We start from the raw sequence: 115343 nt of genomic DNA, 5'->3' as shown, positions 1-115343 counted from the left end.
GGCGAAGCCAGCCGCCAAAGCGACCGCTGCTGCCAAACCTGCGGCTAAGCCAGCTGCCAAAGCGACCGCTGCTGCCAAGCCTGCGGCGAAGCCAGCTGCCAAAGCGACCGCTGCCGCCAAGCCTGCGGCGAAGCCAGCTGCCAAAGCGACCGCTGCCGCCAAGCCTGCGGCGAAGCCAGCTGCCAAAGCGACCGCTGCCGCCAAGCCTGCGGCGAAGCCAGCTGCCAAAGCGACTGCTGCTGCCAAGCCTGCGGCGAAGCCAGCTGCCAAAGCGACTGCTGCTGCCAAGCCTGCGGCGAAGCCAGCTGCCAAAGCGACTGCTGCTGCCAAACCCGCAGCCAAGCCAGCCGCGAAACCAGCTGCCGCCAAAGCCCCGGCACGCAGGGCAGCCAAGCCAGCTGCCGCCAAACCTGTTGCCAGCAAACCAGCCGAAGCCAAACCGGCTGCGCCTGCCGCCAGTACCCCGGCTGCTGCAACCAACTCGGCCACCCCGGCTGCTTCGGTAGCATCGGCGACACCCGCCAGCACCCCGGCTCAGGCGCCGTCTTCGGCGTCCTGAAGCGTAGCCGCTGCGGCGCGCAACTGATCCAGCGCGTCGTGGCGGCGGCCAGGCTCCGGCGCCAGCCGGGCCAGCCAGTCGTCCGTGAGCCCATGCGAGTCCCTGGGCCACTGTCGCGAGCACTCCTGCAAACGCTCAAGCAAGGTCTTTTCGGCCTGCAACTCCAGCCCCTTCACTTGTTCACGTAACGCCGCCAGTTGCGCATCACCCGATGCCGCTGCTCGCCATTGTTGGCGAAGGCCGCGTAACGGGGCGACCACGTCACGCTGCCAGGCCCCGGCTATTTCGGTTAACGCCTGCACGCGCTCATCCAGCACCGCCACGCCTCGCGCTTGCAGCCAGGTTGCGCACAACAGCAGGCAGACATCGCCACCCAGTGCCTGTAGCTCAAGGCAGGCCGCTTCCGCGCCGGGCCTGACATACAGGGCCAGGGCGTGATTCCACAGGTCGGTGTGCATGGTTCCACTCGCGCTATGGGCCGAGGAAGCTGGTAGACTCCGCGACCATCATGATCAGACTATCCAACCTCACTTTACAGCGTGGTCCGCAGCGCTTGCTAGAAGGCGCCGAGATGACGCTGCACGCCGGTCACAAGGCCGGCCTGATCGGTGCCAACGGTGCCGGAAAATCCAGCCTGTTCGCCTTGCTGCGCGGTGAGCTGTCACCCGATGCCGGTGACTGCCAACTGCCCGGTGACTGGCGCATCGCCCACATGCGCCAGGAGGTCGATACCCTCGACCGCCTGGCCGTGGACTATGTGCTCGACGGCGACGTGCGCCTGCGCAAGGTCCAGGCCGAACTGGCCGCCGCCGAGCAGGCCCACGACGGCACTGCCCTGGCGCGCCTGCACAGTGAGCTGGAAAGCGCCGACGGCTATACCGCCGATGCCCGCGCGCGCAAGCTGCTGGCCGGCCTGGGCTTCACCAACGAGCAGATGGATCGCCGCGTCGGTGACTTCTCGGGTGGCTGGCGGATGCGCCTGAACCTGGCTCAGGCGCTGATGTGCCCGTCCGACCTGCTGCTGCTCGACGAGCCCACCAACCACCTCGACCTGGACGCCATCCTGTGGCTGGAAGACTGGCTCAAGGGCTACCCCGGCACGCTGTTACTGATCTCCCACGACCGCGACTTCCTCGACGCTGTGGTCGACCATGTGCTGCACGTCGAGCAGCGTAAGCTGAACCTGTACAAAGGTGGCTACACCGCCTTCGAGCGCACCCGTGCCGAGCGCCTGGCGCAGCAGCAGCAAGCCTACGAGAAGCAGCAGGCGCAGCGCGCGCACATGGAAAAATACATCGCCCGCTTCAAGGCCCAGGCCACCAAGGCTCGCCAGGCGCAAAGCCGGATCAAGGCCCTGGAGCGCATGGAAGAGCTGTCGGCGGCGCATGTGGATTCACCGTTCGACTTCGTCTTCCGCGAATCGCAGAAAATCTCCAGCCCGTTGCTGAGCCTGTCCGAAGGCCGGCTGGGGTATGGCGACAAGGCCATCCTCGACAAGGTCAAGTTGCAGCTCACCCCAGGTGCGCGTATCGGTTTGCTTGGGCCTAACGGCGCGGGCAAGTCGACGCTAATCAAGAACCTTGCGGGTGAACTGGAACCGTTGTCTGGCCGACTGGTACGGGGCGAAAACCTGGCCGTTGGCTACTTCGCCCAGCACCAGCTCGACTCGCTGGACGACAAGGCCAGCCCGCTGCTGCACCTGCAGCGCATCGCGCCCACTGAGCGTGAGCAGACCCTGCGCGACTTCCTGGGCGGTTTCGACTTCCACGGCGCTCGTTGCGACGAGCCGGTCGTGAACTTCTCTGGTGGCGAAAAGGCCCGTCTGGCGCTGGCGCTGATCGCCTGGGAACGGCCAAACCTGCTGCTGCTCGACGAACCGACCAACCACCTCGACCTGGAAATGCGCCTGGCGCTGACCATGGCCTTGCAGGAGTTTGCCGGTGCCGTGGTGGTGGTATCCCACGATCGACATTTGCTCAAGAGCACCACCGACGACTTCCTGCTGGTGGCCGATGGCAAGGTAGACGCCTTCGACGGTGACCTGGACGACTACAGCCGTTGGCTGGTCGAGTACCGCCAGCGCAGCGCGCCGGCCAGTAGCGCCCCGGTCAACCCGGACAAGACCGACAAAAAAGCCCAACGCCAGGCCGCCGCCGCTTTGCGTCAGCAGCTTGCCCCGCACAAGAAGGCCGCCGACAAGCTGGAAACCGAGCTTAACCAGGTGCATGCGCAACTGGCCGAGATCGAGACCGCACTGGGCGACGGTGGCCTCTACGAGGCCGCGCGCAAGGATGAGCTGCGTGACCTTCTGGCGCGCCAGACCAAGCTCAAACAACGCGAAGGCGAGCTGGAAGAAGCCTGGATGGAAGCGCTGGAAACGCTCGAGGGCATGCAGGCCGAGCTCGAGGCGCTGTCCTGATGGAGGAACTGCGTTCGCTGCTGCCAGGGCAATGGATGGACACCTTCTGGCTGGGCTTGCAGATTCTGTTGATCCTGGTGGCAGCCTTCGTCCTGCAGCGCATCGTCGCCCGCGGGTTGAGCCGCCTGGGTCAGCGTTACCCGCTGCCACCGGAGCTGCTGGTGCCGGTGCGGGGTGGTTTGCGCTGGCTGATCATGGGCAGCGCGCTGTTGTTCGTGCTGGAGCGACTGGGCGTTTCCGCAACGGTGCTGTGGACTGCACTGTCCGGCTTCGTCGCGGTGGCGGCAGTGGCCTTCTTCGCCATGTGGAGCGTGCTGTCCAACCTGTTGTGCGCGGTGCTGATTTTCACGGTGGGGCCGTTTCGCATCGGCGATGTGGTCGAGCTGGTCGACACCCTGGACAAGCCGGGCGTAAAAGGCCGGGTAATCGCCATCAACCTGCTGTTCACCACGCTGATGGAGCTGCCCGAGGCGGGTGGGGCGCTGGTGCAGGTGCCCAATAGCCAGTTCTTCCAGAAGTCGGTGCGGCGCTGGCGTGGGGCTGAAGTGCAGGCGATGCACAAAGATCCGACGGTCGAGGCAGATTAAACCCGAAGAATTTGCTGGTTATTTTTTCACCAACACCTTAGCTTAACGTTTTGCAACATATGTTCGAGCGAGGTGTGTGATGTCAATGGAAGTATGGTTGGGCTTCTTTGCCGCCTGTTGGGTGATCAGCCTTTCACCCGGTGCCGGGGCGATTGCCTCGATGTCCAGCGGCCTGCAATACGGCTTCTGGCGTGGTTACTGGAATGCCCTGGGCCTGCAACTGGGCCTGATCGTACAGATCGCCATCATCGCCGCCGGCGTCGGTGCCATCCTTGCCGCCTCGGCCACCGCTTTCCAGGTCATCAAATGGTTTGGCGTCGCCTACCTCGTCTACCTGGCCTACAAGCAATGGCGTGCCTTGCCGATGGACATGGCCGATGAGTCTGGCGTGCGCCCGATCGGCAAACCGCTGAGCCTGGTTTTCCGCGGTTTCCTGGTCAACGTCAGCAACCCCAAGGCACTGGTGTTCATGCTGGCGGTGCTGCCGCAGTTCCTTAACCCGCATGCGCCTTTGCTGCCACAATATGTGGCGATCACCGTGACCATGATCAGTGTGGACATGTTGGTGATGGCGGGCTACACCGGATTGGCTTCGCGGGTGTTGCGTCTGCTGCGTACGCCCAAACAGCAGAAACGCCTGAACCGTACCTTTGCCGGGTTGTTCATTGGTGCGGCCACCTTCCTGGCCACGTTGCGACGCGCACCTCTCTGATAGCCAGCTGGGGCCTTGTAGAGGCCCCCATCTCTATTTCTGCTCGTCAGCGTCAGCCTTGCGCGATCACCTGTCGTCACCTCGTTTGCCTCTATTGCACAAGTTTAGCCCTGCCTGCCGCTGCCAGGCCTAAAATTGGAGATTGGGGGGCGAAACCGGAGGTGCATCATGCGTATGGCTAAAACCCTGCAGGTACGCCTGGACAAGGCCAACTGCGATTACGACGTCATTCCCCATCCCCATTCGGCCACCAGCCTGGAGTCGGCCCGGACGGCCGGCGTGCCTGCCGAGCGGGTCGCTAAGTCGGTGATGCTCGATGACCGTCATGGCAACTACATCATGGCCGTGCTACCGGCCAACCGGCACCTGGACATGACCAAGGTGCGCATGTCCGGGGCCTGGCAACTCACCCGGGAAAGCGGCTTGCCTAGCCTGTTCAGTGACTGCGAGCGCGGCGCCGTGCCGGCCCTTGGTGATGCCTACCAGATAAAAATGCTGCTTGATTCGAGCCTTACACGTCAGGGTGATGTCTATCTCGAGGCGGGTGATCACGATCACCTGATTCACATGAGCATGGAGCAATACCTGAAGCTGGTGCCGAGCGCCGAAGTGCGTGAACTCAGCTGATGCTCTCAACCCTTGCCGGGCCGACCTCGTCGAGGACCGGCCTGGCGACAAGGAGGAACCATGGACAATCCGATTCATCCTTTCTCTGAAATTTTCAAACAGTTGGGGCTTCCTGATGATCCGGTCGAAATCGATCGCTTCATTACCACCCATTCGCCTTTGGACGAAGATGTGAAGCTGGTTGACGCACCCTTTTGGAACGATGCCCAGCGCGCCTTTCTCAAGGAAAGTTACACCGCCGACGCCGACTGGATTCCCATGATCGATCAACTGAATGAGGCGCTGCATCCGCAGAAAAAATAAAGCGCCGAGCGGCACCTGACGAGTGATTGGCCGTTGCTATGCTCAGGAAAACAATAAGGGGATAGCGCGATGAAAGATCCCTACGCACCAGGCTTCTGGTGCTCCGTGACGATCCTGGGCACCCTGACGGCCAGTTACTTCTACGGCATCAGGCAGACGCAGCAGATGAACCAGGCAGTGCATTTCCTGTATGCAGCTGCCGCAGTCACTGTGGCGTTTGCGCTGGTGGCGCTGACCTGGATTGCCTGGCAGCAGTTGCACCTGAACAAGCGGGAAGTGATTCAGGGGCGAACGTTGCTGACCATCTGGAACACCAAAGTGGCGCTACGCCGCGTCGAAACAGTATTCGACCGCTACTTCTGGGGCAGTTACTGGCATTCGGGGCGTACGTTCGAAGAGGTCATGGGCGAGCTCAAGGGCACGCCGCTGGAGCAGAGCCTGGATGCGCTGAAGCGCCAGTGCCGGGTGCTCGATCGTGAAGTCCATGACCATCATCACCACTGGCTGGCCAATGCCCGCGACCTGTCGAGCGTGGCCCAAGCCATGGCCCGCGAACGCTACCAGCTTGACCTGGGCGAACCTACGCACAGCGGCCACGGCAATACCGCAGTACTGAACCGTGACCTGGAAGTGCTGGTGTATACCTGGTCGGCGCGTCTGCGCAGCTTCGACCATCAGTTGGACGAGCTGGAGCGCGCCTACCATTGAGAGGCGTCATTCACCGCGAATGTACTGCTCCAGTTGCAGGATCAGGCTGGCCTGTTCGGCGATGGTTTCCTTGACCAGGTCACCGATCGACAGCAGGCCCAGCAACTCGCCATTGCTGACCACCGGCAGGTGGCGCAGGTGGCGGTTGGTCATCAGGTTCATGCAGTACTCAAGGTTCTGTTTCGGTTCCACGGTAACCACCGGAGCGCTCATGATTTCGCGCACAGGGGTGGCGGCGGACGAGCGGCCCTTCAGCACCAGTTTGCGTGCATAGTCCCGTTCACTGACGATGCCCACCACCTGGCTGCCCTCGACCACGGGCAGCGCACCGACGTTTTTCTCCGCCAGCATTTTCAGGGCGTCGAGCACCGAGTCATCCGGGCCGATGGTGTACACGGTCTGGTGCTGGGACTTGGTCTTGAGGATTTGTTCGACGGTCTTCATACGGGCCTCTGGGGGTGAAAAAAGCGCTGTCTCGGAGTAACTAAAGCATCCGGCACGGCGCTCTGCACGGCAATGCAGGAAACGGCATGGAGTCGATTGAAAAACGTCATGAGCGATTGCCTGTTCCGGCCTCTTCGCGGCTGAAGCCGCTCCCACAGGAACTACACCGCCTTCGAAATCTGGGCGATCCCTGTGGGAGCGGGTTTACCCGCGAAGAGGCCAGTACAGCCAATCAAAGCTTCGGCATCTGCCCGAGCCGCGCCACCATCTCGCTCACGATCTGCAGGTCCAGCATGAACTGCTCCACCGTCTTGAACTCGTTATCGTTGTGCCCGGTGTACTTCACATCCGGCATGGCCAGGCCGAACTGCACGCCGTTGGGCAGGTCATGCACCGAAGTTGCGCCGGCCGAGGTGCCAAACTCATGCTTCATGCCCAGGTTCTCGGTGGCCACCGCGAGCAGGGCCTTGACCCATTCGCCCTCGGGGTTGCGGTACATCGGCTCGTCCAGGCTGTAGTCGAAGGCTACCGAGGTGTGGCTTTGGCGGGTCCACTTGCCCAGTTTGTCAGCCAGTTCGTCCTTGATCGTGGCGATCGGCTTGCCCTTCGGAATACGCAGGTTCACCGCCAGTTTCAGGCTTTTGTCATCCACCCCGACAAACGTCAGCGAGGCAGTCAGCGGGCCCATGAATGCGTCCTTGAACGCCACGCCGAGTTTGTTGCCCAGGTAGTCCAGGCCCCAGTTGTCGGCGGCGTAGCGGGCGGCGTCGGTGAAGTGGTTGTGCTTGAGCGGAACCTGCTTGCCCACGCCGTTGATGAAGTCGAGCATGCGGGCAACCGGGTTCACCCCGGACTCCGGCTCCGAAGAGTGGGCGGAAACACCGGTCACCGTGAGCAGCACGTTCTTGCCCTCAGCTTTGGCGTCGATGCTGAAGTCGCCGCCATGCTGCTTCACGTACTTGGCACCGGCTTGCTGCAACTGTTTGGCCAACTGCGTCGGGTTGTCTGAAACCAGGGTCGCTACCGAGGTGGTCGGGATCTGGTTGGTGGCCAGGCCGCCAGTCAGGTTGACGATTTCTGCGCCCTTGCCAGTGCCCGCCCGCTTGCTGAAGCTGGCCATGACCGTGCCGTAGCCTTTCTCGGCGATCACCACCGGGTAGCCGCCGTCGAGGGCCAGGTTGTAGTCGGGCGTGGGGTTGCGCTCGAAGTAGTAGGGGATGGCGTCACCGCTGGTTTCTTCGGTGGTGTCGATCAGCAGTTTGAACTGCCGGGCCAGCGGCAGGTTTTCGTCCTTGGCCACTTTCAGCGCGTACATCGCCACCACGATGCCGTTTTTGTCGTCTTCGGTACCACGGCCGTACATGCGGTCGCCAACCAGGGTGACCTTGAACGGGTCCAGGCGTGTGCCGTCGGCCAGCTTCCAGTTGTCCGAGTTGACCGGCACCACATCGGCATGGGCATGGATGCCGATTACTTCCTTGCCGCTGCCGAGCGAAATCTCGTACACGCGGTTGTCGATGTTGCGGAAGGCCAGGCCAAAGCTGTCGGCCAGGGCCTTGATCTTGTCGGCAATCTTGAGGAACTCGGGGTTCTGGTACTGCGGCGTACCCTCCACATTGAAGGTGGGGATGGCCACCAGCTCGCGCAGGGTTTCGGTGGCGGCCTTGCCATACTTGATGCGGGTATACAGGCCAAGCAGGCGGTTGATCTCGTCTTGCTGCTCGGCGGCCAGTGGCTTGCCGGCCAGGTAGGCGTCGAGGGTAGCTTCAAGGTTGTCGGCCTTGGCCAGGTCACTGCCTTTGAGCTTGCCGAGGAACTGCTTGAAATCGCTTGGGTTGCTGCCGTCGAAGGTTTTGACGATGGCAGCGGACTGCTGCTGTGTGAGGTTGGCTTGGGCCGGCTGGGTGAACAGGCCGATGCTGGCCAGCAGCAGGGTGGTGGCGGTGAGTTTTTTCAGGTGCATGGTTGCGTGCATTCCTTCGCCAATCATTGTTGTGGGTTACCCGTTCAAAAAACGGGAAGACGCCCACGCTAACACCAATGACCTATGGCACGGGAGTGCCAGAAACGCGACATTTCGCACAAACGAAAAAGCCCCGGGCTCAGGCCCAGGGCTTTTTTGATATGGCGCACTCGGCGGGATTCGAACCCACGACCCCTGCCTTCGGAGGGCAATGCGGTACAGGAATCTTGGTTGGTGGCAAGTCCTGTTAAGTGCCTCTAAGTGCCGTGTGGCAAGGCTTCCGACCTATAACCTAATCGACAGTCTATGACTCTTGGGAGCACTTAAGGGCTGTCACCTTGGGCACAAAAACGAAATTCTAAACTTCGATCTTTGACCACTAACCAGATCTATCGCATGGTCAGCCGTTCAGCTTGGAATACGATGGTTTGGAAATAAGATACGACCTCATGATCGCCCGGCTCAGGCTTCAAACCACGAGATCTTTCTCAAGCAGAGCGCGGCTCAGCTGAAATCTGATCATGCCAAATATTTCGGTCTCGCGTTCGAAGGCAAGCTCACAAGCGAGGAGCTTTTCCTCGCCTGATGACTCTGCCCTCGCATGGGCCAAGGCCGTGCAACATGTGCCGAGATTAGTACCGTAGCTAGCTCACTCGTCCTTGGCGTTTACATCGGCAGAGACTTTGCCAAACGACTCCCAATGGCCAACCAGCTCATCCACGCGATCAGGAATGCGCGGTGACTTACTGAGCACCAGACAGCGGGTTGTACCCACGTACTCCTCAAGGAGGTAGAGCGTGTCCCCAACGTCGACGCCCATCTCCTGCAGAACTTCGTCGGGTAGGCGAATAGCACCGTCGCCGTCCCAGTCCTCAATCACTACATGATTCCGCATCTCGACCTCAGGCAGCGGCTGAATGAAGTGTCCGCAGGGGGAGGCAACGGCGAGCCGATGCCAACGAAGTCCCGCGGCGCAGGTCGACAGAATAGCAAAAAGCTCTCGGGCTCAGAGCGTTGTAACGACGCCCCCCTCACCTCAGCCGCAGCTTCTGACATTTGAACTCGCTCCGGGCCTGCCAGGCACCATCGCCCTTAATGGGCAGAAAGTCCCGCAATACCACCGGAGAAATTCACTATCCCCATGCCGCACCCAGCTAATCCACCAGCAGCTCACTGATAGGTCATCGAGACTTCGCTCTATAGCCACCGTGGCTGCGCTGGCTTGCCGCAGGATGCCAGTGGCAGTCCCGCAAAAACCACTGAGCTGCCACATACTCTCACAGGGATCTCTTCGCCGAACTAGCCAAATACACCCTCGTGACGACAGATCCCTCCGCCAAATCGCCAATATCCAGCGTGCGCCCCCGGAATAAATCGTTAAACCTCGACTGGCCTGGCCTTTCACTCACTATTTCGTATGACGCAGCTCCTGCGAACCATTAAACGAAGCCCACCCGCCAGGACAAATACGTATCATGAGGCAGCGGGTTAGCTTGGTAAGCTCGCTCTCAGACAACCTTTGTCAATGTGGCCGTCATGGAAGAAAGCGCGCAACAGCGTTCAGAACGCTATGTATCCGCCCGCAGCCAGCACCCAGCATGGCTTTTGCTCGCCTCGCGGCGTGCTCCGCTCGTATTGGGCTGCCTGCGCACGCTATTCGAGCGGGCGCATGATGGGATCCCCATGGAGGATGCGCTGCAAGCGCTGTCCGAAATGCTGGCTGCTTATGCCAGCCAGGAGCTTTACGAAATCGACCCAGATGCAACGCATCTCCAAGCAGGTCGTGAACTTCGTGAATGGATCAAGCGGCGCCTCGTCGTAGAGCGAGAGGGCCGTATCTATGCAACCGACGCGCTGGAGTCAGCCATCCAGTTCGTAGATTCGCTGGATAGTCGGATCATGACTTCCACAGCATCTCGCCTTTCGGTGGTTCAGCGCGAGATCGAAAACCTGGAAACGGGTCTGAACCCCAGCCCAACTGGCCGTATTGCCAGCCTGCGCCGCCGAATCCAGGATTTGGAGCACGAGCTAGCGCAGGTAGAAGCTGGCAACGTCATCGTGCTTGATGAAGCGCAGGCGATAGAGGGCATACGCGAGGTATATAACCTGGCCACCAGCCTACGCGCGGACTTTCGACGAGTTGAAGACTCTTGGCGCGAGGCGGATCGCGCCCTTCGACACTCGATCATCAGCGAGCAGTCTCACCGTGGAGAAATCGTCGATCGGTTGTTGGACGGGCAAGATGCTCTACTCAACACCCCCGAGGGGCGTGTCTTCGAAAGCTTCCAGCAGCAACTGAGGCAGTCCGCTGAGCTGGAAACCATGCGTGAGCGTTTGCGCACCATCCTTCGTCATCCAGCGGTTCCAAAGGCACTGAATCGTCCCCAGCAACGTGAGCTACGTTGGCTGGCGTTACGCCTGGTTCGGGAGTCGCAGGCTGTGCTCCAAGCGCGCGCCCGAAGCGAGCGCGATGTTCGTGGCTTCATGAAGACGGGGCTGGCCGCCGAGCATCATCGCGTCGGACAGTTACTCAACGATCTCTTCAATCTAGCGCTCAGAGTCGACTGGCAACGCCAGTCAGAACGCCGTAAGCCTGCATGTTTACCACCAGTTGGCGTAGCCATTACCGGTATCCCGGCAATCGAGCGTCTCCGCTTCAAGACCCTGGATGACGATGATACGGGCGAGCTGGATCTGAGTTTGAAGCCTGCGGGGTTGGAGCAGATTGATGATGACTTCTGGGATGCCTTCGACGGGCTGGATCGTGAAGCGCTGATTCAGGACACCCTAGCTGTGCTGGCGGAGCAGGGGCGCCCTGTCAGTCTCGGGGAGCTTGCGTCTTTGCTTCCACCTGCTCACGACCTAGAAACCTTTGCGCTCTGGTTGGCGATGGCACGCGAGGCAGGTATTGAGGTGCTGAAAGAGGAGCGTCAGCTCGTGGAGCTAGTTGACGAGGATGAGCAACGCTGGCGCTTCAATCTGCCTTATGTCGGACTCGACCACGAGGCACTCAAGGACATCGATTGGGAGTTGTGAGCATGGCAGGGATTTTCGATCGAATAGCAGGCGCCTCTGGCACCGACGAAACGGAGCTGACGGTGGAGCCCATAACGTTGGATGACGGCATGGATGATGAACAGCCTCTTATGAGCGCCGCTGTTCAGGTCGATGAGCGCCGGACGCCGCAACGGGTACGTGAGGCCGTACAGGAAATGCTCAAGTACGGGCTGCTGGAAGAAAGTCACAAGCCCAATCTGTATCGCTCGGCGCTTGCCAATATCGAGGCGGTCGACACAATCCTGGAACCCCTCGACCTGGCCATGGGGGTCGACGAGGTTCGCGGGCTGGTGTTCGTCACCGTTCGTCAGGGCGAGGTGGCCGAGCAGGATGACTGGTCGCACCCCCTTGTGCGCAGGCAAAGGCTGAACCTGGAGCAGTCCCTGCTGATCGCCATTCTGCGCCAGCATTTCATCGCCTACGAACAGGAAAGCGGTACGGGCGCCACTCAGGCACTGGTAGCTGTTGATGAGCTGATTCCGCAATTGCAGGTTTACCTGGGCGAGCTGGGCAGTGAGGCGAAGGAGCGCAATCGCGTCATCACGCTGCTGGATCAGCTCAAGGGGCATGGTTTGGTGTCGGCTCTGGACGCCCATGACCGCGTCATCATCCGCCCCATCATTACCCACTTGGCCAACCCGGAGAACCTGCAGGCACTGGTGGTTTGGCTGCGCGAGCAGGTGGAGGGCGCGACTACCCCGGCTGCCGCTGCTGAGGAGGACGAGGCGTGAAGCAAGCACTGCTCTGGCGTGACAGCGAGACCCTCATTCTCAGCAGCATCGAACTCTATAACTGGGGCGGCTTTCAGGGATATCACCGTGCCGAGATCGATCCCTCAGGCACCGCCGTGATCGGCCCAACGGGTAGCGGTAAAACGACGCTGGTGGATGCTCTGATGACCTTGCTGTGCGCCAACCCGCGCTACAACCTGGCTTCCACAGGTGGGCATGAAAGCGACCGTGATCTGGTGTCCTATGTGCGCGGGGTTACCGGCCCTGGAGACGGAGGTGTAGAGCAATCTCATATCGCGCGCCAGGGTAAGACGGTCACCGCCATTGCCGCCACGCTCGAGCGTGACGGTGCGCAGGTGCGACTGGGCGCTGTACTCTGGTTCGAGGGCACCAGCTCCTCGGCGTCCGATCTGAAAAAACTGTGGCTGTTAAGCGAGTCCCCCGAGCAGACGCTGGAGCATTGGCTCAGCCAACATCACGCAGGCGGCATGCGGGCGCTGCGTCAGATGGAGAAGGATGGCACGGGTATCTGGCCGTATCCCAGTAAAAAAGCCTTCCTGGCCAGGCTCAGGGATTACTTCGAGGTGGGTGAAAACGCCTTCACCTTGCTCAACCGCGCTGCCGGCCTGAAGCAGCTCAACAGCATCGATGAGATCTTTCGCGAGTTGGTACTGGATGACCGCTCCGCCTTCGTGCGGGCTGCCGAAGTCGCCAGCAGCTTCGATGATCTGACCGATATTCACCGAGAACTGGAAACTGCTAGAAAACAGCAGCGCTCATTGCTGCCGGTCGCCGATGGCTGGGAGCGTTACCGAGTCTTGCAAGCCCAGTTGCAGGACAAACAGGCGCTCGAAGGCATTCTTCCGGTCTGGTTCGCCGAGCAGGGTTATCGCCTGTGGTTGGCCGAAACCAACAGGCTGGAGACGGCGTACAAACAGGCCGAACTGGATCAGGCGCAATGCAGGGGGCAGCTTGAAACCCAGAAGGGCGTGGTCGATCAACATCGTCAGCGCTACCTACGTGTAGGGGGCGCAGGGATAGATCAACTACGCGGGCGCATTGCGGATTGTGCCAGGGAGCGTGATAAGCGACGCCTGAAAGCCGAGCAGTACCAACGCTTGGTCAAGGGGCTTGGACTCGCGGATGAGTTATCGGCTGCTGCACTCGAGGAAAATCAGCAGCAGATCGCGGCACGCCTGGAAATACTGGGCGAGCATATTACCGAGGCACGGCAAAAGGCGTTCGATGCCGGCATCGTCCAGAAAGAACTCGATGGCCGCCTGCAGAGCTTGCAGCAGGAGCGTGCCGAGGTCGAACGACGGCCAGGCTCGAACCTGCCTGGGCATTTTCATGCTTTTCGAGGGGAGCTGGCGCAGACGCTTGGCGTCGATGAATCGGCCCTGCCTTTCGTTGCCGAGCTGGTGCAGGTCAAGCCCGAGGAGCTGGCCTGGAGGGGGGCCATCGAGCGGGCAATCGGCAGCCACCGCCTGCGTATCCTGGTGCCGCAGGGTGCGTCCGAGGCTGCACTGCGTTGGGTGAACCAACGACACAACCGCTTGCATGTGCGCTTGTTGGAGGTCAAGGAACCGTCGTCGCGCCCTGTGTTCTTCGACGATGGTTATACCCGCAAGCTGACCTTCAAGGAGCATCCGTACCGCGAAGCGATAAAGGCGCTACTGGCGGACAATGACCGACATTGCGTGGAGAGCACGGAGCAATTGCGTCATACCCCGCACGCCATGACGGCTCAGGGGCTGATGTCGGGTAAAGAACGCTTCTTCGACAAACAGGATCAGAAGCGCCTCGATGAGGACTGGCTGACCGGCTTCGATAACCGCGACCGTCTTGCCTTCCTGGCCGAGCAGATTGGCGAGGTCAATGAACTGCTCGCGCCTGCCAGGCTGGCCTTGGACGCTGCCCGGGGCGATGCCCGCAAGTTGGAGGATCAAGCTTCGCTGCTGCAGCGCGTCGAAGAACTGCAGTTCGAGGAGATTGATTTGCCGGGCGCCGAGCGTCAGCTTGCGTCGCTGCATGCTCAGCTCGAAACCCTGACGCGTCCCGACACCGACCTTGCCATGATCAAGGCTGAGTTGGATGAAGCTGAGGCGCTGTTCGACGCCCTGGATCGACAGAGGCAACAACTCATCGAGCAGTGCGGTCAGTTGAAACTTCAGTTCGAGCAGGCTGCATCCGCTACCCGTAAGGCCTATCGTGGTGCCGAAAAAGGGCTGAACGATACGCAGCGTGAACTAGCGCAAACGCATTTCCCGACCCTGACGGCAGATGACCTTGGCGATATTGTCGAGCTGGAGCGCCAGCATACGCGTGAGCTGCAAGGGCAGCTCAAAGCGCTCGGCGATAAACTCGGCGATCAGAAAACAGAGCTTGCCAAACGTATGTCTGACGCTCTGAAGGTGGACACCGGAGCGCTTGCGGAGGTCGGGCGAGAACTGGTGGACGTACCCAGGTATCTGGAGCGTCTTCGCGTGCTGACCGAGGAAGCCCTGCCCGAGAAACTCAAGCGCTTCCTGGAATACCTCAATCGTTCCTCGGATGACGGCGTCACCCAGTTGCTCAGCTATATCGACCATGAAGTCTCGGTGATCGAGGAGCGCCTGGATGACCTGAATAGCACGATGCAGCGTGTCGACTTTCAGCCCGGACGCTATCTGCGCCTGGTGGCGAAGAAGGTTATCCATGAAAGCCTGCGCACCTTGCAACAGGCTCAGCGCCAACTGAACTCGGCGCGCTTCATCGATGATGAAGGCGAGAGTCACTACAAGGCATTGCAGGCGCTCGTTGGGCTGCTCAAAGATGCCTGCGAGCACAGCAGGAATCAGGGCGCCAAAGCGCTTCTGGATCCGCGCTTCCGCCTGGAGTTCGCGGTCTCAGTGATCGATCGAGAAAGCAAGAGTGTCATCGAAACCCGAACAGGCTCTCAGGGCGGTAGTGGTGGTGAGAAGGAGATCATCGCCTCCTATGTGCTGACCGCATCACTCAGCTATGCGCTTTGTCCCGACGGCAGCAGCCGGCCGTTGTTCGGCACCATCGTTCTCGACGAGGCGTTCTCGCGCAGCTCCCATGCGGTTGCCGGTCGGATCATTGCAGCGTTGAGAGAGTTCGGCCTGCACGCTGTCTTCATCACGCCCAACAAGGAAATGCGCCTGCTGCGCCACCATACGCGTTCGGCAGTCGTCGTTCATCGGCGCGGCGTGGAATCCAGTCTGGTTTCCCTGAGCTGGGAAGCTTTGGATGAGCATCATCAACAGCGCATCAAGGCCATGCATGAAGTCGCCCACTGACATCAGTCGCAGCCTGGCCAGACAATGGCAGCGCTCCAGCGTACGCTTGGAACGCTTGCTCAATCCCGCTAGCTGGCCGCAAAGCCTCAACATCGGCAAGCCTTCGGCACGTCTATTCACTGACAACATCCAGGCGGTACTCCGGCATGTGGAGAACTGGCGGAGCGTGAACGTGGGTACAGTCGACTGGGAGCCCGTCAGCTACCGAGCAGGGCTGTCCCCCATTTCCTTACCGATGCGCTGGCACTTGCGTAGCCCTTCCGAATGGATTGCCGCGACCAATGATCCAGCGGTCAGCCAGGAATACGCTCAACTCGAGTATCTGGTTGAGCAGGTAGACAGTGCCTTTCATGCGCTGCTGGTAGCACAACGGAGCTTGTGGTTGACGAAGCCGTCCGAAGAAGTCGTCGCCACGGCGCGACTCGCCACCCGGTTGTCGCCAGGCTGTGCCCGAGGCCGTCCGCTGCGCCTGCTTGCCGAGCACGGCGTCGACACCAAGTTTTTCGAGCGCAACGCCAGTTTGCTGACCTGGCTCCTCGACGAGCGCTTCGGAGGCGCGGCATCCGAGCAAGGCCTGACGACTTTTCTGGATGCCTTTGAAGAAAGCAGCCACTGGGTTCTGGTCGTTCCCCTTCAGCCTGAACTGTTGCCCTTCAAGCGGCTCAGACTCACCACTGCGGAACTGGCCGAAACCCCACTTCCCGGTTCGCGATTGCTCGTGGTGGAAAATGAGCAATGCATTCACTTGCTGCCTGAGAACTTACCGGACACCCTGGCTGTGCTGGGCTCAGGACTCGATTTGCAGTGGCTAGCGTCCGCGCACCTGGCCGGTAAACATATCGCTTACTGGGGCGATATGGATACTTGGGGCTTGCTTATGTTGGCGCGAGCGAGACTTCATCAACCTACGGTCGAAGCACTATTGATGGAACGGGAGCTGTTCGAGCAACACTCACCGGTGAGCGCAGTCCTCGAGCCGACCAAAGCTCTGGATTCGGCCCCACCTGGTTTGCTGGCTGACGAAGCGGACTTCTATCGGTATCTGCTGGTGCAAGAACGAGGACGTCTTGAGCAGGAGTACCTGCCAAAGGAACAAGTTGAGCGCGCTATCGAGCAGTGGGCTCGAAAGATCCCTGTATAGAGCGGCTGGCGGTGGGCTCAATAGCCCTGTAATCCTTAGACCGCCTACCCTTAAACCACAATCTTCAGATATTCCTTCTCTGAAATTGCCAACGTTGATCGCTTTAGGCGGCCGGTTTTCAGCGAGCCTTTCCACCTCCTCGACGAGACTAAGGGCGATTCACGATTCCGGTCGACTTAAAGCGCCGGAGGCCGGGATGCTCACGGATTTCCGGTCAGTTGAGTTGCACCATGGCCGAGCCGATCTCGCGCTCGCCAGATTCCGGTCTGATGACGCGACCAAGAGCGCTCGGCTGTTTCCGGTTGCGCTGGAGCGTATGGTCGGGGCTGGTTGACTGCCTGCGCACAGCATTCCGGTCAGACAGCGACACAGGGAAATTCACCACTTACTGCGCGGTTTACAGGGCGACGGGAGTCCAGCGCTCGCCCCAGTTTTGCATCCACCGGAATTTGCCGAGCGCCTTGGATCACAGGAACACCTTCGCCGAAATAGTCAAATGAACCCTCATTTCCTAATCTGGGAGCTGACGAAATTTGCGGCATCTACGTTAGCGCAGCGGACCATCGAGTTACCGTGTGTCTCGTAAGTAATCGGGAGCGCACGCTGATGAGATGGTTTTTCGTGGTGATGCTTTGCGGTGGGGCAGGTCTCTGGCTAAGCGCCCAATATCAAGTTCCTCAATGGTTGCTTTGGCTCCTGCTGGCGCTGGGAACCACGATGTGGGGCCTGGCCAAGTGGATGGAGCGGCAGGAGGCCAAGACGGAGTGCAGTCATGATTGAGCACACAGATCCGGGTTGGTCTGCATGCCCAATACTGCAGGCTTTGCAGCTTTCTGCACGGCAAACACTAGTTGGCATTGCACCTTATCTGGAGCGGTTTCACAGTGGGCGGGAAGGCCTGCAGGAATTCCAGGTTGATGGACTGCTGTTCTACCCTCTGGAGCTAATCAAGGGCGTGCTGGTACGTTCGCCTCAATGGCCGCGGCGCTTAACTGCGCGCTGGGTGGCGGGCGCTGGCGAGCCAGCTACCCGGGGCTTTGAGTTCATGACCAGGAGATAACGAGATTGACCCTCCCTTACGAAAGAACACGCGCCATCCTCAAAACAGAGGAGTTCCTGCGTGAACTCTCCCGTCATTCGGGGTTACCGCAGGATATCCGCAGCTATGCGAAAAGCCTGCTCAGGCACTATCCATCTGCCGATCAAATTTTCTCGCTGGGGCGCCTTGAGGAATGTCTGGTAAACGAAGCGCTTGAAGATGAATACCGACGGCGGGTAATCGCCTTCCACCAGCCGTTGCTCTGCTCGTCGCTGGAGTCGACACGATAGCAATGTCCTGCCCTCATTCTGAGCCGCCGGTGTCTCACCTCGTCAGGCAGCGGGTTAAGTTTCTGCGCAAGGGGAGGCCTTTCAGCATCAGGTGTCTTGCAGGGCTTGGTTCGAGCTCGGCCATCTCCAAGGCAGTCGCCCAGCTTGTTCGCCGTGGCGAGCTTGAGCGTGTGTATCGTGGCATCTACATGCGGCCGAAATACAGTCAGTACACTGGTCGGGTTCATCGTCCTGGGCCTTGGGACTTGGTGAATCTGATTGCCAGGCAGAACCGTTGGAAGCTGCAGATCCACGGCGCTGATGCCGTGAGACATTTCGGGCTGAGTACACAGATGCCGGTCATCCCGATCTATTACACGAGCGGCTCCAGTCGATCTCTATTCGTGGGGAAGGCCGAGATCAGGCTCGTGCATGCCGCTCCGATGGTGATGCAGTGCGCAGGAACCAAAGTGGGGATGACCATCAGCGCTCTGTTTTATCTCGGCAAAGGTGGTACTACGCCGGAGTGTGTTGCTGTAATGAAAAAAGCTCTCAGCCCTGAAGACCTGAGCAAAATAGTGGCCTGCAGAATGCCGAAATGGATGCGCGCAGCGCTGGAGACAACATGAGCCGGTAAGAAGCAGCCAGACACTCCGTTTGGCTGCCTATCCCTCTATCAGAGTCGGACCTGCATCTATTGCTGGCTGCCCTTCTGCATATTTATCCGCGCTCTGCGGATATAGCTCACCGACACGCTGAGCCGGCGGGCGATCTCGGCGTCGGAAAGGCCCCCGAACTCCGAGATAATTTCGGGTGTCATTTCGGGCAACGGTCGCTTGTACGCTTGTATTCCAAGCTCCCTACGCATTTTTTTGACCGGAAAATTACTGACGCCTAAACGGTCAGCGACTTCTGTATCCGGCATCATCCCCAGTAGAGCTATGGCTTCGCTGGTCCAAATGTCCTCCAGTGGTTTGAAACGCTCACGACTGATCTTTGACTCTGGGATCTTCAGCTCCGCTCTCGCACGCTTGATTCGGTTGATGGAAACACCGTACGGGCTTGCCAGCGCGTAATCAGGACGAACTGGAAGGGCGTGTTCGCTCGGTCATGAGACGATTGCAATTACACCCCCAAAGAATCCGTTCTTATTTCCGGCATCCACGTATCGCCTACGCGGCATGATTTGGTGTATTTGATTGCCGGGTTAATAGTGCGGGGTAGCCCACCGTGAGTCACTACTGCTAGTAGCCGATGGCAGAACCATCTTTACGCGGATCAGAACCGGCAGTCAGGGTGCCGGTTTGAGGATCGATGAGAATAATTTGACCGCCGCCCAGCGGCTTATAGCTGGGTGAATCGACCAGCTTATGCCCAAGCGCCTCAAGGCCCTGACGGGTATCAGCACTGACTCCCGCCTCCACCTGTACCACACCGTTCTCGAAGAACACTCGTGGCGCATCGATTGCCTCTTGCGCATCCATGCCGTAGTCGATGATGTTGGTCAGAACATGTACCTGCCCCACCGGCTGGTAGTCTCCACCCATCACGCCAAGTGGTGCAATCACCTGACCGTCCTTACAGAGCATACCCGGCATAATGGTATGCATGGGCCGTTTAGTCGGGGCGATAACGTTCGGATGTTCAGGACTCAGGCGAAAGCTTTTGCCACGGTTTTGCAACAGCACACCGGATTTTGGAGCAACCACACCACTTCCAAACTCGTTGTAGATTGAATTGATAAAACTCACCACGTTGCGGTTTTCATCCACCACACACAGATACACCGTATCCGAGTGATCCAGCACCGAGTCAGGCAGCTCGCCTGTCGCTTTAAGGTTAATACCCCGGGCCATTTTTTCGCCCACTTCAGGCGCCAGCAGTTGCTCCACCGATGTGTTCATAGACGCCTGATCGGCAAGGCGCAGATCACGCTCACGGTAGGCCAGACGCGAGGCTTCAACTTCCAAATGAAGGCGTGCGGCACTCTCAGGATGCAACTCTTTCAAATCGAAGTGGCTCAGGGTATTCAGCATCAGTAGGGCTGTTAAGCCTTGGTTATTGGGTGGCACCTGATACAAATCAAAGCCACGGTAACTACCTTTAATAGGGTCGACATAATTGCCCCGGCACTCGGCAAAATCTGCCAGCGTGTGCAGCCCGCCACCAGCTTGCAGCGCCTCCACCATATCCTCGGCGATAGCGCCGGTGTAGAAGGCATCGCGACCAAATTTGGCAATCGCCTCCAAGGTATTGGCTAGTTCGGGCTGACGATGAATTTCGCCAGCCTTGGGGGCGCGGCCTTCAGGTAAAAACACCCGACGCGCATTGTCGATTTCTTTCAGCCACGGCTCGTTTTGCGCCCAGTCTCCCGCCACTCTGTCGGCCACCACATAACCTTCGCGGGCGAAGAAGATCGCGTCTTTAAGGACTTCTTCACGTGCCAGAACGCCGTGCTCATCCAAAAGCTGACACCAGGCATCAATCGCACCCGGCACCGTCACGCTATGCGCACCGCGACCGGGAATGGCATCAAGGCCCTGCTGCAGATACCAATCAAGGGTGGCGGCCTTTGGCGAGCGGCCCGAGCCGTTAAAGGCGCGCACCTTTTGATCTTTACCTGCCAACAGCACAAAGCAGTCACCGCCAATACCGGTGGCTTGCGGCTCAACCACCGCCAATACCGCAGCAGCGGCTACGGCAGCATCCATCGCACTGCCCCCACGGCGCAAAATATCCAGGCCGGCTTGGCTGGCCAGCGGGTGAGAAGTGGAAATCATGCCGCGCTGGGCACGTACCGGGGAACGGCCAGGTAGATGTAAGTTACGCATGGTGAAAACTCCGCAAACGGCTGGCATGTTCTGGATTTAAGGCCAAGGCAGGGACACGCCCGGCTAACAAGTCCTGGACTTGTGCCACACATTCCATGGCTTGGTAATCACTGGCCTCGGGTGTCAGCCCGGCAACATGAGGGGTAGCAATAACATTGGCGAGCACGGCAATTTTTGGATTCGGCTGCTCATCAAGGCCGCGCCCCACATCAAGGCCTGCGCCTTGAATCTGACCGCGGGTGAGTGCGTGATAAAGCGCTTCCTCATCAACCAGAATGCCTCGGGCGATATTGATAAAAAAGCTGTCTTTGCGCATTTGGCCAAACGCCCTAGCGTTAAACATCTCTATGGTTTCGGGCGTGGCGTAGGCTGCGGCAACCACATAATCAGAGGAGGCCAGCAGCTCCTCAAAACGCACCTTTTCAATGCCCTGTTCGGTGATCTCTGCGTAAGGGTCATAGACTGACACCTGCATGCCCGCACACAGACAAAGGGCCGCGATGCGCTTACCAATCGCGCCATAGCCGACAATGCCTACACTGGCTCCATAAAGCTGGCGACCAAAGACCATCGGCTGCTGATGCACGCCCTGATGATAAAGTGTGGCAGCCTGGGTAATACCGCGGCCCAGATCAATCATCAAACCCAAGGCCAGCTCACTACAGGCCTCGGCGTAACCTGCGCTGCAACGCACCGCCAAGATGCCTGCAGCACTGGCTGCTGACACATCGACATTGCGCGCATCCACCGCGCAGCGCAAAAAAGCCAGCAGGTTCGGCAGACCCGCAAACACCAAGGCCTCGCCCGGCGCCAGGCGATCAGAAATAATCACCTGACAATCTTTGGCTGCTGCTACTAGCGCATCGCCCCGCAAGGGCTCGTCACTATCGTTTAGCCGTACATTGCCAAGCCCCTGCAGGGTAGTTACCGCGCGGGCACTGAAGAAGTTTTTCAATAAGTCGCGGTTATGGGTAATCAGGATATTCATCTTTATCCCTTGGCAATTGGCAGATGACGCAACAGCCAGTTGTTCATGTCATGCACCACATCATCACGCCACGACAAGTGCCCCGGGGTATAACGAACCGAACTCAGGCCTTTTTGCTGTTTTTCCAGGATGCCAACATCTTCCAGAGCTACTGTGCCCCAGCGGTGGTAGTAAGGCTGAGCGCGCTCTTCAAAGTCGGGCAGCTCCAGCAAGTGTTTGGGGAAGCAGCCGCCCACCGACAAGTGCGTACGATCCACCGCAATCGGCCTTACTACCAGCCACCACATGCAATCTTGAGCGCAGCAGAATTGGGTAGTGGGCTCGACCAGAGTGAAGAAAGTGCCTTGTTTAGCCTGTTCGCTCAGGCCTTCAATTTGCGGAAAAGGCGCGTCCTGGGTTTTGTCGAGGACTGCGCTCGTCATCAACGACTGCACTTGAATGGCGTGCCATTCGCCTTTGGCTGCAAAGGTCAGGCTATTTTGCGCGCCTACGGTTTTGGCATGGACGATCCCGGTGTGATAGGTCTCCATTGCGTTTTCCAAAAGCAGCTTCCAGTTGCATTCGGCGATGATGTCTTTGCGCCAAACGCAGACCATATCCTCTAATTTGTTGGTCCCGACCAGCTCATCAAAGTCACCTAGATGGGTCATTAAATCCGGCGCGTTGTCGTCGAAATTTAAAAAGATATTGCCGCGCCACACGCTCATGCGAATCGGCACCAGCGCGTTATGTTCCGGATCAAAGCCCGGAACATCAGCCATCCCGGGCGCCCGCATCATGCTGCCATCCAACTTGTAGCTCCAGGCGTGATAGGGGCAGAGGATGTTGCGACGGTTACCGCAGCCTTCCAGCAGAATCGAGCCACGGTGACGGCAAAAGTTGGCAAAGGCGTGCAGCTCGCCTTGCTCATCACGGGTCAGCAGCACCGGCCCGCCCACGGTATCAATGGAGCGGTAGTCGCCCGAGCTGGCAAGCTCATCGGTACGCGCGGCAAAGAACCAGTTCTTTAAATGGATATGCTCCACTTCCTGTTTGAAGATTTCTTCACTGGTGTAGTAGTGCGGTGCAAGAGCACGGGCCTCGCCCAGTTCAGTGCCGCTCCAGAGGTACTTCGCAGAGTGGATCGTCATCATGCAACTCCAGTCACAGGTGTAGCGGCACCGCCGCCCAGATACAGTTGTTTTAAAAGGTCGGCATCCAGACTTGCACCGGAGCCTTGGTAGACAAGACGGCCCTGCCGCAGCACGTACGCGCTGTCAGCAATGGCAATTGCTTCAAGGGCGTTCTGCTCAACCATCAGCACCGTGATGCCCTTGTCGCGAATACTGGCTACCGCTTCCAGCACCCGGTCAATCATCTGCGGCGCCAGCCCCATGGTTGGCTCGTCCAGGATCAGGCATTGCGGGCGCGACATTAGCGCCCGGCCAATCGCAAGCATTTGCTGCTCTCCTCCGGAGAGGGTGCCGGCGAGTTGTTTGGCGCGGGTTTTCAGGATCGGAAACAGCTCGTGCAGCTCGTCGATATCACGGTCGATGGCGCGCTTGTCGCGCTGAATGTAGGCGCCCAGCAGTAAGTTCTCGGTGACCGTCATGCTGGCAAACACCAGCCGGCCTTCCGGTACATGGGCAATGCCCAGTTCGGAGCGGCTTTCAGCGCGTAACTTCAAAAGGTCGTGAGTGATATAGCGGATGCTGCCGCTGACCGGTTTCACCAGCCCTGAAATGGCTTTCAGAGTGGTGCTTTTACCTGCACCATTACTGCCGACCAGACTGGTGATCGTACCGGGCATCACCGCCAGACTGATATCGGTCAACGCTTCAACGGCGCCATAACGCACGCACAGGTTATCGACCTGAATTAATGGCGCAGTCATGCTTTGCCTCCTTTCACCTTTTGTTTGCCGAAGTAGGCGCTTTGCACGGCTTCATTGGCGAAGACTTCGGTCACGCTGCCTTCAGCCAGTTTTTGCCCGTGGTAGAGCACCGTGATCCGGTCGGCTAGACCATGGATGATGCTCATATCGTGTTCGACCAAAAGAACACTGGTGCCGTCGTCACGGATGCGTTTAATCAGGGCCGACAGCTCTTCCTTTTCGGCCAGGTTCATACCCGCCAAGGGCTCATCCAGCAGCAGAAGACGGGGGCGTGAGATCAGCGCGCGGGCAATCTCTACCCGGCGCTGATGGCCGTAGGCAAGGGTGGTGGGGGCACGCTCATCAAAGCTTTCATCCAGACCGACAAAGCGCAGAAGTGCTTTGGCTTGCTCAACCATCTGTGCCTCATGCACGCGCAGCGCCCGACGTAAAAACAGCAGGTGCCAGAGGTTTGCGTCAAAGTGCCGGTGGGCACCGACCAACACGGTTTCCAAGACACTCATCGCACCAAACAAACGGATGTTTTGAAAGGTGCGGGCCAGCCCTGCCTGGGCGATCACATGGGCTTCACGCCCACAGACTTCACTCCCGCTGATGGTCAATGACCCCGCTGTCGGTTTAACGAAACCAGACAGGGCATTGACCACAGTGCTTTTACCCGCACCATTGGGACCGATAAGCGCATGTATATGGCCCTCCCGGATACTGATATCCAGCCCGTCCACCGCCTTCAAGCCACCAAATGTCACGCTTAAACCTTGAGCATTTAGCAGGGCGTTCATTGCGCCACCAGCTTGACCCGCGCTTTGGCGGCAAGTCCTTGAGGTCGGTACAGCATCAAAAGGATCAACAACAGGCCCAGAAGGGCAAAACGCGCTTCAGGGAAGGCTTCAACAAAGGGCAAATCCAGCGCCAGCTGCAGGAACACCACCCAAATCAACGCGCCGATAAAGGGACCAATCAAAGTACCCAACCCGCCCAGAACAACCAGCATCAGCAGCAGAATGTTTTCAAACAGACTGAAGTTGAAAGGGCTGATGTACTGCTGGCTGTGGGCATAAAAGGTGCCAACCAGTCCACCAATAAAGCCACCGAAGGCGTAGGCATATAGCTTGTAGCGCGAGGTCGGGATGCCCATGGCTTCGGCAGCGTCTTCATCTTCACGTATGGCCACCCATGCCCGACCAACATGGGAGCGCACAATGCGAGCAATCACGAACACCACCAAGGCCGCCAGCGCCAACGCATAAAGGTATTGGGCCTGAGCGCTGGCCAACTCGTAACCAAACAGGTTTGGCAACGGGATATCGCGAATGCCCATCGGCCCCCGGGTCAGATCCACCCAGTTGATAGCCACGATGCGAATAATCTCGCCAAAGCCCAGGGTCATGATGGCCAGGTAATCGCCGCGCAGCTTTAGCGTCGGGTAGCCGATACACATTGCAGCCAGCGCTGCGAGTACACCGCCGACGATGAAGTTGGCGTACATCAGCCACCAAACCTCAGCAGATTCAATGCCGAAGCCCTGGCGCATCACCAGAATGAAGATGATTGAGGTGAAATAGGAGCCCACCGCCCAGAAGGCGACATAGCCCAGATCCAGCAAACCGGCAAAGCCCACCACCACGTTCAGACCGCTGGCGAGCATCCCGTAGATCAGCACGAAGATTAAAATCCGCAGCCAGTAGTCGCTGGTCACGACGAAGGCAAGACTAGCTGCAACAGCCACCAGAGCGATCATCAGCCAAGGACTTGGGCTGGCGAATTTACCTAGCAGGTGCTCAACGCGAGCCATCAACCAGCCGCTTTGCGGGCTGTTGCCCAACAAACTTCCACGCTCACCAGCAACGGTTTCCGGCCGGCCGAGCAGGCCTTGCGGGCGGAAGTACAGGAGCAAAATCAGCACACTGAAACTGATGGCGTCTTTCCAGGCGTTGCCGTTCGGCAAGTAACCACCACCCAAGGTTTCCATCATCCCCAGCAACAACCCGCCCAACGCAGCACCCGGAATGCTGCCAATGCCGCCCAAAACCGCTGCGGTCAGCGCTTTAAGCGCAGGTATAAAGCCCATAGTGGCGTGGGCAAAGCCGTAGGTTTGCGCGTAAAGAATCCCCGCCAGAGCGGCAAAACCTGAGCCAAGTAAAAAGGCGATGGCGATAATGCGGTTTACCGGGATGCCAATTAAGGTTGAAGCCGTGCTGTTGTCAGCCGTAGCCCGCATCGCCCGACCAAGGCGGCTGCGCGCCACGAACTGGTGCAACCCCAGCATCGCCACAACCGCCACGATAATGGTTAATGCTTCTGGCACAGTGAGATAGAGCGAGTTGAACAAGACGATCACTTCCATCTCTGAAAGCGGGTTTTCCGGGAAGCGCAGCTCTTCAGCACCCCAGATACTTTGCGCCCCGCTTTGCAGCAGCACAGAGATTGCGATAGAGGTAATTAAAGGCGCCAACCGCGGGGCGTTGCGCAGTGGCCGGTAGGCCAAACGATCCACCACAACGCCTAATATTCCAGCCAGAACAATTCCGAAAGCAGCTGCCAACGGTAGCGCGAAGTGCGGCATCGCCACCGAAACTCCAAACAGGCTGATCTGGTCGAGCATCAAGCTCACGGTAATAAAGGCGCCCAACATGAAGAACTCGCCAAAGGCGAAGTTCACCATGCGCACCACCCCGTAGACGAGACTGAAGGCTACGGCCGCCAGTGCGTATATCGCACCAATGGTCAGGCCGTTAAGCAAAAGCTGAGCAAAGTATTCCATGGCAAACCCATCTGTGTTGCACGAAAGCAGCGGCGCAGCCGCACGGCAAATGGGGCGGCTAGACCGCCCTGAGGTTTACTGGGTGTCGGCTAAGCGAAACGCGCCGTCTTTGACTTGCAAGAAGTACAAAGACCCCACGCGATCGCCGCTAGCCTCAAAGGTCGTTGGACCAGTAACGCCCGGAATATCTTTGATGGTGGAGAAGGCCTCATTAAGCGACTCACGGGTGAGTGCGCCCTGGCTCTTGGCTTGAGTCACCGCTGCGGCCAGAGTTTTACCGGCGTCATAGCCAAGGGCCGCCCAAGCATTGGGCTGCTCGCCATAGGCGCTTTGGTAGGCGTCGATAAAGGGGGCCGTGGTCTCGGTGGAAACCGACGGATCAAACATTCCGTAGGTGATCATGCCCTCCACCGCGCTGCGGCCCAGACTGATCAAATCAGGGTTGAGCGATCCGTCACTGCCTAGGAGCTGAACCTTGATTCCCAAGGCGCGTGCCTGTTCGGCAATTTTTGCTGCTTCAGAATAAAAACCACCGATAAAGATCGCGTCCGGCTTGGCAGCACGCGCCTTGATCAGCAGGGTTTTAAAGTCTTTGGTGCCCAGCAGGTAGCTTTCCTGACCAACAATCTCAGCGTTTTTCGCCGCAGCATCACTGAAGGCGCTTGATAGGCCGATACCATAGTCATCTTGCTGGTTGAGGATATAAACGCGCTTAAAGCCCAGCTTTTCCGTGGCGTAACGCCCCATGGTTTGCCCTTGGGTTGCATCGGTCATCACGTTGCGGCGGAAGTACGCACTGGCACCAGTTAAATCAGGACTGGTGACAGCAGAGGCCAGCACCGGCAATTTGCAGCGGTCAAACACCGGAACTGCAGCCAGTGCAATAGAGCTGAACGAGTAGCCCATCACTACATCAATGGACTCATCCGAGCAAAAGCGTTGTGCAATCAAAACACCTTCGCGAGCCTCACCACGGTCATCAGCCGAAGTCAGACTGAAGGTGGTGTCCGAAGTCTGATTGAGTTCAGTCAGGGCAATCTCTAGCCCCTTGCGGATGTTCAAACCAAATGCCGCAAAATCCCCTGACAGGGCTGCGGTAAAGCCAATTTTAACTTCCTCAGCAGCCACCTGCGTACTGATCAAGGGAAGAGCGGCCAAAGAACTCAGAGCCAGTCGTTTCAACATAAGCATTCTCCAAAGTCAGGATAAGCATGAAGACGATTGGGCAGCGTTAAGGCAATCAATTGGTCTTATTGGTTTGTTTTTTTATTCAGCATTTAGACCTGGATTTGATCTTGCCTTGCCTTGCTCTTGCTGGCAACCACTTATATGCTGGCTCCACTGAAAAAATTCACAAGAGCACATTGGTATGAATGGTTTGCCTGAAATCTTAATTGGTGCAAATGGTTCAGGTGGAAACAATGTCTTAGGCATCACCGCAGTCAACTCCAAAGAGCAGCTGCTGAGCCAGCTTTTGGGGGCGATGCGCACCGGCAGATTAAAAGTCGGAGACAGGCTTTTAAATGAGCGTGACCTGGCTGAATTTTCAACCCTTTCGCGGTCCACCGTGCGCGATGTCCTTAACACCCTTGAGAAGCAAGGGCTGCTAGAGCGGCGCGTCGGACGCGGTACTTTTCTGATCGCCCTTCCCGGGCATGAGCCGCTTGGAGAGCCGGGGAACGAATCCCTGGTTACGCCCGCTGAGCTGATTGAGTTTCGGCTGACAGTGGAACCGGCCCTGGCTGATTTGCTGGTGCTCAAATTGAGCGATGCTGAAATTGACAGGATTCGCGGTGAGCTGTTAGCAGGCCGACATGCCACCAGCTGGGATGAAGTGGAAAGGATCGACCGCGACTTCCACCTAATGCTCTACAGCGCCACACAAAACGCCATGTTCATCGAGTCCGGACGCAAGGTTGCGCGCATGCGCAACAACCCGGCCTGGCTGCGTCTTAAAGCTCATCGTTTTAACCGCGAGCGCTGGCTGGTGTTCCAGCGCGAACACGAAGCCATTCTGGATGCTCTCGCCATGCGCGATGCGCAAACCGTAGCCGACCTACTGCGCCACCATATCTCTGGGGTGCGTATGGATTACGCCCTGAACCGCTCTAACGCGATAAACGTACCCAAGGAGTAGCTGCTATGCCTGAGTCTTCGCACAAGCATCTTTTGTTTATTGACGGCCATTGGTGCTCAGGCCAAAAAGATGCATGGCTGGCAGTGGATAACCCCGCAACCAGCCAAACGGTAAATGAAGTGGCTGTTGCCGAAATCGAAGACTTGGATATAGCCCTAAACGCCTGCGCCAGGGGCTTTTCCGTTTGGCGCAAAACTCCCGCAATAAAGCGCGCGGATGTACTGCTTGAGGCGGCGCGACTGATCCGTGAGCGCCTTGAGTCGCTAGCGCAGACCTTAAGCCTTGAGCAAGGAAAACCCCTGCCTGAGGCACGCATGGAAATAAATTCCTGCGCCGAGCTTTTACAGTGGTACGCCGAAGAAGGGCGACGCGCTTGTGGTCGTCTGGTGCCGGCACGCGACAGCAAAGTGATCAACATGGTTCGGCGTGATCCGGTAGGGCCGGTGGCCGCATTTTCGCCGTGGAACTTTCCAGCCTCGCAAGCTGTACGCAAACTCGCGCCGGCCCTCGCGGCTGGCTGTTCGATTATCTTGAAAGGGCCAGAAGAAGCGCCGGGCGCGCTGATTGGGGTGGTGCAGGCACTGGTAGACGCCGGCCTGCCTGACGGAGTGCTGGCGTTGGTGTTTGGCCGGCCGGCTGAGATTTCTGCGCATTTGATTGCCTCACCGATTATTCGCAAAGTCTCGTTCACAGGCTCCGTGCCGGTTGGCAAGCTGATCGCCACCCAAGCGGCACAGAACGTCAAACCCTGCACTCTAGAACTCGGCGGACATGCTCCGGTTCTGGTATTCGAGGATGTGGATATCCTCGACTGCGCACAAAAGCTGGCACAGGCCAAGTTCCGTAACGCAGGGCAGGTATGCGTCTCGCCTACCCGCTTTTATATCCAGCAAAGTGTTTTTGCCGAATTCACCCAGGCATTTGTCGAGGCCGTACAACGTATAACCATTGGCGCAGCCCAAGAGCCAACCACACAAATGGGCCCACTAATCAACCAACGGCGCTGCGCGCAAATCGCCGACTTAGTCGCCGATGCCAAGGTCAAAGGCGCTACCGTCCTAACCGGTGGAGGGCCGCTAAGAGACTCCGGCTATTTTTTTGCGCCAACCGTGTTAACCAACGTTCCAGAAAACGCCCGCGCGTGGATGGAAGAACCTTTTGGTCCACTAGCGCTGCTGGCGCCGTTTAACTCGGTGGATGAGGCAATTGAGCTGGCCAACAACACAACCTTTGGTCTTGCTGCCTACGCCTTTAGCCACAACCTCGCAGTCTGTCATCGGCTAAGCGACGAGCTCATCACCGGCATGCTTGCCATTAATCACTTTGCGTTGGCCTTTGCTGAAACACCTTTTGGCGGTGTGGGTGAAAGCGGTTACGGGCGTGAAGGCGGCAGTGAAGGCTTGGATGTGTATTTGGTTAATCGCCTGATTACTCAGGCAGTGGCTTAGATTTCGGCTTTTGCGCTTTGTAAGCGAACGGGCATTACACCTTGCCGACGGATACCCAGTTGTGCGGCAGCAGCTCGGCCAGAGCGCTGGCCTTCTGTGTCGGCAGTCGCGTTAGCACATCCTTGAGATAGGCATACGGATCATGCCCATTCATCCGCGCCGACTGGATCAGGCTCATGATTGCCGCCGCCCGTTTGCCGCTGCGTAGCGACCCGGCAAACAGCCAATTGGAGCGACCTAGAGCCCACGGGCGGATCTGGTTCTCGACTTGGTTGTTGTCGATGGGCACGGCGCCGTCGTCCAGATAGCGCGTCAGCGCTACCCAGCGTTTGAGGCTGTAATCCAAAGCTTTCGCCGTGGCTGAGCCGTTGGGCACAAGATCACGCTGGGCCAGCATCCAGTCATGTAGTGCGTCGAGGAGCAGTGAAGCCTTTTCCTGCCGTATTCGCCAGCGTTCTTCATTGCTCATGTCGCGCACTTGGCGTTCGACTTCGTACAGCCCAGCGATAGAGTGCAGCGCCTGTTCGGCCAGTTGGCTTTTGTTCGCCGCGTGCAGATCGAAGAACTTGCGGCGGGCGTGAGCCATGCAGCCGATTTCGGTGATGCCTTGCTCGAAGCTGGCCTTGTAGCCAGCGAAGTCGTCGCAGACCAGCTTGCCATTCCACTGGCCAAGAAAATTGCGCGCATGCTCGCCGGCACGGCTGGGGCTGAAGTCGTAGACCACGGCCTTCAGATCGGCGAAGGGCGTGGTGCTGTAGGCCCAGACGTAGGCACGGTGGGTCTTCTTCTCGCCGGGCGCGAGCATCGAAACCGGGGTTTCGTCGGCATGGATCACGCGCTGGGCAAGCACCGCTTCGCGCAGCGCATTGAAATTCGCCTACGGTCTGTCTGACTTTGCCGTGTAAGGTTTACGATATCGGCTCCAATCTGCCGGGAGCCCCGATTTCCATGCGTGGCGCCGATATCACTCAGGAATCCTTGTTCACTGTCGCCAAGCTCGATGACTTCGTGCCAGCGACTCACCCCCTGCGCGCCATCCGCAAGCTGGCAGACACCGCTCTGCAGCGGATGAGCGCCCTGTTCGACACATTGTATGCCGACACCGGCCGCGCCTCGATCGCCCCCGAGAAGCTGATGCGGGCGCAGTTGCTGCAGTTGTTCTACTCGCTGCGCAGCGAGCGGATGCTGATGGAACAGCTGGGCTACAACCTGCGGTTCCGCTGGTTCGTCGGCCTGGCCATTGATGATCCGGTGTGGGATCACTCGGTCTTCTCGAAGAATCGTGACCGCCTCAATGCCCAGGCAGTGGCCGCCGAGTTTCTGAGCGAGGTGGTACGCCTGGCGGAGAAGCAGGGGCTGATCTCGGATGAGCACTTCTCGGTCGACGGCACATTGCTGCAAGCCTGGGCCTCTCAGAAGAGTTTCCGTCCCAAGGACGATACGCCAGACGACCCGGGCCCCGGCCCGCGCAATGCCCAGCCGGACTTCAAGGGGCACAAGCGCAGCAACGACACCCACGCCTCGACCAGCGATCCGGATGCCCGGCTGTACCGCAAGAGCCACAACACCGGCGCGCAGCTGAGTTACATGGGGCATGTGCTGATGGAACACCGCAGTGGCCTGGTGCGCAGTGCTCATGTGACTCTGGCCGGTGGTCGTGGCGAACGCGAAGCCGCGCTGGCGATGCTGAGCAAGCTGGGTGGTCGCCGTCGACGCACCTTGGCTGCGGACAAGGCTTACGACACGGCAGACTTCGTGGCCGCCTGTCGTGCCCTCGGCGTGACACCCCATGTTGCGCAGAACACCAATGGTCGTCGCAGCGCCATCGATGGCCGTACCACGCGCCACGCCGGCTATGGTCTGAGCCTGAAGATTCGCGCCTGGATCGAAACCCACTTCGGCTGGCTCAAGGCGGCGGCAGGCCTGCGCCAGGTGAAGCAACGCGGACTTGAGCGTGTCGACGCGCTGTTCCAGCTGGCCATGGCGGCAAGCAACCTGGTGCGTCTGCCGAAGTTGCTGGCTACAGGCTCAATGGCATGAGCGCGTTGACGGGGAAGGTGCGCCTGGAGCACACCAAATCGGGCTATTTCCATCGATTGGCGCCCTAAACGGGAAGTAAACGAGCGCGACCGCTGCTGCCAGAAGCAGTGGACGTAATCATCGCGGCGAATTTCAACAGGCTGCTAGGGTCTGTTGCCGTTTCGCGCCAACAAATGGTGGTTTCGTCGGGGATGCGCTCCAGGTTCAGCCCGGCAAACTGGCGCAGGATCGTGGTTTCGTACAGCGCTTCCTCCATCGCTGGATCGCTGTAGCCGAACCAGTTCTGCAGCAGATGCACACGCAGCATCGCCATCAACGGGTAGGCCGGACGGCCACCTTCACCCTTCGGATAATGTGGCTCGATCAAAGCAATCAAGCCCTTCCACGGCACCACCCGATCCATCTCGATCAGGAACAACTCCTTGCGGGTTTGCTTGCGCTTGCCAGCGTACTCGGCGTCGGCGAAGGTCATCTGCTTCATCGGGAAACTCGGTGGGTGGGGTCGCGGTATTTTGCCAAATCAGAAAGTCTTTTTCAGAGTTTCCCTAGGCTGACAAGCCAAGCGCTGGATCGCAACCATCCATCACCTTATCCAGCTAGATCTGCCTCCTCCAATAAGTGCCGCACAAATCCCGGCGGGTGCAGATTTCCGGGAGGTTTGCGCCAGATCAGTTGGAGACGCTTTTCAAGCCCCGGGATGGGAAGAGCTACCAGCGCGCCACTGCGAACTTCGTCTTGTACTGCGGAAGCCATCACCAACGACACGCCGAGTCCCGCCCTCACTGCTTGTTTGACTGCCTCGGTGCTGCCTAGCTGCATACCGCTGCGAGGCACGCCCAGTTCGCCAAAGTATTCGGTCAGAAGCCGTCCGGTACCGCTACCCGGTTCACCTCCCAGCATCGGCAGGTCCACCAGACGATCACGTTCTATGCACCCTGCTTCAGCCAGCGCATGGTCGGGGCTGACGATAAGCACCAGCGGCTCGACCCGCCAGAGGCGGTGTTCGAAGTCGGGGTGAGGTAGCCACCATTCCATGATCGCGGCGTCGAGCTGGCCCGCCAGTAGCTGGTCGGCCACATCCGGGTTGGCGGCGATGCGCAGATCCACCTCGCCCCTCTCATTTGCGGTCGTCAGATAGTTGCGCACGAATGGCTGGAGAAGGTAGGTGCCGATGTTGGAGCTGGCCCCGACGCGCTCACGATTGCCATGCAGGGCTTCTAGCGCCCGGGCGTGCATGTCGAGCAAGGCGGTCGCATGCGGCATGAAGGCCAGCGCCCGTGTGGTAGGCTGGCAGCCGCTACGACTGCGCTGCACCAGCGTTACGCCGACCTGCTCTTCAAGCTTCTGCAAGTGCTGCGACACCGTCGGCTGGGCCAGCCCCAACGCCCTCGCCGCGCTCTGAAAACTGCCTGTTTGAACGATCGCTACCAGGCTCTTCAGCCAGACCGGATTCAACATGCGGCAGGCTCGGCCTTGGGCAGACGGTTCGCAGCGTTGATTGGGCGCGCACCTGCCAATACCTGGATGATGTTCTGCGCTGCACAACGTTCAATCTCCAGGCGCACCGCGCGCACTGCCGACCCTATGTGCGGAGTGAACAGCGTATTCGGATGCGCGAGCAGCGCAGGATCGATCAGCCGCGGCCGGTCCGCGCGAGCCCAGTCTTCCATTTCGAATACATCCGCCGCATACCCTCCGAGCTGGCCTCGCTCAAGCGCCGCGAGCACGGCGGCTTCATCCACTACCGAACCACGACAGGGGTTTACAAGCAGAGCGCCCGGCCGTACGAGGGCAAGCAGCTCGGCGTTGACCAGATGCTGGGTATCGGCATTCAAGGGAAGCGCCAGCAGGATGAAGTCCGAGCTGGCGAAGAGTTCGCTGCACGCCACCTGGCGCAGGCCGAGCCGTTGCTCGGTTTGTGTATCCAGAGCCTTCGCCTCGTGGTACTGCAGGGTCGCGCCCCATCCCTGCAAGCGATCAGCCATGGCCAGTCCGATGGCGCCCATGCCAAGGATGCCGACCGTAGCGTTATCCAGCCCCGTGCCGTAGAACTGTGGTTGCCAGCCCTGGAACTCGCCAGAGCGGACGAACGCATCTGCTGCCCGCAGATGCCGCCCCAGCCCCACCGCCAGTCCGATCGCCAGCTCGGCAGTCGGGACCGTCAACAGATCAGGCACGAAGGTCAGCCAGACCCCGCGGGCAGTACAGGCGTCCACATCGAAATTGTCGAAGCCCTTGAGCGCGCAGCCGACTACACGCAGCTCAGGGCAGGCTTGAAGAAAGTCTGCATCGACCCGATCGGGCATGAACGCCATCATCGCCTGAGCATCGCGGCAGCGGCGCAGAATTTCCTCGCGCGTCAGCGTGCTGTCGGTCTGGTTGGTCATCAGCTCGCAATGTGGCGCCAGCAGTTGCAGGATCTCATCGTGTACTCGGTGAGTTATAACGAGTTTCGGCAGCATGGTTTGTCCTATTTGAAACGTTTGCGCAGCACGCCACTGAAGGCGTCTACTAGCGTGACCATGGCCAGGATGACCAGCAGGATTGCTGCAACCTCCTGGTACTGCATGATGCGCAGCGAGCCCATGAGTTCGAAGCCGATACCGCCAGCGCCAACCATGCCCATCACGGTGGAGGCGCGAAAGTTGTATTCCCAGCGGTAGATCGCCACGTCGGCGAACTGCGGCGTCACCTGTGGCAAAACCGCGTGCAGCAGCACTTGCATCGGCGTAGCCCCCGCCGCCCGAGCGGCTTCCACCGGCGCTTCGTCGACGTGCTCGATGGCCTCGGCGAAGAACTTGCCGACCATGCCGACCGAATGCAGACCCAGGGCAAGCACGCCCGGCAAGGCGCCGAACCCTACGGCTGCAACGAAGATGATGCCCATGATCAGCTCCGGCACCGACCGCAGGGCATTGAGCAGCACCCGGGCAACACCGAACACAAGGGGGTGCGGCGCCGTATTGCGCGCTGCAACGAAGGCCACCACCAGCGAGAACACCACTGCGATGGCCGTACCGGCGATGCTCATCGCCAAGGTGTCGATCAAGGGGCGAATCCAGCTTCGATAGCCCGAAAAGTCTGGCGGCATGGCCTCGCCTGCCAGGGTCGCGATGGAGGGCAGCCCGTTCAGCAGCGTGGTGGCATCGAGCAGCCCCACGTACCAGCAGGCCAACAGCACCACTCCGAATACAATCGCCACCTGCCCCAGCTGGCGCCACCAACCGAGGCCGAAGCCTCGAAGGATGTGCTCGCGTTGCTCTGCAGGCAGCGCCTGCACGTCGTAATGAGTAGACATATCGGTGCTCACATCGTGGCGAAGTCGAGGCCGAGCAGCGATCCCATGTTGCGGATCACATCGTAGTCGGCGTCGGTGATTGGCGCGAAGGCCTCGGCCTTGAAGTTGCGCAGCACTTCGGGATCGTCGATACCGACGAATACATCCCGCACCTTGGTTTTCAGCTCGGGGCTCAGGTTCGAGCGCATCGCCCAGGGGTACTGGGGGTATTCGCCGCTGTAACCAAGTACTTTCACCTTGCTCGGATCGATTAGGCCACTTTCGGCTACGTGATTGAAAATTACCTCCGACAGCCCACCCGCATCGGCGTTGCCGTTCGCCACGTTGACGGCAACGGCGTCATGCGTGCCCACAAAATGTTGTTCGTAGTCCTGCCCACCCGTCAAATCGGCCGTCTCAAGAAGCACGGTTTTGGGAATCAAATGGCTGGACGTCGATGCCCGGTCACCATAGGCCATCTTCTTGCCCTTAAGGTCGGCATACTCATTCACGCCTGACGCCACATTGGCGATAATCACCGAGCGATAGGTCGGCTTGCCGTCGATGACCATGGCAGCGAAGGGCTCGATGTCGCTTTTGCTTTTGGCCATGACGTAGGACAGCGGACCGAAATACGCCAGGTCGATACGGCCAAAGCGCATCGCCTCAATCATCGAGGAATAGTCGGTGGTTACGATCAGCTGCACCTTCTTGTCCAGATGCTCTTCCAGATAATCCTTCAGCGGCTGGTTACGCTTGATCAGCTCGGAGGCGTTTTCGTCCGGAAGCAGGGCAACCTTTAGCACATCCGGATCGGCATCGGCCGCTAGGGCGGACAAACTTGAAACAGCGGACAGCAAGCAAGTCAATAAGAGCGCGGATAAGCGTTTCATCGGGACATCTCCAGTGAAGATTCGAGCATGACAGGTGGTTCAGCCGGAGCATTCGCTGGCTGAGTCGTAGAGCGGCCTGCATAGATGCGCTCAAGCTGCGCATCGGTGAGTTCCGAGGGCGCGGCATCGAAAACGATCTGAGAATCGGCCAGCCCGACGACGCGATCGGCGAAGCGGCGGGCATATTCGAGTTGATGCAGCGAAACGATGGCGGTGATGCCGTCTTCCTTGCAGATGTCGCGCAGCAATCCGAGAACACGGACCGAAGTGGCCGGGTCGAGACTGGCTACCGGCTCATCGGCCAGAATGATCGCCGGCTGTTGCGCTAGCGCACGCGCGATGCCTACCCGCTGCTGCTGGCCACCGGACAGTTTGTCCACCCGGCTTAGCGCCTTGTCTGCCAGACCGACCCGAGCGAGGCAACTGAGCGCAATCTCCTGATCGGCACGCGGCAGAGGAAACAGCGAGCGGAGCGTGTTGTGAAAGGCCAGCCGACCGGTAAGCACATTAGCCAGTGCGCTTTGACGTTCGATTAGCTGGTGGTGCTGAAAGATCATGGCGGTACGCCGACGATGCTGACGCAAGGCCGAGCCGCTGCCGAGCTCACCGAGTTCGCTGGTGACACTGCCGCCAGTGGGCGTGACGAGTCGATTGAGACTACGGAGCAAGGTCGACTTGCCTGCGCCCGAGAGACCAAGCAGCACGGTGAACTCACCACGCCGAAATGCAATCGAGGTATCGCGTAGGGCTGTCACGCCGCCTGGATAGACGACGCTCAACCGGTCGACCCGCAGCACGGCGTCCTGTATCGGATGGGGCGTCATTTGATCACCTTTCGCAATATTGCTGGCCGCACAATTGCGGTTCGCGATGCAAAGGGTAGAAATTCCTTGTTAACGCACTGCTTCTAAAGGATGACATTTCGATGAATACTTCGAATCTGCCGTAGCGGGGCGGCAAGCGAAGCCGTGGAAGAACGGGCGCAACGTAGCGTCTTTCTTCACGCGGGATACAGGAGGCTTTGATTGATACTGCTGCGGATTCGCTACAGTAACGTTGGGCCAGAACGTAATGCCATCCAAGCAAGAGAGCGCACACTAGCGGACTATAGGAGACATTCTATTCTTGCCCGTCGATTGACCTAGGCCGTTATGTGGCTGGTCGAAACCTTCAGGTGCCGCCCAACTAGACGTCTGTTGTCGCGCCCAGCTTAATGCTAGGGAAACTCTGAAGAAGACTTCCAGATTTTGGCAAAAGACCCGGATTCCACCCGCTGAGTTTCCCCATGAAGCAGATGACCTTCGCTGACGCCGAGTACGCCGGTAAGCGCAAACAAACCCGCAAAGAGTTGTTCCTGATCGAGATGGATCGGGTGGTGCCGTGGAAGGGTTTGATTGCCTTGATCGAGCCGCATTATCCCAAGGGTGAAGGCGGTCGTCCGGCCTATCCGCTGATGGCGATGCTGCGCGTGCACCTGATGCAAAACTGGTTCGGTTACAGCGATCCAGCGATGGAAGAGGCGCTGTACGAGACCACCATCCTGCGCCAGTTCGCGGGGCTGAGCTTGGAGCGTATCCCCGATGAAACCACCATCCTCAACTTCCGTCGTTTGCTGGAGAAGCACGAACTAGCCGCCGGCATCTTGGCTGTCATCAATGGCTATCTGGGCGACCGAGGGCTGTCGCTGCGCCAAGGCACGATCGTCGATGCCACGCTGATCAATGCCCACGACGGATTGTTACGCTTGCGGCCACCGCGTGGATTGGTGGCACAGACCGAGCAGGGTGTCCTGGATCTATGGAAGCTTGCCCGTTTTCTTGGTGAAGCACCGATCCCGGAGCGGGCCTTCCTGGATGGCCTCACCTTGGAAGGTCCCTTGCGAGCGGTCTTGCTGGTGGAAAACTCTGGCGCTTGGCGTGACCTGCCGATGCTGGACGGATGGCTTTTGGCTCATGTCCCTGGCTGGGACAACGAGTTGTTCTACCTCGGCGACGATCTCTGCTGCGGTGCAGCCCAGGGGGTTAGCTAGCTTGATCAGGGTGGTGATCGTTGGCTGGTTGATGCCCCGTTCCATCAGGCTGACGTAGTTACGCTGCAATTCCGCCTCATGGGCCAATTGCTCCTGGGTTAATCCTGCTTCGACACGCCGTCTGCGCAGGACCTTTCCGAACGCCAATCCGACTTCCACAGATGACTCCCCAAAAGGGAGGACTATCTGGGCGGCGCCATCTCTGGTCTTCACAGTATATTGTGAATTTGGTAAAACGTGACCTCATGGCATGACGTCACCCCAGCGAACTGCAGGGCTGCCTTCCTACATGCCGTCTTCGTAATCGGCTGTAATTCAGTGCAAACAATTAATTTTCGATAAATAAGCAGTTAAATAGAAGGATGTTAAAAGTATATGAGGATTATTGGCATAGCTGCTTATGTGTCATTTGCATTTTTTTTGCAATCAGGAGCCTTCGCTGGCGAAACTGGGGTTCAGCAACTTGTTAAAAGATGCGAGGCTGCTTCCAAGGCTCGCGGGTCCTCACCTGCGCTCTGTTCGTGCACGTTGGAAAGAATGCAGGAGTATGGGTTCACTGATTCGGAGATTGTTAATTTTTCTCGACGAGACTTTAAGCCAAAGGATCTACATGAAACTGAACGCCATATGGACTACAGCATTAAGGTTCGATTAATAGCAGGGCAATGTGGCTGATTAGCTTTCCCACAGTCGTCAGTCTAGGCGTACGTAATTGATTATGTGATTTACCGTAAAGGATTTTATGCGGAACTTTCCTAGGTTTGTTTCATTAGCTCTTGCTGGCTCTATTCTTGCTGGTTGCGGCAGTGAGGATTTCACAGGTGCGTATCGTTATAAGATACCCGGTAGCGAGAGGGTAATGGTTCTCAACGTTCACGGTGATGAGGCCGAGATATTTGGAGAGGATGTGAACGACGGTCGCATCAAGCCGCTGGTTAAAATGAATATTTCAGTAAAAAATAAAAAGTTACTCCTTGATGATGTTAATAGTTCCGAGCGCTTGGCCCTCACGCGAAATGTAGATGAGCAGAGTGTCGATTGTCTCAACTGCAAGGTGCTTGGCATCAATGACGCATCGGTTTGGAAGTATGACCCTCAAGGGCCCTATGACGTAGAGCAGATGCTGAAAGACCAAGCACTCAAGGATGAAGAAGCATTAAATGCCGAACTGCTCAAGATGCAGGAGCAAATTTATGAGCAGGCCAAGCGAGACGAAGAAGCCGCCAAACTAGGTCCCTATGAAGGGGATTGGGTTTATCAGAGGACAACGAAACAAGACCCCTTGATCATCATGACTATCTGGCGCAAAAGTCAGATTAAACGCTGGTCGTTCCGATTTGAATCCATGGATCGCATAGGACAGGAAGTACCAGGGTTCGAGGTCTCAGATGTTGGATTGAAGGTCAAAGTTGGCTCTGAGAGCCGCCTATACAACCTCAGCCCTGATAAGCAGATATTGACCTGCGCTAACTGCAATAGGCCTGAGCGCTGGGTCAAGGCTGACCACAAGAAAGACCTAAGCGATCGCCATTACGCTCGACAGATGGCTGGTAATCCGTAAATCGTAAGAGACCCTGTCCAAATTTGCATTGAACAGGGGCTTATTTCGCTACTGTGCGTATCGGAGTTCTGAAATTTGGGCAATTGCCTCCGATACTTATACCAGTTGAGCCGCTTTCAAGAGGAAGAGAGGAATATCTGAGTGTTTTCCTCCCCAGCCGCCGAAACTTTACACCTGATGCGCTCCATGATTTCTTCTCCAAGCTCGCGTGATGTAAAGTCGAACCTGAGCTGGTAAGACTTTTCGCTGCGCTCGGCTTCCCAATACGAAAGCCCCTGATCAAACTGGATGGTCAGTTGATTACCGGAGCGCAGCTTAAGCTGTAGCCGGCGGTAGTGCGGCAAGGTAGGCAGGCTTAGCACCTCTCCCTCGCGGCCGCAGTACGCCAGAGCCTGGCGGAGGGCCTCATCGCGCTCGCGAGCTGAGTGCCAGTCATGCCGGCACTGCCAAGGCGAGCGATTGTCTTCCCGCTGATATTGTCGGCCTAGGATTCGGATAGAGAAATCTGCATCACTCAGCCGTCCGAGCTCGTGGATCACGCTGACCAGCAGATTCACAACTAGCGGGCTGCATACGTAACGGTCGCTGTAAACCAGTTCTGTAATTGGATCCTTGCCTGTGAGGGCATCATTAATCAGGCCATTGGCCTCAGTACCTAGGTGCTCCCAGAACCGACGAGCAAAGTTGTCGAGCGAGCCATCCAGCTGATTGCCGATCTCGATCTTGATCAAGCCAGGGGGTGGGGCCGGCATGAGATCGGCAGCATTCAAGATGCGCTCTGCCTTGAGGTCGGAGGGGGTGCCTCGGATGATCCGTGCACCGGCCTCCGCTAGATCCCATGTGTGGCCAGGTGCGGCCAGGTTCGTATTGTCGCTAGCCCAGGCAATGCAGCCTTGTGGGCCTTGCAGTGAGACATTGAGTGCCAGCGCCCCGAGATCCGGTATGGAATTGTGTAGGCATATCTGTACTCCGTTGAAGGCTAGCTTTGCCAACCATTCCTTTTGGTCTCTTGGCAGGCTGGAAACGGTACTTTCCAGTAAATGTAATTGCACTAGGTGTCCGACGCTTTCCCAACTATGCAGTTGATGCCTCAGGCGGCGTGCGACAGCAAGATCCCACTCTTCGGCGGGTGCAGTGAAGTAAATGGCTACGGTCTTCGCGTTGTCGTCCCTAGTAATCGCTCTTTCGACCGCTTCCTGTAGAGTGGCGATTTCTGCCTGGCTTTTCGGACCAAAGACAGCGAGCTCGGCGGGCAGCGCCAGGCCGGCAAGCCAAGTCTGATTGATCCACTCCAGCGCGACATGACGATTGAGGCGCTCGGCCTCGAAGCGGGTATCGAAGCTGAGCAGGCAGTTCTGGCAGGCATGCGAGCAGTTGCAGCTGTCCAGACGGGCGATGACCTTTCGCCACAGGCTGGCTTCATTCAGCCGCTCCGCGGCCTGGGTGGTGTAGCCACCGCTGCGCAGGTCGAACACCCGGATGGCGCGGGTTGGCTGGCCATCGACCTTGATCGGGTGGCTGTCGCAGCCCAGCTCCTCGCTCTGTATGCCCAGATCGGCGGCAATCGCTTCGCGCAGCGCCACGGCAATCGAATAGGCGGTGACGTCGTCGTTGAGCAGTTCGCCGCTGGAAGGGTTGCGCAGCACCAGTTCCAGCGCATCGGTCAGGCTGTCATGGCCCAAGTGGACGTTCTGCTTGATCTTCCAGCTGTTGTGGCTGCCGGGGCAGATGTTGTCCCTGTCGTCGCTCCTGCCGCCACGCAGGCGGCGGTGCTGCGCCTTCTGGCGGAAGGCAGCCGGCAGATATTGTTCATTCGCTGGCGCAGAGCCGTCAGGGTGGCTGAGCATCGGCTCGGCCTTGCCGCACTCCAGGCAGATGGCAAAGCCCTTCTGGTTGGCGCCCGATGTGTAGTTGAACAGCTGCGCCTGCTGGCTGGCGCGGAACTGGCCGAGTGCCGGGTTGGCCAGGCAGACCCAGCTGGCCGGTACGTTCAGCCAGGGCGCATTGACCGGCACATACTGCAGGCGGCTGATGTCGTTGTGCGGCTCGTCGAAGAAGTCCACGGCAAAGCCGGAGGGCACCAGATATTCGCGAATATTTTCATCTTTGATCGGCTCACCGCACGCCTGGCAGTTGATCTCCCGTCCGGGGTTGATGGCCGTGTTGCTGGCACCGCACTTATTGCAGTGCCAAGCTTTCTTGAACAGCTGCAGCTCCTTGACGTTTTCGGCAGAGGCGGGAGCGTGCCAGTTCAGGGTGATGCCGGAGGACTTGTAGACCAGCCCATCCATGACCAGTTCGGCGCCCGGCGCATATTCGCGCAGGCCGGTGATACGGTCGCGGGAAGCCAGCGAGCGGTAGCGTGCACGGTTGTCCTCGCGCTTGTCGCCTTCCTCCTGCTTCAGGGTCTGCATGCAGCGGTTGTCGAAGCTGACGATATCGGTCGGGAAGCCGTAGCCAGGCAGGAAGCGCCGGTCGGCCAGCTCGCTCAGCAGGTACTCCTTCTCGATGCGGCTGAGCTGTGCCTCCATGGCTCGGTAGGCAGCGGCCTTCTTGTCGGCAATCTGCTGCAGTTGGGCTTCGCTGGCCGAGTATTCCTGCTGCCATGCCTGCATGATCTCTTTCATGCGGCGGCTGGCGTGCTTGAACAGCTCGGGCTGCGGGGTGGTATCGAGGAAGCTGCGGCGGGTGATGTCCTTGAGGGCCTGTCCCACCAGCGTTTCGGTATCGACCGCCTGGTTGTCGCACCACAGGCAGAATCGCGCGGCCAGCGACATAGGCAGTTCGCCGTCGAGGAAGAAGGCACCGGCGGTCATCGACTTGATTTCCTGGGCGGCGACCACGTGCTTGAGCCAGTGCGACAGCAGCCAGGCATTGACGTGGCGCTGTACCAGATCGGGGCTCTGCAGGGACACCTTGGGCATGCGCATGGGCGTGTTGAACGGCCAGAGCGGGTTGTTGAACACGCTCTGGTCGTGCGGGGTGTTCTTGCAGACGGCCAGGGCCAGCGAGCGTCCCTCGCGGCGGCGCCCGGCACGGCCGGCACGCTGCAGATAGTTGGCCGGGTGCGGGGGCACGTTGTTCATCGCCACCACGCTGATGCCGCCGATGTCCACGCCCATTTCCATGGTGGTCGAGCAGCTCAGCAGGTTCAGCCTGCCGGTCTTGAACAGGCCTTCGTAGCTGTCCAGCTTGCTCTTCGGCTGCTGTGCCGAGTGCTCGGCGGCACGGAAGTAGTGGCCCCCCTCGATGATCCGGTCCATGACGTCCGACCAGAGCGCGTCCTTGCGCAGCTGCTGGATCTGCGGCTCGCTGTTCAGCCAAGCGCGGATCGCCAGCAGGCCCTCATCACCCGGCACATGCAGGAGCGCCTCGGGCGGACGCGGCAGGGTGTAGGGCGTCACCTTGACGACCATCTCGCGGTCGGTACGTGGCGTATAGGGACTGAGCTGCTCGAACGGGGTGTTGATGAAGCGCCGCGATACCGGGCACAGGTAGACCGTTTCGGGCAGCCGGAAGCTCAGGTCCTTGAGGTCGAGCTGATAGCCGTCGCCTGACGAAATCAGCAGCTTTGCCTGCTGGGTCAGTACCCGCCAGGCTTCGCTCAGGATCGAGTCGATCTGGTCCTGATGGGCCGCGGTTGACCAGTTGAATGCCTTGCAGAGCAGCAGGATGGCCCGTGACTGGAGGCTGCTGACGGTATTGACGGATGGCCAGCGGGCAAAGCGACTTTGCAGCTTTTCAGGCTTTTCCCCCAGGACCGGCGCCACGACCCATTTGGGGCTGATGCGTGCGCCGATCAGCGACTGCCAGCGTTTGTCGATGTTCAGGAGGGTGTTTTCGCGGACGAAGAAGTCCAGCAGCACCTTCAGGTAGGTGCGCCAAGTGTCGACATCCAGATGTTTGGGCCAGGCCATGGGCTTGCTGGTGATGCTGTCCAGCTTGGGATAGCAGACCTGTACCAGGCCGAGGGTTTCCAGGCTGTTGGCACGCTTCGGGCGGCGATAGAACTCGCGGGCCAGCAGCATGTTGGCCAGGGCGACACTACCCTGCGGGCCGAAGGTGTTCGGTGCGAGGTTGTTGTAGTAGTCGAGCATACCCATCTGCAGCTCCGGCGTGCCGCCCAGATGGTTGGCCATGTCGGTCCAGCTGATTTCCGCGCCTTTGGCCGCTTCAGCTTGCATGTCCAGCAAGGATTGCAAGTGCTTTTGCTCGATACGACTCAATCGCTCTGCTGTTTGAAGGTCTTGCAGGTCCTGCAAGTCCTCTGCGGACAGTCCATTGACGGGTTGTGCCTGCAGCAGGCGCTGATAGATCAGCCCGCGAATCCGGTTGCGCTCGGAGTCCTGCTGCAGCTTGACGGCAATCCGTGCGGTGCCCTGGCGGCTGTCGGTGAAGGAGATCAGCTTGCGGCCCTGGAACGGCTTGCCGGTCGGCATCGGATCCGGCGGGCAGAACTCCAGCAGGGTGCCGATCACCGTGCTGAGGGTGAAGGGCGTACCGATGCGCGCGGGGCGCAGCAGGCTGCGGCCCTGGATATTGGCGCCACAGCAGGGGCATTCGTTCTTGGCAGTGCGGAAGAGCTGCAGCTCGATGCCACCATCCGCCGGACGATTGGGCGTCAGTCGGTGAGTGGCGCGATCGAGGAAGTCGGCACTGCCTTTCTTGACGGCGCGATTGGTGATCAGGATCTGGATGGATGACACAGTATCCTTATCCTTGGTCTGATCATCGGCCTCCGTGGCTTCATCTTCGAGAGCGAACTCGTCGTCCTGTTGCTGTGTCGGATCGACCAGAGCACTGCTACTGCTTTTGGTGGCCGCCTGCAGGAAGCTCTCGTTGCACTCCTCGCAGGACACCAGTGGCATCAGCGGCGCGCCGCAGCGGCAGTGAGTCCGCTCCTCCAGATAGACCATGCCGAACGGCCAGTCGGCATGTGCCAGCGCGGTGCCGGCCTTGTGGCTGCAGTTGCGGTCCACGCAGGCGCGGATTGCCGGAATCACGTTATGGAACAGGTGTGCGCGCAGCGGCAGGAAGGACAGCCCTTCGGCACTCTTGGTGCCGGACAGCAGATCCAGCCAGGCGAGCACCTGCGCCGAGGGTAGACCGGACTCACGGATCAGCCCTTGCAGGCTTTGTGGTTTCACCTGGCCATTAGGCATGAACAGGGCGCGCAGCCGCCGAGCGGTGGGGCTGGCCTCCAGACGCTGGTAGCGCAGCGCCGACTGTTCCTGGTCCGCCTCGATGGCGCCGATGGCTTCAGGGGTGTCCTGCTCGGCAACCAGGGTGGCGTTCAGCAGCGCCGGGATATCCCGATGTCCCTGCACGACATGCACCTGCTGCGGATCCACTCCGCCGATATCGGCGAGGAAGGTGCGCAGGCTCTCGATGGTCTGGGTATCCGAGCCGAAGGTGGCCGAGGTTGCCACGAAGCGCACATCCTGCGGCTTGACCTGGAAGGCCAGCATCACCCGGCGCAGCAGCAGCGCCATCTCCGCGGCCTGGGAGCCGATGTGGGTGTGCGCCTCGTCCAGAATGATCCAGCGCAGCTTGCCGGCCGACTTCTGCAGGATCGGCTCGTCATCCTTGCGGATGAGCATGTACTCCAGCATGGTCGCGTTGGTCACCAGCAGTTGCGGCGGGCTGGCGCGCAGGCTCTTGCGGTCGATCACCTGGCCATCGTACTGCTGGTCTCTATTCCTGCGTTCGTTCTCCAGGGCACCGGTGTATAGACAATGGCGAATCTGTCCGCCGAATCCGTGGGTCCAGGCATCCAGGCGGTTCTGTTGCGAGTTGATCAGGGCGTTTAAAGGGTAGATGAACAGGGCGCGGACACCCTCCGGGTCTTCGCCAGCGTCGATTTCCTTGGCCAGCTGGCTGAGGACCGGTACCAGGAAACACTCGGTTTTGCCCGAGCCGGTGCCGCTGGTCACCACCAGTGATTGCGGCTCGGGACGGTTGAGAATCTCCCAGGCCGCCAACTGGTGGGTGAAAGGATGGCGATTGCTGGGGAAGGCATATTCCTCTGCAAGATCATGGGGCTCCTTGGGCGGGGCCGCCATGGCTTCGGCAAGGCGTCGGTGTAGTAGGTTACCGCCGGCCAGCGAACTCATGGTTTCAGAGCTTTCCTGCCAGCCGAAGGTCGGCTCGAAGACTGGGTCGGCCAGCCAGGCGCCCGGAGTGCCGGGGGCAGCGGTCAGCTGATCATGCAGGAACTGCCGCAGCTGCGGATTGCCGAGGCTGAGCAGGCCCTGGGCGGCCCGCTCGCTGCGGGTGCTCAGGTTGCCGGTGAGGGCGGAGAAATAGTTCTTCTGATAGAGCATGGGATTCACTTCTGCATCGAGGCGGCTTGCGCCATGGCCAGGCCGAGTTGATAGGCCGAGTCAAACCAGACGCTATCGAACTGGCGAGCATTTCTGAGGCTGAACAGGCGTGCCGGGTCGGCTTGCCATTGCTGCCCGCGGCCAGCGTAGGTATCGAAGGCGGCCATGAAGGGCAGCATGACCGTGGCCAACTTGAAGTCGTTGGCAGGGAGCTTGCTGCAGCGGAGGAGCATTTGCCCGTGGGGCGTTTTCAGGAAGGCTCCTATATCCGTATTGCCGCTGCCGGGGTATTGATGGGTTTCGGCAGGGTTCCGCCGGAACATCTGCTGCATGGCCGAGTGCTCGCCATCAAACAGGTGCGACTGCCAGGAGGCGGTGAGCATCGCCGGGTTTTTCAGGAAGAACCCCACATCCGGGCTTTGCAGATCGAAGGAGTGGTGCAGGCCCTGATCGAAGATAAAGCGCAGCGCGGGCTGCCAGCGAGACAGGAACTGGCTCTTACTCTGGATGTCGGTGCGGATCAGCGACAGTAGCCGGGGATTGTCGACGGCCAGCTGTTGGCGCAATGTCGCAAAGGTGTCGAACCAGTGCTCCGGGGCAATCAGCAGCCACTCGAAGGGCAGCTCGCAGGGCAGGCGCTCGGCCAGGCGGCTGGAGAAATCGTCCAGCCGCAGGGTGGCCATGGCCAGCGCTTGCGGCTCGCGGATCAGTGCCTGGCAGATATCCAGGCTGGCCAGCGGCAGATGGTGCAGCCGGTCCAGCAGCAGTTCCAGCGTCTGCCAGTCCTCGGCTTCCGGATCCGCGGCCATGGCGCGCAGCGCGGCTCGGAGCAGGCGCATGCGCTCTTCACCATCGGCTTCGCAGAGCGCGTCGCGCAGCGGGGTCAGGGGCTTCGACAGTTGTCTCACGGTCGGCGGCACGACGGTCGGACGGCTGTGCAGTTTGGAGTCGTCGGGGGTGTACAGCAGCCAGGGACCAACCGCATCGGTCGGCAGGCTGACCAGCCAGTTGCCGGTGAACACCTGCTCGGAGAAATGCAGCGGCAGGCTGACTGGGTCATGTTCCGGCTCGGCCAGAGGCAGGGCCAGTATCAGGCCCTCGGCCTGGGACTGCTCGGGCAGGAGATCACGAGCGCCATCGCTCAGGGAGGCCATTTCTTTTTGGCTGTGCAGGCGGATGCGCGTCGAGTAGCGGCCCACCTGCAGGCGGGCGTGGGTCTGGTGGGCGTGGATCAGCTCCAGCTGCACGGTATGATCGAGTCCGGGGTGGCAGGACATCATCTGCTGGATTGCCGGAATCAGCTCGAACAGACGGATTTCGCGGATCCCGGTGTAGCGAATTTCCTGCGACAGGGTGGAGCGTGAGTCGGTGCCGCCGGAGGTCAGGCGAATCTGCCAGTTCTCGGCGCCCTGTGTCGACATCAATACCGCACGGCATCCGATCAGCTCTTCGATGGTCAGGGCCTGATTCAGCTTGAGAGGAGTGTCGTTGCGCAGCAGCGTGACGCCATAGCCGGGGAAGGGCAGAGTGAGCTTCTGCTCGCCGTCGGGCCACTGCAGGCACAGCGGAACCGTGGTGGCCGGCCGGCTGCCGGTGCTCTTCAGCCGCAGGGCCAGGCCTGTTCCATCATGGCGGCGCTCCAGCGCGATCTGTTCGCTCTCGCAGCGCACGGGCACATCAGGCCAGTGGTGAAGGCGAATGCTGCCCTCGAGGGTAGTGGCGCCCGGCGCGTAGGTGATGGAGGCTTCGTCCGGGAGAAGCACGGCGCGGGTGTTCAGCAGGCGCTGGCCATCCTTGCGCCAGATCAGCCGGCACAGCCCCGGCGCCCGGGCTTGGGCGAGCGGCAGCTCCTTGCCCTGCGTGCGGACAAACAGCTCATGGGCGGGCGCATAGCTGGAAAAGCCCGTTCCCTGCTCAATGCGTAGGCGCGGCGTGCCACGGAACAGCAGCCCCGGCACGGAGAGCGCCTCCAGACTGTTGCCATGCCAGTAGGCTTCCGGGTGGCGGGTAGCGCTGGCGCTGATGGTGACAACGAAGGGCTGTTGTTTGTACGTGAGCCGGGTGGTACCGGCGGGAAGTTCCATCAGCATTTGCCCGTCGGCCAGGCAGTCATGCAGCTCGCGAGCCTCGCCTTCTTCGGCATACACGATGGTTCTTGCCGGCATGGCCGCCAGTGCCGACTCGCCCTTGACCAGCGCATCGCCCTGGGCGAGCAGGCGGGCAAAGGGGTAGGTATTCTCGAAGATCAGCGGCTCGTCATGGCTCAAGGCTTCGCCGCCCGGTAGGTTGGCAATGTGCAGGGTGGCGCCCCAGCGGCTGACGATCAGCTGCGCGGCATTGTGCAGGCTGTGGATGGCCGGCAGCGGCCTGGCGATCAGCTGGTATTCCTCGTCTCTAAGCAGGGCTTCGCCGACCAGGTATTCCCGCTCGCCGATGCGCAGCAGGAGCTGGAAGTGTGGCGGCAGCGCATCCACGGCCATCCCCAGCGCCTCGGCAACCTGATCGCGCCTGGCCTGAGCCTGCATCACGAAGGACTGCTCGTAGACGGGTATGGAGCCATCGGAACTGAAGCGCAGGCCGCGCTGGATCTGGAAAGGAGGCCGCCGCGACTGGGGCGTGATGCTGACTGTATCCCGGACCAGACCCTTGATCAGGCTGGCGGCGGCCTGGGAATCGAGGGCGATGGGGAAGAGCTCTTCCCAGTGAGGGCACTCTTCCTGCAGCCGGGCGATTGGGTCTTGGGCGCCCTGCAGGGCATAGGCCTTGCGGATGTGCAGCACCGCCTTGACCAAGCTGTCGAGCAGTTCGTAGACCGGCGCCTGCTGGTAGCAGGCGGGCAAAAGCTCGGCCTGGGCCTCGATGGCCTGGCGCAGATGCTCATCCTGCAGGCGGTATTCCAGTGCCTGCTCAGTGACCATGCGTAGCAGGCGGGATAACCCGCCCTGTGCCGACTCGACAAGGCGCATGGGCAGGCCGCCATTCACCGCGACCAGGCCGATGAAACGTTTGCCTTCACTTTTTATAGTGGTTTGCAGACGCCACTGACGACGCCCATCAATTACCAGGCTGCGGGTCTTCTCATGAGCTACCTTTCTCTGGCCGGCTGCCTCGCACAGTGGTCCCCAGCGCCATGCTCCCCCTGGATATTCGCGCTTCCACCATTCGGCCGCAAAAAGTAGCCAGGCCTGAGCATATTCGGGGTGCGCGTGTTGCCCTAGGTTGAGCCCATGCAAGAGCTGGCGCAGTGTCTCGAATTCTTCTGATGAGGTCTTATAGGCGAATAGGGGACGACCATCCGGCTCTTGCAGTCCACGCCTAGATAAAAAATCTGAAATCCATTGGACAAGCGGCACACATAATTCCTTTTTTGTGAACGAGTGAGCTGCCTCAAAGGCTGTCCTTGGATCGTGTCCTTTTTTCAGTCTTAAAACAAGGCGACGGATTCATCCGGCTTGTGGGGGCTGGAGATGAAGTGCATTGATGGATGCACGTGAATCAAGAGATGCTCAGCCTCCGTTCAGCAAGGCAGCCGCCATACCGTCCAGTCGTTTTTTTGTCTTTTCCCATTGCGGCATGACCTGCTGCATAAGGCGGTAGAACCGCTCACTGTGGTTGTGTTCGGCGATGTGGCAAAGCTCATGCAAGATCACATAGTCGATGCACTCGCGGGATGCTTTAACCAAGTGGGGATTGAGCGTGATACGGCCCGCAGGTGAACAACTGCCCCACTGTGTCTGCATGCTTAGGATGCGCAGTGGCGGCTTGGCTGCAACCCAAAGGGCTTGTTGCAAGACAGCGTCTAGACGTCGATCAAACACCTCACGGGCGCGAGCTTTGTACCAGGCGTAAAGGAGTGCGCGGATCTTGTCTGCCGACTTGACCCGAACAGAAACCTCCAGCTTGCCCCGCAACAAACGCACCTGCTGTAGCTCATCAGGCGCCTCAATCACCTTGAGCACATACTGCTTGCCTAAGTAGTAGTGGCTTTCCCCGCTGACGTACTGCCGCGGGCGAACGTGGGTTAGCTGAGCACGGAACTCACGAAGCTGCTCATAGATCCAGCGACCGCGTCGTTTCAGCGCGGCCAATACCTGTTCATCGCTGGCCCCATCCGGCGCACTGACGCGCACGCGGCAGTCCGGATCGACTTTGATCAGAATGCGTGAAACATCGCGAGCCCTTCGCGTCCTTTCAACCTGTATCAACTCATCGGCATAGTGGAAGCTCAGCCAGCTCGACACTGCGGAGGCAGGTGGAGCGCTCATGACGATGGGTACACTCATAAGCCGGACAAGCCTACTCGCGTGATTTGCACCACCCACTCAACCATGGCCTTCGCCTGATCCATGCCAGCGCCCACCGCTTTGCACTCCTTGAAGAGCAGCGGCAGTAGCTTCTTGCGAATATCGCTCTCAATATTTTGTGGGTTGATTGAATGCTCAGCCACTGAGGTCGTGACCATTTCATCCAGGCTGAAAGCTAGTTTTACCCAGTGCTCCTGTGCCTGTTCATCAGCTGAAACCAAGGCCTCAGGAAGGCTCTTCTTGAAAATGCCGAAGTACGCCTGGGCATGCCGGTTACCCGCAAACACATCGGGCAGCTCATCGAGCTTGCGGGCCTGCACCTTCTGCTCAAATTCGTGGAATAGCAGGTATTGCTTAAGCGGGTGGTCAAATAGCTTTGCTGCCTCTTCGATGGCCTGGCGCAGCAGTTTGGAGAACGCTTCTTGGGCGTAGGGGTCATCACGCAACTCCTGCTCAATCATCTTGCTGACGCGGGTCTTGATGATGTCTGTTTCGTTGCGTGTCTTTTCCTCGCTCCACTGTTCAGGCTTTTGCTGCCCCATCTTGCCGACTTCATAAACTCCGCCGGGGTCTTTCACCTCGACGCCTACCACATGCTTATCCAGCAGCTTACGTACCTGCTCGGCATACTGGTCGTAGTTCACCGTTTCACCGGCATCTTGTTTGGCGAGTTGGCGCAGACTGGAGAACTGTTTAAGGGTTTCCTTGTAATGAGCGCGGTCGGCATTGCTGAAGCTGGTGTCCTCGAAGAAGGATGCTGACTGCAAAGCGACCTTTAGGCAGGTAGCGAACTCGGTCAGCGCTTCGTAGAAGTCGTCGCGTACCTTGAGATTCACATCAACCAGCTCCCCATCGCGCTCTTGCATCCTGGGCACCAGCACTTGGCGTAGCTGTTCGATATCACCTTTGTTTTTCACATCGGAGAAGATCGCCCAGAGGTTCTTATGCAGCTGGGGTAGCCGTTTGTACTCGCTGCTCATCTGGTTGTAGAGGCCAGCGATGTCATTGATGTCATAGCCGCCCTGAGTGCGGGAGGCCAGATCCTGATACTTTTGGATCGTGGTATCCAGCTCGGAAAGGATGCCCCTGTAGTCGATCAGCAGGCCGAACTTCTTCAGTGGGTGCAGGCGGTTTACCCGAGCAATCGCCTGGATCAGGTTGTGCTCCTTAAGTGGCTTGTCGATGTAGAGCACGGTATTTTTCGGCTCATCGAATCCCGTCAGCAGCTTGTCCACCACTATCAGGAGCTTGAGAGAGTCATCCTTGTCGAATCGCTCGATCAATTGCTTGGTGTAGATCTGCTCATCCGTACTGCCGACGTTTTTCTTCCACCACTGGGTTACCTCGGGTGAGGCCGATTCATCCACATCGGTGTTGCCCTCACGGCTATCCGGCGGGCTCATCACAACGGCGCTCTCGAACAAGCCTGCCTCATCCAGATACTGCTTGTATTTGATTGCCGAGGCCTTGCTGTCGCAGGCCAATTGACCCTTCAGCCCCTCGTCGATGTTCTTCACGAAGTGGTTAGCAATATCTAGAGCTATCAGGCGAATACGGTCATCCGCGCTATAGATTTGCCCCTTCTTGGCGAACTTGCGCTTGAGGTCGGCTTTCTGCTGCTCGTTTAGCCCTTCAGTGATTCGCTCAAACCAACTGTCGATGGCGCGCGCATTTACATCCAGATCAGGTATGCGCTCTTCATAGAGCAACGGTGTCACAGCCTGATCCTCCACTGCGCGCTGCATGGTGTAGGCATGCACGATGGGGCCAAACTTGTTCGTCGTCTTATCGTCCTTGAGCAGCGGTGTGCCGGTAAACGCGACAAAGGCCGCATTGGGCAGTGCCTGCTTCATGCGGATATGGTTTTCACCACCTTGGCTACGGTGACCCTCATCGATAAGCACGATGATGTTGGCACTGGTGTTCACGCACTGTGGCAGCTTGGTAGCGCTGTTGAACTTCTGGATCAGCGAGAAAATGATGCGCTCGTTGCCCTTACCGATTTGCTCAGCCAAGCGCGTGCCGGAAGTGGCCATGGCAGCCTCGCGATCCTTCTTGCCAGCCAGTTCGCCGCCCGAGGCAAACGTTTTGCTCAGCTGGCTTTCCAGGTCAACCCGGTCGGTGACCATCACAATGCGGCACTGCTTGAGAGAGTCATGCAGGATCAGCGCCTTGCTCAGAAAAACCATGGTGAATGATTTGCCCGAGCCGGTTGTATGCCAGATGACACCACCTTCACGACCGCCGTCTTTGCGTTTCTGATTGATCCGTTCAATCAGCCGTTTGATGCCGAAAACCTGTTGGTAACGCGCGACGATCTTGCCGGCCTTCTTGTCGAACAAGGTGAAGAAACGAGTCATCTCCAGCAGCCTGGCTGGGGACAATAGGCTAATGAGCAACTGATCTTGGCCTGTCAGTGCGAGCTCGCCGCCAGCGATCAGGTTTTCGTACCAGTGCAGATCAGCCGCTGGGCGATGGCTGAAAATTGCCGCCTTCTGCACACCAGTCAGTTGGCGATTCTTTAGCGTGTACAACTCAGAGGTAGAGATATCCTCTTCGCGCCAGGCCGCCCAGAACTTAGCTGGCGTGCCGCAGGTGGCATAGCGCCCATCGCTGCCATTGATCGACAGCAGTAGCTGGCTATAGGCGAACAGTTTGGGAATTTCGTCATGGCGCTGGTTGCGCAGGCTTTGCGAAACGCCTTCGTCGATTGTCGGGCCTTTTTGTGCATTGCCATCCGGGCGCTTGGCCTCGATTACGACCAGAGGAATGCCATTGACGAAGCAAACGATATCCGGCCTGCGCGCTTCCACACCGCCGCTGCGGAGCACGCGAAATTCTTCAGTGAAGATAAAACTGTTGTTGGCTGGATTGTGCCAGTCGATCAGCGCCACGGTTGGGCTGGCCTTTTTACCATCCACGAACTCCGTCACCGAGATGCCATACAGCAGATGGTTATAGAGCCGTTCGTTTGCAGCCATCAATCCTTCATTGAGTGCAGGGCTGCACACTTCACTGATCAGGTTGTCGATAGCTTTTGCGGAAAGCGGGTACTCACCGCCTCCAAACAGGAAGCGCCGCTTACTCAGCTGCTCACGCAGCACATCACGCAGCACCACGTCATCGCTCTTACCGGCCCGCGCAGCCAGAGCGTGCTCGGGTGACATGAATTCCCAGCCGAGGTTGCAGAGCAGCGCCAGAGCAGGAAGCTTTGCGCTGTACTCCTCCTGAAATTTCGGTGTTGGTGTCATGCGCTGTGATTCTCCGGGCGGCCATCCAGTTTTCGCTGAAAACCAATCAGCTCATGAATCTGGCTGCTGTGTGGGTCATAGACCCATTCATGATCAAAAAGGCTGGTTAAACGCTGAGTCATAAAGCAATCGCCTACGACCAGGGAATAGAAGCGGTTGCCATGAGTACGCTGCTGCTCAATTTGCTGGCGTAAATGCTCTGGCAAGCTAGCCATGATGAAGTCTGAAATCATCAACAGGTCTGCTCGTTCATAGGCTTCGCTTTTCATCACACCCAACGCATGATCCAATGCCGGGATCGCATCCGTACCGCCGTGAAAGGACATGCCCAGAAACTTGATCAATGCCTCCATACCAAAGTCGTCGCCAAGATCAAGCGTCTCGATGCCGGTGGAAAAATTAATCAAATAGCATGCTCGCTTTTGCTGCCTGGCCTTGCCTGCAATGAAGAGCGCCACGGCTTTGGCAACCGTCTCAGGCATACCGCTCATAGAGCCGCTGGTGTCGACACAGATCACCATTGGCCCTTGTTTAGCTGCCTCTTCAACGCTACGCAGCTCTTCTTTTTGGTGATGTTGCTGCACGCGCTGAATGCCCTGCATGTCAAAACACATCAGGCGTGACTCGACATACTTGAGGTCGAAAAGAATGGACGTTTCGGGGTCAGCCAGAAGTGCCAACTCGCTGGGCAGCACATGCTCGATGTCACGCCCTAGGCGAATGCCGATGATCTCTTCTCGCGAATTGATATCCGGTAACTCAATGTCTTGCGTATAGCGCACCTGGGCTCGCTCGATACGCTCGGATAACTCCAGCTGGCGTAGCTTGCCCAGCAAATCACATAGCGACCGAACACCCGGATCATTGGCCAAGTAGTTAGCCCACCGCTTAAAGCGCTCGATCTCTTGTGCAGAGAAATTGCCTTTGGACAGGTCAAGGAATATACCCGGGTCCAACCCCAGCATTTCCAACTGCTGTTGAAGCTGTTGCAGTAACTGCAGAAATACCTCGAGCTCCTCCATGAACTGCCGGCGCAGCATGGATATGCGCTCAAGCTCCCACTCGGCCCGCGCTTTATCTAGCGCCTTTTGCCATTCATCTCGCAAAAGGCGGGCACTTACGGTGCTATCGGCCTGACGTTTTTTGGTAACTGTTTGAGAGGCCGTCACCGCTGCTAGCTCACGCTGCCAAAAAGATTGATTGTCCGGCAGTTTGGCTACACGACAGAGCGCAACATACTCCGCAACAGCTGCTGCCAGTTCTGCACTCGAAACAGGGGAAGACTGGTTCCGGGTTTTCCAGTTCGATAGCTGCTGCTCATATAGCGCAAAGGGGAACTCAGCTTTCAGCTCTTCAGCCGAGGCCAGCTGCCACAGCCGAATCCTCTCTGCTACGTGACCTGCAATCGAATCAGAGTCTCTTAATAGCGACGCGAAGATACGCTGAGCATTATCGCTAACATCCTTGGCAGCACTAGCCAGTAGATCTAGCGGCATAATTCTTCCAGCCGTTCGCAGTCTTTGATACGAAGTTGCAAACCTTCGATTTGTAGTGCTATTCCCGAAATTGCTAGAGAAATCTTATCTGCCGGCACAAAAGGCGAGCTCAGCTTAGTCTCGTAGGCTTTAAATTTTTTCTCTACTTTTTTCAGAGTGAAAGAGAGCTTCTCGCGAATTTCACTCACCGAAGAGGAAAGGGAGGTGATTAATCGTATATTAATATCCTCCTTTCTGTCGCCTTTGTGAAAAAGAACTTCAGGCGTGAACTTAATGCTCAGGTAATCCACGTGGCCGTTAGATAAGGTGATCTGACAGGTTCCTTGTCCGTCAAATTTGCACTTAACACTTTTCTGTTCATTACCTTTACTGTCTAGCGGGTGGAACTCGTCTTTTGTCTTGAGTCTATCTTTTGCGATGAATATCTCAAATGCTTTTTCGTAGTTGCTGTAGTAGCTGTTTTTGGGCTTGAAGGTGCCTTTGCATTGAAAGAAATCCTTGTTGGAGAGCTTTACCGTTTTGTAAATATCAGCAGAATGGAAAAGCTCCTTCTTTATCTCCTTGTCTAGTGCGTCTTTCTCTTTATCCAGTGCAGCCAAATCTATACCACTATCAAACCCACAGGCCTTTACCGCCTCCGCAACGATATCCCAGACAGCCTGACGATTTTCTTCATGAGTCCACAGGCAGTGCTGCAGCAGCAAGGCGTCACTATGGTTGGTTTCCTTGCGATCATTAAAAAAGGCTGCTGCCTTCATAAGCATCGCTGCGCGCTGCCAGCGGCGGTCGGAGACATAAACCTTGAGCGTTTCGTATTGCTGCTCCAGCTGTTCGCGGATCAAGTGAATGATGGTTAGCGTCTCAGCAGACAGCTTGACCTGATGCAATTGCGCCATCCACTCAGCCCATTCGCTGGACTTCACCTGTTGAGCCGAGGGGATATCGATTTTGGCTTCGGTCGGTTTGCTATTAAGTAGCTGATCGAAGTGCTGGGCTTCACGAATGGGCCCCACCATCAGCCTCACAATAAAGCGGTCATACAAGGCTTCTAGGCCTTGATTGGCATCTGGCGTTTCGTTGGATGCAGCAATCAGGGCCTTGAGTGGGGCTTTCTCAATGGCTTCACCATTACGGAACACATGCTCGTTAATCAACGTCAGCAGGGTATTCAAAATAGCTGGGCTGGACTTCCAGATTTCATCAAGGAAGGCGAAATCGGCCTTGGGCAGATAACTATCTGTTTTGCGAATGTAGCGATCTTCTTTCAGCGCTTTTATGGACACAGGGCCAAACACCTCTTCAGGTGTGCTGAAGCGGTTCATCAGGTATTCGAAATAGGTTGGCTGCTCAAAGGCGCAGGCTATACGGCGAGAAATCAGACTCTTGGCCGTGCCGGGTGGCCCGTATAAAAATGTATTCTGCCCGCAGAGTGCTCCCAGCAGGGATACCGCGATGATCTCTTCACGCTCAAACATGCCCGCGCTTACGCTGGCGACCAAATCCCCGATACGCTTTTGCAAACCCACATCCAACTCCTTGCAATCACTCGGCAGCCCTCATGGCTACCACATGGTCAAAAGCCGCCAGGTAATCTGACAGACAATGTAACTAAGCCTCAGTGTGCTGACCGACTTGCGCACGTATTCCGTTTTCGAAAGTCATCAGCAGCTTCATTTTCTCAACGATCAGGCCAAGCACTTCCTCTTCATCAAAGTGATCCAGCACCCAGCTAAAACCCAGGATGCTGTTGTTCTTCCCCTCACTCCATACCTTGGTTTCGTTTCCCGTGAAGAGCTTTCGGCCCTGCTCTTGCAGCGTCTCATCAACATCACACAGGTATACCCGTACCGATGGCTTCATCGTGCTGTTGGCACCGCTCAGGTAGAGCACAACGTCAGACCACGTTTTCCAGTTGTCGGAGGCATAACGCAGTGCGGGGCCATTCTTCCAATTGTGCCGCCGGGTATAACGCGCATAGCCGGGCACCTCGGCATCGAGCTTGTCGAGCACCTTAGCGTCGAGGGCATCAATGACCTGGTCCTTGAGGCGCGTCAGCTTGTTGATTTGATGCAGGTGCTCGATAACAAAGTTGACGGCTTTGGCGTCCATGGCCTTCTCCACAGTGATGTTTTCCAGATGCAGCAGGAAGTCGCGGGCAAACACCTGCCACTTATCTACAGGATGAGTCAGCATGCGCTGAGCCAGTTGCTGACGTGCAGCGTCAATAAATTTCGCATAACTCAGGCCATGCCATGCGGCCCGCACGCTTTTGCCTGATGGTGAGAGCACGGCATAAAACAGCGGGCGCTCACCATCGTTGAGTTTGCGCTGAGCGAAGGCTTCATAGTCGGCAAAGGGGTTCACTTGTCCGTGGAAAATCTTGTTTTCCAAGAGCAGATCCCATCCATCACCGGGGAGCACTAGGTCGATTCGGTTGCTGTTGTGGGTGACCACCTCGCGCTGGGGTGCCGCTCGCAAACTAGGCGTCAGCGTTGAGGTATTGGGCAGGCAATTCAGCAGCGCAGTGAGGAAGCACTCCTCCAATCCATGCACCTGCGCTGGGTTGAGGAAGAACGCCAGCAAATCCGTGGTGGGGTTTTCGTAATAGCCGCGCCCACCCAAGGCAAAAATGCTCGGCTCTCGCTCAGGCTGATAAAAGCGCTCGGCCTTCGCCAGCAGTGCGCGCAGTTGTTCCAAATCCATGGTGTAACTCCCTGATCGAGTGAGCGGGCAATTCGGTCACTTGGATTTCTTCTTTGCACTCAGGCGCTTTTCCAGACGTTCAAGCTCTGCCAGCTCTTGAGCATCGGCGGCCAAAGCCTCGGCGCTGCGGCGGTGTTGGTCAAACGTCTCATAACGCTCATGTGCCACCTGCTTCATCTGCTCGTGGCTGATGCTGCCGGCAGTGCGTAGCAGCGGTTGCTCGTTGAAGGCCATAAAGCTGTCGATGTATTGCCGCCAATCGGCGAGCATCAAGTGCTTACGCTGCTCGGCGCGTAGCTCAGCGAAGTCGAGGAACATGCCGACCAGGCGATTGAGCTGGTCTAGTTCCTCGGCATTCAGGTAGTTCTTGGCCACCACAACATCGGCTTTGCGCACCCGGTCGCCCTTGAAACTAAGCAGGTTCATATTGGGTGCGCTGGCATCGGCGCGCTGCACTATCAGCTCGGCGGCGGTGTGGCCGGTAACGGCGAAGAACAGCTTGTTCTGCACTTCGGCAAACAAGCGGGCGGTGTCCTGCTCATTGGCGCGGTAATCCTCGGCCAGAGTGAAGAGATCACGTACCTTTTGGTAGAAGCGCTTCTCCGAGGCCCGTATGTCACGGATGCGCTTGAGCAGCTCATCGAAGTAGTCCCAGCGGGGCTCCTTCAAGCGGGCGTCGTCCATCACGAAGCCCTTCTGCAGGTACTCACCCAAGGTGCGGGTGGCCCACTGACGAAACTGGGTGCCACGAGTTGAGCGCACCCGGTAGCCCACGGCGATGATCATCGGCAGAGCGTAGTACGCTAGGTTGCGCCTGACTTGGCGCGAGCCCTCGGCTTGAACTGTCAAGTTTTCCTTGACGGTTGCCTCCTCTGTCAACTCGCCCTCAGCGAGGACGTTCTGCACATGCAAGCTGATGTTCTGTTTGCTGGTTTGGTACAGCTCGGCCATTTCTAGTTGCGTCAGCCATACTTGGCCATCCAGTACGCGGAGCACTAGTTGAGCTTCGCCGTCGTCACTGGTGTAAAGGATCAGGTCATTAGCATCCATGTTATTGGCCTCTACCTCTTAGCGTTGAGCGCAGCATCTCTGATGCTCCGGGCATGGTCGGTCCATGCTCCTGCGCCAGTAAGCCGGTTTCGCTGCGGCTGAATAGGGCCTGCAAGACAATATCTCTCGATTCCTTGTCGATCTCTGCTTCGTTAGTGAGTGACAAATATAGGTAGGTTAGCTGCTCACGCTCTTCGGCATCGCGCATAAGGTGGAACGAACTAAACGCCAGCCTCGACAATACCCTCAGCAAGAACGCATACACACCCGCAAGGGAACCGAAAAGGATAACCCCTTGTATCGTGTTGAGCTGAACGGGAGTCTCGCGGCCTTGCAGCCACGTGACAAAGATTTCTTGAAAATTTATCGCTGCGACGATAACCAAAGCAACAATAGCTAGCGTCCAAAGCCCGCCTTGTATTCCATACTTACGCGCCGATTTTGCCCAATATTCGGCAGGTTTTTTCAGTTTCAGCTTTTCTTCATAAGTGCTTTCAAGGGTCGTGACTTTCTCAGTCCATTCGGCTAATTGTCGTTCAAATGCATTGGATTGCGACTTTATCTTTCGGCGGCCTAATGCTTTTTGTACTTTAGCAAGTTTGCTGCTAGAAGCCCTATTCTGTGTATCCCAATCTGTAATTTCAGATTTCAGCTCGCCAAACTCAGTGAATAGTTTGTCTTGGGCGTCGGCGAACTGCGTGCGCAGATGCCCAAGAGACAATTTCTCACCATGGCGGCGCTTTACTATTTGAGAGTCCTGATTGGCAAATTCATAAGCATACATGTAGCCTTTGAAATGCTCGATATTGCTAATATTCTGTACGGATTTTCGAATCGAAAAGTCCAAGAATGCATTAGCTGTATTATCGCCATGTTCTTTGAGGCACTGGACGAATGGTTCAACAAAAGGATGACCACGCCAAAGCCAGTCTCGCTGTAATCGCTGAAAATAGCTTTGCTGAAGCTGCTGTAGCTGACGGCTTAGATCATCGTCGCTCCAGACCTCTATGTTGTCCTTCCAACCCTGAATCGTATCTGCCGCTCGGGTGAATACATCGCCTGCATTCAGATGTGTATGGTTAGCGCTATTTCTATCGGTCTGGACTATCTGTTTACGCTCCTTCCAAAAGCTTGCTTCTGCCTCACAGAACGTCAGAAAGGAACGCAAGCTTAGAAAATTCGTTACATGCCCAGCGCAATCGGTCAGCCGAAAATTAATAGTGCGATCCTTCACATAGCCCCCTTGGCATCAACAGTGACTCTACGCTTGCCGGTAAGTAGCTGCTGCATCAGGGCTTTTTTCTCCTGCTTTAGGCAAGCGAGCTTCTGCTCTAGCGCAATAACCTGCTTGCTGGCGACATGCAGGATATCTGCAATCCGCTCTTGTTCCTCCAGAGAAGGCACCGGAACCTTAGTGTTCATGAACTCACTAGGCTTGATGTTGAGCAGGCCATTGTTGCGAACACCAGTATTGACCAGCTGGCCAAGCTGAGGCTTCAGGTAGTCAGCCTCAAATAGATACTTGAAATAGCGGTGACTAAGACCCGGCTTTAGCTTAAAGCAGACATAAACATGAGGCACTAGGCCGGCGTCAAAAGAATCTAGATCAAATATGCAGCCAAATTCATAGGTCTTGGAGTTTCCTTTGTTGTAAGCAAACTCGCCACGCTTGAGCAGGATATAGCTCTCGACGCTCTTGCCAGCCATAAAGCGATTATATTTTTCATCCTGCCGAACAAATCCGCTGAGGGATGATATGGTAAGCACTGGGTGATCGCCGCCATCAGACTTTCTTTGAATGCGCTCTGCAATTTCGGATATACGCTTGAAGTCCTGCTCCCCATCTTCCTCAGCGCTTTCATGACTGCCAAGCAGCTGCTGCATCAAAGCCTTTTTCTGCTGCAGGCTGTTTTCCAGAAGTTGCTCGGCAGTAGCGATGGCCTGATCCCAAGTGGAGAGAATCTTGGCGATTTTTTCTTGCTCGTGATGGGGTGGTACGGCAATTTTTAGTTTTTTGAAATATGGCAGGCCAATGGTTTTTATGGTTGAGCCCACCGCCTGACGCTCAAACTCTGGTTTCATCATTTGTAGCCAGTTATATAGAAACCAGCTATTCATTTTTTGGCTATTGTCACAGCGCCATGCGATAAAATGCTGGCTGACTGCCATAGGGCTAGCCAGAATGGCACTTTTTCCAACACCCGCATCACGGGACAAAATTACGGTTCCTGCTGGGTGCAGAACAGCAGATGAGTTCTGGATGCCTTCTTCTGAGATCTCCTTATCAGTATTAAAAATGAGTCCTTTGTCTAAATTAAAAGAGTCGGCAAGCGAAACCCATTTTATGCCCCCGTTCCAATAATTGGATTTCTCTTTGTTAGGCGTATGGCCACTGCCGCGAACAGTAAAATTATCGAGGAGGTCATACTTCCAGTCAGTAGGTATGTTGCTTTCTTGAGCGCTACGCACCATAGCCTAGCTCCTTTAAGTACACATCCATCTGCACTTCCAGCTCAGCCAGCTTCGCCTTCAGCTTCTCCCGCTCTTTGCGCACAAGCAGCAAGTCGACTGTTTCCTCTTCTTCAAAGGTATCCACATAGCGAGGGATATTTAGATTGTAATCGTTGTCGCGAATTTCCTGCAGGCTGGCACGGTGGCTGTACTTATCCGAGTTAATGCGGTGGCGATAAGTTACTAGGATGTTTTTGATCTGCTCATCCCCCAGCACGTTCTGGTTTTTACCTGACTTGAAGTCTCGGCTCGCGTCGATAAACAGTACGGTTTCATCGGTCTTGGCTTTGCTGAAGACCAAGATTGCAGCGGGGATGCCGGTGCCGTAGAAAAGCTTCTCCGGTAGGCCGATCACGGCATCCAGAAGGTTTTCCTCGATCAACTGCTGGCGAATCTTGCCTTCGCTGGAGCCGCGGAACAGCACACCGTGAGGCACGATCACCGCCATGCGCCCGGTCTTGGCTTTCAGGGTTTCGACCATGTGCAGGATAAAGGCGAAGTCACCTTTGGTTTTCGGCGGAATACCGCGTTTGAAGCGCCCAAACTGATCGTGCTCGGCTTCGTCATGGCCCCACTTGTCCAGCGAGAACGGCGGGTTAGCGGTGACGATATCGAACTTCAGCAATTGCCCATTGGTATCGAGCAGCTTGGGGTTGCGCAGGGTGTCGCCCCACTCAATCTTGTGGTTGTCCTCGCCATGGAGAAACATGTTCATCTTGGCCAGCGACCAGGTGGAGCCGATCGCTTCCTGGCCATAGAGGGCGTATTGCTTGCTGTTGTGGTGCTCGCGCACCTTGCGCCCGCACTTCATCAGCAGCGAGGCCGAGCCGCAGGCCGGGTCGCAGATGCTGTCGCCCGGTTGCGGGTCGAGCAGTTCGGCGATCAGCTCGGAAACTTCCGGTGGGGTGTAGAACTCACCAGCTTTCTGCCCGCCGCTGGCGGCGAAGTTTTTGATCAGGTACTCGTAGGCGTTGCCAATCACGTCCAGGCTGCCGACGCGGGATGGTTTGAGGTCGAGCTCTTCACGGGCGAAGTCTTCGAGCAGGTGGCGCAGGATGGTGTTCTTCTGCTTCTCCTCGCCCAGCTTGTCGGTGTTGAAGGAGATGTCCTGGAACACGCTCTTGCCGGCATCCTTGAGCTTGGTGCCATTAGCTTCCTCGATGGCATGCAGTGCCTGATCGATGCGCTCGCCATTGCCCGGCTCATAACGTCGATCGTAAAGGGCATAGAAGTTGGCATTGCGCGGTAACACGAAACGCTCGTTCTTGAGCATCTCCTCGATCAGTTCCGGCTCATCGCCGTATTCCATCCTGTAGCTGTCGTAGTGGTCCTGCCAGACATCGCTGATGTACTTGAGGAACAGCATGGTGAGGATGAAATCTTTATAGGTGTCCGCACTGATGGTGCCGCGGAAGGTATCGCAGGCAGCCCACAGCGCCTTGTTGATGTCGTCCTGGTTTACTTTGTCGCTCATGGTTCAATCCTTAATAAGGTGCTGGTAAATGCCTTGCAGCATTTGCTCTCTGTTGGTTTGCAGGCGTGCGATCAGCTCATCCTCTTCGTCCCATAGCGCTTGCAGAGCAATCAGCTTCTGCTGAGTGGCGAGTGGCGGAAGGGGAATCCTCATATCCAGCAAGGACGCTTTGCTGATGGCCTGAATCGCACTGCCGCTGCGCTCAAGGCTTCGCTGGCTTTGAGGCAGATTGATGAGCCAGCACAGGTATTCGGGTAAGACATCCTGTTTTTTTGTGCTGACAATAAAGAACTGGCTGGTGGCAACAACCGGTTGCTGCCCCGTGAAGAGAGCAGCCTTGTTGTTGTCGCCACGGGCGATCACCGCGATGTCGCCTGATTGGAGCAGCGGCGGTGAGGTGCGCGCATCCCAGCTGATGGCCGTTAGCGTGTCCGGCTCAATGGCCGAGCTTTGACGCAGATCCTTGATCTGTAGAACACGGATATCACCAGCAGGGTCATGCTCCAACGCGCCGCGGAAGGTGTATCCAGAACGGACATCGGCCACATCGCTCAATTTGAATGACGGGTTTGGCATAAGTAACTCTGGGTAGAAGCGCCATCCTTGGCGCAGGCGTTCATCAGGCTTCGCAACGCTGATACTGATTTTGTAACCACTGAGTTTTTTCGGCGTCCAGCCCAAACCAGGCGGCGTCTCCCTGCAGCCGGGTTACCAGTAAGCCGTCATCAGCATCCATTGCTGCTTTGAGGTTATCCCTTACCTGAGTGGCGCTCTGGCTCGTGGCAACAATCCAAGTGGACTCCAGCGGCCGACACCAGGTGCCATAGGCTTTGATGCGGTCATACAGGGCTTGGTAGTTACGCTGCTTACGCAGGTCATAGGCGATTTGGTACAGTTTCATAGCTTTAGCTCTCCTAACGGGTCAGTTATTGCAATCGCGGCAGGCTGCCACCTGCCGCACCTCATTTTTATCTCCGTACAGCTCGTACTGAGGTGAGGCGAGATCAATATCGCCTAGCTTGCTGCTGCCGTCAATATTTTTATGCAGTAGGATCTCTATGGAGTTCTTGCTTGGGGTCAGCGGTGCGTCCTCTTCTTTCCGCTTTTGCCGTCGCCTCGTCTGACCTAGCCGTTAGCGTGCGGCCCGATCCCCCTCACCCACAGCGAGCTGACTCGGGGCACGCAAAGCAGCGCCATACTCGCAAGCGTGCCGTCCTCATTTCCCAGTCTGGGATCTGACGAAATTTGCAGCATCTGCGTTAGCGCAGCGAAACATCGAGTTAACGTGTGCCTCGTAAGTAATTGGGAGCGCACGCTGATGAGATGGTTTTTCGTGGTGATGCTTTGCGGTGGTGCAGGTCTCTTGCTAAGCGCCCAATATCAAGTACCGCAATGGTTGCTTTGGCTGCTGCTGGCGCTGGGAACCACGATATGGGGCCTGGCCAAGTGGATGGAACGGCAGGAGGCCAAGACGGAGCGCAGCCATGATCGTGCACACTGACCCGGATTGGTCTGCATGGGATCTCCCAAGACTGCAGGCTTTGCAGCTTCCTGCTCGGCAAACACTGGTTGGCATTGCACCCTAACTGCGCGCTAGGTGGCGGGCGCTGGCGAGCCAGCGGCCCGGGACTTTACGTTTATGGCCAGGAGATAGCGAGATTGACCCTTCCTTATGAAAGAACCCGCGCCATTGTCAAAACCGAGGAATTCCTGCGTGAGCTATCCCGTCATACGGGATTACCGCAGGATATCCGCAGCTATGCGAAAAGCCTGCTCAGGCACTATCCCTCTGCGGCCCAGGTTTTCTCGCTGGGACGCCTTGAGGAATGCCTGGTGAATGAAGCGCTTGAAGTCGAATACCGACAACGAGTGATCGCCTTCCACCAGCCATTGCTCTGCTCTTCGCTGGATTCGACACAATAGCGATGCCCCGCTCCCATTCTGAACAGTCGGTATCTCACCTCGTCACGCAGCGTGTTAAGCGTCTGCGCAGGGGGAGGCCTTTCAGCATCAGGTGTCTTGCTGAGCTTGGTTCGAGCTCGGCCATCTCCAAGGCAGTCGCCCAGCTAGTTCGTGGCGGTGAGCTTGTGCGTGTGTACCGTGGCATCTACATGCGGCCGAAAACCAGCCAATACACCGGCCGGGTTCGTCGTCCTGGGCCTTGGGACTTGCTGAGTCTGATTGCCAGGCAGAGTCGCTGGAAGCTGCAGATTCACGGTGCTGATGCAGTGAGGCAATTCGGGCTGAGCACACAGGTGCCCGTCATACCTATCTATTACACCAGCGGCCCCAGTCGATCTCTGTTTATAGAGAAGGCCGAGATCAGGCTCGTGCATGCTGCTCCGATGGTTATGCAGTGCTCCGGAACAAGGGTCGGGATGGCTATCAGTGCTCTTTATTATCTCGGAAAAGATGGCGCTACTCAGGAGTGCATCGATGCGATTAAAGCAGCACTCCACCCCGGAGAGCTGGCCACCTTGTTGTACTGCAATATGCCCAAATGGATGCGCGTGGCGCTAGCTGAATGAGCCCTGCGCATCAGGTGGTGAGGCCGTCCGTACTCGGTTTAAAGTCTAACTTCGTGGTTAGTTGGCAGTCAGCCATCTGATCTGACTGCCCGTGTTATCTGCTTTGAAGCGAGTCTGCGTTTTATTGCTGGCTCGCCTTGATCCGCGCTTTGCGGATGTAATTCACTGATACACCCAGCTGGCGTGCAAGCTCGGCGTCGGAAACGACACCAAACGCAGATGCAATTTCAGGTGTTATTTTTGGTAACGGACGTTTGTATGCCTGTATTCCAAGCTCGTGACGTTTCTTTTTGACTGGAAAGTTGCTGATATCCAGACGATCAGCGACCTCGGTATCCGGCATCTTCCCGAGCATGGCAATGGCTTCATTGGTCCAGATGTCCTCAAGGGGTTTGAAGCGTTCGCGGGCAGTCTTGGGCTCCTGGATTCTCAGCTCACCTCGCTTTCGCTTGATGCGCTTGATGGAAACTCCGAATTCTTGTGCCAGTTGATAGTTCGTTCTTGTAGCGAGTTGCTCAATCAGCTCAGTCGGCAGCTCAATGTCTTCTGGGTGAAACTCAGGAATGCCAATTGAGTGGCGGTAACGCCGGACAGTGCTCGCTCCAAGGCCAAAGCGCCGCGCTACTTCGCGGTCGCTCATCTTTCCGATGCATGCCTTCCAATCACCCATATGCGTGCTCCTAAAACGAGATGTAGCCAGACAGTTTTGCCTGACCTCGTATTCAGAGTGCGGTCGGGCTACCCCTGATTTTCAGGTTGATGCAGTCGGGATTTGATATCGCTCCATTTCTTCGGCGTGTACGGCGCCCTTCTGATTACGGGCTCAGCGAAGCCCATTTGCTAGTTAAACCCGCGCATGCGCGGAAATTTCAGTGCTTTCTTTGATGGCATCGTTGCAGTGTGTTCGGCGATTTTCCGCGCATGCGCGGAATTAGCAAAAGCGGCCGTTGGCAAAGAGGTCAGTCACCACGTCAATTAGCGAACAAAAAATTTCGTCACAGTCCAATTCACTCCCCTTAATCGGGGGCTCGCGCCTCGCATTGTCTAGTAGTCATATCACTAGAGAGAGGCGTCATGTTGACGATCAAATTACGCGACATCCAAGGAGTGCATCCCGAATTTTCTCGTATTGAGCGAGATCTGGATCTAGCTCCTGTAGGGGTTCCAGATCAGGCTCTGATCCCCAGGGCTATGGCCTTGCGCATCAATATGCTCTACCCGTTGGTCATCAGTAGGCCGGATGCGCTCTGTATCGGCCAAACGACGCTGTATCGATGGCTAAAAACATATATGGATCCAGAAACGCCGGTGCTGTGCATTGAATGGACGGGGGGGCGAATCAAGGATTGTGCCTACCAGCTTGTTCTGATTGAGCGCCTAGTTGCGCCTGCCCTAGCTCAAATTACGCCACAACAGGTACGTGATTTATTTACGCATATAGGATATGCCGCAGAGCAGTGGCCTCACGAGTATCGCAGTCACGCCCACCTATCTCGGCTGGTTGGGGTAAAAACGCTCAAGGGGCGGGAGGGCGAAAAATGAGTAAGCACTCGGCTCTGTTGCTCCTCGCCTCGGAGCAGAGGCAGTCACCACGAATTATTGGCGAAATCCTCAATCTGCTAGGCGCTCATCCTGGGCTCATTGACCTGCCACGCGCCATTGATCAGCTTCTACGAGTGCTCCGCGCATGCAATGTTGGCATGCCGATTGGTTTCGAGAATTCTGATGTGGTCGTGTGGCGTGAGGCGTGCGGATGGATCGTTTCCCTGGCCCGTCAACCAAATATCCGAGAGCGTCTAGGTGAGCAATTTTGGCTAGGAGATAAAGGGTCGGCGAACAATCCTGTTTTACATAAAGGCGTAAAAATATTCGGATTTCCATACGCCACGTTCCTGCACATATTCAGAGACCACGGAAATAAACAGAACTATGAGCGACTGCTCGCACAGTTGCTTGTTGCATCTCAGAAAACCGCTACTAATCGCTTGCTAGACCAGCGTTATGATGTTTACAAGGCCATCGGCCATCTATGCAAGCTGCAAACCGTCTCAATCGCTTCCGAACTAAATATTTGGGGGAGTACTGAGGAGTTCGTGGCGAGTTGCAGAGGTTTTTTACATAGTAAGTCAAGATCAGAGAATGCCGATAGTTTTGCTGCTATCGCCAGATTTGTTCGTTACTGCAACGGCGAGTTGCCACGCGTGGGTGGCGGCGGAGGCGGTCATAGAGGTAAGCGTAAAAGGCAGAGTTTGCCTGAGCTGAACCACTATATCAGTGAGGATGTTCGAGGGTTTGTGCTGGGGGATCCCGATGATCCTGATCAGCTGCCAGGTCATTACGACGTCATCGTTGGACATACCGATACTGCTGGGGGTGATCTGGCCCCCGGAGAAATGAGTCCAGCAACCGAAATTTGGGTACTGGACGATGAGGGCTGTGAGCGGCCATATGTTGCTGATCTGCTAGGCCAACAAAATGTCGAGGCGCATATTGTCCGTAGCCGACAGTTCCTGCCATTTTCATATAACCAGCTCACGCTAATGGAGTTGCGGAATTTATTGTTTGGTGCCAGCGACCTATTCCACTCGTATCTGCAAGAGCTTTCCTACACAAAAGACCCAACTCCGATCCAGCTCCGAATGGAGGCGATTGTTGCTCTGCATATCAGTCTGTGGTTGGGGCAGTCGACGACGCAGATTATCCAGTTATCCATCGTTGATGACGAGACAGATGACGCCGATGGTCTGGCATTGATCCTAGGGGATTCGGCGCAGTTCAGTATGGTAGTTAAGCGCCCAGATTTGGCTGGCGACGATCGTTGGCAGGCCTCTTCTGGTGTCCGACTATCGTTGCTGCGAATTCTATTGCCCGATCTAGCCGGTAGTGCCCAGTTGGTAAAGCAACTGATCAGGACATTTCCTCACTCAGCCAACCAGGTGTTCACTTATCAAACTGAGCAGCTGGACGCCGAGATCAGGGCACTGCTGCTGGAATTGGGTGGGGGGGATCGCCGCTATACGCGAACCAAATTGCGCAGTTATTTGTTCCACCAGATAGTCGCTGATACTCAGGATGTAGCAGCAGCATCCATGCTGTCTGGCGTTGAAATCCCCTCGGCGCAAACCCCGCGCTACTACTTGCAGCTCGATGCCTGTCACCTTCGCAAAATTTACACCACCTCACTGGTGAGAGTGCTGACGCAGGTTTATGCCTGTGCTGGTCTCGCATATGAATATGTCGACCTAAATCCGGACCAACAGGGTGGGGTGGGTGCAACTCATTGCCTGCTGCCTGCAACCATTGCGAGCAATATCAGTGCAATGGCCAGGGTCTTGAGGAGGAAAGCGAACGGGCGTCTCAGCGAGATGGTCGCTTGGCACAACTGTTTCACCCTCTGGACAGTGCAGATGTTTATGTTGGTCACGTCCTGTAGGGCGGTCCGCAACCCTCTGATGCTCATCGACGAATTTGATTCTGTGTTGGGCATGGGCGCGCTGTCAGACAAGGATTCTGACGATCGTCATATGAGTCGGCTGATTTGCATGCCGCCGATGTTGAGGCGGCAAATAACAAGCTACTTCGCGCATTGCGCGTCTATCAGCCGACAATTGATTGGTTATCTGCCACAGGATGAGGAGGATCATCAGTGGTCGCGAGGGTTTTTCCTACAGATTAACCAGGCTGGAATACGCCGCGTTGAGATTGCCCCGAGCAATATCTACGACCAGATGGAGCTGGTCTCTGGTTACACCACGCATCGAGTCAATGCCCACCGGAAATTCACCCGCACGGAACTCACGGAGCGGGGCTGTCCTTCAGAAGCGCTGGCTCAGGGGTGAGGAGCCTCAGGACGCCTATTCGACGTTCTGCCCTGCGGTATACGCCAAGGTTCTAGATGAGTGGATTACCCCACTACTCAGGGAGCTTGGCTGGTCGGCTCTGAGCAGCCAGTGGGTGACAGAATGAACCTGCCCCGTCTAAACAATCAACAGGGCAGTGTTATCTGGTCGGCTCGGCCTCATGAGCCGGAATGGATGCCCGAGATGCGAGCGCTTCTGAAGTCGATTGCCGAGAAGTCCGGTACGGCGTTCGGCAAATGGCTGTTGGGTGAATGTGCCATATACGGGATCTCGACGACACACGTCCGCGAACTGGAGGCACAGCTCGGCAAAAATCACACGTTGCGCAACGTACTGCGCAGCATCACTCAGCGAGTTCGGGACCAAATCCCGGGATTTCCGCTGGCACGAATAGCCATTGCCGTCAGGCGTGCAGCAAACCCGATCAATCCTGACGTCTACACGGCTGAGCGAATTCAACGCAGCAGCCAACTGATTCACGCCCTGCAGCAGGGTCTGAAACTGGATATCGATGCGCTCAGCACGGATGAGCGCATTGGTCTGCTACTAATGAGTGCGGCCTACAACGGCGGATTGCTCGATGTGGCTCAGCTGAATGCCATGCTCAGTACGACGCCAGACAGCATCGAGTGGGTAGCGGGAATTCCCGAGATACGTCTGCCGCTATCGATCCGCGGCAATGCCGTCGCTGAATTTCGGCAGTGGTTCCCTGATCCGGCAACGCTGGCTCTGTTGATACGCTGCGTGGATGATGTTCAAAAAAGCACCGGCAAACTAAAGCGTAGAAATTGGCACATGCGCTGTGTCTGTGCATTCCTGAAGAAGGTTGAGGTACCTGAACAGTATCATCCAGAGAATCCCAGCGACCTGTTTGATTTTCTAAGGATGCAAATGCAGTTGCGGCTGCCGCAGGTGCTGGTGAATTTTGCATGCCGCAAGGGTTTTGTCTCGCAGTCACTGCGCCCCTCATCTTGGGGCAATATTCTCGGCCTAGATGATCTCGAGGACCCTGCGGGGACTTATGACGATGAATCTGTTTCGGATGTAACTGAGGATAACCCTGACCCACCCGCATGGCTGGAGGAACTGCGCGATCGGATCCGGGACAACCTGCCCATAGAGAGCCCTTTGCAAGCGGAGTCTCATGGAGAACTTCCCGGCCTAATCCAGAGTTGGCTTGCCTACATGCTGGGTGGCGCCTCCGCATACGGCCACAGTATTGGGCGAAGCACGATAAAGCGATATACCCAAGTACTAGGCGCAGCACTTTCCTCTCGGTTAGATGGCATAAGCATCTTCGAGCTCGAAATTGACGCGCTCGAACTTGTGTATGAATCCGCACTGGATGCTCAGGCCACAGATAGCAAACGGCGCACCCTGGCCAAGGCAGTCCAGGAGTTTCACACGTTTCTGCAGCGTCGTTACAACTACCCGACAATCAGCCCCTACTCAATCCTAGGCATCGGCAAAGGTGTGACCAGGGTAGATGCTCGCATTATCAGCGAGGAGCAGTACCAATTGGTTATGCAGGCGCTCGGCACATGCGGGCTTGAGCTGCGAACGCCACGTCTGGTGACGGCTGCGAGGCTTTTGTTGATCTTGGGGTTCCGGTTGGGATTGCGGCGTAACGAGGCTCTAAAGCTTCGCCTACGTGATTTGCATCTGCCCGAATTTTCAGCAGCGGAGTGCGCGCATATTCAAGCTCGGCAATCGCATATGCGCAGGCTATCTAAAGATGAACAGGCCAGAATAGAGCTGCCCGTTGACCTGCTCATTCGCCCCCATGCACAGCGTGGGTTGAAAACCCAGAATGCGGTTCGGAGTTTGCCGCTGCGTGAGCTGCTTGAGCCCGATGAGCTCACATTGCTGATCGACTGGTATCGAGAGCGGCAGCAGGAAGAAAGCCAAAATTCAACGTCGGAATTCCTGTTCTGCATCCCACAGCTGAGAACTCAGTGGGTCAGCGAGAGCTGCCTGTTCCCAGCTCTACATGACTGCATGCGAGCAGTCACGGGTTCCGAGTTCCTGCATTACCATCACCTGCGCCATTCCTGCGCCACGTGGTTTTTGCTCAAGTTGATGGGTGCGCAGAATGCGCTATCACCAGAGCTGGTTTTCAAAGATCTGCCCCTTACCACTCGCTGGCTCAGAGATGACCTCAGGTTGCGTAAGGCGATGTTGCCTGTAGAGGGCCCCACCCGGCGAATCGTCCATATTGTCAGTGCCATCCTCGGGCATGGCAGCCCAAAAACCACACTGTTGCACTACGTCCATAGCCTGCCTCAGATCATGGCAATGATGTGGCAATGGAATCCCCAGAACTGGATATTCAACGCCGCAAACGTCGCCAAGATAGCCGAGGTAAGCCAACCCACCATGAGCACTGAGCCCCGTGAAGGCATTTCAGCTGAGTGCGGCGTGCTACTCGACATCATCGGTCGCATTAGACCCCTGAAGGAGCGTAAGCGTGCTCGGAAGAAGGCGAGTCGAGGCCAGGCTGAACAGGTGGAGCAGAACTGGGCGATTGGGCGAATTCTGGCTATCGAGTCGATGCTGGCGTATGCCTCATATGCCGAGCAGACAGGTCGAGCGGTCAATCTCGACTGGGTCGAGTTTTCTGCCGAGGCGCGTGAAATGATGCTTGAGCGGGCACGCTGTATCCGCGATATGCAACAGCGACCGGGAGCAAGCAGCTCAAGCCCTAAACACAGGCTGCAACCTGCTCTGTATGCAGAAGGTTCGTCGTATCTGTCGCTGTTGCCCTCGCCTCCAAAGCATGGTGGGCGTGAGGCTGTGGCCGAGTATGCGCAGCGCCTCTACGACCTGCTCGAAGGCCCCGACAGCGAACGCGCCCAGCGCGTGATTGATGATTTTGTTGAGCGCTGTTGGATGACTGAAACCACGCTGCGATTCCAGCGTAACCGTGACGAGGACCATGCACAGGACTATCTGTGGCTGCTGAGTGCTATAGGTATTCCGGCTCGATCTATCGAGCTGATCGTCTACGACGCTAACAAGCCGAAGACGACCAAGTCCTACTGGCGTCAGCAGCTCGGGAGCACTCGCCGGTCGTTCAGTCAGCACGCGCCGGAGAGTAACGATGTAGCGAATCTACATTTGGGTATAAGGGCGAAGCTTGAGCTGAAGGGTGAGGCAAGGCAGAACCATCACTCCGGCGCCGCCCTGCGCTACCTGATGCTGATGGCTTCCATCGACTGGCATTTCCGTGCCTGACCAAGTCCGGAGGGCATTCAGCCCTCCGGATCATCCTGCAGTTCCAGCAACTCACCCACCTCACAGTTCAGGTACTGGCAGATCGTCTCCAGGTCCTTGAGCTCCACCCGTTGCGCGGTCTCGTGATAGAGCCGCGTGAGGGTTCCGCGGTTGATCCCCGTGTCCCTAACCACGTCACTTATCTTCAATTTCCGCTCACCGAGTAGGCGAGATAAATGGCACTTGACCATCTCAATCTCCAAAAAATGATCTTCTAGAGATCATTTTGTACTTGCAAAGCCCAAAATGAGCGTTATATTGATCTTCAGGAGATCATTATGAGCTATCAGGAGCTCATAAGAATCCGCTGTCGTTCAATTTAGCAGAGAGGGCATTGCTATGTCTCACACCTATCTGACCACCGAGGAGCTGGCCACTCGTATGAAGTACGACGTGCGCACCATCCGTAACCGCCTGAAGGACTCGGTACTGCTCGAAGGCATCCATTACTTCCGCCCGTTTGGTGGTCGAAAGATCCTGTTCATTTGGGAGGCCATCGAAAAGGACATGCAGAAGCATTCCCGCACCTCCAGTTTGATACCTATGGCCGGCGGAGGCATTTGCCATGGGTAAGATTCGTGCCCGTGCCGACAACGAGAAGTTGTTCTTCGACTTCACTTATCTGGACAAACGCTGCCGTGAGCAAACCACGTTGCCTGATACGCCGGCCAATCGAAAAAAGCTGGAGAAAATCCTTGAGCGTATTGAGGCAGAAATCACGCTGGGAAGCTTCGACTATGCCACTTACTTTCCGCAAAGCAGCAAGGTTCAGGAGTTCGCAAGACTGCGGGCTGGCTGCGCGATATTGAAGACTCCACCATTTAGGGACTTCGCCGAACGCTGGTTCGACGAAAAGCGTGTGGAGTGGCGCGACACACATACAACGACGGTACGTCAGACCCTTGATAAATACCTGCTACCAACATTCGGCAGACAAGAAGTCAGCGCCATCACCAAGGCAGAAATCCTGTCCTTCCGCTCGGCACTCGGCAAAGTTCCCGGGCTGAAGGGGCAGGCTCTGTCAGCGACGCGAATCAACCACATCATGACGCCATTGCGCATGATCCTTAGTGAGGCGGCTGACCGGTTTGAGTTTACTTCACCGTACCTCAACATCAAATCGCTGAAGGTTCCCAAGACCGATGTGGAGCCGTTCACTCTGGATGAAGTGCTGCAGATTCTCGGTGCCGTGCGCGAGGACTTCCGCAACTACTACACGGTGCGCTTCTTCACCGGGATGCGCACGGGAGAAGTCGACGGCCTGCAGTGGAAATTCGTCGACTTTCAGAGGCGGCAAATCCTTATCCGCGAAACTTGGGTCGGTGGCCGGCTCGACTACACGAAGAATGACGGCTCGCAACGCGAAATCGACATGTCTGGCCCGGTGTACAAGGCCCTGCTCGATCAGCAGAAGAAGACGGGGAGTGGTCAGTTCGTCTTCTGTTCTCGGGAAGGTACGCCTTTTTCGTACCGCAACATCAACAACAGGGTTTGGTTTCCGCTGCTGCGTCATCTGGGGCTGCGCCAGCGACGCCCTTACCAGACCCGCCATACGGCTGCGACCCTTTGGCTGGCTGCAGGCGAAAACCCGGAGTGGATTGCCCGGCAGATGGGCCACACAACTACAGAGATGCTGTTCCGCGTCTACTCGCGCTACGTGCCTAACTTGACCCGACGTGACGGAAGCGCCTTCGACAATCTGATCCAAGCCAATTTGAAGGACTGAGGAGTACTCACATGAAATTGATCAACCGCAGCAACGTCACGTACCTGCATCCGGCGATGGAGGCTCGTGAACACCAGTACTTGAAGCATTTGGCTTCTGCCATGAGCCACTACCTCGAGAGCCCCAACGGCAATGAACTGGTCTGCATCCTTGGCTCCGGCTACGAGAAGAACAACCGCCAGGCGCTCGATACCTGGGTCGCCTATCACCGTAATGAGGTCTTCGAGAAACGGTTGGAGGGGCGCAGCCCGCTGGACTTCCTGATCGAAAAGCTGGAGAGCATGCTCAACAACTAAAGTAACGAAGGGGCCGAAAGGCCCCTTCTGCTTAGGTGCTTTCAGATGGGTTGGGAGTTGTGCCTGATTGTGGCTAATACTCAATCTCTGCGAAGTAACCGGCATGCCATCTCACCGTGCGGCACGCTTTGGGCACAGAATTGGCACAGCCTGAAAAGCCGCCGCTAGATGACACTGAGGGCAGTGCTCATCGCAGCCTGAGAGCTGGCATCAAGGGAATTTTGCTGGAGGGCGCCGATTCAGCAGCGGAAGCGGCGAAGCCTTAGAAAAAGGCCATTGAATCAAGAGGATATGGCGCACCTGGCGGGATTCGAACCCACGACCCTTGCCTTCGGAGGGCAATACTCTATCCAGCTGAGCTACAGGTGCGTATGTGTTGCGGCGAACTATTTGACCACTAGCCTTCACCCTTCTCAACTCGATGATCACTGCCTTCGGAGGGCAGTACTCTATCCAGCTGAGCTACGAGTGCAACGCGCACGCATGATACCCATCTGAATCGGTGGCGTCCATCGCCTTGATCTGTAGCTGTTTTTACCTGCCAAGTCACTCCGGCAGGGTGTTCAACCCGCTCAGAGCGCGATCAGTTCTGGCCTTAGCCTTCCAAGCGCCTTTAGCTGTTCAACCACTTGCAAGGTGACATCCCGGGTGGCCGTGCCTTCAAATGGAATGCTCTGGGCGGTGCGGCGGAATGGGATCAGGTGGGCAACAACTGGATCGCCGACAGCAACGGCGATGTGCGCTGGTACCAGGACATCGAGCAGATCCACGATTCCAACCGCCGCGATGGCAAGCTGATCTGGGGCCAGGGCCAGACCTATTCCAAGTACGACTTGCTGGGGCGGCGTATCTGGCAGCGCACGCTGCCCGACAAGTTCGCCGACTTCTCCCATGAAATTCGCGAGACTACCAATGGCACTTATCTGCTAAGGGTGGGTACCAGCGACTATCGCCGCCCGGACGGTAAGCGCGTACGTTCGATCCGCGACCACATCATCGAGGTTAACGAGGCCGGGGATGTGCTGGACTTCTGGGACCTCAACCAGATCCTTGATCCGTATCGAGGCGACTTGCTGGAAACCTTGGGCAAGGCCGCCATTCAATTGCCGGAAGGTGTGCAGAAGCAACACGAGCGGCTGGCAAATGAACTGGCCGAAGGTGATTTGCCCTTTGGCGACACCCCCGGCGTGGGCACCGGGCGCAACTGGGCGCACGTCAATGCCATCGACTACGACGCCGATGACGACAGCATCATCGTTTCAGCACGGCACCAGGGCGTGGCGAAGATCGGTCGCGACAAGCAGGTGAAATGGATACTGGCCTCGCCCCAAGGCTGGCCGGAGACTGATACCCAGTTCATCTACTCGGCTTCGGTAAACTTCCTGACGCCGGAGAAGTTGACCACTACCGTGCTCAACGAGGTGCGGCGTGGGACCCAGGAGGTGCTGGTGGAGCTGAAAGTGCATAGCCGACAGCCGGGCAGTGTCGGCTACCGGGCACTGGTGATCGACCTGGCCAAGGCGTTCTGATACATCCCTGCCGGGAGGGCCGTCGGTCCTCCCTTCACATTTCTTTCAGCTCGTTCGTCTACCCTGTACCGGCCATTTGACGGGCAATTTCGGATAGGGTGTTCAACCATTCGTTCTTTTTTTCGAACAGCCTATTGTCCAACACCCCAGCAGCCGCTTAGCATTCGTTTGAGATTTCAAACGCTCGATGCCCTGCCTTGGGCGCTTTTCAACAATCAACAATTCGGGAAGCCGACATGCAGCTCAAAGACGCTCAGTTGTTCCGCCAGCAAGCCTATATCAATGGTGAGTGGCTGGATGCGGACAACGGCCAGACCATCAAGGTGACCAACCCGGCCACCGGTGAAGTCATCGGTACCGTGCCGAAGATGGGCACCGCGGAAACCCGCCGCGCCATCGAAGCCGCCGACAAGGCCCTGCCGGCCTGGCGTGCCCTGACCGCCAAGGAGCGTTCGGCCAAGCTGCGTCGCTGGTTCGAACTGATGATCGAGAACCAGGACGACCTGGCTCGCCTGATGACCACCGAGCAAGGCAAGCCACTGGCCGAAGCCAAGGGCGAAATCGCCTACGCCGCCTCGTTCATCGAGTGGTTCGCCGAAGAAGCCAAGCGCGTCTACGGTGACACCATCCCTGGCCACCAGCCAGACAAGCGTCTGATCGTCATCAAACAGCCAATCGGCGTTACCGCGGCCATCACCCCGTGGAACTTCCCGGCCGCCATGATCACCCGTAAAGCCGGCCCGGCCCTGGCCGCTGGCTGCACCATGGTGCTCAAGCCTGCTTCGCAAACCCCATACTCCGCCCTGGCCCTGGTCGAGCTGGCCCACCGTGCCGGTATCCCGGCTGGCGTGCTGAGCGTGGTTACCGGCAGCGCTGGCGAAGTTGGCGGCGAGCTGACTGGCAACTCCCTGGTACGCAAGCTGTCCTTCACCGGCTCGACCGAAATCGGTCGCCAGCTGATGGAAGAATGCGCCAAGGACATCAAGAAGGTTTCCCTGGAGCTGGGTGGCAACGCCCCGTTCATCGTGTTCGACGACGCCGATCTGGACAAGGCGGTCGAGGGCGCGATCATCTCCAAGTACCGTAACAACGGCCAGACCTGCGTCTGCGCCAACCGTATCTACGTGCAGGACGGCGTCTACGACGCGTTCGCCCAGAAGCTGGCCGCCGCTGTTGCCAAGCTGAAGATCGGTAACGGCCTGGAAGAAGGCACCACCACTGGCCCGCTGATCGACGGTAAAGCTGTCGCCAAGGTTCAGGAACACATCGAAGATGCCGTTGGCAAAGGCGCCAAGGTGCTGTCCGGTGGCAAGATCATCGAAGGCAACTTCTTCGAGCCGACCATCCTGGTCGACGTACCGAAGACCGCTGCCGTCGCCAAGGAAGAGACCTTCGGCCCACTGGCGCCGCTGTTCCGCTTCAAAGACGAAGCCGAAGTCATCGCCATGTCCAACGACACCGAGTTCGGCCTGGCTTCGTACTTCTACGCCCGCGACATGAGCCGTGTGTTCCGTGTTGCCGAAGCCCTGGAATACGGCATGGTGGGTATCAACACCGGCCTGATCTCCAACGAAGTGGCACCGTTCGGTGGCATCAAGGCTTCGGGCCTGGGCCGCGAAGGTTCCAAGTACGGTATCGAGGACTACCTCGAAATCAAATACCTGTGCATCAGCGTCTGATAGCACGGTAAAGGCTTTACCTCTGCCAGCGGGGCGCGAGAGCGACGTCTCGCTGGCCTTTTTTACATCGCATTACCTGGTGGCCAGGGCGTTTGCGGCAGTCGATCAACGAATACTGTTCGCGAGCACTCCCAGCCACCCCCGAATAAAAGCGCCATTCCTGTCGGCGCAATGAGGGCATTATGAGCAAGACCAACGAATCCTTGATGCAACGTCGTGTAGCTGCCGTCCCACGTGGCGTCGGCCAAATCCACCCGATCTTCGTCGACACCGCGAAGAACTCGACCGTGATCGACGTTGAAGGCCGCGAACTGATCGACTTCGCCGGCGGCATCGCAGTACTGAACACCGGCCACCTGCACCCGAAAGTGGTTGCAGCCGTGCAAGATCAGCTGACCAAAGTCAGCCACACCTGCTTCCAGGTGCTGGCCTACGAACCCTACGTAGAGCTGTGCGAAAAGATCAACAAGCTGGTACCAGGCGACTTCGACAAGAAGACCCTGCTGGTCACCACCGGCTCCGAAGCCGTTGAAAACGCCGTAAAAATCGCCCGTGCCGCCACTGGCCGAGCTGGCGTGATCGCTTTCACCGGCGGCTACCACGGCCGTACCATGATGACCCTGGGCCTGACCGGCAAGGTCGTGCCGTACTCCGCTGGCATGGGCCTGATGCCAGGCGGCATCTTCCGCGCCCTGTTCCCGAGCGAGCTGCACGGTATCAGCGTTGACGACGCCATCGCCTCGGTCGAGCGCATCTTCAAGAACGACGCCGAGCCACGCGACATCGCCGCGATCATCCTCGAGCCAGTACAAGGCGAAGGCGGCTTCCTGCCAGCGCCGAAAGAGCTGATGAAGCGCCTGCGCGAGCTGTGCGACAAGCACGGTATCCTGCTGATCGCCGACGAAGTACAGACCGGCGCTGGCCGTACCGGTACCTTCTTCGCCATGGAACAGATGGGCGTTGCGCCTGACCTGACCACCTTCGCCAAATCCATCGCTGGCGGCTTCCCGCTGGCCGGTGTGTGCGGCAAGGCCGAGTACATGGACGCCATCGCGCCAGGCGGGCTGGGCGGCACCTACGCCGGTTCGCCGATCGCTTGCGCCGCGGCCCTGGCCGTGATCGAAGTGTTCGAAGAAGAAAAACTGCTGGACCGCAGCAAGGCTGTGGGTGAGCGCCTGACCACTGGCCTGCGCGAAATCCAGAAGAAGTTCCCGATCATCGGCGACGTCCGTGGTCTGGGCTCGATGATTGCTGTCGAAGTCTTCGAGAAAGGCACTCACACCCCGAACGCTGCTGCTGTTGGCCAGGTGGTCGCCAAGGCACGCGAGAAGGGTCTGATCCTGCTGTCCTGCGGCACCTACGGCAACGTCCTGCGTATCCTGGTACCGCTGACTGCTGAAGACGCCCTGCTGGACAAAGGCCTGGCCATCATCGAAGAGTGCTTCGCTGAACTCGCTTGATGTGACACGCTTCAGAAAAAAACCCGCCTCGGCGGGTTTTTTTTGTGCCCAGAAAAGCCATGGGGCGCTATCGTTAGCGGAGGATTTGCTTTGGAAGCTGCGACGGACTGTGTGTGAGGCTAATCAGGAGCTGTTGGCGATGAGCGCTGCAAACCCCACCGCACCAAGCGTACTGATTGTCGAGGGCGATCCCTGGGTACGTGACATGCTCAGCGAAATGCTGCTCAGCGTACGCTGTGATGCCCGGTTGCATGTATGCGCCGACGGTTCGCAGGCACTCAACCTGTTGGCCAACAAACCTGACCTGATCATCGCCGCCCGCGAGCTGGCCGGTGTCGACGGCCTGGACCTGTTGCGCAAGGTCCGCGCCAAAGGGCCGGAGTTGCCGTTCATCCTCATGAGCAACCGCAGCGACAGCGCCAGCGTGCGCGAAACATTGCCGCTGCACCCTACCGCCTACCTGAGCAAGCCGCTGAACCTGGACAACCTGCGCAAGCGCCTGGAAGAGCTGCTGGTGGCGGTTGGCGAGGAAATCGCCTGCCCGGCCCCTGCCTTGCAGCCCGGTGCCAGCCTGCCGGCCTACCTTGAGCAACGCCGCGCTACTGCCGATGGTGGGCCGTTGCTGGCGGATGTGGAGGTAGCGATCAAGCGCGCGCTCAACCCTCAGGGCCTGAACCTGAAGGTGCTGGAAGAGGAAGTGCGTAACGACCCTCAGGTTACCGCTGTGTTGATTGCCGCCGCCAACAGCGCCGCGCTGCACCGTGACGCCCCGGTACAAACGTTGCTGCAGGCCTTGAACAAGCTTGGCAGTACCCAGAGCATGAACCTGATCCTGGGCATGACCCTCAAGCGCAGCGCACGCCTCAGCGACCCGTTGCTGGCGGAACATGCCGCCCGTTACTGGGACCTGTCGCTGCACACTGCCGAATATGGCCGTACCTTGGCGCGCATGCTCGAACTGGACGAAGGGCGTTGTTATTGCGCGGGTTTGCTGCATTGCCTGGGCGACCTGGCGGTGTTGCGTTGCCTGCAGGAGTGGCGCCTGGCCGGCGGCGAACTGGACGAGGACAAGGTGCAGCTGTCGCTTGTCGAATTTGGTGCGGCGTTCGGCTCGGCGCTACGTACCCGCTGGCGTTTGCCGTTGGCGCTGCGGGAGTTGATCGCGGCCATTTACCAGCTTGGCGGTGGCGTCTATTCGCGGGAGATTCTGGCCATGAACCTGGCTGGGCAGTTGTCGCGGCTGCCGGCCGAGCAAGGGATAGAGAAGGTAGCCAGCGGCAAGACGGCGCGGTTACTCAAGCTGGGTTTGCCGGAGTTGAGCCGCCTGCGCAAGGTGGAAAACCCCGAAGCGAAACCCGTGCAGTTGGCCGAGGCGCCCTTGGAAATCGACGAACCGAAGCCCCCCGAGCCAACCGAGCCGACCGCTTAAGCGTGTGCATGCGCTGTGCGCCCCAGGGTGGTCGCGCAGCGCCCTGAACCCGCTACCACGCCGCTGCTTCATGTTGTGTTAGCTGCGACAAAACACGACTTTTCGTGTGGGAATTGCTTCACAAAAAGCTATTTTTCACCAATTTTCTTCCCATCTGCTGCAACTTTTCCTGCTCTCGCCCGTCACATCGCCCGATAAACGCTTCCGTACTTATCGGTCCACAAGGATGTGATATGCCTACCATCGCCCTCCGCCTGCTCCTGCTGGCCGGCTGCCTGAGCGCAGCGCAAAGCAGCCTTGCTGCTACAGCCGACGATCCTCTGTTGCGCCAACAGCAGCGCGAACGGGCATTGCGTGAGCAGCTTGAAGCCCAGCCGGATGTGCGCCTGGAAGCGCCCACCACCGCGCACGGAATACTGCCCGCCCGGGAAACCCCGTGCTTCAGGATCAACGACATTCGCCTGATCGGCGACGCCGCCGAGCAGTTCCAGTGGGCCCTGGCGGCGGCCAACCCCAACGGTGACCCCGCGCTGGGGCGCTGCCTGGGGTCGGGCGCTATCAATCTCACGATGAAGCGCATGCAGAATGCGATTATCCAAAAGGGTTACGTCACCACCCGGGTATTGGCCGAAGCACAAGACCTGAGCAGCGGCATCCTGGTACTGACCCTGCTGCCGGGGCGTATTGGTGATATCCGTTTCGCCGAAGGCACAAGCCGGCGCGCCAATCTGTGGAACGCCATGCCGGCCCAGCCCGGCGACCTGTTGAACCTGCGTGATATCGAGCAAGCGCTGGAGAACTTCAAGCGCGTGCCCACCGCAGAAGCCGATATCCGCATCGCCCCTGCCAGCGGCAGCAACGCCAAACCCGGCGAGAGCGATGTGATCATTGCATGGCGCCAGCGTTTCCCGGCACGCCTGAGCCTGTCGGTGGACAACGGCGGTAGCAAGACAACCGGCAAATACCAGGGCGCCGTAGCGCTGTCGCTGGACAACCCGTTGAGCTTCAACGACCTGTTCTACGCCAGTTTCAACCATGACCTGGGCGGTGGCGAGTCCGGCGACAAAGGCTCCAAGGGCCATACGCTGCATTACTCGGTGCCCTTTGGTTACTGGCAGTTGGCGGTGACCAGCAGTGAGTACGACTACCACCAGAATGTGGCCGGGGTTAACCAGAACTTCCAGTACCGCGGCGAGAGCCGCAACAACGAACTGCGCCTGTCGCGCCTCGTATACCGCGATGCCGTGCGCAAGACCACGCTGTGGAGCAGCCTGTGGACGCGCTCGTCCGACAATTTCATCGATGACACGCAGATCCAGCAACAGCACCGACGCATGGCTGGCTGGCAGGCAGGCTTCAACCACCGCGAGTTTATCGGGCCGGCCACCCTCGACCTGGGGGCCAGTTATCGCCGTGGCACCGGTGCCCATGGTTCGCTGGAGGCCCCTGAAGAGGCGATTGGGGACGGCTCGTCGCGCTCGAAAATCATCCTGGCCGATGCCCAGTGGCAAGTGCCGTTCAGCGCCTATGACCAGCGTTGGCGTTATCTGGGTGCGTGGCGCGCACAGTGGAACCGCACCGAACTGGTTCCCCAGGATCGCTTCAGCATCGGTGGGCGCTACAGCGTGCGCGGCTTCGATGGTGAAAACATCCTGGCCGCCGACCGCGGCTGGACTTTGAGCAACGAACTGGGCTTGGCCCTGGGCAGCAGCGGCCAGGAGCTCTACACCGGTATCGATTACGGCGAGGTGGGCGGCAATTCCGCCGACTACCTGGTTGGCCGGCGCCTGGCCGGCGCTGTGGTGGGAGTACGCGGCGGGTACCGCAACCTGTCCTACGACTGGTCGTGGGGCACGCCGCTGAAAAAGCCGGACGGTTTCGAAACCGCCCACTTCACCAGTGCCTTTACCGTCGCGTTGTCTTTCTGAGGGCCCAGCATGCGATTCGACACCTTTGAAATCACAGCCCCTGGCGTGTTTGACGAGCCCTGGAACGAGGCCACGGCGCTGGGCAGCGCCACCTGGTTGTGGATGCATTCCCAAGCGCACCGTGACGTGCCGCTGCACACCCTGTCGAGCCTGCTGCTGCCGGCCCTGAAGCACCGCCAGTTCGTGCTGGGCAGCGAGGGTGGCAAGCCGGTGTTCTACCTGTCGTGGCTAAGCCTGGACGAGGCCGCCGAGCGCCGTTACCTGACACGTTCGCCCATCGAGATGGACGACGCTGACTGGTGCAGCGGCCAGCGGCTGTGGGTGAACGACTGGGTTGCACCGTTTGGTCACACCGAGGTACTGAGCCGGCTGTTGTTAAGCCGCGTGTTCCCCAACAGCTGTGCCCGTGCGCTCTACCACAAGGGCGAACAGCGTGGCCTGAAGATCAAGACATTTCATGGCATCGGCGTGATCCCCGAACAGGCCCGAGCCTGGTTTGCCGCCCACCCCGTCGTCACCGCTGCCTGACCTGCAAGCGCAAAGGGAATTGCAATGAACAAGCACCTTTACCGGATCGTTTTCAACAAGGCGCGCGGCCTGCTCATGGTGGTGGCCGAAAATGTCAGCGCGCAGGGCAAGGCGCCGGGCAACACGCAGGCGCCAGGGCACGGTGCCGGGCAGTGCATCGCAACCTTGGGCCGCTTGCGCTTTGCCGTCATGGGCGCCCTGGGCCTGGTAAGCCTGAGTGCTGCGCCGGCCTGGGCTGCGGGCATTGTTGCCGATCCATCGGCTCCGGCCGGCCAGCGGCCGATGGTGATGGAAAGCGCCAACGGCACACCTTTGGTCAACATCCAGGCGCCCAGTGCAGCCGGTGTTTCGCACAACACCTACAACCAGTTCGATGTGGATGGCCGAGGTGCCATCCTCAATAACGCCGGGAGCAACAGCCAGACACAATTGGGCGGTTGGGTCGAAGGTAACCCGTACCTGGGCAATGGCAGCGCGCGCGTCATCCTCAACGAAGTCAACGCCAGCAACCCCAGCCAGTTGCGCGGTTATGTCGAAGTGGCCGGCAAGCGCGCCGAGGTGGTAATCGCCAACCCGGCCGGTATCACCTGCGACGGTTGCGGCTTCATCAACGCTGACCGCTCTACGCTGACCACCGGGCGTGTCCAACTGGAAAATGGCCAGATCACCGGCTACCGCGTTGAGGGCGGTACCTTGAGCATCACTGGCAAGGGCCTGGATGCCCGTGACAGCGACTACACCGACCTGATTGCACGCACCGTCGAGGTTAACGCCGGGGTGTGGGCCAGCGATCTGAAAGTCACCGCCGGGCGCAACCAGGTGAATGCAGCTAACACCCAGGCTACTGCGCTTGCAGACGACGGCAGCTCCAAGCCGGAAGTGGCAATTGATGTGGCAGCACTGGGTGGCATGTACGCCGGCAGGATCAAGCTGGTGGGCACCGAGGCCGGTGTAGGCGTGCGCAACGCCGGGCAAATCGGCGCCATGGCCGGTGACGTGGTGGTCAGCGCCGATGGTAAGCTGGTCAACCAGGGCGCGATCAGCAGTGCCAGTGCGTTGCAGGTAGCGGCTGCGGCTGTTGAAAACAGTGGCAGTGCGTATGCCAAAGGCTCGCTGGAGGTGACCAGCGCCGGTAGCGTGACAAACAGTGGCGTGCTGGCTGGCCAAGGCGATGTGAATATCCAGGCCGCCACGCTCAGCAACAGCAAGGCGTCCTTGCTGGCGGCTGGCGTCGATAGCGCGGGCAAGTCCAGTGGCAATGCCCGCCTGCAAGCCCGTGCAGAACAGATCGCGGCCCATGGCCAGGTTCATGCCAGCGGCACGCTCGACCTGCAAGGCAAAAACATCGACCTGCACGGTAGCCAGACCCAGGCCGGCGACATGCGGCTCAATGCAACTCAAGGTGACCTGGACCTGGCCGACAGCCAGATCAACAGTGCAGGCACGCTCAATGCCAGCGCCAGTGGCACCTTGCGCAGCGACAGTGCCAAGGTCAACGTGGGTAACCTGCAACTGACGGCCAGGCACATTGCCAACGTCGGTGGCGAGTTGGTGCAGACAGGTCAGGGCGTTTCCAGCCTCCAGGCCGCAGGCACGCTGGACAACCACGGCGGGCGCATCGCCAGCAATGGTCAGGACCTCACCCTGCAAGCCAGCCGCCTGAACAACCAGCAAGGCAAGGTTGAACACGCTGGCAGCGGGCAATTGAAGGTGCGTGCCGATCAGCTCGACGGCAAGGCGGGCACCTTGGCCAGTAACGGCACCTTGCAGCTGACGGCCCAGGACGCCGTGCTCGCCGAGGGGCAGACCCAGGCCCGCAAGCTGGTGCTCGACACGCGTACCCTCGACACCCGCGATGGCACGGTCATCGCCACGCAGGGCGGTACCCTCGAAGTGCGCAGTGCCCAGCACCTGGACAACCGCGGTGGCACGCTTGCCGCCGGTGGCGCGGCCAGTTTCAACGTGGGTGAGTTGCTCAACGACGACGGCACCCTCAACGCTGGCGGCGCCTTGAACATCCAGGCCCAGCGCCTGAGCAACCTGGCCGGCACCGTGGCGGCCACCCAGGCCATGCAAGTGATGGCCGGCCAGCTGGACAACAGCGGCGGGGTACTCGGCTCGGTGAATGCCGGCTTGCAGCTCACGTTGGATAACAGGCTGCTCAACCTGGGCGGGCGTCTGGAAGCGACGGGGGACATTCAGCTGAGTGCAGCGGGTGTGGATAACCGTCAAGGTGTGGTCAGTGGTCGAAACCTGTTGCTCGACAGTCGCGGTCAAAGTGTCGATAACAGCGGTGGCACCCTCGCTGCTGCTGCCACGCTCGACTTGCGCAGTGGCGAGTTGCTCAATGCCGCAGGCCTGATCCAGGCCGGTGGCCGCCTGCTGGTCGACACCGGCGACAAGGCGTTGCGCAATAGCGATTCCGGCACCACCCAGGGCATCGTCGGCCAGGGTGAAGTGCAACTGCACAGCGCACAGTTGATCAACGACCAAGGTTTCATCGCCGGCAAGGGCGACCTATTGCTGGCTGCCGAAACCTTGGTGAACCACGGCCAGATCATCGGTGAAAGCACGGTGCGTCTGACCGGCGCCCAACTGGATAACCAGACGGGCGAAGTCCAGGCACGCGGTGCGCTGACCCTCGAACAGGCCAGCACGGTCGACAACCGCAACGGCCTGTTGCGCAGCGCCGGGCAGCTCACCTTGACCACGGCGCAGCTGGACAACAGCACGAGTGGGGGCCTGGACCATGGCATTGAAGGCCAGTCGCTGCTGCTGCGCGCCGACAGCCTGGACAACCGTTCGGGCGCACTGCGCGCCGACAGCGACATCGACCTGGGCCTGAGCAATGGCCTGAACAACGATGCAGGCCTGGTTTCGGCAGGCGGCAAGCTGTTGCTGGCCGACCGTGACAGCAACGGCACGCGCCTGCGCATCGACAATGGCAGCGGTACCCTGCTGGCCGGCAGCCTGCTGTCGATGAATGCCGCCTACTTCAGCGGCAGCGGCCAGGCCTTGAGCCTGGGCGACCTTATCCTGCGCCAGCAGGGCGACCTGACCACCCGCGGGCGCCTGCAGGCCAATGGCACGCTGGACATCGCCATTGGCGGCAGCCTGAGCAACAGCGGCCAGCTGTTGGCCGGCAAAACCCTCGCGCTCAGCAGCCAGGCGCTGGATAACCAGGCCAGCGGCGAGCTGTCTGCCACTGCAGTGAATGTGCGCGTCGGTGGCCAACTGACCAACCGGGGCCTGTTCGACGGCCAGCACGTACGGCTTCAGGCCGCTACCCTCGACAACCTTGGCACCGGGCGCATTTACGGCGACCAGTTGGCCATCTCTGCCAACGCGTTGAACAACCGTGACGAGCAGGGGCGTGCGGCGGTGATCGCTGCCCGCGAGCAACTGGACATCGGCGCCCAGTCCATCGACAACCGCGAAGACGCGCTGTTGTTCAGCGCCGGCGATCTGGCCATTGGTGGTGCACTCGATGCCGACGATCATGCCACCGGCAGTGCCGCAGCGTTGCGCAATGCCAGTGCCACTGTCGAGTCGCTGGGTGACCTGCGCCTGGCAGTGGCCGCATTGCGCAACACCAACGAACATTTCAGTACCGCCCAGGTGCAGGTCAGCAGCGAGCAATTGCGCGAGTATCAGATCAGCGGCTCGCCGAACCGCTACAGGCCGGACGAGGTCAGCGTCTACAACGACGAAGTCGACCACCTGCGCACACCGACGGGTACCCGCGACAATTTCAATCGGTACGACTACACCCGTACGGTGACCGAAACCCGTATTTTGACCTCGGCGCCAGGGCAGATCCTGGCCGGTGGTAACCTGACCTTCAGCGGCGATTCGGTTTACAACGACAAGAGCCGCATCCTCGCGGGAGGCCTGTTGCAGGCCGGGGCAGCCACGGTGACCAACACCGAGGTGGATGGCCAGCGCGTAACCACGGACGCCGGTACCGCCACCAATTTCTACCGTATCCAGCGCAAGGGGCGTGATCGCCAAGGCACCAGCGTCACCGCCTATCGCCCGGCACCGTTGATCCAGGACATCGAGCTCACCCCCACCGAGTATGGCGAGCACGCCACCATCAGTGGCAGCGGCACCCAGATCAACGGGCGCGAGCAACAAGCGGTGGGCCAGCAGGTCGCGGCAGTCGGGCAAGTGGACGCCCAGGTCAGCGAGCAGCACCAGGTGGGCGCCGTGGTAGAGGTGAAACTCGAGGACGGCCAGGGCGTGGCCAACCTGGTGCGCAGCGGCGCGCCGAGCCTGGCGCTGCCGAGCAACAGCCTGTTCCAGACCAACCCTGCAGGCACCCAGGGTTACCTGATCGAGTCGGACCCGCGCTTCACCAGCTACCGTCAGTGGCTGTCGTCGGACTACATGCTCGACCGCCTGCAGGTCGACCCGGCCACCACCCAGCTGCGCCTGGGCGATGGCTTCTACGAACAGAAGCTGATCCGCGAACAGATTGCCCAGCTCACCGGGCGCCGCTTCCTCGAGGGTTATGCCAGCGACGAAACCCAGTACCGGGCGCTGATCGATAATGCAGTAACCTTGGCCAACGACTGGAACCTGGTGCCGGGCGTGGCCCTGACTGCCGGGCAAATGGCCCAACTGACCAGCGATATCGTCTGGTTGGTGCAGCGCTCGGTAACCCTGGCCAACGGCGAGACACGCCAGGTGCTGGTGCCGCAGGTGTATGTGCGGGTACGTGAAGGCGACCTTACTGGCAATGGTGCCCTGATCGCCGGCCAGCAACTCAAGCTCGACCTCAGTGGCGACCTGCTCAACAGCGGCAGCCTGGGTGGGCGCAGCGTGATGGCGCTGACCGCGCAGAACATCGACAACCTCGGTGGGCGCATCCAGGCCAACAACGTGTCGTTGCAGACCCGCGACAACCTCAATAACCTCGGCGGCCTGATCGGTGCCACCGACAGCCTGGCCATCGAAGCCGGGCAGGATATCAATGTGCGTTCGCTGACCCGCGACAGCAGCAGCGAACAAGGCAGCCGCACCAACGTGTCGCGGGTCGCCGGGTTGTTTGTCAGCGGCGCCGAGGGCACGATGCGGGTGTCGGCCGGCAACGACCTGAACCTGGCTGCAGCACAGGTGGTCAACACCGGCGCAGGGGGCGTCACCCAGCTTGAAGCCGGGCGTGACGTCAACCTGACCACGCTTGGCGAAAGCCACCAGCAGTCGCTGGTGTGGAACTCCAGCAACTGGCGCAACGAGGCCAGCCGTGGTGAGGCGGGCAGTACGGTGCAGGCAACCGGCGACCTGCGGGTCCAGGCTGGGCAGGATATCGCGGCCCGCGGCGCTACCTTGAGCAGCGAGCAGGGCATGGTGCTGGCCGACGCCGGGCGCGACCTGACACTGGCCGCATCCGAGCAGTACCAGTTCGCCGATGAGGCCCACAAGTTCAAGGGTAGTAACGGGCTGTTCTCCAGCAAGACCACCACCCTGCGTGACACTGTGAGCCAGAGCCAGGCCAGCGGCAGCACGCTCAGTGCCGAGCAGGCTTACCTGCAGGCGGGCCGCGACATCAATGTGCGCGGCAGCGATGTGGTATCCACCAGCCAGACCATGCTGGCGGCTGACCGCGATATCAATATCGAAGCCGCCAGCGAAAGCAGCAGCGAGCGCCATGACAAGGCCACCAAGAAAAGTGGCCTGTTCAGTGGTGGCGGTATCGCGGTCACGCTGGGCACCCAGGAACAGAGCGTCAAGGACCTCACCACCCGTGAGACCGCGCGTGCCAGCACCGTTGGCAGCACGGAGGGTGACATTCTGATCGACGCCGGCCGCCAGTACCGGCAGGTGGGCAGCGATGTGATGGCGCCCAAGGGCGATATCGACGTGCTGGCCCAGCAGATTGCAATCACCGAAGCCCGTGAAACCACCGACCGCACCCGTGAAACACGCTTCAAGCAGACCGGTTTCACCCTGACCATCACCAACCCGGTCATCAGTGCCATCCAGACCAGCCAGCAGATGCACGACGCCTCGAAGAAAACCGAGGATGGCCGCATGCAGGCGCTGGCGGCGGCGACCACGGCACTGGCGGTGAACAATGCCGCGACCGCCGTCGCGCAAGACCCGGGCATGGCCGGTGGCATCAACATCAGCCTGTCGCTGGGTACCAAACAGCAGCAGAGCACCACGGTGCAGCACAGCGATGCTGCTGCGGGCTCGACCATCGTCGCTGGCAACGACGTACGCCTGCACGCCAGCGGGGCGGGTAGCGACAGCGATATCACCGTGCAGGGCAGCGACATTCGTGCCGGCCGCGACGCCTCTCTGGTGGCCGATGGCGATATCAACCTGCTTGCCGCACGCAACACCAGCCAGCAGGACAGCGACAGCAAAGGCAGCAGTGCCAGCGTAGGCATAGGCTTTTCGCTGGGTGGCAGCCGCAACGGCTTTACCCTCGACCTTGGGGTAAGCGGCAACCGTGGCGAAGCCGACGGTGACACCCTGACCCACACCAACAGCCATGTGCAGGCCGGTAACACGGCCACTTTGATTTCCGGTGGCGACACCAACCTGCGCGGCGCGGTGATCAGCGGCCAGCAGGTGATCGCCGATGTGGGCGGTGACCTGAACATCGAAAGCCTGCAAGACACCGACGCCTTCAAGGTTGACGAGAGCAGCATGGGCTTTGGCCTCAGCCTGTGCATCCCGCCGTTCTGCGCGGGCGTCAGCTCGGTGTCGGTGGACGGCGCCAGCGCCAACTTTGGCGGCACCAACATGGACTCGGACTACGCCAGCGTCACCGAGCAGTCCGGCATCAAGGCCGGTGATGGCGGCTTCGATGTGCGTGTGGGCGGCAACACCGACTTGGTCGGCGCAGTCATTGCCAGCAGCGACAAGGCCGTGCAAGACGGCAACAACCGCCTGGTTACCGCCAGCCTGACCAGCAGCGACATCCGCAACAAGGCCGAATACGACGCCAGCACATTCAATATCGGAGGCGGCTGGAAGGCTGCGGGTAAAGACCAGGAAGGCCAGGTACAGACGGGCGGCAAGGTCAGCCCCGGCACCGAACTGCCAACCAACGAAGATGAACTGGGCGCCAGCCTGCCCATCGCGATCAGCGCCAGCGACAGTGCCAGCAGCGTGACCCGCAGCGGCATCAGCGGTGGCTCGATCCTGATCACCGACGAGGCCGCCCAGCGCGAGCGCACTGGCAAGGGCGCTGAACAGACGGTTGCCGAGCTGAACCGCGATGTGTCCAGCGATCGCGACAGCAGCAACGCGCTCAAGCCGATTTTCGATGAAGAGCAGATTCGTGCCGGGTTCGAGATCGTCAATGCCTTTGCCAACGAGGCCGGCACCCTGCTGGCGAACAAGGCCAAGGAAGTTGACGACAAACGCAAAGCCGCCGACGAGGCCGACGCCAAGGCGCGCTCCAGCACCGATGATGAGGTCGCGCAGGCCCTGCGTAACGAAGCCCAGAGGCTGCGCGGCCAGGCCGATGGCATTGCTGGCAACTGGGGCTCCGGTGGCACCTACCGGCAGATCACCACCGCCCTGGTGGCGGCTGCCAGCGGCAATATCAGCGCCGGCAACGGCGCCTTCCTGCAGAGCATGGTGGTCAACTACGTACAGCAGCAAGGCGCTGGCTATATCGGTGACCTGGTGGCCAACGGCACTTTGGTCGAAGGCTCGCCCCTGCATGCGGCCTTGCACGGCATCGTTGCCTGCGCCGGCGCGGCGGCCAGCAGCCAGAGCTGTGGCAGCGGCGCGGCTGGCGCGGCAGCGTCGAGCTTGCTGACCGGGTTGTTCTCCGAAGCCAGCCCGACCGAAAGCGAACGCCAACGTGAAGCCAAACGCAACCTGATCGTCAGCCTGGTCACCGGCCTTGCGGCCACCACCGGTCTGGATGCCGCGACTGCGACGGGTGCGGCTTCGGGGGCGGTGGATAACAACTGGCTGGCGACACAGCAGCTGGTGCAGGCGAAGAAGGAAGTTGATGAGGCGGACGGTTTGTTGGCCAAGATGCAGGTCGCGGCCAAGTGGGGCTTCATCAGCAAGAAGCAGGACTTGTTGACCCAGACGGGCATTGGCGTTGGCTTGGTCGAGGCTGGTTTCAGCGATATCCAGGGGATAGCGCAGTTGCTCGCCCACCCTATCGATAGCCTCAATGGCATGAAGGCCTTGGTCACCGATCGCGCAGCCCGTGAGGCATTCGGTGATCAGGTGGTCAATGAACTGAGCGACAAGATCGACCGCATGAAACTGGCCCTTGAGCAGGGCGGGGACGACCAGGCCTTGCAGCTCGGACGTGACCTGGGTGAGCTGGTCTGGCAGGTGGGCAGCATCGCTACGGGGGCGGGTGGTATCGCCAAGGGCGGCGTGAAGTTGGCCACGGTCGGCATCAAGCTGAGCACCCGCAGCCTGGAAAGCATGGCGGGTATGGGGCGTTTCGAAAAGCTCTTGGCCAAAGGGGGGCAATTCAACCCCAACGGCACGCCGATCATGGACTTCCGAGCGTTGAGCAATGCACAGAAAAGTATCGTTGGCGACCTGATGGGCGGCGAGCGCATTCAGCAGATCGTGCCCGGCGCGCAAAAAATTGGTCGGGCGCCTGACATCGGCCAGACAGGCATCGATGACTTGTACAAAGTCAACAAGCCTGATGTGGACTATCTGATTGTTGAGTACAAGTTTGGCTCTTCAACGCTCAAGCAGACCAAGGATGGTATGCAGATGAGCGATAGTTGGTTGACAGGGGCGAACACTAACTACAATCGCGTTCTGGAGTCGGTAAGCGGTGATGCGCGCGAAGCGAGAAATATCCGGCAAGCGCTGGCTGCCGGGCGCGTTGAGAAGTGGTTGGTTCATACCGACCCGTTTGGCAATGTGACCGTCGGGGTGTTGGACAAGGCGGGCAAGTACGTGGCCGACCCGACGGCTACCTCCAAGTTACTGGGGATCAAGTGATGAAAATGCGTGCACCTCTTGGCGATCCTGCCTACTGGGCGGAGTGGGTCGCTTTCGGTGAGGAATCCATCGCCCTTGGCTGGGAAACAGCCAGCAAACCTTTCGGCGACCCATCCTATGCACCGCAATATCTGTTCGAATTGGCGCAGGATCATTGGCATCAGATGTTGCGTCGCTATTCGGCGGGTCTGCCTACCCCGTCGCTGGCAAGCTACTTTCCTGGGCTGCTCGATGCCTGGGAGCGCTCTCAGGCATTAGGTGCGCAGCAGTGGACCGAAGATCAGGTATACACCCGTAATGCTTGGCGAGTTAACTATGACCATTACATTACCTGCTTCTGGGTGGTGGCGTTGGCGCTGGTATTGGAAATTCCCGACGAGCAGTGGCAGCGGTTGATCCGGTTGGTGGGCAACGAAGGTGAAGATAGTCTGCTGGATCGCGTAATAGCGACCCGTTCGCCACAGCGGTGTATTGGCGGCGAGTTGCTATACCCTAAACCCTACGGGCGGTTGCAAACTGCGATCGATGCCGAGCGCCCCCAGCAAGCCAGTCTGCTGCGTGATTTTGTTGACCATTGGTATCTCGAGCTCGGCAATGGTGCGCGGTCTGGCAAGTACAAACAGGCTGCAGCGTTCAAGCACCCCTACTGGTATCGCTATGGCGATGAGAACTTTGCTGGCGGTGCGTATTTTGGTCGCTGGTGCGTCGAGGCTGCGGTCGCGGTCAAGGTATTTGGACTGGATGATCAGCTTTGTCTCGGCCATGAACATTATCCACAGGCGCTTTTGCATGAGCAGGCAGATTTGCCATCACCACCAGTAACCGAGCGCGAAAAACGTGGGTTCTGGGCCAGATTGCTAGGCAAGTGACTGGAACCCCTGATGACTTGAGATTAGGCAGGCGCCTGGATTGCCTTCACTTGTCATCAGGCACCCGTTGATCGGCGCTGCAACGACCGGTTCGGGATGACTCGCATGCCTGCGCTGCGGTCAGCCGCAGACTATTTGGTTCTTGCCCTGCCGTTTAGCCTGGTACATTGCCGCGTCGGCCCGTGCGTACAGGCTGTCCAGTGTCATATCTTCATCCGTCAGCTCGGTCAGCCCTTGGCTCACCGTCACGCTGTACGTCTGCTCCTCATGATTGAAGCTCAAACGCTGGATCGCCCGCTGCAAACGCTCGGCAATCTGCTCCGCCGCCTGGGCATTGCAACCCGGGAACACCGCCGCAAATTCCTCACCACCAATGCGTCCGAACAAGTCGCCACGGCGTAGCACGGCCTTGCCGCTGTCGGCGATGCGTTGCAGCACCTGGTCGCCTTCCTGGTGGCCGTAGCTGTCGTTGATGCGCTTGAAATCATCGATATCCAGCAGCAGGAAGGCCAGCGGCGTACCGGCTTCGCGGGCGCTGTCGAAGGCTTGCTGGGCGCACTCGAAAAAGTGCCTGCGGTTGCTGCTCTGGGTCAGCACGTCAGTGGTGGCCAGGCGTTGCAACTCGCCTTCAAGCTGCTTCTTTTCGGTGATGTCTTCGGCGATGCCGACAATGATCACCCGGTCGCCGTCGTGCTGCTGGTTGATGTAGCACTTGTCGCTCAGCCAACGCAGCTGGCCGTCGGCATTGAGAATGCGGTATTCGCGGTCCTCCACCGAGCCCTTGAGCAGCACCTGGGCCAGGCTGCGCTCGGCGTACTCCAGGTCGTCGGGGTAGATGCTGTCGCGCCATTCGTTGTAGTCGGCCAGCACCAGGCTGACCGGGCGGCCGAAGATTCGCTCGTAGGCGGGACTTACGTACAGCACCTGGCGGGCTTCCCAGTCGAAGGCCCAGAGCACCGCATTGACGCTGTCGAGCAGTGAACTGAACAGTTGCTCGCGTTCGCTCAGGCGGGCGACTTCGCCTTGGGCGTGGAGCAAGGCCAGCAGGGTCTGGGCGGCTTCAGGAGGCGGGGTACCGGGCAGGATCGTGGGGATGTTCTTGGCCATGTGCACGAATCAGGTCTCGACTTGAAAGCGTGCGGCCAGCATCCTGCCCGCCACGCGGGCGATGTGCGGGTTGGAGTGGTGGCGAGGGGGCGAAGTTCCGAACGGCATGCCCCGAAAGGGGGCATGCCGACTAACGGCGGTCAGGCGCCGGAGGGGCGTAGGGAATAGGTTTTCAGCTGCGCTGCGAAGTCGCGCAGGGCATGAATGCCGCTGGTTTCGGCCTCGTGTACCCAGTCCTTCATGGCCGCTAGCATGTCGTGTCCGTTGGCGCTGGTACGCGCCCAGATCTGCTGCAGGGCCAGGCGTTTTTCGTAAATGGTCTTCAACGCCTGGCTGTGCGCAAGCATGGACTCGATGCGCATGTGGTGGCGGTCTTCCAGCAGGCTGGTTTCACGCGAGAGCAGGCGCTTGGCGCGGCGGAAGTGGTGACTCACCGAGGCGTCTACTCGGGCCAGCTCCTGCTTGACCAGCGGGCCGATCACCAGCTTGCGGTACTGCGCCATGATCTGGAAGCGGTTGTTGAGGATGGCCATGGCGGTGTCCATGTCCAGGCTGGCCTTGCCCGCCACCCGGTGAGCGATCGGCGCCACACGCTGCACCTTGGCCAGGCGCAACAGGCAGAACAGGCGTATCCAGGCCCAGCCCATGTCGAACTCCCAGCGCTTGACCGACAGCTTGGCCGAGTTGGGGTAGGTGTGGTGGTTGTTGTGCAGTTCTTCACCCCCGATAACGATGCCCCACGGCACCAGGTTGGTGGCTGCATCGCGGCATTCGAAGTTGCGATAGCCCAGTGCGTGGCCCAGGCCGTTGACCACGCCGGCTGCCCAGAACGGAATCCACATCATCTGCACGGCCCAGATGGTGATACCGATGGTGCCGAACAGCAGCAGGTCGATGACGGCCATCAATGCAATACCGCCCAGCTTGTAGCGCGAATAGAGGTTGCGCTCGATCCAGTCCTCCGGGCAGTTCTTGCCATAAATGCGCAGGGTTTCGGGGTTGCGCGCCTCTTCCCGGTACAGCTCGGCGCCCTTGCGCAATACCGTGCTCAGGCCCTTGTGCACCGGGCTGTGCGGGTCGTCGGGGGTTTCGCATTTGGCGTGGTGTTTGCGATGGACGGCGGTCCACTCGCGTGTGTTCTGCGCCGTGGTCAGCCACAGCCAGAAGCGGAAGAAGTGCTTGAGCGCGCCGTTGAGCTCCAGGGCCCGGTGCGCGGAGTAGCGATGCAGGTAGACCGTGACGCTGACGATGGTCACATGGGTCATCAACAGAGTGATGCCGACCAGTTGCCAGGCCGACAAGTCGAGCAGGCCGTTGTACCACATAGGTGTAAAAACCCTCGGAATGCAGGAGGAGGGGCTGATTATCCCCCGGGAGGGAAATAAAACCAGTCACCTGTTCAGATAGGAGGTCACGACATGTTTCAGCCTTTATAATGCCCCATTATTTCTGATGGGCTATTCCACCCGACATGTCTGTTTCCGTTCGCGACGCCTTGCGCATGGCTGCGCTGTATGTGGTGCTCTCGATCCTCTGGCTGGTGCTGGCCGAGGTGGTGCTGCACGGCATGACTGACGATCCCCTCGCAGTGACCGTGGGGCGGCAGATCAATGTGGTGCTGTGGGTGCTGTTCAGTGCCTTGCTGATTTACGTGTCGCGGGTGCGCCTGCTCAATTTCATCGGCCGTGGTGCCCGCTTGCGTTGCGAAGACCGTGAGCGGCTGCGTATGGCGGCTGCGGTGTTCGACAGCACACTCGAAGGGGTGTTGGTCACCGACCGCCAGGGCCTGATCGTGCACGTCAACCGCGCGTTCATGCGCATCACCGGCTACCAGCAGGATGAGGTCATCGGGCAGCGCCCGAACAAGTTCAAGTCAGGCCGCCATGGGTTACCGTTCTACGAGCAGATCTTCGCCACGCTGGCCGATAAGGGCGAGTGGAGCGGGGAAATCTGGAACCGGCGCAAAAGCGGCGAAATCTACCCGCAATGGCAGACCATTTGCGCCATTCGCGACGACGATGGTGAACTGAGCCATTACGTGGCGGTATTCAGTGATATCAGCGCAATCAAGCATTCGGAGCAGGAACTGGCCTACCTGGCCCACCACGACCCGCTGACCGGCCTGCCCAACCGGCTGCTGTTCACCGACCGCGTCGAGCAGGCTTTGGCGTCGGCCCAGGCCAACAAGCGCGGTTGTGCCCTGTTGCTGCTGGACCTGGACCACTTTCAAAGCATCAACGACGGCCTGGGCCACACCATCGGTGACCAGTTGCTGAAGCTGGTGGGCGAGCGCCTGGGTGAGGTACTGGGTGCAGGCGTGACCTTGGCGCGCCTGGGCGGCGACGAATTTGGCGTGCTGGCGGAGAACTGCCAGCAGGTCGGCCAGGCGGGCAAGCTGGCGCAGTGCATCATCGAGCGTATGCGCGAGCCGTTCCAGTTCGATGGCCATCGCCTGTTCATCAGTGTCAGTGCGGGCATCAGCCTGTTCCCCAGCGATGCGTTGAGTGCCGAACAACTGCTGCGCAATGCCGATTCGGCGCTGTTCAAAGCCAAGAGCAACGGGCGGGCGTGCTATGCACTGTATACCGAAGAGCTGACCGCCCATGCCCAGCACCGGGTCGAGACTGCCGGTGAGCTGCGCCGGGCCCTGGAGCAGGATGAGCTGCGGGTGTACTTCCAGCCGGTACATGACCTGGCTTCAGGCCGACAAGTCGGGGTCGAAACGCTGGTGCGTTGGCAGCACCCCCAGCGCGGCCTGGTGCCGCCGGGCGAGTTCATCCCGATTGCCGAGCGCACGGGGCTGATTGCCGAGATCGACACCTGGGTGCTGGGCCAGGCCTGCCGGCAAATGGTGCAATGGCAGGCCGAAGGTCGGCAGCTGGCGTTCGTGGCGGTAAACATCTCCAGCCGCCTGTTTGGCCAGCACGAGTTGTACCGGCAGGTGGCCGAAGTGCTGCACGAGACGGGCCTGGCCCCGGCCCTGCTGGAGCTCGAAGTAACCGAAAGCGCGGTGATGGAAGACCCGGAAGTGGCACTGGAGCAGTTGCACCGGTTGCGTGAGCTGGGGGTGACCTTGGCCATCGATGACTTTGGCACCGGGTATTCATCGCTGCTGCGGCTCAAGCGTTTGCCAGTGCAGAAGCTGAAAATCGACCAAGGCTTCGTGGCCGGTTTGCCGCATGATGAAGACGACATTGCGATCGTGCGGGTGATCATCGCCCTGGCCCACAGCATGGGTATGCAGGTGCATGCCGAGGGCATCGAGCAGGCCGAGCAGGCCAGCTTCCTGTTGCAGGAGCAGTGTCAGCTGGGGCAGGGCTATTGGTTCGGGCGGCCGGTGCCGGCTGGAGATCTTCGCTGGGATTGAAGGCCTCTTCGCGGGTTCACCCGCGAAGGATTCAACGCTTGTTCAAGCCTTTCGCCAAGCGGTCCCCGCCCAGCTGGATCAACGCCACCAACGCCACCAGCATGGCGATCACGGTCAGCATGATCTGGCTGTCGAAGCGCTGGTAGCCATACCGATAGGCAATATCCCCCAACCCCCCCGCACCAATCGCGCCGGCCATGGCCGAAGAATTGATCAGGGTTACCAGGGTAATGGTGAAGCCGCCGACAATGCCGGGCAGCGCCTCAGGCAAAAGCACATGCCAGACGATGTGCCAGCGTCGGCAGCCCATGGCCTGCGCAGCTTCCACCAGGCCATGGTCCACTTCGCGCAGGCTGACCTCGGCAATCCGCGCGAAGAACGGTGTGGCGGCAATGGTCAGCGGCACCACCGCCGCCCATACGCCGTAAGTAGTGCCTACCACCAGGCGGGTAAAGGGGATCAGCGCGACCATCAGGATCAGGAACGGGATCGAGCGGAACAGGTTGACGAAGGCGCCCAGCACGCGATTAAGCAGCGGTGCTTCGAAGATGCCACCCTTGTCACTGGTGACCAGCAGCACCGCCATCGGCACCCCTACCAACAGGGCGATCAGCGATGACACGCCGACCATCAGCAGGGTATCGAGCAAACCTTCCAGCAGGCGATCAAACCACATGGCCCAGTACCTCCACGTCCTCGGCCCAGCGGCGGGCGCGCTCCAGTAATTGATGCGTGTCATGCGGCGAGTGCCGCACCGACAGGATCAGCTGGCCCAAGGCATGTTCGCCAATGGTCTCCACGCCGCCCTGCAGCAGGCGCACACGCCCGCCCAGTTCGTTGAACAGGGCAGACAGTTCAGGCTCGTCCAGCACCGTCAGTTTCAACACCACGGCGGTGTCGCGGCTCGCCGGGCTGGCTTGCAGGCTGGCTTGGAGCGCGGCAGGCAGCCTGGCCTGCAGTGGCGCAAGCAAGGTGCGGGTGACCTCGTGGCGAGGCGAACCGAACACCCGCCAGACCTCGCCCTGTTCGACCACTTCACCACGTTCGAGCACCACCACCCGGTGGCAGATATCGCGGATCACGGCCATTTCGTGGGTGATCAGCACAATGGTCAGCCCCAGGCGCTGGTTGATGTCGCGCAGCAGCTCAAGGATCGAGGCCGTGGTTTCCGGGTCCAGCGCGGAGGTGGCTTCGTCGCACAGCAGAATTTCGGGGTCGTGTACCAGCGCCCGGGCAATACCGACGCGCTGCTTTTGCCCGCCGGACAGCTGCGCCGGGTAGACGTGGTGTTTTTCCTGCAGGCCAACCAGCTCCAGCAGTTCACGCACCTTGCGCTGGCGCTCGGCCTTGGCCACGCCGGCCACTTTCAATGGCAACTCGACGTTCTGCCACACGGTTTTGGCCGACATCAGGTTGAAGTGCTGGAAGATCATGCCTATGCGCCGACGCAGCGCCACCAGGTGGTCTTCGTCGAAGGGGGCAATGTCCACCTGATCAATCAGCACCCGGCCCTGGCTGGGTTGCTCCAGCCGGTTGATGGTGCGCAACAGCGATGACTTGCCGGCCCCGCTGCGGCCGATGATGCCGAAGATCTCGCCATGGCGGATGTTCAGGTCGATGCCTTGCAAGGCCGGTTGTGCCTGGCCAGGGTAGGTCTTGCCCAGGCCGATGAAGCGCACATGGGCTTCATTGACCTCCGGGCGCAGGGCCTGTTCCTTGACCGTTGGCGGCAATGGTTGGGGGGTAGGCGCCCTGAGCGCGCTGGCCTGGCTCATGTCAGCCTTCCCAGCCGGCTTGGTAGAGCTTGCCGTGGGCTTTGTCCAGCGCTGCACGCACGGCTGGCGAGTGCTGGTAGATGTCAACAAACTTGGCCAGGCGCGGGTCGTCCTTGCTCTGTGGGCGAATGACGAACTGGATCACGTATTCCTTGTTTTCCAGGCCGTCGAACAGCAATGCCGAGGTGGCATCGAAGGTGTTGGCCAAGCGGATGTAGGCCGGGTAACCCTGCACCAGGTCGGCGTCATCGTAAGCGCGGACCAGCTGAACCGCCTCGACCTGAAGGATTTTCAGCTTTTTCGGGTTGGCGACGATGTCGTCCTCGGTGGCCTTGTAACCAACGCCTGGCTTCAGGCTGATCAACCCGGCCTTGGCCAGCAGTTGCAGGCCCCGGCCGCTGTTGATCGGGTCGTTGGCAATGGCCACGCTGGCGCCTTCAGGCAGCTCGGCAAAGCTTTTGTACGCTTTCGAGTACAGGCCAACGTTGTTGATGATGCCCGGTGCGTAAGGCACCAGGTTGAAGCCGGCAGCTGCCTTGGCGTTTTCCAGGAACGGGATGTGCTGGAAGTAGTTCACGTCGATGTCGCCGCTGTTGAGGCTGACGTTGGGTGCGATCCAGTCGCTGAACTCGATGAGCTTCACTTCCAGGCCTTGCTTGTGCGCTTCTTCCACGGCGGCTTCCAGCGGGATCGCAAAGGCCGAGGTGGTGCCGATCTTCAGTGGGTCGGCTGCCAGGGCGTGGGCGGACAGGCCAAGGGTGAGGGCAATGGCCGCGACGGGCCGGAACAGTTTCTCAAGCATGGTGCGGGACTCCAGTCGAGGCAGGGGAAGGGACAAAGCGATAGGCCGAACCAGGGTGGTCGGCGGGCAAGTGCGGGTGGTCGGCCTGGAACAGCTTCTCGCGCAGGGTGCCTTCGGCGTAGGCCGTCTTGTAGCGGCCACGCTGCTGCAGTTGCGGGATGACCAGGTCGATGAAGTTTTCGAAGCTTTCCGGGGTGACGGTGCGGGTCAGGTTGAAACCGTCCAGGCCGGTTTCATCAATCCACGCGATCAACTGCTCGGCCACCTGGTCAGGTGAGCCGACCAAGGTTACGTAGCGGCCACCGAGGGCGTGCTGCTCAAGCAGACGTCGGCGGGTCCAGGCGTTGTCTTGTAACTGGCGCGTGGCGGACTGAATGGCGTTGCCCTGGCTGAAGCCGATTGGCTCGTCCAGTTCATACGCCGCAAAGTCGATGCCGGTGGATGCCGCGAAGTGCGCGACGCCGGCTTCAGGGCTTGCATGGCGCAAGTACTCGGCATGCTTGGCCTGGGCCTCTTGCTCGGTGGCTGCCACGATCACCGTGATACCCATGAACACCTTGATTGCCTGCGGGTCGCGGCCGGCGGCCTGTGCAGCGGCGCGCACCTTGTCGACCTGGGCGCGGGTGGCGGCTTTGTCCTGGCCACTGATGAACACGCATTCGGCATGGTTGCCGGCAAAGGCCAGGCCGCGCTGCGAGCTGCCGGCCTGGAACAGCACCGGCGTGCGCTGTGGCGAGGGTTCGCTCAGGTGATAGCCCTCGACGTTGTAGAACTCGCCGTGGTGGCTGACTTTGCGCACCTTGTCGGGTTGGGCGTACACGCGCTGCTGGCGGTCGGCGACTACGGCATCGTCTGCCCAGCTGCCTTCCAGCAGCTTGTACAGCACCTGCAGGTATTCGTCGGCCTGGTCGTAGCGGCGGTCATGCTCCGGTTGTTGCGCCAGGCCCATGGCCCTGGCGGCGCTGTCGAGGTAGCCGGTGACGATGTTCCAGCCCACCCGGCCATTGCTCAGGTGGTCGAGGGTGGAAAGGCGCCGGGCGAACAGGTACGGCGCCTCGTAGGTGAGGTTAGCGGTAAGGCCGAAACCCAGGTGGCGGGTAACTGCTGCCATGGCCGAAACCAGCAGCAGCGGGTCGTTGACCGGCAGCTGGATCGACTCCTTGAGGGTGACGTCCAGCGACTGACCGTAGATGTCGTAGGTGCCCACGATGTCGGCAATGAACAGCCCATCGAACAGGCCGCGTTCCAGCAGGCGTGCCAGGTTGGTCCAGTAGTCCAGGGTCTTGTACTGGGTCGAAGTGTCCCGTGGGTGGGTCCACAACCCATGGTTGATGTGCCCGATGCAGTTCATGTTGAAGGCATTGAGCAGGAGCTGCTTGGCCATCAGATGGTCCCCCGGCGTGGCGGGTTGGCATCGTTGAGGTAGTAGTTGCCGATGGCGTGGTACTTCCAGCGCACCGGGTCGTGCAGGGTGTGCACGCGGGCGTTGCGCCAGTGGCGGTCGAGGTTGTGTTCGGCCAGGGTGGCCTGGCTGCCGCCCAGCTCGAACAGGGCGGTACCGGCGGCAAGGGAAATCTCGGTGCTGATGGCCCGTGCTTCGGCCACGGCGATGGAGGCGGCGGCCACATTGTCGGCGGTGCTGTCGTCGCGGGCGCGGTCGAGGTATTCACCGGCGCGTTCCAGCAGGGCCTCGGCGGCGTGCAGGCGGATTGCCAGGTGACCGAAGCTTTTGAGGGTCAGCGGGTCGTCCGTGGTTTTGTCCAGGCCGGAGTCGACCCACGGGCGGCTGCGGGTGCGCACGAAGTGCAGGGCATCTTCGTACGCGGCACGGGCGATGCCGGTGTCGATGGCGGCATGAAGGATCTGCGCCAGCGGGCCGACCGGGGTAGGGCGCTCGAAGGCGCTCTGGAACGGCACGACGTCGGCAGCGCTGACGTACACGTTGTCGAACACCACCGAGCCACTGCCGGTGGTGCGCTGGCCGAAACCGCTCCAGTCGTCGATCACTTGCAGGCCCTGGCTGTCGGCCGGGACAAAGGCCAGCTGCTGCACGCCCTGTTCATCAACGACCGAGGTGGGAATACGCTGGGCGTAGATCGCGCCCGTAGAGTAGAACTTGCGGCCATTGATGCGGAAACCGTCACCATCACGGCTCAGGCGAGTAGTGCGCTCGTTGGCGGTCTTGGTGCCCAGTTCGGCCAGGGCGTTGCCGAAACGCTTGCCTGCCAGCACTTCGGCGTACAGGCGCTGCTGCTGCTCGGGAGTGCCATTTACCCGCAGCACTTCCAGGCCGTAGAAGTGGTTTTGCGGGATCTGCCCGAGCGAGCCGTCGGCCTGGGCGATACGGGCAATGATCTTGGCCAGGGTGACGTTGGACACGCCAGCGCCGCCGAAGGCCTTGGGTACGCTGATGGCCCACAGGCCGGAGCGGGTGAACAGCTCCAGTTCGGCGTGGGGCAGGCGGCGCTCGCGGTCGCGCAGGGCGCTGTCGCGGCGCAGTTGCTGGGCGATGTCTTCGGCGACATTCAGGGCTTCGGTATCGCTGGTGATGATATTTGTAGTCATGGTGTTCTCCGGGGGCCGCTGCGCGGCCCTTCGCGGGCTTGCCCGCTCCCACAGGTAAAGTGATGCCTGTTCAGGCAGTGGTAATCCTGTGGGAGCGGGCAAGCCCGCGAAGGGCTGCGCAGCAGCCCCAAAGGCAGCAAATCAGATCCAGGAATGCCGCGCAGGCAGGGTGCCGTTGAGGTGGTAAGCGCCCACCGCGTGGTACTTCCAGCGCACCGGGTCATGCAGGGTGTGCACCCGGGCATTGCGCCAGTGGCGGTCGAGGTTGAACTCGGCAAGGGTGGCGCGGCTGCCAGCCAGCTCGAACAGCTTCTCGCTGGCTTGCAGGGAAATCTCGGTGGTCAGCACCTTGGCCTCGGCCACGGCAATCGAGGCTCGCGCCGCACTGGCTGCGTCGATTGGCGCGGCATTGACTTCGTCCAGTACCCGCGCAGCCTTGCGCAGCAGCGCTTCGGCGGCGTGTAGCTCAAGCTTCAGGCGCCCGATGTCGGCGATGACATACGGGTCGTCGCTGGCGCGGTCCACGTTGGCTTCGATCCACGGGCGAGACTTTTCGCGCACGAAGGTGATCGCATCATCAATTGCTGCTTCGGCTATGCCGGCATCAATTGCCGCCTGGATCAGCTGTGAAGCCGCACCCTGGATGTTGGGGATATCACGCTGGCGCCAGTTGTCGATCACCAGCTCCGCGTCGACCGGCACCTGGTCCAGCAGCACGGTGCCGCTGGCAGTGGTGCGTTGGCCGAACCCGGACCAGTCATCGACGATGCGCAGCCCCGGGCTGCCACGGCGCACGAACGCCAGGCGCTGACGGCCTTCGTCGTCCAGTGCCTTGACGGCCACCCAGTGGGCGAACAGGGCGCCGGTGGAATAGAACTTCTCGCCGCTGATGCGATAGCTGTCACCAGTGCGAGTGATTCGGGCCTTGAGGGTGAGGGTGTCTTTGGTGCCGCGCTCGGGGCCGGCATTGCCGATGCGCCAACCGTCGAGCACGCTGCGGAAGATCAGCGCCTGTTGCGCCTCGGTGGCTGTCAGGCGAATCAGTTGCAGCATGCCGAACTGGTTCTGCGGGATCTGCCCCAGGGCCGGGTCGGCGGTGCTGATCAGGCGGAACACTTCGGCAACGGTTTCGAACGACACGTCGGGGCCGCCGTGGGCCTTGGGTACGCTGATGCTGCCCAGGCCGCTGCGGGTGAACAGTTCGATCTCGGCCCAAGGCAGTTTGCGTTGCTGGTCGCGGCGTGCGGCCTGCTCGCGGGCGACCTCAGCCAGTTCACGGGCCGCTTGCAAGGCTTCGGCGTCGTTGCGCAGCACCTTGGCCGGCAGCAGCAGGGGCGAGCTGTCGAGATCGCTGTTGAATTGGGTGTTTGGCTGGCTGGACATCAGTACCGCTCCTTGGCTGCACTCAATGCCCTGGCGTTACGCACTGGGGTGATTGTGATCCTGACCATTCCTGACCTCACAAAAAAGTTGTGCCGCTACAGCTGATCGCGACAGATATGTGCTGGTCCGGTGGTCCGGTTTATATACCCTAATGCTTTATAAAAAGTTTATGAACTAACTCTTTGGAATATCTATAGAAGAGGGATTTGCTGGGGATGTACCGGCCCTTTCGCGGGCAAGCCCGCTCCCACAGGATCCCCACCAGCCTTGGAAGCGCTGAGTTTCGTGTGGGAGCGGGCTTGCCCGCGAAGAGGCCGGAGCAGGTTTACTCGGAGGCGGCAGTACCCAGGAACTTGCGCAAGAACTGCCGTGTGCGCTCTTCCTTCGGCGCCGCAAACAGCGCCTTGGCCTCACCCTGTTCCACGATCACGCCCTTGTCGAAGAAGATCACCCGGTTCGCCACATCCCGGGCAAAGCTCATTTCGTGCGTGACGATGATCATGGTGCGCTTCTCCTCGGCCAGGCCGCGGATGGTCGCCAGCACTTCACCTACCAGCTCCGGATCCAGTGCCGAGGTGGGTTCGTCGAACAGGATCACCTCCGGCTCCATGGCCAGGGCACGGGCGATAGCCACCCGTTGCTGCTGACCACCGGACAAGCGCCGGGGGTAGGCGTCTTCCTTGCCTGCCAGGCCAACCTTGGCCAGCAGGCGCCGGCCAAGGTCGATGGCCTGCTCGCGGGGCGTCTTCTTGACGATCACCGGCCCCTCGATCACGTTCTCCAGGGCGGTGCGGTGCGGGAACAGGTTGAAGTTCTGGAACACGAACCCTGCTTGCTGGCGCAAACGGCGAATTGCACTTTGCTGCCCGCCCAGCGGGCGGTTGGCATCGATGCTGATAGCGCCGATCTGGATCTGCCCGGCATCCGGGGTTTCCAGCAGGTTGAGGCAGCGCAGGAAGGTGGTCTTGCCCGAGCCGCTGGGGCCGATGATGGCCACCACTTCGCCGGGCTGTACGGTCAGGTCGATACCGTTGAGCACGGTCTGGCCCTTGAACCGCTTGGTCAGGCCTTTGACTTCAATCATGCTCAGTGCTCCTGGTCATGCTGGTTGACCCGCGCTTCCATGCGGTTCTGGAAGTGCGCGAGGATGCTGCACAGCACCCAGTAGATGACCGCGACCGCCACGTACATGGTGAACACTTCGAAGGTGCGTGCGGTAATCAGCTGCGCCTGGCGGAACAGTTCGGGCACCTGGATGGTGGCGGCCAGGGCGGTGTCCTTGACCAGCGAAATGAAGCTGTTGCCCAGCGGTGGCAGCGCAGTGCGCAAGGCTTGTGGCAGGATCGCCCGGCGCATGGCCTGGACGCGGGTCATGCCGATGCTGGCGGCCGCTTCCCACTGGCCACGGTCGATCGAGGAGATGGCTGCGCGCAGGATCTCGCAGATGTAGGCCGCCATGTTCAACGACAAGCCGATCAGCGAGGCGGGGATGGGGTCGAGTTCGATGCCGATCTGCGGCATGCCGAAATAGATCACGAACAGCTGCACCAGCAGCGGCGTGCCGCGGAAAAACGATACGTAGATCCGCGCCAGCCAGTTCAGCGGCAAGATCTTCGACAGGCGCATCAGCGCCAGGGCAAAGCCCAGCACCAGGCCGAAGAACATGCCGCCAACGCTGAGCAGCACCGTATAACCCGCGCCCTTCAGCAGGAAGGGCGTGGAGTCGACAACGAGTTGCAGGCTTTCAGCGATCATTTGGTGACATCAGCACCGAAGTATTTCTCGGACAGCTTGGCCAGCGTGCCGTCAGCCTTGAGCTTGTCGATGGCCTTGTTGATGGCATCGAGCAGCTCAGGCTCGCCCTTGCGCAGGGCCACGCCGCTTTCCAGGCGCGAGAAGGCATCGCCGGCCAGCTCCGTGTCCTTGGCTTTTTGCGCGTATTCCAGCGCGGCCAGGCGGTCGATCAGGATGGCGTCGATGCGGCCGTTACGCAGGTCGGCGAACTTGCTCGGGTCGTCTTCATAGGTGCGCACATCGGCTTGCGGCACGTCTTTTTTCACCCACTGTTCGTAGTTGGTGCCCAGGCCCACGCCCACTTTCTTGCCGGCCAGGTCGGCGGCCTTGTGGATGTTCAACTGCTCGGCCTTCTTCTTCAGGATCAGCGCCTGGATGCCGGAGATGGTGTAGGGCTCGGAGAAGTCGTACTTCTTCTTGCGCTCTTCGGAAATGGTCACCTGGTTGATGACTACGTCCAGGCGCTTGGACTCCAGCGCAGCGAGGATGCCGTCCCACTTGGTCGGTTGGACCTTGGCCTTGACCCCCAGCTCCTTGGCCAGCAGCTCGGACAGCTCCACTTCGAAGCCAGTCAGCTTGCCGTTTTCGTCCTGGAAGCTGAACGGTGGGTAGGTGCCTTCCAGGCCGACGTTGATCACGCCTTTTTCCTGGATGGTCTTCAGCTGCTCGCCCGCGAAGGCCTGGCTGAGCAGGCCGGTACCCAGCAGAACAGCCAGGGTAGCATTGAGTAGCGGTTTGGCGAATTTCGACATGTCAGAGCCCCGCGCTTGTTGTGTAAGTAGTGAGGTGGCGACTATAGGGTTGGCTGCTTAGGCCAGGAAATACTAAAAAATTATTTTGTTATTTCCATTTTGATTGGTGCCAGGAGCTGGCTGCTTTGAGGGTAGGCGAGGATGCCTGTGCCGTCATCGCGGCTTATGCCTGACTTAGCGCAGGATGGAATAAAGCGTTGTTTTTTCCAAGGGGCTGATTTGCCGTAGAGTGGATCGCATGTAGTCAGGCCCGGCCTCTTCGCGGGCCTGGCGACACCATTAGATGGCCTATACGGCAGGAGAAAACCGTGAGCGAACAACCTTCATCCGCGCACTGGCAGTTGCAGAGCATCGTCAGTGGCCTGCGCGGCGCCCGTGAGCAATGGCGCACCCGTAATGGCCGCAGCATTGGCGAGCAGGGCGGGCGCGAGTTGCCGTCGCGCGAGGCGATGCGGCAGATTCTGGAGCAACTGTGCGGCGCGCTGTTCCCCATGCGCCTTGGCCCGGTCGATTTGCGCGAAGAGAGCGAAGATTTCTACGTCGGCCATACCCTGGATGCCGCGCTGACCGCCTTGCTTGCCCAGGCTCGCCTTGAACTGCGCTATGCGGCACGGCAAAGCAAGGCTGAGCTGGCTGGCGTCGATGCCCATGCGCTGAGCCTGATCCAGGGTTTTGCAGCTGCGCTACCGGAACTGCGCGTACTGCTCGACACCGACGTGCTGGCCGCCTACCACGGTGACCCGGCAGCGCGCAGCGTGGATGAAGTGCTGCTGTGCTACCCGGGTATCCTGGCGATCATCCACCACCGCCTGGCGCACCACCTGTACCAGGCCGGCTTGCCGCTGCTGGCGCGGATCAGCTCGGAGCTGGCGCATTCGGCCACCGGTATCGACATTCACCCCGGCGCGCAGATTGGCCCGAGCTTCTTCATCGACCACGGGACCGGTGTGGTGATTGGCGAAACCGCGATCATCGGCGAGCGCGTGCGCATCTACCAGGCCGTGACCCTGGGCGCCAAGCGCTTCCCGAGCGATGAGTCGGGGACCCTGCACAAAGGCCTGCCACGGCACCCGATTGTCGAGGACGATGTGGTGATCTATGCCGGGGCCACGGTGCTGGGGCGCATTACCATCGGCAAAGGTTCGACCATTGGCGGCAATGTGTGGCTGACCCGCAGTGTGCCGGCTGAAAGCAACATTACCCAGGCCAACCTGCAGCTGGATTGCCAGGACAAGAACTGATCTAACCTTGCGGTAGGCCGCGACGAGGCTGGAACGAGAGGGCGCCAATCGGCGCCCCGGTTCGCAATGAAATTCGATCCATGTTTAACTTGAACGCTTGTTCAATGAAAAACGCTGGTCCGCTGCCGGTGTTCAACAGGAGGATTCCTTTGCTGAACCCGTTCATTCCGAACCTCACGTCATTCGACGAGGTGCATACCTCATGAGTGCGCCGATCCCTTCCAACAGCACTATCCGCATGAACCCTCCGGTGTTCTATTTCGCGGCAAGTTTCATCCTCATTTTTGGCCTGGTAGTCATTTCCAACCCGCAAGCCGCAGGTGACTGGTTGCTGGCAGCGCAGAACTGGGCGGCCAACACGGTCGGCTGGTACTACATGCTGGCCATGACGCTGTACCTGGTCTTCGTGGTGGTCACCGCCTTGTCCGGCTACGGCAAGATCAAGCTCGGTGCCGACCACGACGAACCCGAGTTCAGTTATCTGTCGTGGGCCGGCATGCTGTTTGCCGCTGGTATCAGCATCACGTTGTTCTTCTTCTGTGTTTCCGAACCGCTCACCCACATGCTGCAGCCGCCCCAGGGCGAAGCGGGCACGGCAGAGGCCGGGCGCCAGGCGATGCAGATTCTGTTCCTGCACTGGGGCCTGCATGGCTGGGGGGTGTTCGCCTTCGTCGGCATGGCCCTGGCCTATTTCGCCTACCGGCACAACCTGCCGCTGGCGTTGCGTTCGGCGCTGTACCCGCTGATCGGAAAGCGCATCAACGGGCCGATCGGCTACGCAGTGGATGGCTTCGGCATCATCGCCACGGTGTTCGGCCTGGGGGCCGACATGGGCTTTGGCGTGCTGCACCTGAATGCGGGCCTGGACTACCTGTTCGGCATCAGCCACAGCCAGTGGGTGCAGGTGATCCTCATCACCCTGATGATGGGCGCGGCGGTCGCCGTGGCCGTTGCCGGGGTGGAGAAGGGCGTACGGGTGATGAGCGACATCAACCTGTTCCTGGCCTGCGCACTGCTGCTGTTCGTGCTGTTCGCCGGGCCGACCCAGCACCTGTTCAATACGCTGATCCAGAACCTTGGCGACTATCTGGGCGCTTTGCCACGCAAGAGTTTCGATGTGTATGCCTACGGCGAAAACCGTGACTGGCTGGGTGGCTGGACGGTGTTCTACTGGGCCTGGTGGATCGCCTGGGCACCGTTTGTGGGCCTGTTCATCGCCCGTATCTCCCGTGGCCGTACCATCCGCGAGTTCGTCTTTGGCGTGCTGCTGATCCCGTTGGGGTTCACCCTGGCGTGGATGTCGATCTTCGGCAACAGCGCGCTGGACCAGGTGATCAACCATGGCATGACCGCACTGGGCCAGTCGGCACTGGATAACCCGTCGATGAGCCTGTACCTGCTGCTGGAGACTTACCCCTGGAGCAAGGCGGTGATCGCCACCACGGTGTTCATCAGCTTCGTGTTCTTTGTCACGTCGGCCGACTCGGGCACCGTGGTGCTGTCGACCTTGTCGGCCAAGGGGGGTGAAGCCGATGAGGACGGGCCGAACTGGCTGCGCATCTTCTGGGGCGCGATGACCGCGCTGATCACCAGTGCGCTGTTGTTCGCGGGCAGCATCGACTCGCTGAAGTCGGCGGTGGTACTGACCTCGCTGCCGTTCTCGCTGATTCTGTTGTGCATGATGTGGGGGCTGCACAAGGCGTTCTACCTGGAGTCGCAGCGGCAGATCGCGCAGATGCACTCACTGGCCCCGTTCGCCCAGTCACGTCGCGGTCGAGGTGGCTGGCGCCAGCGCCTGAGCCAGGCCGTGCATTTCCCGTCGCGTGATGAGGTGTACCGCTTCATGGACGACGTAGTGCGGCCGGCGATTGCCGAGGTCCGTGAGGTGTTCGAGCAGAAGGGGCTGGTGCTGATCACCCAGGATGACCCGAGCCACGACAACGTCAGCCTGAAGATTGGCCATGGCGAGGAGCAGCCGTTCATCTACCAGGTGCAGATGCGTGGGTATTTCACACCGTCATTCGCCTTGGGTGGGCTGGGCACGCAGGAGTTGAAGAACCGCCGTTATTACCGGGCGGAGGTGCACCTGAGCGAAGGCAGCCAGAACTATGACCTGGTGGGCTACAGCAAGGAGCAGATCATCAACGACATCCTGGACCAGTACGAGCGGCACATGCAGTACCTGCATCTGGTCCGTTAGATCGCCGGGGCCGCTTTGCGGCCCATCGCGACACAAGGCCGCTCCTACAGAGGTACGCCATCTCCTGTAGGAGCGGCCTTGTGTCGCGAAAGGAGGCCGAAGGCCTCCCAAAATCTGTCAGAAGGGTGCATCCCCCAGGATGGTCGCGCGGTGCATCACCCGCCGGTTCGGCCGGTAGTCATCCACCGCAAAATGCTGGGTCACGCGGTTGTCCCAGAACGCCACGTCATTCTCCTGCCAACGCCAGCGAATGCTGAACTCCGGCCGCGTCGCATGGGCGAACAGCAGCTTCAACAGCGCTTCGCTTTCCAGCTCGCTCAGCTCATTGATGCGTGTAGTGAACCCTTCATTGACGAACAGCGCCTTGCGCCCGCTCACCGGATGCGTGCGCACCACCGGGTGTGACAGCGGCGGGTTGTTGCGCCGTGTCGCTTCCCAGCGCGCCAGGTCTTGCGGCGTGGTGCCGAAGCGCTCCAGCGGAAACGACTTGGTGAAGTCGTGGGTGGCGGTCAGCCCGTCGAGCATTGCGCGCAACGGTGCCGACAAGGCTTCGAACGCCGCAATGCCGCTGGCCCACAGGGTATCGCCACCGTAAGCCGGCAACTGCTTGGCGCTGAGCACCGCGCCCAGTGCTGGGGTTGGCAAGAACGTCACGTCGGTGTGCCACACGGCGTTGTCGCGTACATCGGTCACCGCCGTGTCGAGCACCAGCACCTGCGGGGTTTCCGGCACGTTGGGGTAGATCGGGTGAATGTGCAGGTCGCCGAAGCGGGCGGCAAAGCGCGCTTGCTGTTCCGGGTTGATCGGCTGGTCGCGGAAGAAAAGCACCTGATGCTTGAGCAGCGCCTGCTCGATGGCATCGCGCTGTTCGGCCGAGATCTCGCGGCTGATATCCACGCCGCTGATCTGAGCGCCGAGGGCCGGGCTGAGGGGGGTAACGGTCAGGCTCATGTCTTTTCTCGTTCTAGGCGCCGGGTTGCCGGCGTGGTCAGTCGGCAATCAGTGGCTCTGTCCGTGCCAGGGCACCAGTTTGCGTTGCAGGGCACGCAGGCCCATTTCCAGGGCGAAGGCGATCAGGGCGATCAGCAGGATGCCCAGCACCACCACATCGGTGACCAAAAACTGCGCCGCCGACTGCACCATGAAGCCCAGGCCGCTGGTGGCCGCAATCAGTTCGGCGGCCACCAGAGTCGACCAGCCGACCCCCAGGCCGATGCGGATGCCGGTAAGGATGTCGGGCAATGCACTGGGCAGGATCACATGGCGGATCAGCTGGGCCTTGGTGGCGCCCAGCGACTGCGCCGCACGCAGCTTGGCGGGGTCGACCGTGCGCACGCCGGTGGCGGTGGCAATGGCGATGGGGGCGAAGATCGCCAGGTAAATCAGGAGCACCTTCGACAGCTCGCCGATGCCGCACCAGATGACGATCAGCGGCAGGTATGCAAGCGGCGGTATCGGCCGGTAGAACTCGATCAGCGGGTCGAGGATGCCACGGGCCACGCGGTTGTAGCCGATGGCGATGCCCACCGGGATCGCGGTCAGGGTCGCGGCCACCAGTGCCAGGCCGATGCGGCCCAGGCTTGCGCCCAGGTGCTGCCACAGGCTGGCGTCCATGTAGCCTTGGGTCAGCAAGGTCCAGGCCCTGGCCAGGATGTCACCGGGCGAAGGCAGGAACAGGGGCTCGATCCAGCCGGCGGCCGTCACCAGCCACCAGACCAGCAGCAGGCTGGTCAGGGTCAGGGTACTGATCCAGCGGGTAGAGAGTTGGCGGCGCGCTGTTGCAACAGGCCGGCTTTGGGTGTCGTGCTTGCCGGCAACCGGCAGGTCCAGGCTGCTCATGCGCGCTCCTGCAGGCTTTGGCGTTGGGAGAACACCCGCGCCAGCACATGCTCGCGGGTTTCGATGAAGCGTGGGTCGGATTTGATCGCCCGGGCCGATTCGCCAGCGGCATAGCGCTGGCCGAAGTCCAGTTGCAGGCGCTCCACCACGCGGCCCGGGTTGGGTGCCAGTAGCACCAGCTCGCTGGCGAGGAACACCGCTTCTTCAATGTCGTGGGTAATCAGGAACACCGGTTTGGCGGTGCGTTGCCAGACCTGCAGCAGCAGTTCCTGCATCTGTTCGCGGGTGAAGGCGTCGAGGGCGCCGAACGGTTCATCCATCAGCAACACCCGTGGATCGGCCGCCAGTGCGCGGGCCAGGCCTACGCGCTGTTTCTGGCCACCGGACAATTCCCAGATGCGTCGGTCGCCAAAGCCATCCAGGTCGACGAGTGCGAGCATTTCACGGGCCTTGGCTTCACGCTGGGCGCGGGGCACGCCAGCCAGTTCGAGGCCGAAGGCGACATTGCCCAGCACGTTCTGCCATGGCAGCAGGGCATCGTCCTGGAACACCACGCCGCGCTCGGCACCCGGGCCGTGCACCGGTACGCCATCGAGGGTGATTCGCCCGCCACTGGGGGCGACGAAGCCGGCGATCAGGTTGAGCAGCGAGGTCTTGCCGCTGCCGGACGGCCCCAGGGCCACCAGCAGCTGGCGCGGGCCCAGGCTCAGGTTGATGTCGGCCAGCACCGGGGTGCTGGCGCCAGGGTACTGTGCGCTGATGCGCTCCAGTTCAAGCAAGGCCATGACGGGCTCCGGATCAGTTTGGGAGGAACTTGGCGCTGACGTACGGCGAGTAGTCCGGCAGCACGGCGTCGACCTTGCCCTGCTGCTTGAGGAAATTGGCCGTGTCGGTCAGTGCCTGGGTGGTCGGCGCGCCCAGGGCATTGGCCTGGTCTGCGGCCAGTGGGTAGACATTGCCCTCCAGCAGGACCGGGATGTCGCTGGCCTTGGCGCCGGACAGCTTCACCAGCTTGTCTACGTTGCCCTTGTCGGCCAGCCAGGCTTTCGGGTCCTTGCGGTAGTCGGCGTAGGCATCGAGGGTGACTTTGGCAAAGGCCTTGACCACATCCGGGTGCTTCTCAGCGAAGTCCTTGCGCACGATCCAGGCATCGAAGGTGGGGGCGCCTTTCTGAGCCAGTTCGCCCGAGGTGATCAGCACCTTGCCGTTTTCCTTGGCTACGCCCAGGGCCGGGTCCCACACGTAGGTGGCGTCGATGTCACCGCGTTTCCAGGCGGCAATGATGGCCGGTGGTGCCAGGTTGAGGATCTGTACCTTGGACGGGTCGATATTCCAGCTTTTGAGTGCTGCCAGCAGGCTGTAGTGGCCGGTAGACACGAACGGTACAGCGACTTTCTTGCCGATCAGGTCTTGCGGCGTCTTGATGCTGTCGCGGGCGACCAGCGCTTCACCGGCACCGATCTGGGTGGCGATGAGGAAGGTCTCGACGGGTAGCTTGCGGGTGGCGGCAGCCGCCAGCGGGCTGGAACCCAGATAGCCGATCTGAACATCACCGCTGGCCACGGCGGTGATTACGTCGGCGCCATTATCGAATTTGCGCCAGTCGATGCTGGCCTTGCTGGCTTTTTCGTAGTCGCCGTCTACCTGCGCCACTTTGGCTGGGTCGACGGTGGTCTGATAGGCCACCGTCAGGTCGGCAGCCTGGGCAAACCAGCTGGTGCTGGCGAGGGTCAGGGCGGCGAACAGGCGCAGCGGAGCGTGCGGGATCATGGTGGACCTCTCGTCAGGCAATCGATGTGATGGGTGACGAGAAGACTAAATGATCTAATAATCTGAAAATAAATAACTTTTTTGCATTAGCTTAGGAGCCAAATGCTTTAAGCCCAAGATCGTTGATTACCCTCAATGGCGAATGCTGAGGCACCTGCTAGGCTTTTTCGCCCCTATAGAACGATACGGAATTAGGTTATGAGCAAACGTTTGCAAATAACCAAATGTTATGAATGGCGTTGCTGCTACAACGAATGGCAGTAAAGGTTCCGACCATATTCCGTAAAAATCTTACAAATTCATAAAACGGTCATTTTGGATTTATAGGATTGTCATTATCCTGTAGCGCAGGTGGCGTCTTAGACCAAAGTCTCGAAACGTTTAGAAACGATTGACTTATGAGTCACGCTTTGGGACTAAATCGCCAATCCACGGTGAGCGGGGCAGCAGACCTCGCCGCCAGAGATACACAAGAATTAGAACGTAGAGGAGCAAATTATGTACAAGTCCAGCCTGGCTCTGGCCGTGGCACTGGGGGTTCTCGCCCAACAAGCAGGCGCTGCCGGTTTCGTTGAAGACAGCAAACTGTCGCTCAGCTCGCGCACCATGTACTTCAACAACGACAATCGTGAAACCCACAGCGATCCACGCCCGGATCAGCGTGAGTCTGGTCAGGGTTTCAAGCTCGATTACATTTCCGGCTTCACTGAAGGCACTGTCGGGTTCGGTGTCGATGCTCAGGCGTTGTGGGGTATCCAGCTGGACGGCGGTCGCGGCTACCACAAAAGTGGTTTCATGCCGGACGATAGCGATGGCTCTGCGGTAAGCCAGTGGGGCCGTTTCGGCGCCAACGCCAAAGCTCGCTTCTCCAAGACTGAAGCTCACTTCGGTAGCGCCTTGGCGCCAAACCTGCCGATCCTGGTCTCCAACGATGGCCGTCTGCTGCCGCAAACCTTCGAGGGTGGCACCATCCAGTCGAAGGAAATCGACAACCTGACCATCAACGCCGGTCAGCTGACCCACGCCATGGGCCGTGCATCGAGCAACCGTACCGGCCTGTCGGTAGCCGGTGCTACCCAGGACAGCAACAAGTTCCGCTACGGCGGCCTGGACTACAAGCTCACGCCAGACCTGACCCTGCAGTACTACTACTCGAACCTGGAAGACTTCTACAAGCAGCACTTCCTGGGCGCGACCCACGTGTTCAAGATCGCTGACGACCAGTCGTTCAAGACTGACCTGCGCTACTTCGACAGCAGCAGCGACGGCAAGAACGGTGAGGCCGGTTACCGCTTCAGCAACAATGGCGGTTATGCCAAGAACACTGGCGAGGTCGACAACAAGACCTGGTCCGCGATCTTCACCTACACCCTGGGTGGCCACTCGTTCCTGCTCGGCCACCAGCGCGTCAATGACGACGGTGGTTTCGTCTGGCTGAACCAAGGCAACGTGGTTGATGGCAATGGCCGCAACGAAGGTGCTGGTGGTTCGAGCTTCTACCTGTTCACCGACAGCATGATCAACCAGTTCGCCAAGGCCGGTGAAAACACCACGTTCGGTCAGTACGCCTATGACTTCGCACGTCTGGGCGTGCCTGGCCTGAAAGCTTCGGTTTCTTACCTGAAAGGTGAAGATGGCAAGAACGCCAATGGCAACGGCACCTTCAGCGAATGGGAACGTGACGCCCGCGTTGACTACGTCATCCAGGAAGGCACCTTCAAGGGCCTGGGCGCCAGCCTGCGTCACGGCGTATACCGTGGTACTGGCACCAGCTCGCTGGCTGACCAGGATCAGACCCGTTTGATCTTCAACTACACTTACAACTTCCTGTAAGCCGTAGCTGAACCAGAAGCCTCGCCTAGTGCGAGGCTTTTTTG

The 115343-nt window shown here is 59.4% G+C and carries 85 protein-coding genes, 1 tRNA gene and 5 pseudogenes (1 of these 91 running past the window's edge); 41 read left to right on the top strand and 50 right to left on the bottom strand.

Features of this window, described 5'->3' with window-relative positions:
• On the top strand, positions 1–559 hold the 3' portion of the coding sequence (locus tag APH36_RS16285; protein WP_060499462.1) for an AlgP family protein. Its footprint begins 479 nt before the window's first position; the window shows 559 of its 1038 coding nt (coding positions 480–1038); its start codon lies off the left edge, out of view; it ends in the stop codon at positions 557–559.
• Here the strand turns inward: APH36_RS16285 and APH36_RS16280 are convergent.
• A complete protein-coding gene (locus APH36_RS16280) occupies positions 535–1017 on the bottom strand; it encodes a TIGR02444 family protein (protein WP_060499461.1) in 483 nt (160 codons plus the stop codon). The two genes, APH36_RS16285 and APH36_RS16280, sit on opposite strands and share 25 nt — an antisense overlap.
• Before the next feature lie 50 nt (positions 1018–1067).
• On the opposite strand from APH36_RS16280, the gene APH36_RS16275 reads away from it, so the two are divergent.
• From APH36_RS16275 to APH36_RS16250, 6 genes are all read left to right on the top strand, one after another.
• A complete protein-coding gene (locus APH36_RS16275) occupies positions 1068–2978 on the top strand; it encodes an ATP-binding cassette domain-containing protein (protein ID WP_028699562.1) in 1911 nt (636 codons plus the stop codon).
• On the top strand, positions 2978–3565 hold the full coding sequence (locus APH36_RS16270) for a mechanosensitive ion channel family protein (RefSeq protein WP_060499459.1): 588 nt from the start codon (positions 2978–2980) through the stop codon (positions 3563–3565). The genes APH36_RS16275 and APH36_RS16270 overlap by 1 nt, the downstream gene beginning before the upstream one ends.
• Positions 3566–3644: 79 nt before the next feature.
• A complete protein-coding gene (locus tag APH36_RS16265; RefSeq protein ID WP_060499458.1) occupies positions 3645–4277 on the top strand; it encodes a LysE family transporter in 633 nt (210 codons plus the stop codon).
• 168 nt (positions 4278–4445) lie between these two features.
• Positions 4446–4904 carry an aminoacyl-tRNA deacylase gene (locus APH36_RS16260; protein WP_060499456.1) on the top strand — a complete coding sequence of 153 codons (459 nt, stop codon included), beginning with the start codon at positions 4446–4448 and terminating at the stop codon, positions 4902–4904.
• 60 nt (positions 4905–4964) lie between these two features.
• Entirely contained in the window at positions 4965–5207 is a 243-nt protein-coding gene (locus APH36_RS16255; protein ID WP_025754993.1) for a DUF2789 domain-containing protein, read from the top strand.
• A gap of 69 nt (positions 5208–5276) precedes the next feature.
• Positions 5277–5915, top strand: coding sequence for a hypothetical protein (locus APH36_RS16250; RefSeq protein ID WP_060499454.1), 639 nt, complete (start codon positions 5277–5279; stop codon positions 5913–5915).
• Positions 5916–5921: 6 nt separating this feature from the next.
• On the opposite strand, the gene APH36_RS16245 is transcribed toward APH36_RS16250, so the two are convergent.
• The 3 genes from APH36_RS16245 to APH36_RS16230 all read right to left on the bottom strand — a co-directional run bounded on the left by APH36_RS16245 (position 5922) and on the right by APH36_RS16230 (position 9217).
• Positions 5922–6359: a CBS domain-containing protein gene (locus tag APH36_RS16245; protein WP_060499452.1), complete on the bottom strand. Its 438-nt coding sequence runs from the start codon at positions 6357–6359 to the stop codon at positions 5922–5924.
• Positions 6360–6591: 232 nt separating this feature from the next.
• Positions 6592–8322 (bottom strand): dipeptidase, encoded by a 1731-nt coding sequence (locus tag APH36_RS16240; protein WP_060499451.1) that lies wholly within the window; start codon positions 8320–8322, stop codon positions 6592–6594.
• Positions 8323–8971: 649 nt separating this feature from the next.
• Positions 8972–9217, bottom strand: a complete 246-nt coding sequence (locus APH36_RS16230; protein WP_054881267.1) for an AbrB/MazE/SpoVT family DNA-binding domain-containing protein — start codon at positions 9215–9217, stop codon at positions 8972–8974.
• A 641-nt stretch (positions 9218–9858) separates the two neighbouring features.
• On the opposite strand from APH36_RS16230, the gene APH36_RS16225 reads away from it, so the two are divergent.
• The 8 genes and pseudogenes from APH36_RS16225 to APH36_RS31710 form a co-directional block, all read left to right on the top strand.
• Positions 9859–11358, top strand: a complete 1500-nt coding sequence (locus APH36_RS16225; RefSeq protein WP_082422837.1) for a DUF3375 domain-containing protein — start codon at positions 9859–9861, stop codon at positions 11356–11358.
• 2 nt (positions 11359–11360) lie between these two features.
• Positions 11361–12110, top strand: a complete 750-nt coding sequence (locus APH36_RS16220; RefSeq protein WP_177333899.1) for a DUF4194 domain-containing protein — start codon at positions 11361–11363, stop codon at positions 12108–12110.
• The gene (locus tag APH36_RS16215; protein ID WP_082422838.1) at positions 12107–15412 is read left to right on the top strand and encodes an ATP-binding protein; all 3306 of its coding nucleotides are present in this window, start codon (positions 12107–12109) and stop codon (positions 15410–15412) included. Before APH36_RS16220 ends, APH36_RS16215 begins: the two co-directional genes overlap by 4 nt.
• Positions 15363–16553: a Wadjet anti-phage system protein JetD domain-containing protein gene (locus tag APH36_RS16210; RefSeq protein ID WP_223656450.1), complete on the top strand. Its 1191-nt coding sequence runs from the start codon at positions 15363–15365 to the stop codon at positions 16551–16553. Before APH36_RS16215 ends, APH36_RS16210 begins: the two co-directional genes overlap by 50 nt.
• Positions 16554–17325: 772 nt before the next feature.
• Complete coding sequence (locus APH36_RS16205) at positions 17326–17613, top strand: hypothetical protein (protein ID WP_054881264.1); 288 nt, start codon at positions 17326–17328, stop codon at positions 17611–17613.
• A gap of 5 nt (positions 17614–17618) precedes the next feature.
• Positions 17619–17882: a BPSL0761 family protein gene (locus APH36_RS16200; protein ID WP_060499449.1), complete on the top strand. Its 264-nt coding sequence runs from the start codon at positions 17619–17621 to the stop codon at positions 17880–17882.
• A 29-nt stretch (positions 17883–17911) separates the two neighbouring features.
• Positions 17912–18490 (top strand): DUF6088 family protein, encoded by a 579-nt coding sequence (locus tag APH36_RS16195; RefSeq protein WP_306303013.1) that lies wholly within the window; start codon positions 17912–17914, stop codon positions 18488–18490.
• Positions 18491–18914: 424 nt separating this feature from the next.
• Positions 18915–19046: pseudogene (locus tag APH36_RS31710) on the top strand (IS630 family transposase); the annotation flags it as partial.
• Between the two features lie 59 nt (positions 19047–19105).
• Here the strand turns inward: APH36_RS31710 and ggt are convergent.
• From ggt to APH36_RS16155, 7 genes are all read right to left on the bottom strand, one after another.
• Entirely contained in the window at positions 19106–20692 is a 1587-nt protein-coding gene (ggt, locus tag APH36_RS16185; protein ID WP_054881260.1) for a gamma-glutamyltransferase, read from the bottom strand.
• A complete protein-coding gene (locus APH36_RS16180; protein WP_023083522.1) occupies positions 20685–21680 on the bottom strand; it encodes a D-isomer specific 2-hydroxyacid dehydrogenase family protein in 996 nt (331 codons plus the stop codon). The genes ggt and APH36_RS16180 overlap by 8 nt, the downstream gene beginning before the upstream one ends.
• Before the next feature lie 2 nt (positions 21681–21682).
• Complete coding sequence (locus APH36_RS16175) at positions 21683–22813, bottom strand: aromatic ring-hydroxylating dioxygenase subunit alpha (protein ID WP_049878502.1); 1131 nt, start codon at positions 22811–22813, stop codon at positions 21683–21685.
• Positions 22810–23553 carry an ABC transporter ATP-binding protein gene (locus tag APH36_RS16170; RefSeq protein WP_033982761.1) on the bottom strand — a complete coding sequence of 248 codons (744 nt, stop codon included), beginning with the start codon at positions 23551–23553 and terminating at the stop codon, positions 22810–22812. The genes APH36_RS16175 and APH36_RS16170 overlap by 4 nt, the downstream gene beginning before the upstream one ends.
• On the bottom strand, positions 23550–24335 hold the full coding sequence (locus APH36_RS16165; RefSeq protein ID WP_033982762.1) for an ABC transporter ATP-binding protein: 786 nt from the start codon (positions 24333–24335) through the stop codon (positions 23550–23552). The genes APH36_RS16170 and APH36_RS16165 overlap by 4 nt, the downstream gene beginning before the upstream one ends.
• On the bottom strand, positions 24332–26317 hold the full coding sequence (locus APH36_RS16160; RefSeq protein ID WP_033982764.1) for an ABC transporter permease: 1986 nt from the start codon (positions 26315–26317) through the stop codon (positions 24332–24334). The genes APH36_RS16165 and APH36_RS16160 overlap by 4 nt, the downstream gene beginning before the upstream one ends.
• A 75-nt stretch (positions 26318–26392) precedes the next feature.
• Entirely contained in the window at positions 26393–27502 is a 1110-nt protein-coding gene (locus APH36_RS16155) for an ABC transporter substrate-binding protein (protein ID WP_054902420.1), read from the bottom strand.
• A gap of 184 nt (positions 27503–27686) precedes the next feature.
• Here APH36_RS16155 and APH36_RS16150 point away from each other — a divergent pair, with 184 nt between their 5' ends.
• A complete protein-coding gene (locus APH36_RS16150) occupies positions 27687–28454 on the top strand; it encodes a FadR/GntR family transcriptional regulator (protein WP_033982767.1) in 768 nt (255 codons plus the stop codon).
• 5 nt (positions 28455–28459) lie between these two features.
• Positions 28460–29902, top strand: coding sequence for an NAD-dependent succinate-semialdehyde dehydrogenase (locus APH36_RS16145; RefSeq protein WP_033982769.1), 1443 nt, complete (start codon positions 28460–28462; stop codon positions 29900–29902).
• A 34-nt stretch (positions 29903–29936) separates the two neighbouring features.
• Here APH36_RS16145 and APH36_RS16140 read toward each other — a convergent pair.
• Positions 29937–30770 (bottom strand): annotated as a pseudogene (locus APH36_RS16140) (IS66 family transposase); the annotation flags it as partial.
• An 80-nt stretch (positions 30771–30850) separates the two neighbouring features.
• Here APH36_RS16140 and APH36_RS16135 point away from each other — a divergent pair.
• A complete protein-coding gene (locus APH36_RS16135; protein WP_054881258.1) occupies positions 30851–31942 on the top strand; it encodes an IS5-like element ISPa8 family transposase in 1092 nt (363 codons plus the stop codon).
• 172 nt (positions 31943–32114) lie between these two features.
• On the opposite strand, the pseudogene APH36_RS16130 reads toward APH36_RS16135, so the two are convergent.
• The 6 genes and pseudogenes from APH36_RS16130 to phnC form a co-directional block, all read right to left on the bottom strand.
• A pseudogene (locus APH36_RS16130) lies at positions 32115–32423 on the bottom strand (IS5/IS1182 family transposase); the annotation flags it as partial.
• 107 nt (positions 32424–32530) lie between these two features.
• On the bottom strand, positions 32531–33400 hold the full coding sequence (locus tag APH36_RS16125; protein ID WP_010466239.1) for a LysR family transcriptional regulator: 870 nt from the start codon (positions 33398–33400) through the stop codon (positions 32531–32533).
• Complete coding sequence (gene ptxD / locus APH36_RS16120) at positions 33394–34404, bottom strand: phosphonate dehydrogenase PtxD (protein WP_003118429.1); 1011 nt, start codon at positions 34402–34404, stop codon at positions 33394–33396. Before ptxD ends, APH36_RS16125 begins: the two co-directional genes overlap by 7 nt.
• An 8-nt stretch (positions 34405–34412) precedes the next feature.
• Positions 34413–35240 carry a phosphonate ABC transporter, permease protein PhnE gene (gene phnE, locus APH36_RS16115; RefSeq protein ID WP_010466252.1) on the bottom strand — a complete coding sequence of 276 codons (828 nt, stop codon included), beginning with the start codon at positions 35238–35240 and terminating at the stop codon, positions 34413–34415.
• An 8-nt stretch (positions 35241–35248) separates the two neighbouring features.
• A complete protein-coding gene (gene phnD / locus APH36_RS16110) occupies positions 35249–36112 on the bottom strand; it encodes a phosphate/phosphite/phosphonate ABC transporter substrate-binding protein (protein ID WP_054881257.1) in 864 nt (287 codons plus the stop codon).
• Complete coding sequence (phnC, locus tag APH36_RS16105; RefSeq protein ID WP_054881256.1) at positions 36109–36936, bottom strand: phosphonate ABC transporter ATP-binding protein; 828 nt, start codon at positions 36934–36936, stop codon at positions 36109–36111. Before phnC ends, phnD begins: the two co-directional genes overlap by 4 nt.
• 461 nt (positions 36937–37397) lie before the next feature.
• Here phnC and APH36_RS16100 point away from each other — a divergent pair.
• Positions 37398–37838: pseudogene (locus tag APH36_RS16100) on the top strand (IS5-like element ISPre1 family transposase); the annotation flags it as partial.
• 69 nt (positions 37839–37907) lie between these two features.
• Here APH36_RS16100 and APH36_RS32710 read toward each other — a convergent pair.
• Positions 37908–38300, bottom strand: coding sequence for a helix-turn-helix domain-containing protein (locus APH36_RS32710; RefSeq protein ID WP_223656455.1), 393 nt, complete (start codon positions 38298–38300; stop codon positions 37908–37910).
• Positions 38301–39000: 700 nt separating this feature from the next.
• Here APH36_RS32710 and APH36_RS16095 point away from each other — a divergent pair.
• Positions 39001–39702: a hypothetical protein gene (locus tag APH36_RS16095; protein ID WP_082422839.1), complete on the top strand. Its 702-nt coding sequence runs from the start codon at positions 39001–39003 to the stop codon at positions 39700–39702.
• A 116-nt stretch (positions 39703–39818) separates the two neighbouring features.
• Here APH36_RS16095 and APH36_RS16090 read toward each other — a convergent pair whose 3' ends face one another.
• The 13 genes from APH36_RS16090 to APH36_RS16030 form a co-directional block, all read right to left on the bottom strand.
• Complete coding sequence (locus APH36_RS16090) at positions 39819–46025, bottom strand: DEAD/DEAH box helicase (protein WP_054881254.1); 6207 nt, start codon at positions 46023–46025, stop codon at positions 39819–39821.
• Positions 46026–46030: 5 nt separating this feature from the next.
• Positions 46031–49378, bottom strand: a complete 3348-nt coding sequence (locus tag APH36_RS16085) for an STY4851/ECs_5259 family protein (RefSeq protein WP_223656451.1) — start codon at positions 49376–49378, stop codon at positions 46031–46033.
• A gap of 153 nt (positions 49379–49531) precedes the next feature.
• Positions 49532–50308, bottom strand: coding sequence for a M48 family metallopeptidase (locus APH36_RS16080; protein WP_054881253.1), 777 nt, complete (start codon positions 50306–50308; stop codon positions 49532–49534).
• Entirely contained in the window at positions 50305–53580 is a 3276-nt protein-coding gene (locus APH36_RS16075) for a type I restriction endonuclease subunit R (RefSeq protein WP_054881252.1), read from the bottom strand. Before APH36_RS16075 ends, APH36_RS16080 begins: the two co-directional genes overlap by 4 nt.
• Complete coding sequence (locus APH36_RS16070) at positions 53577–55076, bottom strand: VWA domain-containing protein (RefSeq protein ID WP_054881251.1); 1500 nt, start codon at positions 55074–55076, stop codon at positions 53577–53579. Before APH36_RS16070 ends, APH36_RS16075 begins: the two co-directional genes overlap by 4 nt.
• Positions 55067–56602 carry an AAA family ATPase gene (locus APH36_RS16065; RefSeq protein WP_054881250.1) on the bottom strand — a complete coding sequence of 512 codons (1536 nt, stop codon included), beginning with the start codon at positions 56600–56602 and terminating at the stop codon, positions 55067–55069. The genes APH36_RS16070 and APH36_RS16065 overlap by 10 nt, the downstream gene beginning before the upstream one ends.
• An 82-nt stretch (positions 56603–56684) precedes the next feature.
• A complete protein-coding gene (locus APH36_RS16060) occupies positions 56685–57779 on the bottom strand; it encodes a PD-(D/E)XK nuclease family protein (protein WP_054881249.1) in 1095 nt (364 codons plus the stop codon).
• Positions 57780–57815: 36 nt separating this feature from the next.
• The gene (locus APH36_RS16055) at positions 57816–58829 is read right to left on the bottom strand and encodes a virulence RhuM family protein (protein WP_003291346.1); all 1014 of its coding nucleotides are present in this window, start codon (positions 58827–58829) and stop codon (positions 57816–57818) included.
• A gap of 1 nt (position 58830) precedes the next feature.
• On the bottom strand, positions 58831–60063 hold the full coding sequence (locus APH36_RS16050) for a DUF6161 domain-containing protein (RefSeq protein WP_054881248.1): 1233 nt from the start codon (positions 60061–60063) through the stop codon (positions 58831–58833).
• Positions 60060–61301, bottom strand: a complete 1242-nt coding sequence (locus tag APH36_RS16045; RefSeq protein ID WP_071534856.1) for a restriction endonuclease subunit S — start codon at positions 61299–61301, stop codon at positions 60060–60062. Before APH36_RS16045 ends, APH36_RS16050 begins: the two co-directional genes overlap by 4 nt.
• Positions 61291–62814: a type I restriction-modification system subunit M gene (locus APH36_RS16040; protein ID WP_033991389.1), complete on the bottom strand. Its 1524-nt coding sequence runs from the start codon at positions 62812–62814 to the stop codon at positions 61291–61293. Before APH36_RS16040 ends, APH36_RS16045 begins: the two co-directional genes overlap by 11 nt.
• A gap of 3 nt (positions 62815–62817) precedes the next feature.
• Complete coding sequence (locus APH36_RS16035) at positions 62818–63495, bottom strand: restriction endonuclease subunit S (RefSeq protein WP_223656452.1); 678 nt, start codon at positions 63493–63495, stop codon at positions 62818–62820.
• Positions 63434–63715, bottom strand: coding sequence for a hypothetical protein (locus tag APH36_RS16030; RefSeq protein WP_033991388.1), 282 nt, complete (start codon positions 63713–63715; stop codon positions 63434–63436). The genes APH36_RS16035 and APH36_RS16030 overlap by 62 nt, the downstream gene beginning before the upstream one ends.
• A 417-nt stretch (positions 63716–64132) precedes the next feature.
• On the opposite strand from APH36_RS16030, the gene APH36_RS16025 reads away from it, so the two are divergent.
• The 3 genes from APH36_RS16025 to APH36_RS16020 all read left to right on the top strand — a co-directional run bounded on the left by APH36_RS16025 (position 64133) and on the right by APH36_RS16020 (position 65342).
• Positions 64133–64315 carry a hypothetical protein gene (locus APH36_RS16025; protein WP_043217148.1) on the top strand — a complete coding sequence of 61 codons (183 nt, stop codon included), beginning with the start codon at positions 64133–64135 and terminating at the stop codon, positions 64313–64315.
• 158 nt (positions 64316–64473) lie between these two features.
• Positions 64474–64737 (top strand): BPSL0761 family protein, encoded by a 264-nt coding sequence (locus APH36_RS30875; protein WP_021702831.1) that lies wholly within the window; start codon positions 64474–64476, stop codon positions 64735–64737.
• Positions 64738–64739: 2 nt separating this feature from the next.
• A complete protein-coding gene (locus tag APH36_RS16020) occupies positions 64740–65342 on the top strand; it encodes a DUF6088 family protein (RefSeq protein WP_054881700.1) in 603 nt (200 codons plus the stop codon).
• Positions 65343–65463: 121 nt separating this feature from the next.
• Here APH36_RS16020 and APH36_RS16015 read toward each other — a convergent pair whose 3' ends face one another.
• Positions 65464–66012, bottom strand: a complete 549-nt coding sequence (locus APH36_RS16015; protein ID WP_054881699.1) for a hypothetical protein — start codon at positions 66010–66012, stop codon at positions 65464–65466.
• Positions 66013–66416: 404 nt separating this feature from the next.
• Here APH36_RS16015 and APH36_RS16010 point away from each other — a divergent pair, with 404 nt between their 5' ends.
• The 3 genes from APH36_RS16010 to APH36_RS16000 all read left to right on the top strand — a co-directional run bounded on the left by APH36_RS16010 (position 66417) and on the right by APH36_RS16000 (position 72436).
• The gene (locus APH36_RS16010; RefSeq protein WP_054881698.1) at positions 66417–66884 is read left to right on the top strand and encodes a hypothetical protein; all 468 of its coding nucleotides are present in this window, start codon (positions 66417–66419) and stop codon (positions 66882–66884) included.
• Entirely contained in the window at positions 66881–69181 is a 2301-nt protein-coding gene (locus APH36_RS32705) for a hypothetical protein (protein WP_256219244.1), read from the top strand. The genes APH36_RS16010 and APH36_RS32705 overlap by 4 nt, the downstream gene beginning before the upstream one ends.
• A gap of 195 nt (positions 69182–69376) precedes the next feature.
• Positions 69377–72436: a hypothetical protein gene (locus APH36_RS16000; protein ID WP_177337106.1), complete on the top strand. Its 3060-nt coding sequence runs from the start codon at positions 69377–69379 to the stop codon at positions 72434–72436.
• 17 nt (positions 72437–72453) lie between these two features.
• Here the strand turns inward: APH36_RS16000 and APH36_RS15995 are convergent, their stop codons facing one another.
• Positions 72454–72666 (bottom strand): helix-turn-helix transcriptional regulator, encoded by a 213-nt coding sequence (locus APH36_RS15995; protein WP_003282467.1) that lies wholly within the window; start codon positions 72664–72666, stop codon positions 72454–72456.
• A 148-nt stretch (positions 72667–72814) separates the two neighbouring features.
• Between APH36_RS15995 and APH36_RS15990 the strand changes: the two genes are divergently transcribed.
• From APH36_RS15990 to APH36_RS15980, 3 genes are read left to right on the top strand one after another with little or no spacing between them, the layout of a single operon-like run.
• On the top strand, positions 72815–73048 hold the full coding sequence (locus APH36_RS15990; RefSeq protein WP_003282466.1) for a hypothetical protein: 234 nt from the start codon (positions 72815–72817) through the stop codon (positions 73046–73048).
• Entirely contained in the window at positions 73041–74201 is a 1161-nt protein-coding gene (locus APH36_RS15985; RefSeq protein WP_003282465.1) for an Arm DNA-binding domain-containing protein, read from the top strand. Before APH36_RS15990 ends, APH36_RS15985 begins: the two co-directional genes overlap by 8 nt.
• Before the next feature lie 11 nt (positions 74202–74212).
• Positions 74213–74497, top strand: coding sequence for a hypothetical protein (locus tag APH36_RS15980; RefSeq protein ID WP_003282464.1), 285 nt, complete (start codon positions 74213–74215; stop codon positions 74495–74497).
• Positions 74498–74789: 292 nt separating this feature from the next.
• Here APH36_RS15980 and APH36_RS15975 read toward each other — a convergent pair.
• Positions 74790–74866: transfer RNA gene (locus tag APH36_RS15975), tRNA-Arg, on the bottom strand.
• 248 nt (positions 74867–75114) lie between these two features.
• Here APH36_RS15975 and APH36_RS15965 point away from each other — a divergent pair.
• From APH36_RS15965 to APH36_RS15930, 8 genes and pseudogenes are all read left to right on the top strand, one after another.
• Positions 75115–76026, top strand: a pseudogene (locus tag APH36_RS15965) (aryl-sulfate sulfotransferase); the annotation flags it as partial.
• A 236-nt stretch (positions 76027–76262) separates the two neighbouring features.
• Positions 76263–77705: an NADP-dependent succinate-semialdehyde dehydrogenase gene (gene gabD, locus APH36_RS15960; protein ID WP_015268576.1), complete on the top strand. Its 1443-nt coding sequence runs from the start codon at positions 76263–76265 to the stop codon at positions 77703–77705.
• Positions 77706–77887: 182 nt separating this feature from the next.
• The gene (gene gabT, locus APH36_RS15955; protein ID WP_060499445.1) at positions 77888–79165 is read left to right on the top strand and encodes a 4-aminobutyrate--2-oxoglutarate transaminase; all 1278 of its coding nucleotides are present in this window, start codon (positions 77888–77890) and stop codon (positions 79163–79165) included.
• 139 nt (positions 79166–79304) lie between these two features.
• A complete protein-coding gene (locus APH36_RS15950; protein WP_060499444.1) occupies positions 79305–80594 on the top strand; it encodes a response regulator in 1290 nt (429 codons plus the stop codon).
• 233 nt (positions 80595–80827) lie between these two features.
• The gene (locus APH36_RS15945; protein ID WP_082426404.1) at positions 80828–82522 is read left to right on the top strand and encodes a ShlB/FhaC/HecB family hemolysin secretion/activation protein; all 1695 of its coding nucleotides are present in this window, start codon (positions 80828–80830) and stop codon (positions 82520–82522) included.
• Between the two features lie 9 nt (positions 82523–82531).
• The gene (locus tag APH36_RS15940; protein WP_060499443.1) at positions 82532–83050 is read left to right on the top strand and encodes a toxin-activating lysine-acyltransferase; all 519 of its coding nucleotides are present in this window, start codon (positions 82532–82534) and stop codon (positions 83048–83050) included.
• A 24-nt stretch (positions 83051–83074) separates the two neighbouring features.
• Complete coding sequence (locus APH36_RS15935) at positions 83075–92002, top strand: hemagglutinin repeat-containing protein (protein ID WP_060499442.1); 8928 nt, start codon at positions 83075–83077, stop codon at positions 92000–92002.
• Positions 92002–92871, top strand: coding sequence for a PoNe immunity protein domain-containing protein (locus APH36_RS15930; RefSeq protein ID WP_060499441.1), 870 nt, complete (start codon positions 92002–92004; stop codon positions 92869–92871). The genes APH36_RS15935 and APH36_RS15930 overlap by 1 nt, the downstream gene beginning before the upstream one ends.
• A gap of 120 nt (positions 92872–92991) precedes the next feature.
• Here the strand turns inward: APH36_RS15930 and APH36_RS15925 are convergent, their stop codons facing one another.
• Both APH36_RS15925 and desA read right to left on the bottom strand, forming a co-directional pair.
• On the bottom strand, positions 92992–93978 hold the full coding sequence (locus APH36_RS15925; protein WP_060499440.1) for a sensor domain-containing diguanylate cyclase: 987 nt from the start codon (positions 93976–93978) through the stop codon (positions 92992–92994).
• 140 nt (positions 93979–94118) lie between these two features.
• A complete protein-coding gene (gene desA, locus APH36_RS15920) occupies positions 94119–95303 on the bottom strand; it encodes a delta-9 fatty acid desaturase DesA (protein WP_019096488.1) in 1185 nt (394 codons plus the stop codon).
• Positions 95304–95449: 146 nt separating this feature from the next.
• On the opposite strand from desA, the gene dibA reads away from it, so the two are divergent.
• Positions 95450–97345: a phosphodiesterase DibA gene (gene dibA / locus APH36_RS15915; RefSeq protein WP_060499439.1), complete on the top strand. Its 1896-nt coding sequence runs from the start codon at positions 95450–95452 to the stop codon at positions 97343–97345.
• A gap of 31 nt (positions 97346–97376) precedes the next feature.
• On the opposite strand, the gene APH36_RS15910 is transcribed toward dibA, so the two are convergent.
• The 9 genes from APH36_RS15910 to tcyJ all read right to left on the bottom strand — a co-directional run bounded on the left by APH36_RS15910 (position 97377) and on the right by tcyJ (position 106416).
• Entirely contained in the window at positions 97377–98021 is a 645-nt protein-coding gene (locus APH36_RS15910; protein WP_008096606.1) for a methionine ABC transporter permease, read from the bottom strand.
• Entirely contained in the window at positions 98011–99120 is a 1110-nt protein-coding gene (locus APH36_RS15905) for a methionine ABC transporter ATP-binding protein (protein ID WP_060499438.1), read from the bottom strand. The genes APH36_RS15910 and APH36_RS15905 overlap by 11 nt, the downstream gene beginning before the upstream one ends.
• A gap of 1 nt (position 99121) precedes the next feature.
• Entirely contained in the window at positions 99122–99922 is an 801-nt protein-coding gene (locus APH36_RS15900; RefSeq protein ID WP_060499437.1) for a MetQ/NlpA family ABC transporter substrate-binding protein, read from the bottom strand.
• On the bottom strand, positions 99915–101306 hold the full coding sequence (locus tag APH36_RS15895; RefSeq protein ID WP_060499436.1) for an LLM class flavin-dependent oxidoreductase: 1392 nt from the start codon (positions 101304–101306) through the stop codon (positions 99915–99917). Before APH36_RS15895 ends, APH36_RS15900 begins: the two co-directional genes overlap by 8 nt.
• The gene (locus tag APH36_RS15890) at positions 101306–102487 is read right to left on the bottom strand and encodes an SfnB family sulfur acquisition oxidoreductase (RefSeq protein WP_060499435.1); all 1182 of its coding nucleotides are present in this window, start codon (positions 102485–102487) and stop codon (positions 101306–101308) included. The genes APH36_RS15895 and APH36_RS15890 overlap by 1 nt, the downstream gene beginning before the upstream one ends.
• Positions 102488–102628: 141 nt before the next feature.
• Positions 102629–103870, bottom strand: a complete 1242-nt coding sequence (locus APH36_RS15885; RefSeq protein ID WP_060499434.1) for an SfnB family sulfur acquisition oxidoreductase — start codon at positions 103868–103870, stop codon at positions 102629–102631.
• Between the two features lie 325 nt (positions 103871–104195).
• On the bottom strand, positions 104196–104954 hold the full coding sequence (gene tcyN / locus APH36_RS15880; RefSeq protein ID WP_060499433.1) for an L-cystine ABC transporter ATP-binding protein TcyN: 759 nt from the start codon (positions 104952–104954) through the stop codon (positions 104196–104198).
• A 2-nt stretch (positions 104955–104956) separates the two neighbouring features.
• Positions 104957–105625: a cystine ABC transporter permease gene (gene tcyL, locus APH36_RS15875; protein WP_016714445.1), complete on the bottom strand. Its 669-nt coding sequence runs from the start codon at positions 105623–105625 to the stop codon at positions 104957–104959.
• Entirely contained in the window at positions 105622–106416 is a 795-nt protein-coding gene (gene tcyJ, locus APH36_RS15870) for a cystine ABC transporter substrate-binding protein (protein WP_016714446.1), read from the bottom strand. Before tcyJ ends, tcyL begins: the two co-directional genes overlap by 4 nt.
• Positions 106417–106724: 308 nt before the next feature.
• On the opposite strand from tcyJ, the gene epsC reads away from it, so the two are divergent.
• Together epsC and betT are read left to right on the top strand one after the other, a co-directional pair.
• Entirely contained in the window at positions 106725–107657 is a 933-nt protein-coding gene (gene epsC / locus APH36_RS15865) for a serine O-acetyltransferase EpsC (protein ID WP_016714447.1), read from the top strand.
• A gap of 238 nt (positions 107658–107895) precedes the next feature.
• Positions 107896–109857, top strand: coding sequence for a choline transporter BetT (gene betT, locus APH36_RS15860; RefSeq protein ID WP_164525217.1), 1962 nt, complete (start codon positions 107896–107898; stop codon positions 109855–109857).
• Between the two features lie 117 nt (positions 109858–109974).
• Here the strand turns inward: betT and tauD are convergent, their stop codons facing one another.
• The 4 genes from tauD to tauA are packed head-to-tail and all read right to left on the bottom strand — an operon-like array spanning position 109975 to position 113466.
• Positions 109975–110808, bottom strand: coding sequence for a taurine dioxygenase (tauD, locus tag APH36_RS15855; RefSeq protein ID WP_060499431.1), 834 nt, complete (start codon positions 110806–110808; stop codon positions 109975–109977).
• A 48-nt stretch (positions 110809–110856) separates the two neighbouring features.
• Positions 110857–111696 (bottom strand): taurine ABC transporter permease TauC, encoded by an 840-nt coding sequence (tauC, locus tag APH36_RS15850; protein ID WP_060499430.1) that lies wholly within the window; start codon positions 111694–111696, stop codon positions 110857–110859.
• On the bottom strand, positions 111693–112481 hold the full coding sequence (gene tauB, locus APH36_RS15845; RefSeq protein ID WP_060499429.1) for a taurine ABC transporter ATP-binding subunit: 789 nt from the start codon (positions 112479–112481) through the stop codon (positions 111693–111695). Before tauB ends, tauC begins: the two co-directional genes overlap by 4 nt.
• 13 nt (positions 112482–112494) lie before the next feature.
• A complete protein-coding gene (tauA, locus tag APH36_RS15840) occupies positions 112495–113466 on the bottom strand; it encodes a taurine ABC transporter substrate-binding protein (RefSeq protein WP_060499428.1) in 972 nt (323 codons plus the stop codon).
• 498 nt (positions 113467–113964) lie between these two features.
• On the opposite strand from tauA, the gene APH36_RS15835 reads away from it, so the two are divergent.
• Positions 113965–115299: an OprD family porin gene (locus APH36_RS15835; protein ID WP_060499427.1), complete on the top strand. Its 1335-nt coding sequence runs from the start codon at positions 113965–113967 to the stop codon at positions 115297–115299.
• Positions 115300–115343 lie beyond the last annotated feature (44 nt).

It is taken from the genome of Pseudomonas sp. NBRC 111133, from assembly GCF_001320605.1.
Classification (GTDB): Bacteria; Pseudomonadota; Gammaproteobacteria; order Pseudomonadales; family Pseudomonadaceae; genus Aquipseudomonas; species Aquipseudomonas monteilii.
Note: the sequence above shows the minus strand (reverse complement) of the source record. Positions and strands in the feature narration are given on the sequence as shown.

What these genes read in the sequence shown, in the direction of transcription:
- APH36_RS16280 (WP_060499461.1), bottom strand. Translation starts at nt 1,017, where the DNA reads ATGCACACCGACCTGTGGAATCACGCCCTGGCCCTGTATGTCAGGCCC.
- APH36_RS16275 (WP_028699562.1), top strand. Translation starts at nt 1,068, where the DNA reads ATGATCAGACTATCCAACCTCACTTTACAGCGTGGTCCGCAGCGCTTG.
- APH36_RS16270 (WP_060499459.1), top strand. Translation starts at nt 2,978, where the DNA reads ATGGAGGAACTGCGTTCGCTGCTGCCAGGGCAATGGATGGACACCTTC.
- APH36_RS16265 (WP_060499458.1), top strand. Translation starts at nt 3,645, where the DNA reads ATGTCAATGGAAGTATGGTTGGGCTTCTTTGCCGCCTGTTGGGTGATC.
- APH36_RS16260 (WP_060499456.1), top strand. Translation starts at nt 4,446, where the DNA reads ATGCGTATGGCTAAAACCCTGCAGGTACGCCTGGACAAGGCCAACTGC.
- APH36_RS16255 (WP_025754993.1), top strand. Translation starts at nt 4,965, where the DNA reads ATGGACAATCCGATTCATCCTTTCTCTGAAATTTTCAAACAGTTGGGG.
- APH36_RS16250 (WP_060499454.1), top strand. Translation starts at nt 5,277, where the DNA reads ATGAAAGATCCCTACGCACCAGGCTTCTGGTGCTCCGTGACGATCCTG.
- APH36_RS16245 (WP_060499452.1), bottom strand. Translation starts at nt 6,359, where the DNA reads ATGAAGACCGTCGAACAAATCCTCAAGACCAAGTCCCAGCACCAGACC.
- APH36_RS16240 (WP_060499451.1), bottom strand. Translation starts at nt 8,322, where the DNA reads ATGCACCTGAAAAAACTCACCGCCACCACCCTGCTGCTGGCCAGCATC.
- APH36_RS16230 (WP_054881267.1), bottom strand. Translation starts at nt 9,217, where the DNA reads ATGCGGAATCATGTAGTGATTGAGGACTGGGACGGCGACGGTGCTATT.
- APH36_RS16225 (WP_082422837.1), top strand. Translation starts at nt 9,859, where the DNA reads ATGGAAGAAAGCGCGCAACAGCGTTCAGAACGCTATGTATCCGCCCGC.
- APH36_RS16220 (WP_177333899.1), top strand. Translation starts at nt 11,361, where the DNA reads ATGGCAGGGATTTTCGATCGAATAGCAGGCGCCTCTGGCACCGACGAA.
- APH36_RS16210 (WP_223656450.1), top strand. Translation starts at nt 15,363, where the DNA reads ATGAGCATCATCAACAGCGCATCAAGGCCATGCATGAAGTCGCCCACT.
- APH36_RS16205 (WP_054881264.1), top strand. Translation starts at nt 17,326, where the DNA reads ATGATTGAGCACACAGATCCGGGTTGGTCTGCATGCCCAATACTGCAG.
- ggt (WP_054881260.1), bottom strand. Translation starts at nt 20,692, where the DNA reads ATGCGTAACTTACATCTACCTGGCCGTTCCCCGGTACGTGCCCAGCGC.
- APH36_RS16180 (WP_023083522.1), bottom strand. Translation starts at nt 21,680, where the DNA reads ATGAATATCCTGATTACCCATAACCGCGACTTATTGAAAAACTTCTTC.
- APH36_RS16175 (WP_049878502.1), bottom strand. Translation starts at nt 22,813, where the DNA reads ATGATGACGATCCACTCTGCGAAGTACCTCTGGAGCGGCACTGAACTG.
- APH36_RS16170 (WP_033982761.1), bottom strand. Translation starts at nt 23,553, where the DNA reads ATGACTGCGCCATTAATTCAGGTCGATAACCTGTGCGTGCGTTATGGC.
- APH36_RS16165 (WP_033982762.1), bottom strand. Translation starts at nt 24,335, where the DNA reads ATGAACGCCCTGCTAAATGCTCAAGGTTTAAGCGTGACATTTGGTGGC.
- APH36_RS16160 (WP_033982764.1), bottom strand. Translation starts at nt 26,317, where the DNA reads ATGGAATACTTTGCTCAGCTTTTGCTTAACGGCCTGACCATTGGTGCG.
- APH36_RS16155 (WP_054902420.1), bottom strand. Translation starts at nt 27,502, where the DNA reads ATGTTGAAACGACTGGCTCTGAGTTCTTTGGCCGCTCTTCCCTTGATC.
- APH36_RS16150 (WP_033982767.1), top strand. Translation starts at nt 27,687, where the DNA reads ATGAATGGTTTGCCTGAAATCTTAATTGGTGCAAATGGTTCAGGTGGA.
- APH36_RS16145 (WP_033982769.1), top strand. Translation starts at nt 28,460, where the DNA reads ATGCCTGAGTCTTCGCACAAGCATCTTTTGTTTATTGACGGCCATTGG.
- APH36_RS16135 (WP_054881258.1), top strand. Translation starts at nt 30,851, where the DNA reads ATGCGTGGCGCCGATATCACTCAGGAATCCTTGTTCACTGTCGCCAAG.
- APH36_RS16125 (WP_010466239.1), bottom strand. Translation starts at nt 33,400, where the DNA reads ATGTTGAATCCGGTCTGGCTGAAGAGCCTGGTAGCGATCGTTCAAACA.
- ptxD (WP_003118429.1), bottom strand. Translation starts at nt 34,404, where the DNA reads ATGCTGCCGAAACTCGTTATAACTCACCGAGTACACGATGAGATCCTG.
- phnE (WP_010466252.1), bottom strand. Translation starts at nt 35,240, where the DNA reads ATGTCTACTCATTACGACGTGCAGGCGCTGCCTGCAGAGCAACGCGAG.
- phnD (WP_054881257.1), bottom strand. Translation starts at nt 36,112, where the DNA reads ATGAAACGCTTATCCGCGCTCTTATTGACTTGCTTGCTGTCCGCTGTT.
- phnC (WP_054881256.1), bottom strand. Translation starts at nt 36,936, where the DNA reads ATGACGCCCCATCCGATACAGGACGCCGTGCTGCGGGTCGACCGGTTG.
- APH36_RS16095 (WP_082422839.1), top strand. Translation starts at nt 39,001, where the DNA reads ATGGTTCTCAACGTTCACGGTGATGAGGCCGAGATATTTGGAGAGGAT.
- APH36_RS16090 (WP_054881254.1), bottom strand. Translation starts at nt 46,025, where the DNA reads ATGCTCTATCAGAAGAACTATTTCTCCGCCCTCACCGGCAACCTGAGC.
- APH36_RS16080 (WP_054881253.1), bottom strand. Translation starts at nt 50,308, where the DNA reads ATGAGTGTACCCATCGTCATGAGCGCTCCACCTGCCTCCGCAGTGTCG.
- APH36_RS16075 (WP_054881252.1), bottom strand. Translation starts at nt 53,580, where the DNA reads ATGACACCAACACCGAAATTTCAGGAGGAGTACAGCGCAAAGCTTCCT.
- APH36_RS16070 (WP_054881251.1), bottom strand. Translation starts at nt 55,076, where the DNA reads ATGCCGCTAGATCTACTGGCTAGTGCTGCCAAGGATGTTAGCGATAAT.
- APH36_RS16060 (WP_054881249.1), bottom strand. Translation starts at nt 57,779, where the DNA reads ATGGATTTGGAACAACTGCGCGCACTGCTGGCGAAGGCCGAGCGCTTT.
- APH36_RS16055 (WP_003291346.1), bottom strand. Translation starts at nt 58,829, where the DNA reads ATGGATGCTAATGACCTGATCCTTTACACCAGTGACGACGGCGAAGCT.
- APH36_RS16045 (WP_071534856.1), bottom strand. Translation starts at nt 61,301, where the DNA reads ATGGTGCGTAGCGCTCAAGAAAGCAACATACCTACTGACTGGAAGTAT.
- APH36_RS16040 (WP_033991389.1), bottom strand. Translation starts at nt 62,814, where the DNA reads ATGAGCGACAAAGTAAACCAGGACGACATCAACAAGGCGCTGTGGGCT.
- APH36_RS16030 (WP_033991388.1), bottom strand. Translation starts at nt 63,715, where the DNA reads ATGAAACTGTACCAAATCGCCTATGACCTGCGTAAGCAGCGTAACTAC.
- APH36_RS16025 (WP_043217148.1), top strand. Translation starts at nt 64,133, where the DNA reads ATGAGATGGTTTTTCGTGGTGATGCTTTGCGGTGGTGCAGGTCTCTTG.
- APH36_RS16020 (WP_054881700.1), top strand. Translation starts at nt 64,740, where the DNA reads ATGCCCCGCTCCCATTCTGAACAGTCGGTATCTCACCTCGTCACGCAG.
- APH36_RS16015 (WP_054881699.1), bottom strand. Translation starts at nt 66,012, where the DNA reads ATGGGTGATTGGAAGGCATGCATCGGAAAGATGAGCGACCGCGAAGTA.
- APH36_RS16010 (WP_054881698.1), top strand. Translation starts at nt 66,417, where the DNA reads ATGTTGACGATCAAATTACGCGACATCCAAGGAGTGCATCCCGAATTT.
- APH36_RS32705 (WP_256219244.1), top strand. Translation starts at nt 66,881, where the DNA reads ATGAGTAAGCACTCGGCTCTGTTGCTCCTCGCCTCGGAGCAGAGGCAG.
- APH36_RS16000 (WP_177337106.1), top strand. Translation starts at nt 69,377, where the DNA reads ATGCCCGAGATGCGAGCGCTTCTGAAGTCGATTGCCGAGAAGTCCGGT.
- APH36_RS15995 (WP_003282467.1), bottom strand. Translation starts at nt 72,666, where the DNA reads ATGGTCAAGTGCCATTTATCTCGCCTACTCGGTGAGCGGAAATTGAAG.
- APH36_RS15990 (WP_003282466.1), top strand. Translation starts at nt 72,815, where the DNA reads ATGTCTCACACCTATCTGACCACCGAGGAGCTGGCCACTCGTATGAAG.
- APH36_RS15985 (WP_003282465.1), top strand. Translation starts at nt 73,041, where the DNA reads ATGGGTAAGATTCGTGCCCGTGCCGACAACGAGAAGTTGTTCTTCGAC.
- APH36_RS15980 (WP_003282464.1), top strand. Translation starts at nt 74,213, where the DNA reads ATGAAATTGATCAACCGCAGCAACGTCACGTACCTGCATCCGGCGATG.
- gabD (WP_015268576.1), top strand. Translation starts at nt 76,263, where the DNA reads ATGCAGCTCAAAGACGCTCAGTTGTTCCGCCAGCAAGCCTATATCAAT.
- gabT (WP_060499445.1), top strand. Translation starts at nt 77,888, where the DNA reads ATGAGCAAGACCAACGAATCCTTGATGCAACGTCGTGTAGCTGCCGTC.
- APH36_RS15950 (WP_060499444.1), top strand. Translation starts at nt 79,305, where the DNA reads ATGAGCGCTGCAAACCCCACCGCACCAAGCGTACTGATTGTCGAGGGC.
- APH36_RS15945 (WP_082426404.1), top strand. Translation starts at nt 80,828, where the DNA reads ATGCCTACCATCGCCCTCCGCCTGCTCCTGCTGGCCGGCTGCCTGAGC.
- APH36_RS15940 (WP_060499443.1), top strand. Translation starts at nt 82,532, where the DNA reads ATGCGATTCGACACCTTTGAAATCACAGCCCCTGGCGTGTTTGACGAG.
- APH36_RS15935 (WP_060499442.1), top strand. Translation starts at nt 83,075, where the DNA reads ATGAACAAGCACCTTTACCGGATCGTTTTCAACAAGGCGCGCGGCCTG.
- APH36_RS15930 (WP_060499441.1), top strand. Translation starts at nt 92,002, where the DNA reads ATGAAAATGCGTGCACCTCTTGGCGATCCTGCCTACTGGGCGGAGTGG.
- APH36_RS15925 (WP_060499440.1), bottom strand. Translation starts at nt 93,978, where the DNA reads ATGGCCAAGAACATCCCCACGATCCTGCCCGGTACCCCGCCTCCTGAA.
- desA (WP_019096488.1), bottom strand. Translation starts at nt 95,303, where the DNA reads ATGTGGTACAACGGCCTGCTCGACTTGTCGGCCTGGCAACTGGTCGGC.
- dibA (WP_060499439.1), top strand. Translation starts at nt 95,450, where the DNA reads ATGTCTGTTTCCGTTCGCGACGCCTTGCGCATGGCTGCGCTGTATGTG.
- APH36_RS15910 (WP_008096606.1), bottom strand. Translation starts at nt 98,021, where the DNA reads ATGTGGTTTGATCGCCTGCTGGAAGGTTTGCTCGATACCCTGCTGATG.
- APH36_RS15905 (WP_060499438.1), bottom strand. Translation starts at nt 99,120, where the DNA reads ATGAGCCAGGCCAGCGCGCTCAGGGCGCCTACCCCCCAACCATTGCCG.
- APH36_RS15900 (WP_060499437.1), bottom strand. Translation starts at nt 99,922, where the DNA reads ATGCTTGAGAAACTGTTCCGGCCCGTCGCGGCCATTGCCCTCACCCTT.
- APH36_RS15895 (WP_060499436.1), bottom strand. Translation starts at nt 101,306, where the DNA reads ATGGCCAAGCAGCTCCTGCTCAATGCCTTCAACATGAACTGCATCGGG.
- APH36_RS15890 (WP_060499435.1), bottom strand. Translation starts at nt 102,487, where the DNA reads ATGACTACAAATATCATCACCAGCGATACCGAAGCCCTGAATGTCGCC.
- APH36_RS15885 (WP_060499434.1), bottom strand. Translation starts at nt 103,870, where the DNA reads ATGTCCAGCCAGCCAAACACCCAATTCAACAGCGATCTCGACAGCTCG.
- tcyN (WP_060499433.1), bottom strand. Translation starts at nt 104,954, where the DNA reads ATGATTGAAGTCAAAGGCCTGACCAAGCGGTTCAAGGGCCAGACCGTG.
- tcyL (WP_016714445.1), bottom strand. Translation starts at nt 105,625, where the DNA reads ATGATCGCTGAAAGCCTGCAACTCGTTGTCGACTCCACGCCCTTCCTG.
- tcyJ (WP_016714446.1), bottom strand. Translation starts at nt 106,416, where the DNA reads ATGTCGAAATTCGCCAAACCGCTACTCAATGCTACCCTGGCTGTTCTG.
- betT (WP_164525217.1), top strand. Translation starts at nt 107,896, where the DNA reads ATGAACCCTCCGGTGTTCTATTTCGCGGCAAGTTTCATCCTCATTTTT.
- tauD (WP_060499431.1), bottom strand. Translation starts at nt 110,808, where the DNA reads ATGAGCCTGACCGTTACCCCCCTCAGCCCGGCCCTCGGCGCTCAGATC.
- tauC (WP_060499430.1), bottom strand. Translation starts at nt 111,696, where the DNA reads ATGAGCAGCCTGGACCTGCCGGTTGCCGGCAAGCACGACACCCAAAGC.
- tauB (WP_060499429.1), bottom strand. Translation starts at nt 112,481, where the DNA reads ATGGCCTTGCTTGAACTGGAGCGCATCAGCGCACAGTACCCTGGCGCC.
- tauA (WP_060499428.1), bottom strand. Translation starts at nt 113,466, where the DNA reads ATGATCCCGCACGCTCCGCTGCGCCTGTTCGCCGCCCTGACCCTCGCC.
- APH36_RS15835 (WP_060499427.1), top strand. Translation starts at nt 113,965, where the DNA reads ATGTACAAGTCCAGCCTGGCTCTGGCCGTGGCACTGGGGGTTCTCGCC.